Origin of the sequence: Atlantibacter hermannii (genome assembly GCF_009907385.1) — a bacterium.
Lineage (GTDB): Bacteria > Pseudomonadota > Gammaproteobacteria > Enterobacterales > Enterobacteriaceae > Atlantibacter > Atlantibacter hermannii_A.
The window spans coordinates 1-115,343 of the sequence record NZ_JAAATR010000036.1 but is presented as its reverse complement, the minus strand read 5'-3'; the positions used below and the strand labels follow the sequence as shown (position 1 = coordinate 115,343).

96 protein-coding genes, 3 tRNA genes and 2 pseudogenes (1 of these 101 running past the window's edge) are annotated in these 115,343 nt (G+C 54.4%); 27 read left to right on the top strand and 74 right to left on the bottom strand.

Annotated elements, in window-relative coordinates; translation table 11 throughout:
* Together cueP and mutS are read left to right on the top strand one after the other, a co-directional pair.
* On the top strand, window positions 1-489 hold the 3' portion of the coding sequence (cueP, locus tag GV764_RS11640) for a copper-binding periplasmic metallochaperone CueP (RefSeq protein WP_161660309.1). The gene continues 48 nt to the left of window position 1, outside the view; 489 of the gene's 537 nt are visible here — the last part of the coding sequence; the start codon falls outside the window, past its left edge; it ends in the stop codon at window positions 487-489.
* Between the two features lie 271 nt (window positions 490-760).
* The gene (mutS, locus tag GV764_RS11635; protein WP_161660308.1) at window positions 761-3,328 is read left to right on the top strand and encodes a DNA mismatch repair protein MutS; all 2,568 of its coding nucleotides are present in this window, start codon (window positions 761-763) and stop codon (window positions 3,326-3,328) included.
* A gap of 44 nt (window positions 3,329-3,372) precedes the next feature.
* Here the strand turns inward: mutS and GV764_RS11630 are convergent, their stop codons facing one another.
* From GV764_RS11630 to GV764_RS11620, 3 genes are read right to left on the bottom strand one after another with little or no spacing between them, the layout of a single operon-like run.
* Window positions 3,373-3,609, bottom strand: a complete 237-nt coding sequence (locus tag GV764_RS11630) for a non-oxidative hydroxyarylic acid decarboxylases subunit D (RefSeq protein WP_161660307.1) — start codon at window positions 3,607-3,609, stop codon at window positions 3,373-3,375.
* Between the two features lie 13 nt (window positions 3,610-3,622).
* The gene (locus GV764_RS11625; RefSeq protein ID WP_161660306.1) at window positions 3,623-5,047 is read right to left on the bottom strand and encodes a non-oxidative hydroxyarylic acid decarboxylases subunit C; all 1,425 of its coding nucleotides are present in this window, start codon (window positions 5,045-5,047) and stop codon (window positions 3,623-3,625) included.
* Entirely contained in the window at window positions 5,037-5,639 is a 603-nt protein-coding gene (locus GV764_RS11620) for a non-oxidative hydroxyarylic acid decarboxylases subunit B (protein ID WP_161660305.1), read from the bottom strand. Before GV764_RS11620 ends, GV764_RS11625 begins: the two co-directional genes overlap by 11 nt.
* A 165-nt stretch (window positions 5,640-5,804) precedes the next feature.
* Between GV764_RS11620 and GV764_RS11615 the strand changes: the two genes are divergently transcribed.
* Window positions 5,805-6,209, top strand: coding sequence for a MarR family winged helix-turn-helix transcriptional regulator (locus GV764_RS11615; RefSeq protein WP_161660304.1), 405 nt, complete (start codon window positions 5,805-5,807; stop codon window positions 6,207-6,209).
* 74 nt (window positions 6,210-6,283) lie between these two features.
* On the opposite strand, the gene rpoS is transcribed toward GV764_RS11615, so the two are convergent.
* From rpoS to cysG, 13 genes are all read right to left on the bottom strand, one after another.
* Window positions 6,284-7,276 carry an RNA polymerase sigma factor RpoS gene (gene rpoS, locus GV764_RS11610; protein ID WP_002434658.1) on the bottom strand — a complete coding sequence of 331 codons (993 nt, stop codon included), beginning with the start codon at window positions 7,274-7,276 and terminating at the stop codon, window positions 6,284-6,286.
* 117 nt (window positions 7,277-7,393) lie between these two features.
* Window positions 7,394-8,521, bottom strand: a complete 1,128-nt coding sequence (gene nlpD / locus GV764_RS11605; protein ID WP_161660303.1) for a murein hydrolase activator NlpD — start codon at window positions 8,519-8,521, stop codon at window positions 7,394-7,396.
* A 124-nt stretch (window positions 8,522-8,645) separates the two neighbouring features.
* On the bottom strand, window positions 8,646-9,272 hold the full coding sequence (locus GV764_RS11600; protein WP_125294887.1) for a protein-L-isoaspartate(D-aspartate) O-methyltransferase: 627 nt from the start codon (window positions 9,270-9,272) through the stop codon (window positions 8,646-8,648).
* Window positions 9,266-10,027: a 5'/3'-nucleotidase SurE gene (surE, locus tag GV764_RS11595; protein ID WP_161660302.1), complete on the bottom strand. Its 762-nt coding sequence runs from the start codon at window positions 10,025-10,027 to the stop codon at window positions 9,266-9,268. The genes GV764_RS11600 and surE overlap by 7 nt, the downstream gene beginning before the upstream one ends.
* Window positions 10,008-11,054, bottom strand: a complete 1,047-nt coding sequence (gene truD, locus GV764_RS11590) for a tRNA pseudouridine(13) synthase TruD (RefSeq protein ID WP_476561218.1) — start codon at window positions 11,052-11,054, stop codon at window positions 10,008-10,010. The genes surE and truD overlap by 20 nt, the downstream gene beginning before the upstream one ends.
* Window positions 11,054-11,533: a 2-C-methyl-D-erythritol 2,4-cyclodiphosphate synthase gene (ispF, locus tag GV764_RS11585; RefSeq protein WP_161660301.1), complete on the bottom strand. Its 480-nt coding sequence runs from the start codon at window positions 11,531-11,533 to the stop codon at window positions 11,054-11,056. The genes truD and ispF overlap by 1 nt, the downstream gene beginning before the upstream one ends.
* Entirely contained in the window at window positions 11,533-12,243 is a 711-nt protein-coding gene (gene ispD, locus GV764_RS11580; RefSeq protein ID WP_161660300.1) for a 2-C-methyl-D-erythritol 4-phosphate cytidylyltransferase, read from the bottom strand. Before ispD ends, ispF begins: the two co-directional genes overlap by 1 nt.
* An 18-nt stretch (window positions 12,244-12,261) precedes the next feature.
* Window positions 12,262-12,573, bottom strand: a complete 312-nt coding sequence (gene ftsB / locus GV764_RS11575) for a cell division protein FtsB (RefSeq protein ID WP_161660299.1) — start codon at window positions 12,571-12,573, stop codon at window positions 12,262-12,264.
* A 176-nt stretch (window positions 12,574-12,749) separates the two neighbouring features.
* A complete protein-coding gene (locus GV764_RS11570; protein WP_161660298.1) occupies window positions 12,750-13,073 on the bottom strand; it encodes a DUF3561 family protein in 324 nt (107 codons plus the stop codon).
* A 50-nt stretch (window positions 13,074-13,123) separates the two neighbouring features.
* The gene (gene cysC / locus GV764_RS11565; protein ID WP_161660297.1) at window positions 13,124-13,729 is read right to left on the bottom strand and encodes an adenylyl-sulfate kinase; all 606 of its coding nucleotides are present in this window, start codon (window positions 13,727-13,729) and stop codon (window positions 13,124-13,126) included.
* Window positions 13,729-15,156: a sulfate adenylyltransferase subunit CysN gene (gene cysN / locus GV764_RS11560; RefSeq protein ID WP_161660296.1), complete on the bottom strand. Its 1,428-nt coding sequence runs from the start codon at window positions 15,154-15,156 to the stop codon at window positions 13,729-13,731. The genes cysC and cysN overlap by 1 nt, the downstream gene beginning before the upstream one ends.
* Window positions 15,157-15,166: 10 nt before the next feature.
* Window positions 15,167-16,075, bottom strand: a complete 909-nt coding sequence (gene cysD, locus GV764_RS11555; RefSeq protein ID WP_015963247.1) for a sulfate adenylyltransferase subunit CysD — start codon at window positions 16,073-16,075, stop codon at window positions 15,167-15,169.
* A 60-nt stretch (window positions 16,076-16,135) separates the two neighbouring features.
* Window positions 16,136-17,551: a siroheme synthase CysG gene (gene cysG, locus GV764_RS11550; protein WP_161660319.1), complete on the bottom strand. Its 1,416-nt coding sequence runs from the start codon at window positions 17,549-17,551 to the stop codon at window positions 16,136-16,138.
* A gap of 242 nt (window positions 17,552-17,793) precedes the next feature.
* On the opposite strand from cysG, the gene GV764_RS11545 reads away from it, so the two are divergent.
* Window positions 17,794-18,849, top strand: coding sequence for an aminopeptidase (locus GV764_RS11545; RefSeq protein ID WP_161660295.1), 1,056 nt, complete (start codon window positions 17,794-17,796; stop codon window positions 18,847-18,849).
* 64 nt (window positions 18,850-18,913) lie between these two features.
* Here GV764_RS11545 and GV764_RS11540 read toward each other — a convergent pair.
* From GV764_RS11540 to cysJ, 4 genes and pseudogenes are all read right to left on the bottom strand, one after another.
* Window positions 18,914-19,063 (bottom strand): annotated as a pseudogene (locus GV764_RS11540) (Hok/Gef family protein); the annotation flags it as partial.
* A gap of 259 nt (window positions 19,064-19,322) precedes the next feature.
* A complete protein-coding gene (gene cysH, locus GV764_RS11535; RefSeq protein WP_161660294.1) occupies window positions 19,323-20,057 on the bottom strand; it encodes a phosphoadenosine phosphosulfate reductase in 735 nt (244 codons plus the stop codon).
* A gap of 20 nt (window positions 20,058-20,077) precedes the next feature.
* The gene (cysI, locus tag GV764_RS11530; protein WP_161660293.1) at window positions 20,078-21,790 is read right to left on the bottom strand and encodes an assimilatory sulfite reductase (NADPH) hemoprotein subunit; all 1,713 of its coding nucleotides are present in this window, start codon (window positions 21,788-21,790) and stop codon (window positions 20,078-20,080) included.
* Complete coding sequence (gene cysJ / locus GV764_RS11525; protein ID WP_161660292.1) at window positions 21,790-23,592, bottom strand: NADPH-dependent assimilatory sulfite reductase flavoprotein subunit; 1,803 nt, start codon at window positions 23,590-23,592, stop codon at window positions 21,790-21,792. Before cysJ ends, cysI begins: the two co-directional genes overlap by 1 nt.
* A 300-nt stretch (window positions 23,593-23,892) precedes the next feature.
* Between cysJ and queD the strand changes: the two genes are divergently transcribed.
* The gene (gene queD / locus GV764_RS11520; protein WP_161660291.1) at window positions 23,893-24,255 is read left to right on the top strand and encodes a 6-carboxytetrahydropterin synthase QueD; all 363 of its coding nucleotides are present in this window, start codon (window positions 23,893-23,895) and stop codon (window positions 24,253-24,255) included.
* Between the two features lie 47 nt (window positions 24,256-24,302).
* Here the strand turns inward: queD and queE are convergent, their stop codons facing one another.
* On the bottom strand, window positions 24,303-24,974 hold the full coding sequence (gene queE / locus GV764_RS11515) for a 7-carboxy-7-deazaguanine synthase QueE (protein ID WP_161660290.1): 672 nt from the start codon (window positions 24,972-24,974) through the stop codon (window positions 24,303-24,305).
* 300 nt (window positions 24,975-25,274) lie between these two features.
* Here queE and GV764_RS11510 point away from each other — a divergent pair, with 300 nt between their 5' ends.
* Window positions 25,275-26,612, top strand: a complete 1,338-nt coding sequence (locus GV764_RS11510; protein ID WP_161660289.1) for a gluconate:H+ symporter — start codon at window positions 25,275-25,277, stop codon at window positions 26,610-26,612.
* Window positions 26,613-26,675: 63 nt separating this feature from the next.
* On the opposite strand, the gene eno is transcribed toward GV764_RS11510, so the two are convergent.
* The 5 genes from eno to rlmD all read right to left on the bottom strand — a co-directional run bounded on the left by eno (window position 26,676) and on the right by rlmD (window position 34,367).
* Window positions 26,676-27,974: a phosphopyruvate hydratase gene (gene eno / locus GV764_RS11505; RefSeq protein WP_125295603.1), complete on the bottom strand. Its 1,299-nt coding sequence runs from the start codon at window positions 27,972-27,974 to the stop codon at window positions 26,676-26,678.
* Window positions 27,975-28,057: 83 nt separating this feature from the next.
* Window positions 28,058-29,695 (bottom strand): glutamine hydrolyzing CTP synthase, encoded by a 1,638-nt coding sequence (pyrG, locus tag GV764_RS11500; RefSeq protein ID WP_161660288.1) that lies wholly within the window; start codon window positions 29,693-29,695, stop codon window positions 28,058-28,060.
* 224 nt (window positions 29,696-29,919) lie between these two features.
* Entirely contained in the window at window positions 29,920-30,711 is a 792-nt protein-coding gene (mazG, locus tag GV764_RS11495; protein ID WP_161660287.1) for a nucleoside triphosphate pyrophosphohydrolase, read from the bottom strand.
* Between the two features lie 81 nt (window positions 30,712-30,792).
* Window positions 30,793-33,024, bottom strand: a complete 2,232-nt coding sequence (gene relA / locus GV764_RS11490) for a GTP diphosphokinase (RefSeq protein ID WP_161660286.1) — start codon at window positions 33,022-33,024, stop codon at window positions 30,793-30,795.
* 41 nt (window positions 33,025-33,065) lie between these two features.
* The gene (rlmD, locus tag GV764_RS11485; protein WP_161660285.1) at window positions 33,066-34,367 is read right to left on the bottom strand and encodes a 23S rRNA (uracil(1939)-C(5))-methyltransferase RlmD; all 1,302 of its coding nucleotides are present in this window, start codon (window positions 34,365-34,367) and stop codon (window positions 33,066-33,068) included.
* A gap of 55 nt (window positions 34,368-34,422) precedes the next feature.
* Between rlmD and barA the strand changes: the two genes are divergently transcribed.
* The gene (gene barA, locus GV764_RS11480; protein ID WP_161660284.1) at window positions 34,423-37,176 is read left to right on the top strand and encodes a two-component sensor histidine kinase BarA; all 2,754 of its coding nucleotides are present in this window, start codon (window positions 34,423-34,425) and stop codon (window positions 37,174-37,176) included.
* 51 nt (window positions 37,177-37,227) lie between these two features.
* Here the strand turns inward: barA and GV764_RS11475 are convergent, their stop codons facing one another.
* From GV764_RS11475 to syd, 14 genes are all read right to left on the bottom strand, one after another.
* Window positions 37,228-37,938, bottom strand: coding sequence for a 6-phosphogluconolactonase (locus tag GV764_RS11475; RefSeq protein ID WP_161660283.1), 711 nt, complete (start codon window positions 37,936-37,938; stop codon window positions 37,228-37,230).
* Between the two features lies 1 nt (window position 37,939).
* Window positions 37,940-38,656, bottom strand: a complete 717-nt coding sequence (locus GV764_RS11470; protein WP_161660282.1) for a GntR family transcriptional regulator — start codon at window positions 38,654-38,656, stop codon at window positions 37,940-37,942.
* A complete protein-coding gene (locus tag GV764_RS11465; RefSeq protein WP_161660281.1) occupies window positions 38,637-39,068 on the bottom strand; it encodes a PTS sugar transporter subunit IIA domain-containing protein in 432 nt (143 codons plus the stop codon). The genes GV764_RS11470 and GV764_RS11465 overlap by 20 nt, the downstream gene beginning before the upstream one ends.
* Window positions 39,068-39,901: a PTS system mannose/fructose/sorbose family transporter subunit IID gene (locus GV764_RS11460; protein ID WP_161660280.1), complete on the bottom strand. Its 834-nt coding sequence runs from the start codon at window positions 39,899-39,901 to the stop codon at window positions 39,068-39,070. The genes GV764_RS11465 and GV764_RS11460 overlap by 1 nt, the downstream gene beginning before the upstream one ends.
* A gap of 13 nt (window positions 39,902-39,914) precedes the next feature.
* Window positions 39,915-40,682, bottom strand: coding sequence for a PTS sugar transporter subunit IIC (locus tag GV764_RS11455; RefSeq protein ID WP_161660279.1), 768 nt, complete (start codon window positions 40,680-40,682; stop codon window positions 39,915-39,917).
* On the bottom strand, window positions 40,679-41,155 hold the full coding sequence (locus tag GV764_RS11450) for a PTS sugar transporter subunit IIB (protein ID WP_161660278.1): 477 nt from the start codon (window positions 41,153-41,155) through the stop codon (window positions 40,679-40,681). The genes GV764_RS11455 and GV764_RS11450 overlap by 4 nt, the downstream gene beginning before the upstream one ends.
* Window positions 41,156-41,592: 437 nt before the next feature.
* Window positions 41,593-42,729 (bottom strand): glycerate kinase, encoded by a 1,137-nt coding sequence (locus GV764_RS11445; protein ID WP_161660277.1) that lies wholly within the window; start codon window positions 42,727-42,729, stop codon window positions 41,593-41,595.
* A gap of 109 nt (window positions 42,730-42,838) precedes the next feature.
* Window positions 42,839-44,179, bottom strand: a complete 1,341-nt coding sequence (gene gudD / locus GV764_RS11440) for a glucarate dehydratase (protein WP_161660318.1) — start codon at window positions 44,177-44,179, stop codon at window positions 42,839-42,841.
* A 24-nt stretch (window positions 44,180-44,203) separates the two neighbouring features.
* The gene (locus tag GV764_RS11435) at window positions 44,204-45,544 is read right to left on the bottom strand and encodes an enolase C-terminal domain-like protein (protein ID WP_161660276.1); all 1,341 of its coding nucleotides are present in this window, start codon (window positions 45,542-45,544) and stop codon (window positions 44,204-44,206) included.
* On the bottom strand, window positions 45,541-46,899 hold the full coding sequence (locus GV764_RS11430; RefSeq protein ID WP_161660275.1) for an MFS transporter: 1,359 nt from the start codon (window positions 46,897-46,899) through the stop codon (window positions 45,541-45,543). The genes GV764_RS11435 and GV764_RS11430 overlap by 4 nt, the downstream gene beginning before the upstream one ends.
* A gap of 470 nt (window positions 46,900-47,369) precedes the next feature.
* Window positions 47,370-47,819 (bottom strand): flavodoxin, encoded by a 450-nt coding sequence (locus GV764_RS11425; RefSeq protein ID WP_161660274.1) that lies wholly within the window; start codon window positions 47,817-47,819, stop codon window positions 47,370-47,372.
* An 18-nt stretch (window positions 47,820-47,837) separates the two neighbouring features.
* On the bottom strand, window positions 47,838-48,617 hold the full coding sequence (gene truC, locus GV764_RS11420; protein WP_161660317.1) for a tRNA pseudouridine(65) synthase TruC: 780 nt from the start codon (window positions 48,615-48,617) through the stop codon (window positions 47,838-47,840).
* Window positions 48,618-48,619: 2 nt separating this feature from the next.
* Window positions 48,620-48,949 carry a YqcC family protein gene (locus GV764_RS11415; RefSeq protein ID WP_161660273.1) on the bottom strand — a complete coding sequence of 110 codons (330 nt, stop codon included), beginning with the start codon at window positions 48,947-48,949 and terminating at the stop codon, window positions 48,620-48,622.
* A gap of 632 nt (window positions 48,950-49,581) precedes the next feature.
* Window positions 49,582-50,127: a SecY-interacting protein gene (gene syd, locus GV764_RS11410; RefSeq protein ID WP_328515166.1), complete on the bottom strand. Its 546-nt coding sequence runs from the start codon at window positions 50,125-50,127 to the stop codon at window positions 49,582-49,584.
* A gap of 70 nt (window positions 50,128-50,197) precedes the next feature.
* On the opposite strand from syd, the gene queF reads away from it, so the two are divergent.
* The 5 genes from queF to xni all read left to right on the top strand — a co-directional run bounded on the left by queF (window position 50,198) and on the right by xni (window position 56,594).
* Window positions 50,198-51,043, top strand: a complete 846-nt coding sequence (gene queF, locus GV764_RS11405; RefSeq protein WP_161660271.1) for an NADPH-dependent 7-cyano-7-deazaguanine reductase QueF — start codon at window positions 50,198-50,200, stop codon at window positions 51,041-51,043.
* Window positions 51,044-51,157: 114 nt separating this feature from the next.
* Window positions 51,158-52,522 carry a nucleotide 5'-monophosphate nucleosidase PpnN gene (ppnN, locus tag GV764_RS11400; RefSeq protein ID WP_161660270.1) on the top strand — a complete coding sequence of 455 codons (1,365 nt, stop codon included), beginning with the start codon at window positions 51,158-51,160 and terminating at the stop codon, window positions 52,520-52,522.
* 465 nt (window positions 52,523-52,987) lie between these two features.
* Window positions 52,988-54,274, top strand: a complete 1,287-nt coding sequence (locus GV764_RS11395) for an HAAAP family serine/threonine permease (RefSeq protein WP_161660269.1) — start codon at window positions 52,988-52,990, stop codon at window positions 54,272-54,274.
* Window positions 54,275-54,340: 66 nt separating this feature from the next.
* Window positions 54,341-55,708 carry an L-serine ammonia-lyase gene (locus GV764_RS11390; protein WP_161660268.1) on the top strand — a complete coding sequence of 456 codons (1,368 nt, stop codon included), beginning with the start codon at window positions 54,341-54,343 and terminating at the stop codon, window positions 55,706-55,708.
* 130 nt (window positions 55,709-55,838) lie between these two features.
* Window positions 55,839-56,594, top strand: coding sequence for a flap endonuclease Xni (xni, locus tag GV764_RS11385; RefSeq protein WP_161660267.1), 756 nt, complete (start codon window positions 55,839-55,841; stop codon window positions 56,592-56,594).
* A 51-nt stretch (window positions 56,595-56,645) separates the two neighbouring features.
* On the opposite strand, the gene rlmM is transcribed toward xni, so the two are convergent.
* From rlmM to GV764_RS11365, 4 genes are all read right to left on the bottom strand, one after another.
* The gene (rlmM, locus tag GV764_RS11380; RefSeq protein WP_161660266.1) at window positions 56,646-57,746 is read right to left on the bottom strand and encodes a 23S rRNA (cytidine(2498)-2'-O)-methyltransferase RlmM; all 1,101 of its coding nucleotides are present in this window, start codon (window positions 57,744-57,746) and stop codon (window positions 56,646-56,648) included.
* Window positions 57,739-58,134, bottom strand: a complete 396-nt coding sequence (locus tag GV764_RS11375) for a DUF423 domain-containing protein (RefSeq protein WP_161660265.1) — start codon at window positions 58,132-58,134, stop codon at window positions 57,739-57,741. Before GV764_RS11375 ends, rlmM begins: the two co-directional genes overlap by 8 nt.
* Window positions 58,135-58,179: 45 nt before the next feature.
* Window positions 58,180-59,097, bottom strand: a complete 918-nt coding sequence (gene gcvA / locus GV764_RS11370) for a glycine cleavage system transcriptional regulator GcvA (RefSeq protein WP_161660264.1) — start codon at window positions 59,095-59,097, stop codon at window positions 58,180-58,182.
* A gap of 361 nt (window positions 59,098-59,458) precedes the next feature.
* Window positions 59,459-59,686, bottom strand: a complete 228-nt coding sequence (locus GV764_RS11365) for a YgdI/YgdR family lipoprotein (protein WP_161660263.1) — start codon at window positions 59,684-59,686, stop codon at window positions 59,459-59,461.
* Window positions 59,687-59,876: 190 nt separating this feature from the next.
* Between GV764_RS11365 and csdA the strand changes: the two genes are divergently transcribed.
* Together csdA and csdE are read left to right on the top strand one after the other, a co-directional pair.
* Complete coding sequence (gene csdA / locus GV764_RS11360) at window positions 59,877-61,082, top strand: cysteine desulfurase CsdA (RefSeq protein WP_161660262.1); 1,206 nt, start codon at window positions 59,877-59,879, stop codon at window positions 61,080-61,082.
* The gene (csdE, locus tag GV764_RS11355) at window positions 61,083-61,526 is read left to right on the top strand and encodes a cysteine desulfurase sulfur acceptor subunit CsdE (protein WP_161660261.1); all 444 of its coding nucleotides are present in this window, start codon (window positions 61,083-61,085) and stop codon (window positions 61,524-61,526) included. It abuts the gene before it with no gap.
* Between the two features lie 3 nt (window positions 61,527-61,529).
* Here the strand turns inward: csdE and tcdA are convergent, their stop codons facing one another.
* Window positions 61,530-62,336 (bottom strand): tRNA cyclic N6-threonylcarbamoyladenosine(37) synthase TcdA, encoded by an 807-nt coding sequence (gene tcdA, locus GV764_RS11350; RefSeq protein WP_161660260.1) that lies wholly within the window; start codon window positions 62,334-62,336, stop codon window positions 61,530-61,532.
* Window positions 62,337-62,385: 49 nt separating this feature from the next.
* Window positions 62,386-63,486: a murein transglycosylase A gene (gene mltA / locus GV764_RS11345; protein WP_161660259.1), complete on the bottom strand. Its 1,101-nt coding sequence runs from the start codon at window positions 63,484-63,486 to the stop codon at window positions 62,386-62,388.
* A gap of 204 nt (window positions 63,487-63,690) precedes the next feature.
* Between mltA and GV764_RS11340 the strand changes: the two genes are divergently transcribed.
* The 3 genes from GV764_RS11340 to GV764_RS11330 all read left to right on the top strand — a co-directional run bounded on the left by GV764_RS11340 (window position 63,691) and on the right by GV764_RS11330 (window position 64,107).
* Window positions 63,691-63,767, top strand: a tRNA-Met gene (locus GV764_RS11340).
* Between the two features lie 152 nt (window positions 63,768-63,919).
* Window positions 63,920-63,996: transfer RNA gene (locus GV764_RS11335), tRNA-Met, on the top strand.
* A 34-nt stretch (window positions 63,997-64,030) separates the two neighbouring features.
* Window positions 64,031-64,107: transfer RNA gene (locus GV764_RS11330), tRNA-Met, on the top strand.
* A gap of 141 nt (window positions 64,108-64,248) precedes the next feature.
* On the opposite strand, the pseudogene GV764_RS11325 reads toward GV764_RS11330, so the two are convergent.
* The 6 genes and pseudogenes from GV764_RS11325 to amiC form a co-directional block, all read right to left on the bottom strand.
* Window positions 64,249-65,196 (bottom strand): annotated as a pseudogene (locus GV764_RS11325) (phosphoglycerate dehydrogenase).
* Window positions 65,197-65,262: 66 nt separating this feature from the next.
* Window positions 65,263-65,868, bottom strand: a complete 606-nt coding sequence (locus GV764_RS11320) for a KpsF/GutQ family sugar-phosphate isomerase (RefSeq protein ID WP_161660258.1) — start codon at window positions 65,866-65,868, stop codon at window positions 65,263-65,265.
* Window positions 65,861-67,045, bottom strand: coding sequence for an aminotransferase class I/II-fold pyridoxal phosphate-dependent enzyme (locus GV764_RS11315; RefSeq protein WP_161660257.1), 1,185 nt, complete (start codon window positions 67,043-67,045; stop codon window positions 65,861-65,863). Before GV764_RS11315 ends, GV764_RS11320 begins: the two co-directional genes overlap by 8 nt.
* Window positions 67,045-68,631, bottom strand: coding sequence for a PTS transporter subunit EIIC (locus tag GV764_RS11310; protein WP_161660256.1), 1,587 nt, complete (start codon window positions 68,629-68,631; stop codon window positions 67,045-67,047). Before GV764_RS11310 ends, GV764_RS11315 begins: the two co-directional genes overlap by 1 nt.
* 31 nt (window positions 68,632-68,662) lie before the next feature.
* Window positions 68,663-69,487, bottom strand: a complete 825-nt coding sequence (locus GV764_RS11305) for a PRD domain-containing protein (protein ID WP_161660255.1) — start codon at window positions 69,485-69,487, stop codon at window positions 68,663-68,665.
* Window positions 69,488-69,914: 427 nt separating this feature from the next.
* Window positions 69,915-71,177, bottom strand: a complete 1,263-nt coding sequence (amiC, locus tag GV764_RS11300; RefSeq protein ID WP_161660254.1) for an N-acetylmuramoyl-L-alanine amidase AmiC — start codon at window positions 71,175-71,177, stop codon at window positions 69,915-69,917.
* Between the two features lie 232 nt (window positions 71,178-71,409).
* Here amiC and argA point away from each other — a divergent pair, with 232 nt between their 5' ends.
* Window positions 71,410-72,741: an amino-acid N-acetyltransferase gene (argA, locus tag GV764_RS11295; protein WP_161660253.1), complete on the top strand. Its 1,332-nt coding sequence runs from the start codon at window positions 71,410-71,412 to the stop codon at window positions 72,739-72,741.
* 1 nt (window position 72,742) lies between these two features.
* On the opposite strand, the gene recD is transcribed toward argA, so the two are convergent.
* The 12 genes from recD to rppH form a co-directional block, all read right to left on the bottom strand.
* Window positions 72,743-74,572 (bottom strand): exodeoxyribonuclease V subunit alpha, encoded by a 1,830-nt coding sequence (gene recD / locus GV764_RS11290; RefSeq protein ID WP_161660252.1) that lies wholly within the window; start codon window positions 74,570-74,572, stop codon window positions 72,743-72,745.
* Entirely contained in the window at window positions 74,569-78,111 is a 3,543-nt protein-coding gene (recB, locus tag GV764_RS11285) for an exodeoxyribonuclease V subunit beta (RefSeq protein ID WP_161660251.1), read from the bottom strand. The genes recD and recB overlap by 4 nt, the downstream gene beginning before the upstream one ends.
* Window positions 78,108-80,996: a pitrilysin gene (gene ptrA / locus GV764_RS11280; RefSeq protein WP_161660250.1), complete on the bottom strand. Its 2,889-nt coding sequence runs from the start codon at window positions 80,994-80,996 to the stop codon at window positions 78,108-78,110. The genes recB and ptrA overlap by 4 nt, the downstream gene beginning before the upstream one ends.
* Window positions 80,997-81,145: 149 nt before the next feature.
* Entirely contained in the window at window positions 81,146-84,520 is a 3,375-nt protein-coding gene (gene recC / locus GV764_RS11275; protein ID WP_161660249.1) for an exodeoxyribonuclease V subunit gamma, read from the bottom strand.
* Window positions 84,521-84,541: 21 nt separating this feature from the next.
* Window positions 84,542-84,862, bottom strand: coding sequence for a prepilin-type N-terminal cleavage/methylation domain-containing protein (locus tag GV764_RS11270; RefSeq protein ID WP_161660248.1), 321 nt, complete (start codon window positions 84,860-84,862; stop codon window positions 84,542-84,544).
* Window positions 84,847-85,263 carry a DUF2509 family protein gene (locus tag GV764_RS11265; protein WP_328515165.1) on the bottom strand — a complete coding sequence of 139 codons (417 nt, stop codon included), beginning with the start codon at window positions 85,261-85,263 and terminating at the stop codon, window positions 84,847-84,849. Before GV764_RS11265 ends, GV764_RS11270 begins: the two co-directional genes overlap by 16 nt.
* Window positions 85,260-85,820: a prepilin peptidase-dependent protein gene (locus tag GV764_RS11260; RefSeq protein ID WP_161660247.1), complete on the bottom strand. Its 561-nt coding sequence runs from the start codon at window positions 85,818-85,820 to the stop codon at window positions 85,260-85,262. The genes GV764_RS11265 and GV764_RS11260 overlap by 4 nt, the downstream gene beginning before the upstream one ends.
* Entirely contained in the window at window positions 85,814-86,284 is a 471-nt protein-coding gene (locus GV764_RS11255) for a prepilin peptidase-dependent protein (protein WP_161660246.1), read from the bottom strand. Before GV764_RS11255 ends, GV764_RS11260 begins: the two co-directional genes overlap by 7 nt.
* A gap of 180 nt (window positions 86,285-86,464) precedes the next feature.
* On the bottom strand, window positions 86,465-87,259 hold the full coding sequence (gene thyA, locus GV764_RS11250) for a thymidylate synthase (protein ID WP_161660245.1): 795 nt from the start codon (window positions 87,257-87,259) through the stop codon (window positions 86,465-86,467).
* A 6-nt stretch (window positions 87,260-87,265) separates the two neighbouring features.
* The gene (gene lgt, locus GV764_RS11245) at window positions 87,266-88,141 is read right to left on the bottom strand and encodes a prolipoprotein diacylglyceryl transferase (RefSeq protein WP_161660315.1); all 876 of its coding nucleotides are present in this window, start codon (window positions 88,139-88,141) and stop codon (window positions 87,266-87,268) included.
* Window positions 88,142-88,291: 150 nt separating this feature from the next.
* On the bottom strand, window positions 88,292-90,538 hold the full coding sequence (gene ptsP / locus GV764_RS11240; RefSeq protein ID WP_161660244.1) for a phosphoenolpyruvate--protein phosphotransferase: 2,247 nt from the start codon (window positions 90,536-90,538) through the stop codon (window positions 88,292-88,294).
* Window positions 90,539-90,549: 11 nt separating this feature from the next.
* Window positions 90,550-91,080 carry an RNA pyrophosphohydrolase gene (gene rppH / locus GV764_RS11235; RefSeq protein WP_161660243.1) on the bottom strand — a complete coding sequence of 177 codons (531 nt, stop codon included), beginning with the start codon at window positions 91,078-91,080 and terminating at the stop codon, window positions 90,550-90,552.
* 681 nt (window positions 91,081-91,761) lie between these two features.
* On the opposite strand from rppH, the gene mutH reads away from it, so the two are divergent.
* The 3 genes from mutH to GV764_RS11220 all read left to right on the top strand — a co-directional run bounded on the left by mutH (window position 91,762) and on the right by GV764_RS11220 (window position 93,987).
* A complete protein-coding gene (gene mutH / locus GV764_RS11230) occupies window positions 91,762-92,442 on the top strand; it encodes a DNA mismatch repair endonuclease MutH (protein WP_161660242.1) in 681 nt (226 codons plus the stop codon).
* 171 nt (window positions 92,443-92,613) lie between these two features.
* Complete coding sequence (locus GV764_RS11225) at window positions 92,614-92,832, top strand: YgdI/YgdR family lipoprotein (RefSeq protein WP_125295294.1); 219 nt, start codon at window positions 92,614-92,616, stop codon at window positions 92,830-92,832.
* Window positions 92,833-92,946: 114 nt separating this feature from the next.
* The gene (locus GV764_RS11220) at window positions 92,947-93,987 is read left to right on the top strand and encodes an NADP(H)-dependent aldo-keto reductase (protein ID WP_161660241.1); all 1,041 of its coding nucleotides are present in this window, start codon (window positions 92,947-92,949) and stop codon (window positions 93,985-93,987) included.
* A 30-nt stretch (window positions 93,988-94,017) separates the two neighbouring features.
* On the opposite strand, the gene lplT is transcribed toward GV764_RS11220, so the two are convergent.
* Together lplT and aas are read right to left on the bottom strand one after the other, a co-directional pair.
* Window positions 94,018-95,211: a lysophospholipid transporter LplT gene (gene lplT / locus GV764_RS11215; protein ID WP_161660240.1), complete on the bottom strand. Its 1,194-nt coding sequence runs from the start codon at window positions 95,209-95,211 to the stop codon at window positions 94,018-94,020.
* Complete coding sequence (gene aas, locus GV764_RS11210) at window positions 95,204-97,360, bottom strand: bifunctional acyl-ACP--phospholipid O-acyltransferase/long-chain-fatty-acid--ACP ligase (RefSeq protein ID WP_161660239.1); 2,157 nt, start codon at window positions 97,358-97,360, stop codon at window positions 95,204-95,206. The genes lplT and aas overlap by 8 nt, the downstream gene beginning before the upstream one ends.
* Window positions 97,361-97,988: 628 nt before the next feature.
* Here aas and galR point away from each other — a divergent pair.
* On the top strand, window positions 97,989-98,996 hold the full coding sequence (galR, locus tag GV764_RS11205; protein WP_125295299.1) for an HTH-type transcriptional regulator GalR: 1,008 nt from the start codon (window positions 97,989-97,991) through the stop codon (window positions 98,994-98,996).
* On the opposite strand, the gene GV764_RS11200 is transcribed toward galR, so the two are convergent.
* Complete coding sequence (locus GV764_RS11200) at window positions 98,993-99,442, bottom strand: GNAT family N-acetyltransferase (RefSeq protein ID WP_161660238.1); 450 nt, start codon at window positions 99,440-99,442, stop codon at window positions 98,993-98,995. The two genes, galR and GV764_RS11200, sit on opposite strands and share 4 nt — an antisense overlap.
* Before the next feature lie 30 nt (window positions 99,443-99,472).
* On the bottom strand, window positions 99,473-100,735 hold the full coding sequence (gene lysA, locus GV764_RS11195) for a diaminopimelate decarboxylase (protein WP_161660237.1): 1,263 nt from the start codon (window positions 100,733-100,735) through the stop codon (window positions 99,473-99,475).
* A gap of 125 nt (window positions 100,736-100,860) precedes the next feature.
* On the opposite strand from lysA, the gene GV764_RS11190 reads away from it, so the two are divergent.
* Window positions 100,861-101,787 carry a LysR family transcriptional regulator gene (locus tag GV764_RS11190; RefSeq protein WP_161660236.1) on the top strand — a complete coding sequence of 309 codons (927 nt, stop codon included), beginning with the start codon at window positions 100,861-100,863 and terminating at the stop codon, window positions 101,785-101,787.
* Here GV764_RS11190 and GV764_RS11185 read toward each other — a convergent pair.
* Window positions 101,774-102,472, bottom strand: a complete 699-nt coding sequence (locus GV764_RS11185; protein WP_161660235.1) for an aspartate/glutamate racemase — start codon at window positions 102,470-102,472, stop codon at window positions 101,774-101,776. The genes GV764_RS11190 and GV764_RS11185 overlap by 14 nt on opposite strands.
* Before the next feature lie 160 nt (window positions 102,473-102,632).
* Between GV764_RS11185 and GV764_RS11180 the strand changes: the two genes are divergently transcribed.
* Window positions 102,633-102,956, top strand: coding sequence for a cupin domain-containing protein (locus tag GV764_RS11180; RefSeq protein WP_125295304.1), 324 nt, complete (start codon window positions 102,633-102,635; stop codon window positions 102,954-102,956).
* Window positions 102,957-103,060: 104 nt separating this feature from the next.
* Here GV764_RS11180 and kduD read toward each other — a convergent pair whose 3' ends face one another.
* The 3 genes from kduD to GV764_RS11165 form a co-directional block, all read right to left on the bottom strand.
* A complete protein-coding gene (gene kduD, locus GV764_RS11175; protein WP_043865925.1) occupies window positions 103,061-103,822 on the bottom strand; it encodes a 2-dehydro-3-deoxy-D-gluconate 5-dehydrogenase KduD in 762 nt (253 codons plus the stop codon).
* Window positions 103,823-104,462: 640 nt separating this feature from the next.
* Window positions 104,463-105,644 (bottom strand): acetyl-CoA C-acetyltransferase, encoded by a 1,182-nt coding sequence (locus GV764_RS11170; RefSeq protein ID WP_161660234.1) that lies wholly within the window; start codon window positions 105,642-105,644, stop codon window positions 104,463-104,465.
* Window positions 105,645-105,873: 229 nt separating this feature from the next.
* A complete protein-coding gene (locus GV764_RS11165) occupies window positions 105,874-106,581 on the bottom strand; it encodes a phage antirepressor KilAC domain-containing protein (protein ID WP_161660233.1) in 708 nt (235 codons plus the stop codon).
* Window positions 106,582-107,390: 809 nt separating this feature from the next.
* Here GV764_RS11165 and GV764_RS11160 point away from each other — a divergent pair.
* The 3 genes from GV764_RS11160 (at window position 107,391) to pdxY (ending at window position 111,006) form a co-directional block, all read left to right on the top strand.
* Complete coding sequence (locus GV764_RS11160; RefSeq protein WP_125295309.1) at window positions 107,391-108,761, top strand: tyrosine phenol-lyase; 1,371 nt, start codon at window positions 107,391-107,393, stop codon at window positions 108,759-108,761.
* A gap of 113 nt (window positions 108,762-108,874) precedes the next feature.
* Window positions 108,875-110,137 (top strand): aromatic amino acid transporter, encoded by a 1,263-nt coding sequence (locus GV764_RS11155; protein WP_161660232.1) that lies wholly within the window; start codon window positions 108,875-108,877, stop codon window positions 110,135-110,137.
* Between the two features lie 11 nt (window positions 110,138-110,148).
* Window positions 110,149-111,006, top strand: a complete 858-nt coding sequence (pdxY, locus tag GV764_RS11150; RefSeq protein ID WP_161660231.1) for a pyridoxal kinase PdxY — start codon at window positions 110,149-110,151, stop codon at window positions 111,004-111,006.
* A gap of 489 nt (window positions 111,007-111,495) precedes the next feature.
* Here pdxY and GV764_RS11145 read toward each other — a convergent pair whose 3' ends face one another.
* Both GV764_RS11145 and GV764_RS11140 read right to left on the bottom strand, forming a co-directional pair.
* Window positions 111,496-112,122, bottom strand: a complete 627-nt coding sequence (locus GV764_RS11145) for a helix-turn-helix domain-containing protein (protein ID WP_161660230.1) — start codon at window positions 112,120-112,122, stop codon at window positions 111,496-111,498.
* A 109-nt stretch (window positions 112,123-112,231) separates the two neighbouring features.
* A complete protein-coding gene (locus tag GV764_RS11140) occupies window positions 112,232-115,024 on the bottom strand; it encodes an autotransporter outer membrane beta-barrel domain-containing protein (RefSeq protein ID WP_161660229.1) in 2,793 nt (930 codons plus the stop codon).
* Window positions 115,025-115,343: the final 319 nt, after the last annotated feature.

Genomic DNA, 115,343 nt, shown 5'->3' with positions numbered 1-115,343 from the left:
TCCGCCCTGGCGGCAACATCGCAAACTGACTTTTTAGCTCAATATGGGCTGACGGGTAAAAACACCCGGCAAATCGTGGAAGCTATCGACCAGAATCCGCAAGCGCGTCCGTTGCCTTTTAGTGCCTCCATCACCAGCAGCGAATTAACGTTGTCCGATGGTAAACAGGCTTTCGCGTTCCCGTTAGCGGATAAATTCTACCTCTCCGTCGCACCTTACGAGCACCAGACGCACCCATGCTTTAACCACAGTTTGTCGGGTTGCCAGGGCGAAATGCCTAACACCACGTTTGATGTCAAAGTCACCGACCTCAAAGGCAACGTGGTGCTGAAAAAAAACGTGAAGAGCTATCAGAACGGTTTTGTTGGCCTGTGGCTGCCCCGTGATATGCAAGGGACGCTGGAAGTCAGCTATCAGGGGAAAACCGCCTCATCGCCCATCAGCACCAACAGCGATAGCCAGACCTGCCTGACCACGGTGAAGCTATAATCCAGTCTCAAGAGATGATGCGCCCCGCCGCATCATCTTTCCGGGTTAGCGCGTAACCCAGCTACAAACGCCTTTCATGCTCGTCATGCTTTCTGACGTTACCTCGCAAGAATGCTTTTTTCTCAACAAATGCGTTTACAACCTTTGCCGGGCTTCTGGTAACGTGGCGTCGTAAGTCACCCGCCGCCCCGGGTGAATCACACTAAAAAAGAGTGTTAAGATGTGCACACTTCATTTTCCCCGCTGTGCGATTTAAAACGAGCTAAATCAGATGATTGAGTCTACTGACAAGGACTTTACCGACCACACGCCAATGATGCAGCAGTACCTGCGTCTCAAATCACAGCATCCGGAAATCCTGCTTTTCTACCGAATGGGCGATTTCTATGAGCTGTTTTACGATGATGCGAAACGCGCGTCGCAGTTGCTGGATATTTCGCTGACCAAACGCGGCGCATCGGCAGGCGAGCCCATCCCAATGGCGGGCGTCCCCCATCATGCGGTAGAAAACTATCTGGCGAAGCTGGTCAATCTTGGCGAATCGGTGGCGATCTGCGAACAAATCGGCGATCCCGCCACCACTAAAGGACCGGTTGAACGCAAAGTAGTCCGCATCGTGACGCCTGGCACCATCAGCGACGAAGCGCTGTTGCAGGAGCGCCAGGATAACCTGCTCGCTGCACTCTGGCAGGACAGTAAAGGATTTGGCTATGCCACGCTGGACATCAGTTCTGGCCGGTTCCGTCTGAGCGAACCGCAGGATCGGGAAACCATGGCTGCAGAACTTCAGCGTACCAATCCGGCGGAATTGCTGTACGCCGAAGATTTTGCCGAAATGTCGCTGATTGAAGGCCGTCGTGGTTTACGCCGCCGTCCGCTCTGGGAATTCGAAATCGATACCGCGCGCCAGCAGTTAAATATGCAGTTCGGCACCCGGGACCTGACAGGCTTTGGCGTGGAAAACGCGCCGCACGGGCTGTGCGCCGCTGGTTGCCTGCTCCAGTACGTAAAAGATACTCAGCGTACCGCCCTGCCTCATATTCGCTCCATTACCATGGAGCGCCAGCAGGACAGCATCATCATGGATGCCGCCACGCGTCGTAATCTGGAAATCACCCTGAATTTGAGCGGCGGCGTTGAAAATACCGTGGCTTCCGTGCTGGATGGCACCGTCACGCCGATGGGTAGCCGTATGCTGAAACGCTGGCTGCATATGCCGGTGCGCAATCACGAAACATTACGCTCGCGTCAGCAAACCATTGCCGCGCTGATGGATCGCACCAGTGAACTTCAGCCTGTGCTGCGCCAGGTGGGCGATCTTGAACGTATTCTGGCGCGCCTGGCGTTGCGCACCGCGCGGCCCCGCGACTTAGCGCGTATGCGCCATGCCTTCCAGCAATTACCGTTACTGAACGAACTGCTGGGCGACATCGACAGTGAGTATGTGCAAACCCTGCGCCAAAACATGGGCGAATTCAGCGAGCTGCGTTCGCTGCTGGAGCGCGCCATCATTGATTCTCCGCCGGTGCTGATCCGCGACGGCGGAGTGATCGCACCCGGCTATCACGAAGAGCTGGACGAGTGGCGCGCGCTGGCGGACGGCGCAACGGATTACCTTGACCGCCTTGAAATCCGCGAGCGCGAAAAACTTGGGCTGGATACGCTAAAGGTCGGTTTTAACGCGGTGCACGGTTATTACATTCAGGTTAGCCGCGGGCAAAGCCATCTGGTGCCGATGAATTACGTGCGCCGTCAAACGCTGAAAAACGCCGAGCGCTACATCATTCCTGAGTTAAAAGAGTACGAAGACAAAGTCCTTACCTCCAAAGGGAAAGCGTTGTCGCTGGAAAAACAGCTCTATGACCAGTTATTCGATATACTGCTGCCGCACCTGGCTGAATTGCAGCAAAGCGCCAGTGCGTTAGCGGAGCTGGACGTCCTGGTTAACCTGGCTGAACGCGCGTTAACCCTGAATTATTGCTGCCCAACCCTCAGCGACAAGCCCGGCATCAATATCGTCGAAGGGCGTCATCCCGTTGTGGAACGGGTGCTTAACGAACCCTTTATCGCCAACCCGCTTGCGCTGTCTGCCCAGCGCAAGATGCTGATAATTACCGGCCCTAACATGGGCGGAAAAAGCACCTATATGCGCCAGACCGCGCTGATCGTGCTGATGGCCTGTATCGGCAGCTATGTGCCCGCCACTCAGGCGGAGATCGGCCCCATCGACCGTATTTTTACCCGCGTTGGCGCAGCGGACGACCTGGCGTCTGGCCGTTCAACATTCATGGTTGAAATGACCGAAACCGCCAACATTCTGCACAACGCTACCGAATACAGCCTGGTGCTGATGGATGAGATTGGTCGCGGTACATCCACTTACGACGGCCTGTCTCTGGCGTGGGCCTGCGCGGAAAACCTGGCGAACCGGATCAAGGCGTTTACCCTGTTTGCGACGCACTATTTTGAGCTCACCACGCTGCCTGAAAAAATGGAGGGTGTTGCTAACGTGCATCTTGACGCCATTGAGCATGGCGACACCATCGCGTTTATGCATTCGGTGCAGGAAGGCGCCGCCAGTAAGAGCTATGGCCTGGCGGTAGCGGCGCTGGCGGGTGTGCCGAAAGAGGTGATTAAACGCGCCCGTCAGAAGTTGCGCGAACTGGAAAACCTGTCAGGTAACGCATCCGCCACGCAGATCGACGGTACGCAGATGTCGCTGCTGACTGCAGCAGAAGAAACCAGTCCCGCAGTAGAGGCGCTGGAAGCCCTCGACCCCGACTCGTTGTCGCCCCGTCAGGCGCTGGAGTGGATCTATCGTCTGAAAAATCTGGTCTAGTAAACATCGGCTCCCGGCTCGTTAATCCGAGCCGGGAGCCGTTATTAACGCTGATTTTTCGCCAGCAGCGGCGGAACGGTCGGTACCTGCGGCGCATCATCGATGTCTTTTTGCGTCATACGAAACGCCTCGGGATAATGCTCGCGGCTGGTGCGGCGTAGGGGCTCGGTATCGCGCCAGGTATAAAGGCAATGTTGGCACTGGAATACCGTCCAGACGCCCGGCACCGGGGATTTCGCCATCATTTCAATGTGCTCATCGGCACAACGTGGACAAATCATTTGCTTCTCCTTATTAGCGTGCAGCCAGCATCGCGGTCAGTTTTTCGGCCCAGGCTTTAGTTTCCGGCAGATCCTGAACCGGCTGGCTGTAATGGCCGCGATTATCGGGCGCGACCGGGGTCGTGGCGTCGATAATCAGCTTGTCGGTGATACCCGCCGGGCTTGAGCCGGGATCAAGCTCCAGTACCGACATATTCGGTAACTGCACCAGATCGCCAGCCGGATTCACCTTCGACGACAGCGCCCACATCACCTGCGGCAGATTGAATGGGTCAACGTCTTCATCAACCATAATGACCATCTTTACATAGCCCAGGCCGTGCGGCGTGGTCATGGCGCGCAGACCGACTGCACGGGCGAAGCCGCCGTAGCGTTTTTTGGTCGAGATAATCGCCAGAAGGCCGTGGGTATACATCGCGTTGACCGCCTGCACTTCCGGGAATTCGGCTTTCAGTTGCTGGTAAAGGGGGACGCACGTGGCTGGCCCCATCAGATAATCAATTTCAGTCCAGGGCATCCCCAGATACAGTGATTCAAATATTGGTTTAGTGCGGTAAGAGACCTTATCGATACGCACTACGGTCATATTGCGGCCGCCGGAGTAGTGGCCGGTAAATTCGCCAAATGGCCCTTCGATTTCACGCTTACGGCTTTCGATCACCCCTTCCAGTATCACTTCCGAGCCCCAGGGCACGTCAAAGCCGGTGAGCGGCGCGGTCGCGATCGGGTATGGGCTTTCGCGTAGCGCGCCCGCCATTTCATATTCCGACTGATCGTATTTCAGAGGCGTGGCGCCCATGAGGGTAATGATGGGATCGTTGCCGAGCGTAATGGCGACAGGCAGATCCTCGCCGCGTTCTTCCGCTTTATGCAGATGTAACGCGATATCGTGCATCGGCACCGGTTGCAGGCCCAGCTTGCGCTTGCCCTTCACTTCCATGCGGTAAATACCCACGTTCTGCTTGCCGAAATGGGTGGGATCGAGGGGATCGCGGGATACCACGCAGGCTTTATCCAGATAAAATCCACCGTCGCCATCGTTGAGGCGAAACAGCGGCAAAATATCAAACAAATTAATCGCATCGCCATCCACGCAATTTTCTGCCCAGGCGGGGTTTTCGCGGCGCTCTGGCGCAACCGGGAAGTTATCCCAGCGACGAATGAATTCGTCGATCTGTTTTTTGACCGGGGTATTCGCCGGTAATCCTAAAGAAATGGCGTGGTTCTGCCAGGAGCCAATGGTATTCATCGCCACACGGGCATCCGTGAAGCCGCGGATATTATCGAACCACAGCGCGGGAGCGCCATCGCCGATGCGGCCTGTCGCGTTGGCTGCCGCTGCTAAATCGGGTTCAGCGTTGACCTCTTCGCTAATTCTCAGCAGCTGCCCCTGTTCATCAAGCGCCTGTAAAAAACTGCGTAAATCATCAAAAGCCATATTCTTTCTCCTGTGAACAATTCTCTGCCGCCTGTAATCCTTCCCAACGACGCGCTTTGTGATGCTCAAGACCAAACTGATCGAGGACGCGCGTAACGATATGCTGCGTGATGTCATCGACAGATTGCGGATGGTTGTAGTAAGCGGGCATGGGCGGCACCATGACCACGCCCATGCGGGAAAGCGCCAGCATGTTTTCCAGATGAAGGGTGCTGAGCGGCGTTTCGCGCGGTACCAGCACCAGCTTGCGCCCTTCTTTCAGCACCACGTCGGCGGCACGTCCAACCAGACCATCGGCATAGCCGGCGCGAATGCCTGCCAGCGTTTTCATACTGCACGGAATGACAATCATGCCGTCGGTGCGAAAGGAACCCGACGAAATGATCGCTCCCTGGTCCGCTGAATGATGAGTAACATCCGCCAGCGCTGCCACCTCTCGCGCGGTATACGACGTTTCCAGCTCAATGGTGGTTTTTGCCCATTTCGACATCACCAGATGCGTTTCAATTTCGGGCATATCGTGCAGTGCTTTTAACAGGGCAACGCCCAACGGAGCGCCTGTGGCACCGGTCATTCCAACAATCAATCTCATTACGCCTCGCCATATCGTTCGCATACGAACAATGTGGACATTACGCCAGACCCCATGGCAACGCAAGTGTGGACAATAGCCAGCGCATTTTTCGTCAACGAGGCGTGCATTAAAAATGCGTCAGTTAACGGCTATGATAGAGAAGACATTTTATAGGGAGCTTTCATGGAGCTGAGAAACGAGGCGTTTCACCTGTTGCGCCAGCTTTTCCAACAACATACGTCGCGCTGGCAGCAAGCCATGCCGGAACTGACGAAACCCCAGTATGCGGTGATGCGCGCCATCGCCGAACATCCAGGTATAGAACAAGTGGCGCTGACCGACGTCGCCGTCAGCACGAAAGCGACGCTCGCCGAGATGCTCAACCGAATGGAAATACGCGGTCTGGTACGCCGGGAGCCCGATCCGCAGGACAAGCGACGCCGGTTCGTCTTTCTCACCGCTGAGGGTAATGCGCTGCTTAATAACTGTTTGTCCGTCGGCGCGGGTGTGGATGACGCATTTCTGGGGAAACTAAGCATGCAGGAACGGAAACAGCTGGGCGAACTGATCCGCAAGATGATGGACTAACGCGTAAAACAAATCCCAACGCCAAAAATGAAAAAGGCCAGTCCTGAGACTGGCCTTTCTGAACAGCATAAAACTTATTCGCGGAACAGCGCTTCGATATTCAGACCCTGAGTTTGAAGAATTTCACGCAGACGGCGCAAACCTTCAACCTGAATCTGACGTACACGCTCGCGAGTCAGGCCGATTTCACGACCCACGTCCTCAAGCGTTGCCGCTTCATAGCCCAACAGGCCGAAACGACGCGCCAACACTTCACGCTGTTTGGCATTCAGTTCGAACAGCCATTTGACGATACTTTGTTTCATGTCATCGTCTTGCGTGGTGTCTTCCGGACCGTTGTCTTTTTCATCGGCCAGGATGTCCAGCAGCGCTTTCTCTGAGTCACCACCCAGCGGGGTATCAACAGAGGTAATGCGCTCGTTGAGACGCAGCATACGGCTTACGTCATCAACCGGTTTATCCAGCTGCTCGGCAATCTCCTCCGCGCTGGGCTCGTGGTCCAGCTTGTGAGAAAGCTCACGCGCAGTACGCAGATAAACGTTCAACTCTTTAACAATGTGAATCGGCAGACGGATGGTACGGGTTTGATTCATAATTGCCCGTTCAATCGTTTGACGAATCCACCATGTTGCATAGGTTGAGAAGCGGAACCCACGTTCAGGGTCAAATTTCTCGACAGCGCGAATCAGCCCCAGGTTGCCCTCTTCAATCAGATCCAGCAGAGCCAGACCACGATTGCTGTAGCGACGAGCAATTTTTACCACCAGACGCAGGTTACTCTCGATCATGCGACGGCGGGAGGCGACATCACCACGCAGAGCGCGGCGCGCGAAATAGACTTCTTCTTCTGCTGTTAACAGCGGGGAATAACCAATCTCCCCCAGATACAGTTGAGTCGCGTCCAGCACACGCTGTGTTGAACCCTGCGACAACAGCTCTTCTTCAGCTAAGTCGTTATCACTGGGTTCCTCTTCTATTAAGGCTTTTTCGTCAAAAGCCTCTACTCCGTTCTCATCAAATTCCGCGTCTTCATTTAAATCATGAACTTTCAGCGTATTCTGACTCATAAAGGTGGCTCCTACCCGTGATCCCTAAGCAAAGCGCCTGACTCTGATTTTACTGACCGCAGTGGCTATGAGAGCCGTTGCGCCCTTTAAAGCAGAGTGGCAAACCGCTTTACCAAATTATCGCTGCGGTAAATAACGCAGCGGGTTTACGGATTTCCCCTTGTAACGAATTTCAAAATGCAAGCGTGTAGAACTGGTTCCGGTGCTACCCATGGTAGCTATTTTCTGCCCTGCCTTAACTTCTTGTTGTTCCCGGACCAGCATTGTGTCGTTATGGGCGTAGGCACTCAGGTAATCATCGTTGTGTTTTATGATGATTAGATTACCGTAACCGCGCAGTGCATTACCGGCATAAACTACCCGCCCGTCCGCTGTGGCGATGATAGCCTGTCCTTTACTGCCTGCGATATCGATCCCTTTGTTACCGCCTTCGTTAGCGGAGAAGTTCTCGATAACCTTGCCATCAGTCGGCCAGCGCCATGTAGAAATCGGCGAACTGGTTGTGGTACTGCTGACAGTCGGTTCAGTAGAGCTAACCACAGGTGCCGTTACCGGTGCTGTGACAACAGTCCCAGTACCCGGATTGTTCGGCAACATTTTGTTAGCACTTTGTTCACCTGAGGACTCAGAATACGTAATTGTTGGTTTCGACGCAACTACCGTGGTGGAATTTTGTGCAGGTGGTGTAACGATCCCCTGCGCAGTAGCATCGGCCTGGGTAATTGCATTACCGCCAGTGATAGGTGTTCCCGATGCGTTTCCAACTTGCAGCGTCTGTCCGACGTTCAAACTGTAAGGTGCCTGGACGTTGTTTCGCTGCGCTAAATCACGGAAATCATTACCTGTTATCCAGGCAATGTAGAAAAGTGTATCACCACGCTTAACGGTATAGGTGCTCCCCCCCGTATAGCTGCCCTTCGGAATGTTCCCATATTTACGATCGTAGACAATTCGACCATTTTCTGTACGAACAGGCTCACTGGGAATAGCCTGTACCTGCGCGGGTTGGGTAACAGGTGGTTGTACCGGTTGGATTTGCGGTGCTGGAGCCGATGGTTGAGTATTCATTTTTGGCGGCGGGGTAATCAACATTCCGCTACTGGTATTACCGCCGCTGCTGCCGCCGTTGACTGAACTGATCGGCGCTTGTGAATGGTTATTGGATGAACACCCAGCGACCAGGAGTGAAATCAGAGAAAGTGTCGCCACCTGGCGTGCTGTAAATTTATGGCTTCCCGCGCTCATTGTTCCCCCAAAATGATAATCTTTACTGCTTAAAATGAAGACAGCCGTGTCAGGCTATCAGCAAAATGAAAATTTGCCTCACCATACGCTGATAAGCCGATAAGGAAACAGGAAAAACTCCTGGTTATGCCAGTTCTCCACGAACTAAAGGTACGAAGCGAACGGCTTCCACGGTGTCGATAATAAACTCGTCGCCCCGCCGACGAACCCGCTTTAACAGCTGATGTTCATCGCCCACGGGCAAAACAAGAATGCCGCCGTCATCCAGCTGCGCCATTAAGGCAGCAGGGATTTCCGGTGGTGCGGCTGTGACAATAATAGCGTCAAATGGCGCACGTGCTTTCCAGCCCTGCCAGCCATCGCCGTGACGGGTTGAAACGTTGTGCAAATCAAGCTGTTTGAGACGGCGCCTGGCGTGCCATTGAAGCCCTTTGATGCGCTCAACCGAGCAAACATGATGAACCAAATGCGCCAGAATGGCGGTTTGATAACCTGAGCCGGTACCGATTTCAAGCACCCGAGACTCCGGTGTAAGCTCCAGAAGCTCCGTCATCCTGGCAACCATATAAGGTTGCGAAATGGTTTGTCCCTGACCGATCGGTAGTGCGACGTTATCCCACGCTTTGTGTTCAAACGCCTCGTCGACGAACTTATCGCGCGGAACCTGAGCTAATGCCTCAAGCACGCGCTCGTCGCTGATCCCTTGCGCACGCAACTGTTTTAAAAGCGTTTGTACGCGATTACTCACCATTGCCCATCCACTCCCGCACGATCGAGCCAGGTGGAGACAACCTCCTGCGCGCTATAGGCCGTCAGGTCAACGTGAAGAGGCGTGACTGATACATAACCTTCATCAACGGCGGCAAAATCGGTTTCCGGTCCGGCATCGTGCTTTTCGCCGGGCGGCCCAATCCAGTACAGCGTATTGCCGCGCGGATCCTGCTGAGGGATCACTTTATCCGCCGGATGACGGCTGCCGCAGCGCGTCACGCGGATGCCTTTAATTTCTGACAACGGTAAGTCCGGCACATTGATGTTCAGAATGCGGCCAGTACGCAGCGGCTCGCGCTCAAGGGCCCGCAGGATGCTACAGGTTACCGCAGCAGCGGTTTCGTAATGTTCGAAGCCGTTAAGCGATACCGCCAGCGCAGGGAAACCGAGGTGACGCCCTTCCATCGCTGCCGCCACCGTACCCGAGTAAATAACGTCGTCCCCGAGATTCGGCCCGGCATTGATGCCCGACACCACCACGTCCGGGCGCGGGCGCATCAGCGCATTAACGCCCAGGTAGACGCAGTCGGTAGGCGTCCCCATTTGCACGGCGATATCGCCATTAGGGTATTCAAAGGTGCGCAGAGAAGACTCAAGCGTCAGCGAGTTTGAAGCGCCGGAGCGGTTGCGATCGGGTGCGACAACCTGCACCTCGGCAAATTCGCGTAAGGCTTTCGCCAGGGTCTGGATCCCCGGCGCATGGATTCCATCATCGTTACTCAGCAATATCCGCATAATCACCCGACGTTGTTATCAATTCCCTTACTACACTGGTGGCAAAACTCCCCGCAGGCAACCAAAAACGCACTTCCACGGTCGCGTCACCCTCCCAGGCCCAGCTCATCGACTGGGGAAACATCAGCATCGCGCGCCGGGCGGCTTCTACTTTCTCACGCGTTAATAACGCCTGTAAATCCGCCTCTGAGGCAATGCGCTGTTGCTCATTTTCCAGCGCCTGACGCACGGTTCCCCACTCGCCGCTGCCCGGCAGCGCCGCCGTAATTAACAGTTCATGATTATCGACACGCGACTGGAGCGTCGGCAGTTCTTCCTGCGTCGCCACAAACCAGCTTCCGCGCCCCGCTAATTGTAGCGCATCGCCGTCAACAACTTGATTAAAGTCTGTTTTTTTCAAACGCTCACTAACCAGCTGATTAAACAACGCGCTGCGGGCTGCTGACAATGCAAAACTGCGTTTATTGCGATCGCGCAACGGTTGATTATTTTGCGCCCACACCCGCGCCTGAATCAGATTGCTGCCGCCGCGACCAAAACGCTGCGGGCCAAAATAGTTAGGCACGCCGTCGTTTTTTACTGCATGAAGGCGAGTCTCCAGCTCATCGCGCCGGGTAATGTCGCGCAATAGTAGTGTGAAGTGATTGCCTTTTAATGCCCCGGTGCGCAGTTTGCGCTTATGGCGCGCATACTCCAGCACCTGGCAGCCTTCCAGCGCAAAGCCGCTTAAATCCGGCCTCTCTTTACCAGGTAAGCGCACGCAAAGCCACTGTTCAGTCACGGCGTGTTTGTCTTTTTGCCCTGCAAAGCTGACTTCGCGAGCCGGCACTTTAAGGAACTTAGCCAGCGCGTCTGCGACAAAGCGTGTGTTGCAGCCTTTTTTAACGATGCGCACCAGCAACTGCTCACCTTCGCCATCCGGCGCGAAGCCCAAATCTTCCACAACGACGAAATCTTCCGGCGAGGCCTTCAGAACGCCCGAACCCTGTGGTTTGCCGTGCAGCCACGTCAGTTGTTCAAAATCCATCAGACTTTCACCTTCACCAACAGCGCCACCGCTTCGCAGGCGATACCTTCGCCACGCCCGGTAAAGCCCAGTTTCTCGGTGGTGGTGGCTTTGACGTTAACGTCATCCATATGGCAACCCAGATCCTCGGCGATAAACACGCGCATTTGCGGAATATGCGGCAGCATTTTCGGCGCCTGGGCGATGATAGTCACATCGACGTTACCCAGGGTGTAGCCTTTTACCTGAATCCGGCGCCAGGCTTCGCGCAGCAGTTCACGGCTGTCAGCACCTTTAAACGCCGGGTCGGTATCCGGAAACAGTTTGCCGATATCACCCAGCGCCGCCGCGCCTAACAGCGCGTCAGTCAAAGCATGCAATGCCACGTCGCCATCTGAATGGGCCAGCAGGCCTTTTTCATAAGGGATACGGACTCCCCCGACGATCAGTGGGCCTGGGCCGCCAAAGGCGTGTACATCGAAGCCATGTCCGATTCGCATTATGCATTCTCCATCTGGGTTAAACGGGTAAGATAAAACGCCGCAAGGGCAAGGTCTTCAGGACGCGTGACTTTAATATTATCGCCTCGCCCGGCCACCAGTTCGGGATGGTAGCCGCAGTGTTCCAGCGCTGATGCCTCGTCGGTGATCGTCGCCCCTTCATTAAGGGCGCGGACCAGGCAGTCACGCAGTAATTCAAGCGGAAAGAGTTGCGGGGTGAGCGCGTGCCAGAGGTCGATGCGTTCGACGGTATGGGCAATCAACGTTTTCCCCGGCTCGCCGCGCTTCATAGTGTCGCGCACCGGCGCGGCCAGGATGCCGCCGACGCGGCTGTGCGCCGTGATCGCCAGTAGCGCGTCCAGATCGTCAGGATGCAAACAGGGACGCGCGGCGTCATGCACTAACGCCCACGCGGCGCCGTCGGCCATTTTCAACCCCGCCAGCACCGAATCTGCCCGCTCACGGCCGCCGTCAACGCGCGTTACGCGCGGATCGCGAGCCAGCGGCAGCGCATCAAACTGCTTATCGGCGGGGCTGACGGCCACAATAACGCGGCCCACACGAGGATGGCGCAGTAAGCTTGCCACCGCGTGTTCAAGAAGAGTGTGGTCACCAATGGTGAGATATTGCTTGGGACAGTCTGATTGCATGCGGCTGCCAATCCCGGCAGCCGGCACCACGGCAATCACGTCCGCACAGGAAGATGCCATGTGTATAACCTGAGCCTGTTATCGATTATTCTGTCGTGACCCCGCCGCCTGCTTAGACGCATCGGGCACCAGACGATAGAAGGTTTCGCCGGGTTTGGTCATGCTCAATTCGTTACGCGCGCGTTCTTCAATGGCCTCTTGTCCGCCATTGAGATCGTCGATTTCCGCGAACAACTGGTCGTTACGCGCTTTGAGTTTTGCGTTAGTTGCCTGCTGGGCCGCCACGTCATCGCTGACGCGGGTGTAGTCATGAACGCCGTTTTTACCAAACCACAGTGAATACTGTAGCCAGACGACTAATGCCAGCAATAGCAGTGTTAGTTTACCCATTCTGCCCCCTGAAAAACGGCATCATCATCCCACAACTTTCTGTCAGGCACTACCTGGCCCAATCCGACTCCCAAAAAACAGCGGCAAAATGTACCACATAAAAGGGCAATATGCGCCTGTACCGGCGGAGCGGGAACGCAATTCATTACTCGTTACGCCTGGAAGTATGCTTTAACTTAGCTCATAAGCCAGAGAAACAGCACGCCAAACATCAGAGCGACGGTGACGATCGTCATGACGCAGCTTACGATCAGGCGGCCATCAAGCAGGGAATGGAGCGCAATGCCGATAACGACAGCCACGGGCATCAACGCCAGAAAGAAAGGCCAGGTGTAGAGAAAAAAGAACAGGGTGTTAGAGCCATAGAACAGGAAAGGGAAACCCAACGCCAACAGCCACGCCAAAAAGCCAAGAATAGCCCCAGGGAATGTCCAGGTTGTCTCTTCAGCAGCAGGCGGGACGGATGCCTGCGAGATAATCATGTTTGTTGAATTGCGCATACCCGATCCTGTGACCTGACTTGCCGGGAACAGGATTTCCCGGCGCTGTCTCAGAATTTGATAATATCGTCCCGCCGCAGCAGGTCTAATATTTGCGCAATCAAATTTGTTACTAATTGTTCACCATCTAAATGGATTTCCGGGCGTTCAGGCGCTTCGTACACCGCATCGATGCCGGTGAAATTACGCAGCTCACCGGCGCGCGCTTTCTTATATAATCCCTTGGGATCGCGCGCTTCGCAGACGTCCAGCGGGGTATCAACAAACACCTCAATGAAACGCCCTTCCCCCACCCTATCGCGCACCATCGCGCGTTCTGCCCGGTGCGGAGAGATAAACGCCGTCAATACCACCAGCCCGGCATCCACCATCAGGTTAGCCACTTCGCCCACGCGGCGAATATTCTCTTTGCGATCGGCATCGCTAAAGCCCAGGTCGCTGCACAGGCCATGGCGCACATTATCGCCATCCAGTAAATAAGTGCTGACGCCGCGCTCGTGCAGCGCTGTCTCCAGCGCCCCCGCGAGAGTGGATTTCCCCGAGCCCGAAAGCCCGGTAAACCACAGCACCACGCCCCGGTGCCCGTGCAACTGCTCACGGGCCTGCCGGGTCACCAGATGCGAATGCCAGACGACATTATCATCATGGGCAGCCATTATTTGCCTCCCAGCAAATCGCGCGCGCCCCAGTGCGGGAAGTGGCGGCGCACCAGCGCGTTCAGCTCCAGCTCGAAGGCGCTGTAGGCAGAAGGTTCCTGGAAGACATCTGCCTGCGGTTCAAGCACCATGCCTGCGCCCACGGTGACGTTAGACATGCGATCGATAAAGATCAGGCCGCCAGTGACGGGATTATGCTGATAAGGATCCAACACCAGCGGCTCATCAAACGTAAGATCCACTAACCCGATCCCGTTCAGCGGCAGGGTTTCCACCACGCGCTGGGTCAGGTTGTTGATATCCACCTGAAACTGAATGTTGTCGACCCGGGCGCGAGTCTTTTTACCCGCGACTTTAATGTCATAACTTTGACCCGGCGTGAGCGGCTGTTCCGCCATCCAGACCACGTCAACTTTCGCGGCCTGCACGGTAGCCAGGCTTTCACTGGCGTCCAGCAAGACATCGCCGCGGCTGATGTCGATTTCGTCTTTCAGGACCAGGGTAATAGCCTCACCTGCCGCCGCCTCTTTCAGATCGCCGTCGAACGTCACAATACGCGCCACGGTCGATTCCACGCCAGACGGCAGCACTTTAATACGCTGTCCAACTTTCACCACGCCAGAGGCTACGGTTCCGGCATAGCCGCGGAAATCGAGGTTCGGACGGTTAACGTACTGAACCGGGAAACGGAATGACTGCTGCTCCACATCTTTGCGGATTTCAATAGTCTCCAGCACTTCCAGCAGCGTCGGGCCGCTGTACCACGGCATTTTAGTGCTCTGACTGGCGACGTTATCGCCTTCCAGCGCCGACAGCGGCACAAAACGGATATCCAGCGAGCCCGGCAACTGCCCGGCGAAGGTCAAATAATCCTGTTTGATCTGCTCGAAAGTCTGCTCGCTGAACTCAACCAGATCCATTTTGTTAACCGCGACCACCAGATGCTTAATCCCCAGCAGCGTGGAGATAAAGCTGTGGCGGCGGGTCTGATCGAGCACGCCTTTGCGGGCGTCGATCAGCAGGATGGCCAGATCGCAGGTGGACGCGCCGGTCGCCATGTTGCGGGTGTACTGCTCATGGCCAGGGGTGTCGGCGATAATAAATTTTCGCTTCTCGGTGGAGAAATAGCGGTACGCCACATCAATAGTGATGCCCTGCTCGCGCTCGGCCTGTAGGCCATCCACCAGCAGCGCCAGATCCAGCTTCTCGCCCTGGGTGCCATGGCGTTTGCTGTCGTTATGCAGCGAAGAGAGCTGATCTTCGTAAATCTGACGGGTATCGTGCAGCAGGCGGCCAATCAGGGTGCTTTTCCCGTCATCAACGCTGCCGCAGGTCAGGAAGCGCAGCAGGCTTTTGTGCTGTTGGGCATGCAGGTAAGCCTCTACGCCACCCTCGTCAGCAATTTGTTGGGCAATCGTGGTGTTCATTAGCGGCTCCTTAGAAATAACCCTGACGTTTTTTAAGCTCCATGGAGCCTGCCTGATCGCGGTCAATCACGCGGCCCTGCCGTTCGCTGGTAGTGGAAACCAGCATCTCTTCGATAATTTCCGGCAGGGTTTGCGCGTCGGATTCCACGGCGCCGGTCAGCGGCCAGCAGCCAAGGGTACGGAAGCGCACCATGCGCTTTTTGATCACTTCGCCAGGCTGAAGATCGATACGGTCATCATCAATCATCATCAGCATGCCGTCGCGCTCCAGCACCGGGCGCTCTGCGGCCAGGTAAAGCGGCACGATCTCAATATTTTCCAGATAGATGTACTGCCAGATATCCAGTTCGGTCCAGTTTGACAGCGGAAAGACGCGGATGCTTTCGCCCTTATTAATCTGGCCGTTGTAGTTGTGCCACAGCTCCGGCCGCTGGTTTTTCGGGTCCCAGCGGTGGAAGCGGTCGCGGAACGAGTAAATACGCTCTTTGGCGCGGGATTTCTCTTCATCGCGGCGCGCGCCGCCAAAGGCCGCATCAAAACCGTATTTATTCAGCGCCTGCTTCAGGCCTTCGGTTTTCATGATGTCGGTATGCTTAGCGCTGCCGTGGACAAACGGATTAATACCCATCGCCACGCCTTCCGGATTTTTATGTACCAGCAGTTCGCAGCCATAGGCTTTAGCGGTACGGTCACGGAACTCGTACATCTCACGGAATTTCCAGCCGGTATCGACATGCAGCAACGGGAACGGCAGCGTGCCCGGATAAAACGCTTTACGCGCCAGGTGCAGCATCACGCTGGAGTCTTTGCCGATGGAGTACATCATTACCGGATTCGCGAATTCTGCGGCAACTTCGCGAATGATATGGATGCTTTCCGCCTCCAGTTGTCGCAGGTGAGTGAGTCGTTTTTGATCCATAACCTTTCCTTATAAGGCCTGACACCGCAGGCGTTGTATTACGGCCTGTCGCGCCAGTACCTAAGCCAAAGTCACTACGGAAGAGGAATCGCCCTCTGCCTGAGTGGTCGGTTGAAACCAGGCGAGTTGCTCACTGAGCGCCACCACTTCGCCAATCACCAGCAAAGCGGGCATTGGCGAGCGTTTCGCCAGGTCGTCGAGTTGTTGTAATGTGCCGGTCAGTACCTGCTGGTCTTTCCGGGAGCCGCGGCTGATGACCGCCACTGGCGTGTCGGCAGCGCGGCCATGTTGTATAAGTTGTTCGCTGATGTGCGCGGCCTTCATGGTGCCCATATAGATCGCCAGGGTTTGATGGCCCTGCGCCAGATGCGCCCAGTCAAACGGCTGGCTGTCCGATTTATAGTGGCCGGTTACAAAGGTCACGCTCTGGGCATGTTCTCGATGAGTCAGCGGAATGCCCGCGTAAGCCGTCGCGCCAGCGGCAGCGGTGATCCCCGGCACCACCTGGAACGCAACGCCCGCCTGCTGTGCCGCCTGCAACTCTTCGCCGCCACGGCCAAAAATAAACGGGTCGCCGCCTTTCAGACGCACGACGGTTTTGCCTTCACGCGCTAAATCAACCAGCATCTGATTGGTTTCATGCTGAGGAACGGCATGCTCTCCCGCGCGTTTACCCACGCAAATGCGATCGGCATCGCGACGCACCAGTTCGAGTACCTCGTCGCTAACCAGATGGTCATACAGCACCACATCCGCCTGCTGGAGGACCTGCAGACCGCGCAGCGTCAACAGCCCGGCATCGCCTGGCCCTGCCCCCACCAGAATGATCTCCCCGGTTTGCCCCTGGGAGTTTTCCAGCGCGGCCTCCAGCGTGTTTATCGCTGCGGGCTCATTCCCCGCCGCCATCAGGCTGGCAAAGCGACCGCGAAATGCCTGCTCCCAGAAGCGCCGCCGCGCGTCGGTGGTGGATAACGCGCCTTTAATCCGCTCGCGGAAACTGCCTGCCACCGTGGCCATCCGTCCGAGGCTTTGTGGCAACAGCGATTCCAGTTTTTCACGCAGCAAACGCGCTAACACTGGCGCATTGCCACCGGAAGAGACCGCCACCACTAACGGCGAGCGATCGACAATCGAAGGGAAAATAAACGAGCACAGCGGCTGATCGTCCACCACGTTGACCAGCCGGTGACGGGCGCTAGCCGCGTCAAACACCCGGCGATTCAGTTCGCGGTTGTTGGTGGCGGCAATAACCAGAAAAACGCTGTCCAGTTGCTGTTCGTCAAACTCAGCGGCCAGCCATTCGACATGGCCGGCATCAACGTCACGCTGCAGTTCTGTCGCCAGTTTTTTGGCGACTACGCGTACCACCGCGCCAGCCCGGCGCAGTAGGCTAATTTTACGCACCGCGATTTCACCGCCGCCGACGACTAATACCGGGCGCGCTTTCAGATCTGCAAACAGGGGAAGATAGTCCACTCGCTGGCTCACTCAACATCAGAATCCAGAAGCGACTATAGGGGGCGCCTTAAAACGAATGAAATTACCAATTGGCATGAGTAGTTCCACAAAGGAATAAGCCGCTGGCAAAGCATCGTTAAAAAAGTGCTTAAGGCGTGATTTTTCGGGGGTTTCAGCGCAAATGAAATTGTGTAATGCACGTCACAGTTTCATACTAGGCAAAAAAATTTTTCCGCGTTTTTGATGATTAAGGATTATCTATGTTTCCCGCATTGCGCCGTGGCATGATCGATTGTGCAATCGGTCTGGCGCTCAGTGTTGGTGCTCTTTTTCCGGCGTTTGCTCAGGCCTCCGCGCCCGGCGAAACCGCAAGCGCGCAGGCTCGTCATATCGCCACTCTGTTTCCTGGCCGCATGACCGGCACGCCCGCCGAAATGCTCTCTGCTGACTATATACGCCAGCAGTTCGCACAGTGGGGATATCACAGCGACATCCGCACGTTTAATACCCGCTACGTTTTCACCCGCGCCAATAAGCTGACCAACTGGCAGAACGTCACCGGATCGAGCGTGATTGCCGCCCATGAAGGCAAACTGCCGCAGCAGATCATTATTATGGCGCACCTCGATACCTATGCGCCGCAAAGCGATGCCGACATTGACAACAATCTGGGCGGGCTGACGTTACAGGGCATCGACGATAACGCAGCCGGGCTTGGGATAATGCTGGAGCTGGCTGAAAAATTGAAAGACACGCCGACCCAGTATGGCATTCGCTTTATCGCCACCAGCGCCGAAGAAGAAGGCAAGCTGGGCGCAGAGAATATCCTCAAGCGGATGAGCGCCCAGGAGCGCAAAAACACCCTGCTGGTGATTAACCTCGATAACCTGATAGTCGGCGACAAACTCTACTTTAACAGCGGGCGATCCACACCAACGGCAGTGCGTAAGCTGACCCGCGACCGGGCGCTGGCTATTGCGCGCAATAATCATATCGCCGCCGGCACCAATCCTGGGCTGAACGCCCATTATCCCAAAGGCACTGGGTGCTGCAACGATGCGGAAGTCTTTGATAAAGCCGGCATTCCGGTGTTATCCGTGGAAGCGACCAACTGGTCGCTAGGCCAGAAAGACGGATATCAGCAACGGGCGAAAAGCGCGCAGTTTCCGGCAGGCACCAGCTGGCACAATGCCCAACTGGATAACCAGCAGTATCTCGATCGCACCCTGCCGGGAAGAATTGAAAAACGCAGCCGCGATGTAATGCGGATTATGCTGCCGCTGGTGAAAGAACTGGCGAAAGCAGGCAAAGCGTAAAAATGGGTGCGTGAGGCCAAACCGTCACAGTTCGATACGCGGGGTCGCCCCCGCGTTTCAGCGACTTCTTCGGTTCGTAAGCGAGAACAGCGCTGAATTCCATACCACGCTCTTTAATGCGCAGCTCGCAAAGCGAGTCGCGCACCATCAGCGTAAACCCCAGCGCCGTGATACACAGCGCGATGATTGCCACAAGGGCGTACTTTGACAGCATGTCTTGCCTCCAGATAAAGAAGAGACTACCATCCAAATTGCTGGTTTGGTTGTTAGCCTCAGGTTGATAGAAATATCGCCTGGGCTTTTAACTCTCTGAACCCTGCAAATGCTCAAAGCCAGACAGCCTCAAGCACCCGCCGCAATTCTATTCCCGATCCCCTCTTTGTCTGCGTTTCTCGCTCCGTTACGGAAGACAGTTCGCAAGATAAAAAATTGCCCCCGGCATGATGGCGGAGGCATTGAACAGATTCCGAATATTAACCTTCGTGCAGGCCGCATTCACGCTTCAGGCCGAAGAAGCGGGTTTCTTCTTCCGCCATCCCCGGTTCCCATTTTCGGGTGGTGTGTGTATCCCCCACCGACAGATAGCCCTGATCCCACAGCGGATGGTATTTCAGCCCATGTTTTTGCAGATACTGGTACACCGTCCGGTTATCCCAGTCGATGATCGGCAGCACTTTGAAGATGCCCCGGCTGATCGCCAGCACCGGCAAGTTCGCGCGGCTACCGGACTGCTCGCGGCGCAGGCCGGCAAACCAGGTTTTGGCGTTCAGTTCGCTTAACGCCCGGTTCATCGGCTCCACTTTGTTGATGTCATTGTATTTCTCAATGCCCTCAACGCCCTGCTCCCACAGTTTGCCATAGCGCGCTTCCTGCCAGGCCGGGCTTTGTTGCGCACGATACACCTTCAGGTTCAGCTTCAGTTTGTCGGTCAGCTCATCGATAAACTGATAGGTTTCCGGAAACAGATAGCCGGTATCCGTCAGGATCACCGGAATATCCGGGCGCTGTTGGCTAATTAAATGCAGGCTCACCGCCGCCTGGATACCAAAGCTGGATGACAGCACCGCCTCGCCCGGCAGGTTTTCCAGCGACCAGGCGACACGCTCTTCGGCGCTCAGCTTCTCAAGCTGAGCGTTGGTTTCCGCCAGCGCCAGAATCCGATCCACTTTCGGTAATTCATTTAACGTCTGTAGATCCAGAATGGACATAATCACCTCTTCTGTTGGAGTTATTCCCAGAAATCACGCGCCGGATCGAGGATCGGGCGGATGATGCCGGTACGCACGGTGAAATCGCCAAACCCTTCGCCGTCTTCACGCTCTGTTGACCAGCGGCCAATCAGCTCGTCCAGCGCCGCCAGAATTTCCGGCTCGGTGATGTTTTCTTTATACATGCGCGGAATACGCGTACCGATACGGTTACCGCCCAGATGCAGGTTATAACGACCCGGCGCTTTACCGACCAGACCGACCTCTGCGAGCATCGCGCGGCCACAGCCGTTCGGGCAGCCAGTGACCCGCAACACGATATGCTCGTCGCCGACGCCGTGCTTTTCCAGTACCGCTTCGACTTTATCCGTGAAAGACGGCAGGAAACGCTCGGCTTCCGCCATTGCCAGCGGACAGGTTGGGAACGACACGCAGGCCATGGAATTTTCACGCTGCGGCGTTACCGCATCCATTAACCCGTGATTGCGCGCCAGCTTCTCGATCTTCGCTTTCTGGCTCTCCGGCACGCCCGCGATAATCAGGTTCTGGTTGGCGGTAATGCGGAATTCGCCTTTATGGATCTTCGAGATCTCCAGCAGGCCGGTTTTCAGCGGGCGGCCAGGATAATCCAGGATACGGCCATTCTCGATAAACAGCGTCAGGTGCCATTTATTGTCGATGCCCTTCACCCAACCGATGCGATCGCCGCGACCGGTAAATTCATACGGGCGAATCGGTTCGAATTTGATGCCCGCGCGACGCTCCACTTCCTCTTTAAAGGTGTCGAGGCCGACGCGTTCGAGGGTGTATTTGGTTTTGGCATTCTTACGATCGGTGCGGTTGCCCCAGTCGCGCTGCGTGGTGACAACGGCTTCCGCCACCGCCAGCGTGTGCTCAATCGGCAGATAACCAAACTCGCTCGCGGTGCGCGCATAGGTTTTTTTGTTACCGTGCTCAATGGACAAACCGCCCCCCACCAGCAGGTTAAAGCCCACCAGCTTGCCGTTTTCGGCAATCGCTACGAAGTTCATGTCGTTGGCGTGCAGATCGATATCGTTCTGCGGCGGGATCACTACCGTGGTTTTGAACTTACGCGGCAGATAGGTCTGGCCGAGGATCGGTTCTTCGTCGGTGGTCGCCACTTTTTCCTGATCGAGCCAGATCTCCGCATAGGCGCGGGTACGCGGCAGCAGATGCTCGGAGATCTTCTTCGCCCACTCATACGCTTCGGCGTGCAACTCGGATTCGTACGGGTTGGAGGTACACAGCACGTTACGGTTCATGTCGTTGGCAGTCGCCAGCGCGTCCAGCCCTACCGAGTGCAGCATCTGATGTACCGGCTTAACATTCTTCTTCAGAATGCCGTGAAACTGGAAAGTCTGGCGGTTGGTCAGACGGATACTGCCGTAAATAGTGTTGTCGTGGGCGAACTTATCAATCGCCTGCCACTGTTTGGTGGTGATGATCCCGCCCGGCAGGCGGCAGCGCAGCAGCATCGCATGACGCGGCTCCAGTTTTTGCGCGGCGCGCTCGGCGCGAATATCGCGGTCGTCCTGCTGATACATGCCGTGAAAGCGGATCAGCAGAAAGTTGTCGCCTTTAAAACCGCCGGTCAGACCGTCGTTTAAATCTTCGGCAATGGTGCCGCGCAGGTAGTTGCTCTCTACCTTCATGCGCTCGGCGTCAGACAGTTTGCCTTCGACCACCAGTGGGCCAGGGTGTTTTTCGCTCATTAGTAGACATCTCGCTGATAACGGCGCTCAACGCGCAGCTCACTTAAATATTCATCCGCCGCTTCGGTATCCATGCCACCAAATTCGGCAATCACGTCCAGTAACGTCTGCTCAACGTCTTTCGCCATTCGGTTGGCGTCGCCGCAGACATAAATATGGGCACCGTCATTAATCCAGCGCCACAGTTCCGCGCCCTGTTCGCGCAGTTTGTCTTGTACGTAAATTTTTTGTTTTTGATCCCGCGACCAGGCCAGATCGATACGGGTCAGCAGGCCTTCTTTGACGTAGCTCTGCCACTCCACCTGGTACAGGAAGTCTTCGGTAAAATGCGGGTTGCCGAAGAACAACCAGTTTTTACCGCTCGCCCCTTCGGCAGCACGCTGCTGCATAAAAGCGCGGAAGGGCGCAATACCAGTACCGGGACCGATCATGATCACCGGCGTATCCGGATTAGCAGGCAAGCGGAAGTTATCGTTATGTTCGATAAACACGCGCACTTCGCCATCTTCTTCGACGCGATCCGCCAGGTAGCTGGATGCGCCCCCCGCGCGGGCGCGGCCTTCAACGTCGTAACGCACCACGCCGACGGTGATATGCACTTCGTTTTCCGTTTCCGCCTGGGAAGAGGCGATAGAGTACAGGCGCGGCGTCAGCGGGCGCAGCAGGCCAATCAGCTGCGCAGCATCCAGTTGCGCCGGCGCGAAACGCACCATATCGACAATCGGCGTGATGCCAGCGTAGTGCTGCAATTTGTTTTTATCGCCAATCAGATCCTGTAGGGTTTCGGCGCGGGTCAGTGTGGCGTAATTCTCAACGATATTGGCGGTGTTAACCGTCAGCTCAAAATGCCACTGCAGCGCTTCACGCAGCGGCAGCGTTTTACCGTCGATCTCAACGGGTTCGTCCCCTTTCAGCCACAGCAGGCCCACCAGTTCGTCGACCAGGGCCGGATCGTTCTGATACCACACGCCTAACGCATCGCCTGGCTGGTAGCGCAGCCCGGAATCGCCTAAATCGATCTCCAGATGACGCACGTCTTTCTCAGAATCACGCCCGGTGATTTTCTGGTTTACCGCCAGGCTGGCGGTCAGCGGCGCTTCTTTGGTATACGGCGTGCTGGTCACATCATTTACCGCGCCAGACGCGGTTTGCGGCACAGCGCCCGTCGCGGCAGGCGCGCGGGATTTCAACACCTCGACGATGCGCTCGCGCCACGCCTGCGCGGCGGGCTGGAATTCAACGTCGGTATCCACGCGATCGAGCAAGCGCTCTGCGCCCAGCTCTGCCAGCTTGCTGTCAAAGTCTTTACCGGACTGGCAGAAAAACTCATAGGAACTGTCGCCCAGCCCAAACACGGCAAACGCGGTGTTATCCAGCTTCGGCGCTTTTTTCGAGAACAGGAACTTGTGCAAAGCGACCGCTTCTTCCGGCGGTTCACCCTCGCCCTGGGTGGACGTCACGACGATCAGCAATTTTTCCTGGGCGATTTGCTTGAATTTGTAGTCGCCCGCGTTCACCAGCGTCACGTTCAGCCTGGCAGCCAGCAAATCGTCGCGCAGCGCTTCTGCCACGCGGCGCGCGTTGCCGGTTTGCGACGCGGAGATCAGCGTAATCGCCGCTGCTTCCGGCGCGCTCTGCACAACCGCGCCCGGCGCTGCGCCCTGTTGATTAATCACGCCCCAAAAATAGCCGGAAACCCATGCCAGCTGTGTGGGGGAAAAGTCCGTAGTGGCCGCCTGAAGGCGCGCCAGTTGTTCCGGGCTCAGCGGGAGCAAAGCGTTCGGAGGGGCCTGAGTCGTCATGCGTCGTAATGTCCAGTATTAAAGCTGTCTTCGTTATAAAAACAGAACAGAATGTAAGGTTACCGGGCGACATGATATCTATTAAATAAGCGCTGGAAATATCAAATAACCAAAATGACTAACCGCTTTTACAGGTACGTATTAGCGCTAAAACAGATTAATTAATTCTTTGATTTTTAAGATTATTTTAAATGCTACATGCCAAAAACCGCGCTTCGCCACGGAATGCCGGTTTTAGTTAATGCTAAAAAAAATGGTTTCCGGTACCCTACGGCGGTTTTTTTGCACCAGGATCCCGTCATGCCAACCACAATTTTTAAAGAATTCATCTTCGAAGCCGCCCACCGTTTACCCCATGTGCCGGAAGGGCATAAATGCGGTCGTCTGCATGGCCACTCATTTTTGGTCCGCCTGGACATTACCGGGGATGTGGATCCCCACACCGGCTGGATTATTGATTTCGCTGACTTAAAAGCGGCGTTTAAACCGATCTACGATCGGCTGGATCACTATTATCTGAATGATATCCCCGGCCTGGAAAACCCCACCAGCGAAGTGCTGGCGCGCTGGATTTGGCAGCAGATGAAGCCGAAAATGCCGTTGCTGAGTGCGGTGATGATCAAAGAAACCTGCACGGCAGGCTGCGTGTATCGCGGCGAATAAGAGATTCGCCCGGACGTTATCAGAATACGTTCGGGCGAAAAGTTATATCAGGCAATATTCAGGTACTTATGCGTCTGCATTGAGAAACGCCAGTTGCGGGCGATGCAGGTTTCAATGCACAGGCGCGTAGCGTCTTCTTTCTGGCTGATCGGCTGAAGCGCAATCACGCGCTGTTTCTGGTCGTTGAGCGTTGCCAGCAACTCATCCAGCGCTTCAATATCGCGCATCCGCCCGACCGGATGTTTGATTTCATCGGCCCGCTCCAGCGCCTGATGCAGCACATCATATCCGCCACGCATATTCACTTTCGGCGAGACCGTCACCCACGTGGTGGCAATCGCGCGGATTTCATGGGTGCCGCTGGTTTCAATCTGGCAGCTAAAACCGCTTTTTTCCAGCAGATGGGTGAGCGGGATGAGGTCGTGAATACAGGGCTCGCCACCGGTGATCACCACATGACGCGCGGTCCAGCCCTGGCGTTCAATCACCGCCAGCAACTCTTCCGGGCTGGCGGCGCCCCATTTATCGCTCTCTTTGGTTTTGGCAAGGATGCTGTAAAGCGACACTTCCCGATCGGCAAGCTTGTCCCAGGTGTGTTTGGTGTCGCACCAGGCACAGCCTACCGGGCATCCCTGCAAGCGAATAAAAATGGCGGGAACGCCGGTGAAATAACCCTCGCCTTGCAGGGTCTGGAACATCTCGTTTATCGGGTACTGCATTATCGGCTCTTCATTGGTGGTAAACCACTATTATCGCATATTACTGCCACTGGCGCTTGCGCAGTTCCTGCCCGGAAGGCTTGCCAGGGCGGTAAATCCGCCCTGCGCTAACGCAAAAGCAAATTTTGTGACACACCTTAGTATCGCGTGTGCAACGAAAATTCATATTTCACCAATATTTGCGGTTCATCACCTTTTAAAGCTTACCCTGCTAATTAAATTGGTATAACACATTCAGCCGAGTAATATCCAATCTCACCTACATATCATACCAATTATAAATTTTATAAAGGAAACTGGATGAACACTCTTGTTGAAGCCATGCCGGTCATCTGGGTAGCGCTTGGCGTCGTGGTACTGTTAATACTCAATATGAAGTTTAAAATCAATGGGATGCTGGCATTACTGCTGGCGGCAATCTTCGTGGGTGTTTGCGAAGGCTTACCGCTGGAAGCTATCGGCAAGTCTATTGAGACGGGGATAGGAAGCACCCTTGGTCACCTGGCGCTGATTATTCTCTTCGGCGCTATCCTCGGGAAATTGATGGTGGATTCGGGCGCTGCGCAGCGGGTCTCTTCAACGCTGCTTCAGCGCTTCGGGCCGAAAAAAGTACAGTGGGCGATTATGGTTATCGGGCTGATTTTTGGCCTCGCCATGTTCTATGAAGTAGCCTTTCTGATCCTCGCGCCGCTGGTGATCAGTATCGCCAGGGAAGCGAAAATACCGTTCCTGAAACTCGGTATCACCATGGTCGCCGCAGCAACCACTGCCCACAGCCTGTTCCCGCCGCAGCCTGGCCCTACCGCGCTGGTGGCGGCGTTTCATGCAGATATGGGGATGGTCTATATCTACGGCGTGATTGTGGCGATCCCAACGGTGATTTGTTCCGGGATTATTTTGCCGAAACTGTTGGGTAACCTGGAGCGCCCGATCCCACAACTGCTCGAATCTCAGAAAGTATTCCGCGATGATGAGATGCCCTCGTTCGCCGTCAGTTTGCTGGTTCCGCTGATCCCGGCAATCATCATTACCGGCGTAACGCTTATCAAGCTGGTAGTCCCGGCGAATCCGCATGTCACCTCGCTGCTGAACTTCGTCGGCAGCGCGCAAATCAGCATGCTGATCGCGGTGCTGGTGGCGCTCTATGCCTTCGGTACCGCACGCGGCAAGTCGATGACCGAAGTAATGCTTTCGTATTCCACTGCGATCGAAAAAGTCGCGCTGGTGGTGTTTATTATCGGCGCAGGCGGCGCGTTTAAGCAGATCATTATGGATACCGGCGTGGGTGACTATATCGCCGATATGATGCGCACCTCCTCGGTGTCGCCGCTGATCATGGCGTGGTTTATCACCGTGCTGTTACGTCTGGCGACCGGTGCGGGTACGGTTTCGGCAATTACCGCCGCCGGGATTGTCGGGCCGATGATTACTACCTTTAACGTCGATCCGGCGCTGATGGTGCTGGCGACCGCGTCCGGGAGTAACACCCTGACGCACGTTAACGACGCCGCCTTCTGGCTGTTCAAAGAATATTTTGGCCTGTCTATAAAAGATACTTTTAAGACCTGGGGCTTGCTGGAACTGACTAACTCAGTGGTGGGCTTGCTGATTGTTCTGCTGCTGGACTTGATAATTTAAGTGCCTCAGAAAACAAAAAAGCCGGGCATTACTGCCCGGCTTTTTAAGCGAAAATGCCGACGATTACGCCTGGCCTTTCACTTCTTTCAGACCGTTGAACGGTGCACGATCACCCAGCGCTTCTTCGATACGAATCAGCTGGTTGTACTTAGCAACACGGTCAGAACGGCTCATAGAACCGGTTTTGATCTGGCCAGCAGCAGTACCGACTGCCAGGTCGGCAATGGTCGCGTCTTCGGTTTCGCCAGAACGGTGAGAAATAACGGCAGTGTAGCCTGCATCTTTCGCCATCTTGATTGCAGCCAGCGTTTCGGTCAGAGAACCGATCTGGTTGAATTTGATCAGGATGGAGTTAGCGATGCCTTTCTCGATGCCTTCTTTCAGGATCTTGGTGTTGGTAACGAACAGGTCGTCACCAACCAGCTGGATTTTGTCGCCCAGGACTTTAGTCTGGTAAGCGAAGCCGTCCCAGTCAGACTCGTCCAGACCATCTTCGATGGACACGATCGGATACTGTTTGGTCAGTTCTTCCAGGAAGTGGGTGAATTCTTCAGAGGTGAACGCTTTGTTGCCTTCGCCAGCCAGAACGTATTTGCCGTCTTTGTAGAATTCAGATGCTGCGCAGTCCATCGCCAGGGTAACGTCTTTACCCAGTTCGTAGCCTGCTGCTTTTACCGCTTCAGCGATAACAGCCAGCGCTTCGGCGTTGGAACCCAGGTTCGGCGCGTAGCCGCCTTCGTCGCCCACAGCGGTGTTCATGCCTTTAGACTTCAGCACTTTCGCCAGGTTGTGGAACACTTCAGAACCGATGCGTACCGCTTCTTTCAGGGTTTTCGCGCCAACCGGTTGAATCATAAATTCCTGGATATCAACGTTGTTGTCAGCGTGCTCACCACCGTTGATGATGTTCATCATCGGCAGCGGCATAGAGAATTTGCCCGGGGTGCCGTTCAGTTCAGCAATGTGCTCGTACAGCGGCATGCCTTTCGCGGCAGCGGCAGCTTTAGCGGCAGCCAGAGAAACAGCCAGAATCGCGTTAGCGCCGAAGTTAGATTTGTTGTCAGTACCGTCCAGCTCGATCATGATTTTGTCGAGGCCAGCCTGGTCTTTCGCGTCTTTACCCAGCAGAGCCTGAGCAATCGGGCCGTTAACCGCGCCAACAGCTTTGGTTACGCCTTTGCCCATGAAGCGGGATTTGTCGCCATCGCGCAGTTCCAGCGCTTCGCGGGAACCTGTAGAAGCCCCTGACGGCGCAGCTGCCATACCGACAAAACCGCCTTCCAGGTGAACTTCAGCTTCAACAGTCGGGTTACCACGGGAGTCGATGATTTCACGACCGATGATTTTAACGATTTTGGACATTAGATTTTCCTCTAGTCACAAGTTAACTAAAACTCCAGACAAACAGTGCACCGTATGTGGGTGCACTGCCGTACTAACTCGTTTTACTTCGCCTGACGCTTCTGATACTCAGTTGCGGCCTTCACGAAGCCTGCAAACAGTGGGTGTCCATCACGTGGTGTGGAGGTGAATTCCGGGTGGAACTGACACGCCACAAACCAGGGGTGATTCGGCACTTCGATGATTTCGACCAGTTGATCATCGCCAGAACGACCCGCAACACGCAGACCCGCTGCTTCAATTTGTTTCAGTAACAGGTTGTTGACTTCATAACGGTGACGGTGACGTTCAACAATGGTCGGCGCGCCGTACAGCTTGCGAACCAGGCTCTCATCATCTAACTGGCACTGCTGTGCGCCCAGGCGCATGGTGCCGCCGAGGTCGCTCTTCTCAGAACGCACTTCGACATTGCCGTCTTCATCACGCCATTCCGTGATAAGCGCCACGACAGGGTACTTACAGTCTGGCACAAATTCGGTTGAGTTGGCGTTGTCCATATTCGCCACATTACGGGCGAATTCAATCAATGCAACCTGCATCCCCAGGCAAATGCCCAGGTAAGGAATATTGTTTTCACGCGCATAGCGCGCAGTGGCGATTTTGCCTTCCACGCCGCGATAGCCGAAGCCGCCAGGGATGAGGATCGCGTCCAGACCTTTCAGCACTTCGTCGCCACGGGTTTCAACATCCTGCGAATCGATCAGCTTGATGTTGACTGTCGTACGGTTTTTCAGGCCGCCGTGTTTCAGCGCTTCAATCACCGATTTGTAGGCGTCCGGCAATTCAATGTATTTGCCGACCATCCCGATGGTCACTTCACCAGCCGGATTGGCTTCTTCGTAAATCACCTGCTCCCATTCTGCCAGATTTGCCTCAGGGCAGCTCAAGCTGAATCGTTTACAAATATAATCGTCCAGCCCCTGGGATTTCAACAGGCCCGGAATTTTATAGATTGAATCGACATCTTTCAGAGAAATAACCGCTTTTTCCGGAACGTTACAGAATAAAGCAATTTTGGCACGCTCATTAGCAGGGACTGCGCGATCGGAACGGCAAATCAGGATATCTGGCTGAATACCGATGGAGAGCAGCTCTTTGACAGAGTGTTGTGTCGGCTTGGTTTTAACTTCACCGGCTGCGGCCATATACGGCACCAGGGTCAGGTGCATATACATGGTATGCTCGCGGCCCACTTCCACCGCCATCTGGCGAATCGCTTCAAGGAACGGCAGGGATTCGATATCGCCGACGGTACCGCCGATTTCTACCAGTACCACGTCGTGGCCTTCGCCGCCTTCCAGAATGCGTTCTTTAATGGCGTTGGTGATGTGCGGAATAACCTGTACGGTCGCGCCAAGATAGTCGCCGCGACGTTCTTTACGCAGAACCTCGGAGTAGATGCGGCCCGTAGTGAAGTTGTTGCGACGCGTCATACGCGTGCGGATAAAACGCTCGTAGTGGCCGAGGTCTAAATCGGTTTCAGCGCCGTCTTCAGTTACGAACACTTCCCCGTGTTGAATGGGGCTCATGGTGCCCGGATCGACGTTGATATACGGATCCAGTTTCATGATAGTTACGTTGAGGCCACGGGCTTCAAGAATGGCTGCGAGGGAGGCTGCGGCAATGCCTTTACCCAGAGAGGAAACGACCCCGCCGGTCACAAAAATATAGTTCGTTGTCATGCTGAACCTGAGAAGTTAGGTTTAAAGACGGTGGAATACCAGGACGGGAAAGTAGTATACCTGAACAGGACGGGGCTCACAAACTTTCATTCTCAGCAATCAACGCCACACCTCGCTTAATAAAGCCGGAAGAAAATAGCCCGTCTGGCGGAAATGTTTTTGACGTAAATCAAGCACTTGTCAGTTACGTTTTGCAACAACAAGCGCTTGATCGCAAAAACTGTTTATTTATCAGCTTCCTGGCGTTTTACTTCGCACCAGGCATTTTCCATCTGATCGAGCGTAGCGTCGCCCAGTTTTAGCCCCCGGGCGGCGATGATCTTTTCCACTTCGCGGAAGCGGCGCTCGAATTTGCGGTTAGCCTTTTGCAGCGCGATTTCCGCTTTACTGCCCAGGTGACGGGACAGGTTTACCGTCGCAAACAGCAGGTCGCCAATCTCCTCTTCCAGCTTCTCCTCGTCCACCACCGCCTGGTTGGCTTCATGCATCACTTCATCCAGCTCTTCATGCACTTTGTCGACCACCGGGCCGAGGGTGGTCCAGTCAAACCCCACCGCCGCGCAGCGTTTCTGGATTTTATACGCCCGCATCAGCGCTGGCAGGCTTTCAGGAATATCGTCCAGCGCAGAGTGTTGCGCTTTTTCGGCCCGCTCGGCGCTTTTGGTTTTCTCCCAGTTAGCGAGGACTTGCTCGCTATCGGCAAAGTTCGCCTCGCCGAAGATGTGCGGGTGACGGCGCTCCAGTTTGTCGCTGATGGCGCGGCAAATATCACTGAAATTAAAGCGCTCCTGCTCTTCAGCCATGCGGGCGTAAAACACCACCTGAAACAGCAAATCGCCCAGTTCGCCGCGCAGATCGTCAAAATCTTCCCGCGCGATGGCGTCGAGCACTTCATAGGTTTCTTCGAGGGTGTAAGGCGCGATGGTGGCAAAGGTCTGCGCGTTATCCCACGGGCAGCCGGTTTGCGGATCGCGCAGTCGTTCCATAATGCCCAGCAGGCGATCGAGTTGATTCATAATGAGATCCTGTTAATAAAAACGGGGTACAGCGTATTTGCGCTGCACCCCGGCCCTCTGGCGAACAGAGGCTAAGAGCAATTATCCGTGCAGGCGGCGGGCGTCGATAACGTCCGGCACCTGGTTGAGTTTGCCCAGCACGCGGCCCAGCACCTGCAGGTTATAGATTTCAATATCCATATCGATGGTGGCCAGTTGCTGTTTAGTATCGCTGCGGCTCGCCACGCCAAGCACGTTGACTTTTTCGTTGGCTAAGATGGTGGTGATATCACGCAGCAATCCACTGCGATCGTTGGCCGTTACGCGCACCACCAGCGAATAGCCTGCGGAGTAACTTTCGCCCCATACCGCATCAACAATGCGCTCCGGCGCGTGCGACTGTAATTCAGTCAGTTGATCGCAATCGGCGCGGTGGATAGAGATCCCGCGTCCCTGGGTGATAAAGCCGACGATATCGTCTCCGGGGATGGGCTGGCAGCAGCGGGCGATGTGGTGCATCAGGTTACCGACGCCCTCCACCACCACGCGACCGTTGTTCTTGTTGTTGCGGGTCTGCGGCTGATAGCTTTTTTGCTGAAGCTGCTTCAGCGCAGCGGCATCCTGCTCGGCGGCGCTGGGCTTATTAAACTGCGCCTGCAGGAAATTAACCATCTGATTGAGGCGAATATCGCCGCCGCCAATCGCCGCCAGCAGCTCCTCGATTTCATTGAAGTTATAGCGCGGCAGCAGATGCTTTTCCGCTTCCTTCAGGCTGATGCCGAGGTGCGCCAGTTCATCGTCGAGGATTTGACGCCCGGCGAGGATATTTTTATCGCGATCCTGTTTGCGGAACCATGCGTGGATTTTAGAGCGTCCACGGCTGGTCGTGACGTAGCCCAGATTCGGGTTCAGCCAGTCGCGGCTCGGGTTCGGCTGTTTCTGGGTGATGATTTCAATCTGATCGCCCATTTGCAGCTGATAGGTAAACGGCACGATGCGCCCGCCGATTTTGGCCCCAATGCAGCGGTGGCCGACATCGCTATGGATGTGATAGGCGAAATCCAGCGGCGTGGAGCCGGCAGGCAAATCCACCACATCGCCTTTCGGGGTAAACACGTAGACCCGGTCGTCGAACACCTGGCTGCGTACTTCGTCGAGCATTTCGCCGGAATCGGACATCTCTTCCTGCCACGCAATCAGTTTGCGCAGCCAGGCGATACGGTCTTCATAACCGGCATGGCCGCCGCCTGCCGTGCCTTCTTTGTATTTCCAGTGCGCCGCCACGCCCAGCTCGGCGTCTTCATGCATCTGGCGGGTACGGATCTGGATCTCCACCGTCTTACCGCCTGGCCCCAGCACCACGGTGTGGATTGACTGGTAGCCGTTGGGTTTCGGGTTGGCGACATAATCGTCGAATTCGTCAGGCAGATGGCGGAACAGGGTATGGACAATCCCCAACGAGGCGTAGCAGTCCTGCAAACGTTCGGCCACGATGCGCACTGCGCGCACGTCAAACAGCTCGTCAAAGGCGAGATGTTTCTTCTGCATTTTGCGCCAGATGCTGTAAATATGCTTCGGACGCCCGTAAACCTCGGCTTTTACGCCCTCTTCTTTAATTGATTTGCGGATCAGCCCCACGAATTCGTCGATGTAATGTTCACGGTCGATACGCCGCTCATGCAGCAGTTTGGCGATGCGTTTATATTCCGCCGGCCGCAAATACCGGAAGCAGTAATCTTCCAGTTCCCATTTGAGCTGGCCGATGCCTAAGCGGTTGGCCAGCGGCGCATAAATATTGGTGCACTCTTTGGCCGCCAGCACGCGTTCGTCTTCCGGCGCGTCTTTGACTTCGCGCAAGTGGGCGATACGCTCGGCAAGTTTAATCACCACGCAGCGGAAATCGTCCACCATCGCCAGCAGCATGCGGCGCACATTGTCGACCTGCTCTGAAGAGACGGAGTCAGTATGGGTGGCTTTCAGCTGGCGGATGGCGTCCATATCGCGCACGCCGTGGATCAGATTGACGATGGATTTGCCCACCGTCTCTTTGAGCACGTCTTCACTCACCACGTCGGCATCGGCAATAGGGAAAAGCAGCGCGGCGCGTAGCGTGTCGTTATCCATACTCAACATCGAGAGGATCTCCACCATCTCGACGCCGCGCCACAGCAGCAGCTCCGCCTGCGGGTGCCCTTTGGTGAGCTGTTCGCAATACGCCCAGGTTTCGGTTAAGCGTTCACACGACTGCTGGTTATTGATCCCAAGACTCGCAACCCATTTTTCATGGTCAAATTCACCAGCTTTATTGAGATGTGCACTTCTTACCGCAACCATTGTCCTCTCCTTCAGGGACGCGTTGGCCTGTTACCAGGCCTTCACTCATGCCGAACAAACAGCACCATAGACTCCAGATGCCCAGTGTGCGGGAACATATCCAGCATCGCCAGCCGCTGAATTTGGTATCCCGCCTGCAGTAATACGTCGCTGTCGCGCGAAAGCGTGGCTGGATTACAGGAAACGTAGACCACGCGGCTGGGCATTAATTTCACAATATGCGGCATCACGCCGGGCGCGCCGGCGCGGGCCGGGTCCAGTAATATCTTATCAAACCCCTGCGCAGCCCAGGGCTGTTGCGTAACATCTTCTTCCAAATTTTCATGAAAAAAGGTGACGTTTTTAAGCCCATTATCTTCGGCATTACGCTGAGCCTTCGCCACTAATGCGGGGACGCCTTCCACACCAATGACATTGTTGGCGCGCGTGGCCAGCGGCAGGGTAAAATTGCCCATTCCGCAAAACAGATCCAGCACCCGATCGTCGGGTTGTACATCAAGCCATTCAATGGCCCGCGCCACCATCTGCTGGTTGACCGCATCATTAACCTGGATAAAGTCGCGCGGGCTAAAGGTTAAGCGTAGACCGTCTGAATGATAATACGGCGCGTCCCCGGTCAGCTGTTCCAGTGAATCACTTTGCGGCGCTAAAAACAGCGCCACATCCTGCTGATGCGAGAACTGTTCCAGTTTTTGTTTATCTTTTGCCGATAACGGCTCGGGATGGCGCAACACCATCAGCGGACCGTTATCCGCCAGCACCAGTTCCACATGCCCCAGCCGCCGCGCGCCCTGTAATTCGTTCAGGCAGGTACGCAGCGCGGGCAGCAACGCCTCAAGCTGGGGAGCCAAAATGGGGCACTGCCGGATATCGATCAGTTCACTGGAGGCGGCTTTGCGAAACCCCATCTGTAAGGTTTGCGCGCGGGCCAGGTAATTCAAGCTCAACCGCGCACGACGGCGGTAGCCCCACTCCGGCCCGGCAATGATCTCGTCAACCGGATGGTTCATCATGCGCGCCAGTGCCTGGGATTTACTGGTTTGCTGAAGCGCAACGCTGGCATGCTGCTGCTGGCAGCCGCCGCAGACGCCGAAATGCGGGCAGCGCGGCGTGACGCGGGCCGGGCTATCATGTAGCCGTTTGTTTACCGTCGCGTGACCAAAATTGCGTTTATCCTGGGTGAGCGTCACCTCCGCCCGTTCGCCTGGGAGTAATCCGCTAATAAATAAAGCCTTACCATCGTGACGAGCTACGCCCTGACCAAAAGGGTCAAGGTCATTTACCGTAACGGTTATGATCTGACGCGTCGTCACGCGTCGCTTTGCAGAGTAGAATTGCGCCATTGCTTACAGGTATTCTTAAAACTAAGTGACGATGATTGTCCCATAACGGAAGCCCATGACCAACTACAGCCTGCGGGCACGCATGATGATTCTGATCCTGGCGCCAACCGTGCTTATCGGGTTGCTGCTGAGTATTTTCTTCGTCGTCCACCGCTATCATGATTTACAGCGCCAACTGGAAGACGCCGGAGCCAGCATTATCGAGCCGCTGGCGGTGTCCAGCGAATACGGCATCAATCAAAAAAACCGTGAATCCGTCCGGCAGTTGATTAGCGTTCTGCACCGCCGTCATTCGGATATTGTGCGGGCGATATCAGTCTACGATCGGGACAACAACCTGTTCGTTACCTCGAATTCCCATTCCCGAACCGAAGGGCTGCGTCTCAGCGAAGGCAGCGCGCTGCCCACGCACCTCACGGTAAGCCGTCAGGGCAACGTAATGATTATGCGCACGCCGATCATCTCGGAGAGCTACTCACCTGATGAATCAGCCGCCACCGACGCCAAGCCGGAAGGCAATATGCTGGGCTACGTGGCGCTGGAGCTCGACCTCAGCTCGGTGCGGCTGCAACAGTATAAAGAGATGATCATCTCGGTGTTAATGCTATCGCTATGCATTTTTTGCGCATTGATATTCGCCTGGCGTCTGATGCGCGACGTCACCGGGCCGATCCGCAATATGGTGAATACCGTCGACCGTATCCGTCGCGGGCAGCTCGATAGCCGCGTGGAAGGCTTTATGCTTGGCGAACTGGATATGCTGAAGAACGGCATCAATTCAATGGCGATGTCGCTGGCGGCCTACCATGAGGAAATGCAGCATAACGTGGACCAGGCGACCTCGGACCTGCGTGAAACGCTGGAGCAGATGGAGATCCAGAACGTGGAGCTGGATCTGGCCAAAAAACGCGCCCAGGAAGCGGCGCGGATCAAATCCGAGTTCCTCGCCAATATGTCCCATGAGCTGCGTACCCCGCTCAACGGCGTGATCGGCTTTACCCGGTTAACGCTGAAAACCGATCTCAATCCTACCCAGCGCGACCATCTCAACACCATTGAGCGTTCGGCCAACAACCTGCTGGCTATCATCAACGATGTGCTGGACTTCTCAAAACTGGAAGCCGGGAAACTGATCCTCGAAAGTATCCCCTTCCTGCTGCGAACCACACTGGACGAAGTGATGACGCTGCTGGCCCATTCGGCGCATGACAAAGGGCTTGAACTGACCATCAATATCAAAAACGATGTGCCGGATAACGTGATTGGCGATCCGCTGCGCCTGCAACAGGTGATCACCAATCTGGTGGGCAACGCCATTAAATTCACCGAAAGCGGCAATATTGATATTTTTGTTGAGAAGCGAGCCATCAGCCACAGCAAAGTGCAGCTTGAAATCCAAATCCGCGACACCGGCATCGGCATTCCGGAGCGCGATCAGTCGCGCCTGTTCCAGGCCTTCCGCCAGGCGGACGCGAGTATCTCCCGGCGTCACGGCGGCACCGGTCTGGGGCTGGTGATCACCCAGCGTCTGGTCAATGAAATGGGGGGTGATATCTCATTCCACAGCCAGCCGAATCGCGGTTCGACCTTCTGGTTCCATATCAATCTCGATTTGAACCAAAACGTGGTGATTGACCGCCAGACCACAGACATTCTGGCGGGCAGACGCATTGCTTACGTAGAGCCTAACCAGGCCGCCGCGCAAAGCACCCTGGATGTGTTAGCCACCACGCCGCTTACCGTGGTCTATAGCCCTACGTTTACCGGCCTGACGGAAAGCCATTACGATATCCTGCTTTATGCCACCTCTGTGACTCAGCGTGAGCCGCTGACCATGCAGCATGAGCTACTGGCAAAAGCGGCGACCATGACCGACTGCCTGCTGCTGGCCCTGCCCTGCCATGCTCAGGTAGACGCTGAGGCGTTGAAGGAAGAAGGTGCGGCGGGCTGTTTACTGAAACCCATCACGGCAACCCGGCTGCTCCCGCTGCTGCTGGAGCATTGTCCTAATGGTCATCCTGTACACCTGCCTGCCGACGAGCAGGGCAAACTGGCGATGACGGTGATGGCGGTAGACGATAATCCAGCTAACCTGAAGCTGATCGCCGCGCTGCTTAACGATCACGTTCAGCATATTGAACTGTGCGAGAACGGAATAGAGGCCATCGAACGCGCCAGGGCGCAGCCGCTGGACATTATCCTGATGGATATTCAAATGCCGGGCATGGATGGCATTCGCGCTTGCGAACTGATCCGCCAACTGCCTCATCACCAGCAAACACCGGTGATTGCCGTTACCGCACATGCCATGGCGGGCCAGAAAGAAAAACTGCTGGCGGCGGGGATGAATGATTATCTGGCGAAGCCCATTGAGGAAGAAAAATTACGGGCTTTATTGCTGCGCTATCAGCCGGGTCAGGTGGTCGCCAGCATGCCTGCGGCGCCCGCCGCCGCGCCAGAACCGCAGCCGGATGCCACCCTCGACTGGCAACTGGCCCTGCGCCAGGCGGCCAATAAGCCCGATCTGGCGCGGGAGATGCTGCATATGCTGCTGGAATTCCTGCCGGAAGTGCGCAACATCCTTGAGGAGCAGTTGGTCGGCGAAAACCCGGAAAATCTTTTGGATACCATCCATAAGCTGCAAGGTAGCTCAGGCTATAGCGGCGTTCCGAGGCTCAAAAAACTGTGCCATTTGATTGAGCAGCAGTTGCGAAGCGGTACGCCACCTGCCGATCTTGAGCCGGAAATGCTGGAGCTATTGGATGAGATGGACAACGTGGCACGAGAGGCGCAGAAAATACTGGCTTAGTCCGGCAAATGAACCCCTGTCGAGAGTATTGCCGGACAGCCAGTGCGACTTTTACTTCGCCTGAGCGTCATACATCACGGTAACGTCAGGGTGAGCGAGCAGCAGAGAGGCAGGGAACTGAGTAGAGACCTGTGTGGTTTCCATCAGCCGCTTCAACACTGCTTGCTTATTTTTACCGGTGACGATCACGATGATTTTTTTGCTCATCAGAATTTGCGCAATGCCGGTCGTAATGCCGCGCGTAATGGGAGCCGTTCCTGCAATCATTGGATGTTTCATTGATGAGTCAGCCAGTTCCACCACCGCTGTTTGAGCGGGTAATGCATCGGCGGGCTCATTAAATCCAATATGTCCGTTGAGGCCAATCCCCAGAATGCACAGATCGGGATTGACGATGCCGCTCAGCAACGCGTTGGCTTTATCACACTCCAGCTGAAGACTGGATGACAGCGCATTAATGCCTGAGTAATTCTCCTCCCTGATTCCCCATGGCTGCAAAACATGCTTCATCAAATAGCTGTCGCAGGATTGCGAATGGGCAAGCCCTAACCCTTCCCATTCATCAAGTTTATGAATTTTTACCGATGCAAACCGCGAAGTATCACCGTTTAGCTTCTTAGAAACGCAATCATAGGCCAATGTCGGGGACTGACCCGATGCCAGCATCATAAACGCATCCGGCTTTGCATTGACGACACCGATAATTTCATCTGCCGCTTTATCGGCAAGGGTATGTTCAGACTCAATACAGATAAATTTCATTTCAACCTCTTTTCATAGATAACGTAACTTGATAATTAACCGGATGTGCGAAAGCTTCGGTATATTCCATTGCAATACCGCCATTTGTAGCCTGGCGAACAATTTTAATAATCGGCGTACCGGGTTCCAGCCCCAGCATTTCGCTTTCCCGTTTTCCGATTAAAACGGGGTGATAAATTTCTTCAACAAAAATGCTGTATTCCCCCGTGCATTGCGCAATCATGTGGTACAAACCGTGCTTTTTAATATTTTCCTCATTAATGCCCTTAAAGCGCTCATAGGGTAAATAACTGGTTTCGTAGAGTGCCGGTTTCTTTTCAATATGGCGTAACCGGGCAATCCTGAGAATTAACCCCTCGCGCCCCAGTTCTAATTCTGAAGCAATGCGGGCATCTTTAATGATGGTAAAATCTTTGATGCTGGTACTGTGCTGCTTGCCGTATGCCGCCATCTCATCGGTAAAACTTATCGGCTTACTGTTATCATGCATCATCGCAGGCATTTTAACGGTGGTGCCGATGCCGCGGCTTTTTGTCACATAACCCAGCGAGGCCAGATAGCTGATTGCACCTCTAATCGTTGCGCGGCTGCACATGTATATTTTTTCCAGCTCGGGCTCCGCAGGTAAAAGCTGGCCAATTGAGTAAAGTGTGCCGATTTTATTTTTAATATCCTCGGCTATCATCAGGTATTTAGGATTAAATTCCGTCGTTTTCATTGGCATTTATCCTGACCAGTTGTTCAGCTAAAGAAGTGATACCTTCTTTACCATGCTGAATAATTGCCTGAATAAGCGACGCATCGTCACTGTCATCCTCGCGCAAACTGATTGCCGCATGAAGCGTGGTGAAATTACAACCTGCAATAACGTGATAACCCGGATTAACAATGGCAATCTCGCTGGATTTATTAAAAGGCGTGCCCCCTAAAATATCGGTGCAAAATATCACGCCCTCCCCTGAGTCGACGCGATTGGCGCAAACAATCAGATCGGACTTAAGCTCTTCTGCACCTTTTTCAAAATCATAGGGAGCAATGGCCAGTTGCTCTGTATGCCCCAGAATCCCTTGTACCAGAGAAAATAACCCCTGGGCAAACTCGCCATGTCCGGATATAACAATGCCTTTCATCACAAGATCCCCGCCCAGGAAAACACCAGACTGATCGCAGCAATCAGTGAAATTAGCGTCAGCGGTTTCGCGCCTTTATATTTAATCAGCCAGAACAGCAAACCGGTGACCAGTAGCGGCAGCAGTTTTGGCGCGATCGCATCCAGCAGATCTTTTTGCACTGTTACGACGGCATCTCCGGCGTGGATCACTAAAGGCGTCGTGATGCTGACATAGGCGGCAATTAACCCGCCGATGACCGTGAGACCCAACAGCGTGGCGGCGCGAGTGATCATTCGGGTACTGTCTTTCAGTGAAGTGATCGCCTGGATCCCCTGGCGATACCCCACCCGCATCAAACCAAAACGCACCAGGTTTTGCAGCAGGAAAAAAGCCAGAATATAAAAGAACGGCGCAATCGCATTGCCGGTTGACGCAAGGCTGGCTGCAATGCCGCCGATAATAGGAATACCCGTCGCCCACAGCAGCGAATCGCCAATCCCTGCCAGAGGCGCCATCGCAGCGAGCTTCACCGCATTAATGGTGGCTACCGGTTCCTTGCGGCTTTCTGCCGCCAGACCCAACGCCAGCGGTCCTGGCACCACGAAGGTATTGGTGTTAAAAAACTCGTTATGGAGTTTCAGGGATTTTTTCAAATCCTCAGGGTTATTGGCGTGGATTTTTTTCAGCGCGGGCAGCAATGCAAACAGCACGCCTCCCGCCTGCATACGCTCGTAGTTGAATGAGGTATTCAACAGCATGGTCCGCCAGGCGACTTTATTTAAATCAGCGCGCGTCAGCGTCACGGGCGTTTTATCTTCAAATTCAATTTGGTTTTCAGGTAATGTATGCATGGTAAAAATCCTTTTAAATACCATCAGTTTCAGCAGGCGCGGTGTCTTTGCTCAGGCTCTTTTGCAAATAATAATCATAAATCACAAAGCAAAACGCGAAAATCGCCAGCGCCAGCACCGGTAAATTCAGATACGCGGTCGCAAAGAAACCGAGAATAAGAAAAGCGACGTATTCAGTACGGAACATCATTTTCAATAACATGGCGAAGCCGACCGCAGGAAGAATGCCCCCCGCAACGCCCAGACCATGAATAATCCATTCAGGAAGCACTTTAATTGCCTGAGCCGCTTTATCCGCACCGAAATAGACCGGAATAAAGGAGACAATAAAATAGAGCACCGCACACAATGCCAGCCCCATATACTGGTTTATTTCAATACCTTTATAATTGCCCTCTTCAATATGTTTATCGTTACGGTGCATCAACCACGCCAGTAGCGTACAAAAAGTTGTCATTATCGCCTGCATTAACACGGCAAACGGCACCCCAACGGCAATAGCCGTCTGCGGCGGTAATTTACTGACAATAGCAAACGTAACGCCCATTAAGGTCCCAATAACCATATTCGGCGGCTGTGCACCGCCAAACGCGGCGGTTTGCCCTAAAAAGACCAGCTCAAACATGCCGCCAACGATTAAACCCGTTTTCACATCGCCTAATACCAGGCCAACGAGAAATCCGACAACCACTGGCCGATAAATCTGGAATTGTTCGGCAAAAGAATCCGCGCCGCAAATGGCCCCCACCAGCGCCAGTAATAGAGCCGTTTCAAGATTCATAATGTTTTCTCATCAAGCGTAACGACCTGATCGGTCGGGAGTAAGCAGTACGTTAACGCGACGCCTTGTTGAATGATTTCTTTCAGCATGACGCGCTCCTCTGGAGTCACATAAATTGTGCGGAAAAGATTTTCTGCACCGGGTTTGGCGCTGATATTGCCTAAATTAATCTGCGTAATGGGAAAGCCGCCCTTTACCAGGCGCGCGGCATCACTGATGCTGCGCAGCAGAACGAATATTTTCTGGTGCGGCGCCGCTTTATCAATAATTTGTAACGCACGCTCAATTGAAAAACAGCGTAAATCAACGCCCTCAGGAACGGCCATCGCCAGCAGTAATTTTTGAGAGTCATTAACCGCAACGTCGTCATTTGCAATTAAACATAAGTTGGCTTTGGTATGGGGGAGCCAACTGGTAGCAACCTGACCATGGATTAAACGATCGTCGATTCGACAATGAACTATATTTGCCATGAATTATCACCTTAATAAAATAGACCGCACAAACATACTAATGTTTGCGTTATTACTGTAATCGGTGACAAACATGTCTGAATGTGATGTATGACAATTTTTTCGATGGAATAAAATTATTAAGAATCAGGAACGATTGTCATTAGTTAGCGTTATTATTGGCGCACCCAGGCATAAGGCGTTATTTAAGAATTTAACCCAGGCAAATCTCCCTTAATATAAATAAAGAGATAAGCAGCAATCATCAGTGCCAGAAGAAAGCAAATAAAAACAAGATATTCTGAAAAAAAAGCGGACTAACCGATTAAATAAAATAATAAGTTAGTAATTATAAAATAATAAACAAGGCGAATCTTTGGTGAGACTTACCCAAAGATCTGCACGGTGGAATGGTGAAAACTGCCGCCCTTTCCTTCAGGAAGAGGCGGCATTTATGATTACAGCGAAGACATTTTTATTACAGCAGCAATATTGCGGGCATTCATCCGAAGATTCTCTGCGGCATTTTCCAGGGCCTCATCCAGGGTACAGATACGCGGGATTACGCTAAAAATCGCATCCAGCCCGTGGTCGTAAACCACGTCCACATCTGCCGTCAGGCTGCCGGCAATGCCAATCACCGGAATTGCATAGCGTTTCGCCACGCGGGCCACGCCGATGGGCACTTTGCCGTGAATGGTCTGGCTGTCGATCCGCCCTTCCCCGGTGATCACCAGGTCCGCATCGCGCACGGCGGCGTCCAGCGCCAGCGCTTCGGTAACAATTTCGATGCCCTGACGCAGATCCGCACCGCAGAAAGCATACAGCGCCACGCCCATACCGCCCGCTGCGCCGCCGCCTTTTAACGTCATCACGGATTTATCAAGATCGCGCTCAATGATTTGGCCGTAGTGGGTCAGCGCGCTATCAAGCTGTTTAATCATCTCCGGCGTCGCCCCTTTTTGCGGGCCGAAAATCGCGGTTGCGCCTTCCTCACCCGTCAGGGGATTGGTCACATCGCAGGCGGCTTCGATACGGCACTCCGCCAGCCGCTTATCAAGCTGGCTGATGTCGATGCGCGCCAGCTGGCTCAACGCGTCGCCGCCAAAGCCCAGTGGTTCGCCCTGTTTGTCCAGCAATCGCGCGCCCAGCGCCTGCACCATGCCCGCGCCGCCGTCGTTGGTCGCGCTGCCGCCCAGGCCGATAATAATATGCCGTACCCCCGCATCCAGCGCGTGGCGAATCAGTTCGCCGGTGCCCCAGCTGGTGGTGATGCGCGGGTCGCGGCGCGCTGGCGCTACCGACTCCAGACCGCTCGCCGCCGCCATTTCGATAAACGCCTGCCGCTCATCGCCGGAAAGCCCATAAAACGCGTCGACCGGCTCGCCCAGCGGCCCGGTGACGCGAAGATTGACAATGCGGCCCTGCGTCGCCGCCACCATCGCCTCGACGGTGCCTTCGCCGCCGTCGGCCATGGGGATTTTTACCATCTCCGCATCGGGAAAAATCTGCCGGAAGCCGTCCTCAATGGCGGTCGCGACCTCAAGCGCAGTCAGGCTCTCTTTCCAGGAATCAGGAGCGATAACGATTTTCATAGCTGTTCCTTTCGCGCGGTTTTATTTCGCCTCTTTTGATAAAGCATAAGCGGCGACAACGGCAGCCGCCTGCCGTTAAAAAAAACGGTGCCCGAGGGCACCGAGACGATTAACGCACCATGCAGGGGCGCTTGTTATCGAATTTCCACTCAGGAATAAGATACTGCATACCCATGGCGTCATCGCGTGCGCCAAGTCCATGTTTTTGATAAAGCGCGTTGGCTTTCATCACCTGGTCCATATCCAGCTCGACGCCCAGGCCCGGCGTTGACGGCACCTGCACCATGCCGCCCTTGATTTCGAACGGCGCTTTGGTCAGACGCTGGTTGCCTTCCTGCCAGATCCAGTGGGTATCGATGGCGGTAATGTTGCCCGGTGCGGCAGCCGCAACGTGAGTGAACATCGCCAGCGAGATATCAAAGTGGTTATTGGAGTGCGAGCCCCAGGTCAGGCCGAAGTCATGGCACATCTGCGCCACTCGGACCGAACCCTGCATAGTCCAGAAGTGCGGATCCGCCAGCGGGATATCCACAGATTGCAGCGACAGGGTGTGCCCCATCTGACGCCAGTCGGTGGCGATCATGTTCGTCGCGGTTGGCAGACCGGTGGCGCGACGGAACTCCGCCATCACTTCGCGTCCGGAATAGCCCTGTTCAGCGCCGCACGGATCTTCCGCATAGGCCAGCGAGCCTTTCAGGTATTTGCCGATTTTAATGGCTTCGTTCAGCGACCATGCGCCGTTCGGATCCAGGGTGACGCGCGCCTGCGGGAAGCGCTTCGCCAGCGCAATAATGGATTCGGCTTCTTCTTCACCCGCCAGCACGCCGCCTTTGAGTTTGAAATCATTAAAGCCGTATTTCTCGTAAGCCGCTTCCGCCAGGCGTACTACCGCCTGCGGGGTCATGGCTTCGTCGTGGCGCAGGCGATACCAGTCGCACTGATCGTCCGGCTGGCTCTGGTACGGCAGCGGAGTCCGTTTACGGTCGCCGACGAAGAACAGGTAGCCGAGCATTTCCACTTCGCTGCGCTGTTGCCCATCGCCCAGCAGCGACGCCACATTCACGCCCAGGTGTTGGCCTAACAAGTCCAGCAATGCGGCTTCAATACCGGTAACCACGTGAATGGTGGTGCGCAAGTCGAAGGTTTGCAGACCGCGGCCGCCCGCATCGCGGTCGGCAAACGTATTGCGCACGGTATTGAGGATATTTTTATATTCACCGAGCGTTTTACCCACCACCAACGCGGCGGCATCTTCCAGGGTCTGGCGAATTTTCTCGCCGCCCGGGATCTCGCCCACGCCAGTATGGCCTGAGTTATCTTTAATAATCACAATATTACGCGTGAAGAACGGGGCATGGGCGCCGCTCAGGTTCATCAGCATACTGTCATAACCCGCCACCGGGATAACCTGCATTTCGGTGACTACGGGCGTGGATTGATAAGTCGTCATCATGTAAATCCTTTATCTAAGCCTTCAGGAACGTCCGAATACCGGGCGTTTGCGGTCAAATGTCCAACCAGGAATCAGATACTGCATTGGGCCGGCATCGTTACGCGCGCCGCCGGGCAGTTTCTTGTACGCCTCGTGGGCGTTGTGGATTTGATCCCAGTCGATCTCCACGCCCAGGCCCGGCGCATCCGGTACAGCAATTTTGCCGTCTTTAATTTGCAGCGGATCGCGGGTCAGCCGTGATTCGCCTTCCTGCCAAATCCAGTGAGTATCAATGGCGGTCGGGTTGCCCGGTGCCGCCGCGCCAACGTGAGTAAACATCGCCAGCGAAATATCAAAATGGTTATTGGAGTGGCAACCCCAGGTCAGGCCCCAGTCGTCGCACATCTGCGCCACGCGCACGGCGCCGCTTAAGGTCCAGAAATGCGGGTCCGCCAGCGGGATATCGACCGCATTGAGCATGATCGAGTGGCCCATTTCACGCCAGTTAGTGGCGATCATATTGGTGGCGACTGGCAGGCCGGTCGCGCGGCGGAATTCCGCCATCACTTCTCGTCCTGAGTAGCCCTGCTCCGCGCCGCACGGATCTTCAGCATAGGTCAGCACATCATTCAGCCCCTTGCACAGCCCGATGGCTTCATCCAGCAGCCAGGCCCCGTTCGGGTCTACGGTGATGCGCGCATCCGGGAAGCGTTTTTTCAGGGCGCGGGCGGCGTCAATCTCTTGCTCGCCCGGCAACACGCCGCCTTTCAGTTTGAAATCTTTAAACCCGTAGCGATCCTGAGCAGCTTCCGCCAGACGCACGACCGACTCACTGTTCATCGCTTCCTGATGACGCAGGTGATACCAGGGATGCTTGCCCTGCTCGCCCGCCTGATAAGGCAGGTCGGTTTTGGTGCGATCGCCGATGTAGAACAGGTAGCCCAGCACGGTTACCGCATCGCGCTGCTTGCCAGGGCCGAGCAGTTCGCATACCGGTACGTTCAGCGCTTTGCCCAGCAGATCGAGCAGTGCCGCTTCCAGCGCCGCCACGGCGTTCACTTTCAGTTCAAACGTCCAGGCGCCTTTACCGAAGGTATCGAAATCCGCGGCCTGATTGCCCTTGTGAACCTGCTGCACTACGCGATTCAAACGCGCCACTTCCTGACCAACTACCGTGGGAATCGCGTCTACCAGCGTCTGGTAAATCACTTCGCCGCCGGGGGCTTCCCCAACGCCGGTGTTGCCGGCGTTGTCGGTCAGAACCACGATGTTACGGGTGAACCAGGCGTTATGCGCGCCGCCGATGTTCATCAGCATGCTGTCCTGGCCGGCGACCGGGATCACCTTCATTCCGGTAATGACGGGACTCGATTGTGTGGTCATGCGCGGCTCCCGTTAACAGGTTTAAGTTCGATTCGTTTGATATCGCCCACGATCACCAGATAGCTCAGCACCGCGATAAAGGCGTGGACACCCACATAAATCAGCGCGCCGTTGAACGAACCGGAGACCCCAACGATATAACCGATAGCGATTGGCGTCACGATACCGGAAATGTTGCCGAACATGTTGAACAGACCGCCGCTCAGGCCGCTGATCTCTTTCGGCGCGGTATCCGCCATCACCGCCCAGCCCAGCGCGCCGATGCCTTTACCAAAGAACGCCATGGCCATAAAGCCGATAATCATCCACTCTGCATCCACATAGTTACAGAACACCATGGTCATGGAGAGCAGCATACCGAGCACGATCGGCGTCTTACGGGCGATATTCAGCGAACCGGTACGACGCATCAGCCAGTCGGAAATAATGCCGCCTAACACGCCGCCCACGAAGCCGCAGATTGCCGGAACAGACGCCACAAACCCCGCTTTGAGAATCGACATACCGCGCGCCTGCACCAGATACACCGGGAACCAGGTGATAAAGAAATACGTCAGGGCGTTGATGCAGTACTGGCCGATATACACGCCGATCATCATGCGGGACTTCAGCAGCTGCTTGATTTGCCCCCATTTCTGGCTGAACGGTACGGTTTGTTTATTGCTCTTCTGATCCATATTGATCAGCGCGCCGCCGGCTTCGATGTAATCAAGCTCCGCCTGGTTTACGCCCGGATGCTGGTTCGGTTCGTGGATCATTTTCAGCCACAGGAAGCTGACCAGAATACCCAGACCGCCCATAAAGAAGAACACGTGCGACCAGCCCACGGCGTGCGTCAGCCAGCCCATGATCGGGGCGAAAATAACGGTCGCGAAGTACTGTGCGGAGTTAAAAATGGCGACGGCGGTGCCCCTTTCCTGCGCCGGGAACCAGGCCGCGACGATTCGGCTGTTGCCGGGGAAGGAAGGCGCTTCAGCAAGCCCTACCAGGAAGCGCAGGGTAAACAGCGCGACGATGATGCCGAAACCACTGAAGATATCGACGAAACCCTGCAGCAGGGTAAACATCGACCAGATAAAGATGGACCAAAAGTAGACGCGTTTTGAGCCAAAACGGTCAAGCAGCCAACCGCCCGGGATCTGACCGATTACGTATGCCCATGAAAAGGCAGAAAACACATAACCCATCCCGACCGGATCCAGCCCGATATCTTTGGCCATTTCTGACCCGGCGATAGAGAGCGTGGCGCGGTCGCCATAGTTAAACGAGGTGACGATAAACAGCATCACCACTATCCAATAACGAGCATTGGTGCGCTTTTGCACGGCGCTCGCCGTCTGGCTAATCGTATTCATTGTTGCACTCCTGAATCATAGCGTGTTGCTACATTCATTCTGAACAGCACAACCTGGAGGGTAATCAGAATGAGTTTTTGAGTTGTAAGTCGCAGTATTGTTAGCCCAGAGGCGTGACCGCCCTGTTTTCTGCGTTTTAAGAACTGGCGAAAAAAGTATATGAAGGGGACGAAAAGAGCTCACCGTGCAGCGCCACAACATTGCGCGGCATTACCTTGAGGGTTTATGGCATCCGCACAACGGAATGGGCGATGCTTCACGGAAATGAAACCGCAGGTACATGAAACATTGTTTCAAATGAAATGAAGGTAAAGATTGTGAGGCTTGTCGCTTGACGCAGAAAAAGACGGGACGAGAAGAGGAAACACAAAGCTCACTAAAGTGACGATTTATCAGCAGCTTGCCCTGGCATTAACCGCTGGCGATAAATTCTGAAAAGTCAATGTGAGCCCCCGGATGAGGGCCCGACATTAATTAAGCTGCGCCCCCCAGGCTTCAACCCAGGGATTGGAAACGGATTCCGGTTCCGGGTCTTCGCTGGCGTCAATCATCAACACCTCGCCTACGCGTTTGGCGTTTTGTTCAGCGAGCAGCGCATCGAACTGCTTGCCGGCACCGCAGAAATTCTTGTAAGTGCTATCCCCCAGGGCAATCACACCATAGCGCAGCCCCGGCTGATAACCCAACTGATCCTTAATACCCTGAAACAGCGGCGCGATGCTGTCCGGCATATCCCCCTGCCCGGTTGTCGAGGTCACTACCAGCACATAATCGTTCTCATACTGCCGCCAGTCGTTGAGCTCCGGATCTTCATACACGGTGGCGCTATGCCCCTGGCCGCGTAAGATAGCTTCCGCCTCCTCCGCCACCAGTAGCGCGTTGCCATACATGGTGCCGACAAAAATCCCTATCTTTGCCATTGCTGTGACTCCTTACGGTTAATCCTGATGAGAGTCATCCTGACCGTTGAGGGAAGGAAACTCAACCCTTTCAATATCGGGGAGAATTCCACGCCAGCCGAAATGTGATAGCGCCGACATCCAGACATTATCCAGCGGAGCCGTAATCTTCAACGGTTCGCCGGTGACCGGATGATTCAGCGACAGCGAACTGGCATGCAACATCAGGCGATCGCAGCCAAAATGCTCTGCCGCCGCACGGTTTTGCCGTAAGTCACCGTGTTTGCTGTCGCCGATAATCGGGTGGCGCAGATGGGCTAAGTGGCGGCGCAGCTGGTGCTTGCGCCCGGTTTGCGGCAGTAACGACACCAGGCTGTAGCGCGCGGTGGAATAGCGGCCCACCGCAACCGGCATTTCAACCGTGGCGACGCCGCGATAGTGGGTCACTGCCGGCTGCGGGCCTTTATCGGTGCGAGAAAATTTATCGCCGATTTTATCCAGCTCTTCGGTCAATGGATAATCCAGCACCGCCTCATCCTGCAACCAGCCGCGCGTAATCGCGTAGTAATGTTTTTGGATCTGATGATGTTCAAACTGCTGGGCCAGCAGCCGTCCAGCTTCACTGGAAAGCCCCATCAGCAATACGCCGGAGGTCGGCCTGTCCAGCCGATGGGCGGTAAACACGTGCTGACCAATCTGATCGCGCACGGTTTGCATCACCACGACTTTTTCATCGCGATCGAGCCAACTGCGATGCACCAGCCAGCCGGACGGTTTATTGACCGCCACCAGCCACTCATCCTGATACAGGATCTCCAGACTCACTGGTTTTCCTCAGTGAACCAGGCGTCCATTTCCTGAAGAAGTGCCAGCACATCTTCCCGCGCCGGATGGCCGGGGTGCAGCGCCACTTCATAATAGGGCGCGATGGCGAACGCCTGTGGCAGCGGGGTGTTGCTGTCGATCAGCGCATTCATTCGGGGAATAAAAATCCACTGTAGCCATTCATAAGGCGCGAGGGTATCCAGGCAAAATGGTTTATCACTGTTAAACGCAGCGGCATCCGGGGGCGTGCCCTGCCACTGTTGGTGATGACGCAGTGTGGTTTCGATGCGTAAAAGCTGCTGACGCACAGCCTCAGCTCTGTTCATGATGACCTCTATTCCGGCAAACAGGCGCGAAGCATAGCATTACATGGCGGGAATAAAAAAAGGGAGCACTGTAAAAACAGTGCTCCCGGTTCGTTTCGCAGCAGTCCGGCTACTTTTGTTGCTCCCTGCTCATCCGTGACAACTTTTCCTGCAAGCTCAAGAGCTCAATGTCCTTATTCATGCATCCTGCACGTCATCATCCTGATGGCTTAGTTGCACCGTCCTGGCGCTGAATCCCTGATCGTCCTGATCCACCGAACATCCCGACCGGCTCTCGTTCTCCCTCCTGGAGGTGTCCTTTAACGCAGCCTTGCGTTATCCTTGCTTCTTCCTGAAGCCTTCCCTGAATCACCTTCCCGGTGTGTTCCCTGTCTGAAGTAACATCTTCCTGATGTACACTTCATATCGCGACGTCCTGTCGACACGTATAGAATCCGCTATTACGGCTCGTCTTACAAGCGAACGGAGATCACAAATTGCAGTTAAGTTTCATTCGAAAGCGGCAATTTCAACAGTAACTCGCTGATAAACATCAGGTTAAATTTTACAACCAGGTAAACACCCTAAAGTGTTAGTGTCGATCTCTCACAAACTTGTAAGAGATTTCTCACACGCGGATTAGCAAAAATTGCTTACACACGCGGTTCGAGGCGGGACAGGAAGTCGCTCAGCGTCGGCGCAAGCACGGCGCGCTGGCGGGTTCCCAGTTTTTCCAGCACCACTTCACCCCGTAAATTGCACACCGAAATGACTTCCAGTTCATCCTCACGGGTTGCAATAAACAGTGTAGGAGAGAGTTTTAAGCGCTTTTGGGTGACCAGATGCCCGATCAGGTTTTCCTGTACCCGGCGAAAGTCGTCTTCGCTCCAGGTTTGCAGCAGCGTCAGCGTTTCACCAGCAAACTGCGCGGGCATATCGCCAGCAAACTGGGTGGTATAAAAAGGGTGGATGTCCGCCCGCAGAACGATATCCATCGCCCGCTCCACAGCGCTGAGATCGGCGGCAGGTTCAAACGGCTGCGGCTGCCAAATCACCTTATCCTGCAATGTCGAAATGATACACGGCGAGGGCACCCCATACAGCTCTTCGCTTTGCGGCCAGGTTGCGTATGCCTCATGCCACGCATCGCAAAATCGGCTGGTAAAGGCTTTCAGGGCTTGCTGCACGTCACTTTCCACCACGTTTCTCTCTCTTTGCCAGGTACGGTACACTAGGCCGCATATTGTACCTGCTTTATTTTGGTGACACATGACTTCTTATGAAAACCACGCGGCGTTAAGCGGACTGACGCTCGGCAAGTCCACGGATTATCGGGATATTTACGATGCCAGCCTGTTGCAGCCGGTGCCGCGCAGTTTAAATCGCGACCCGCTGGGAATCCGCGCTGATGATTTACCGTTTCACGGCGCGGATATCTGGACGCTGTATGAGCTATCATGGCTTAACAGCAACGGCTTACCGCAAGTGGCTGTCGGGCACGTCAGCATTGATTCCACCAGCGTCAATCTGGTGGAGTCCAAGAGCTTCAAACTCTACCTCAACAGCTTTAACCAGAGCCGCTTCGCCAGTTGGGACGAGGTGCAAAACACCCTTGCGCGGGATTTACGCCACTGCGCGCAGGGCGACGTTGAGGTACAGCTTTACCGGATCCAGGATATTGAAGGGCAAGCCATCGCGGCGTTCGACGGCGAGTGTATCGACGAGCAGCCCATCACCATTGATCACTATGAATTTGATGCCGCGTATCTGGACGGCGCGGCGGGAGAGCAGCAGGTTGAAGAAACGCTGGTCAGCCATATCCTGAAATCCAACTGTCTGATTACCCATCAGCCAGACTGGGGGTCGGTGCAAATCCGCTATCGCGGCCCGCAAATCGACCGGGAAAAACTGCTGCGTTATCTGGTCTCATTCCGCCACCATAACGAATTCCACGAACAGTGCGTGGAGCGGATTTTTAGCGACATCATGCGATTCTGCCAACCGCAAACCCTGAGCGTTTACGCGCGCTATACCCGTCGCGGCGGGCTGGACATTAACCCCTGGCGCAGCAATGGCGATTTCACCCCTGCCGCCGGGCGGCTGGTGCGTCAATAACTGGAATATGTCTCGCATTTGACACACCATTTTACGTTAGCGGGTTGTTAAACCGGAGCTGGCGGGGCTATTGTAATCACAGGGATCGGCGCGTTGTGCCCGTAAGGAGTTCACTTGATTACACATATTAGCCCGCTTGGCTCAATGGATATGTTGTCGCAGCTGGAAGTCGACATGCTTAAACGCACGGCCAGCAGCGACCTTTATCAACTCTTCCGCAATTGTTCACTGGCTGTACTGAATTCCGGTAGTCAGACCGACAACAGTAAAGAACTGCTTTCTCGCTTCGAAAATTTCGACATTAACGTGCTGCGGCGCGAGCGCGGCGTAAAGCTCGAACTGATTAACCCGCCGGATGAGGCTTTTGTTGATGGGCGCATTATCCGCTCATTACAGGCCAACCTGTTCGCCGTGCTGCGCGATATTTTGTTCGTTAACGGGCAAATCACCAACGCCGGTCGGCTACAGCATCTCGATCTTGAGGATTCCACCCATATCACCAACCTGGTGTTTTCGATTCTGCGCAACGCCCGTGCGCTGCACGTCGGGGAAGCGCCGAATATGGTGGTGTGCTGGGGCGGTCACTCAATCAACGAAACCGAATATCTGTATGCGCGCCGCGTCGGCACCCAGTTGGGCCTGCGCGAACTGAATATCTGCACCGGCTGCGGGCCGGGCGCAATGGAAGCACCAATGAAGGGTGCGGCGGTGGGCCATGCCCAGCAGCGTTATAAAGATGGCCGCTTTATCGGGATGACCGAGCCGTCGATTATCGCGGCGGAGCCGCCAAACCCGCTGGTCAATGAACTGATTATCATGCCGGATATTGAAAAGCGCCTCGAAGCGTTCGTGCGTATCGCCCACGGGATCATTATTTTCCCTGGCGGCGTGGGGACAGCGGAAGAGCTGCTCTATTTATTGGGCATTCTGATGAACCCGCATAACCAGGACCAGGTGCTGCCGCTGATCCTCACCGGGCCGAAGCAGAGCGCGGATTACTTCCGGGTGCTGGATGAGTTTATTGTCAGTACCCTGGGCGAGCAGGCGCGTCGTTACTACCGCATCATTATTGAAGATGCGCCGGAAGTGGCCCGCCAGATGAAAAAAGCGATGCCGCAGGTGAAAGAAAACCGTCGTGAAACCGGCGACGCCTACAGTTTTAACTGGTCGATTCGCATTTCGCCGGACCTACAGGTGCCGTTCGAACCAACCCACACCAATATGGCGAACCTGAAACTTTATCCTGACCAGCCGACGGAAGTGCTGGCGGCGGATTTGCGTCGCGCCTTCTCCGGCATCGTCGCGGGCAACGTGAAGGAAAACGGCATACGGGCCATTGAGCAATTTGGCCCGTATAAAATACATGGCGATGCGCACATGATGAAGCAGATGGATCATCTGCTACAGGGTTTTGTGGCGCAACACCGTATGAAACTGCCGGGCAGTGCGTATATCCCCTGCTACGAGATCTGTACCTAGCATAATCTACAATCCCCGGGCGGCCATGAGCCGCCCTTTTTTTTGCTTTCACGGCAAAAAGAAAACGATTGCTTTCGTGTTCCTGACGAAAAACATCATCCTAACCAATAAATTTACCTTAATAAATCCCGTTTAACCGCAATTTAACAGAGTAAAATCTGATATCCATGGCCGGCAGCTTCCGGCCCTGCCCTGCGAATGATAGTCTTCGCGTCCAATAATCTGGCAAAGGAGTAAAAAAGCAGCGTAAAGGCCCAAAAATTACCCTTACAAAAAGTAGATTATGGCAATTGAGATCCCGATCACTGATAGATTGACGCCATAAATGTATCTTTCCGCCCGAAAATAGTTACGGGAAAAAATTATAAAAATCCCCTCTTTACCAGTATTTCGTTTTACAGTCAGGCGCTTTTGCATTGGATGTCTCTAAAAGCCTGATTTTTATGCTTCCTCCAGGAGAAACAGATGGAAACCACCCAAACCAGCACCATTGCGTCAACCGCGACGCGTAGTTCATGGCGCAAAACCGACACCATGTGGATGCTTGGCCTGTACGGCACGGCAATCGGCGCAGGTGTTCTTTTCTTACCTATCAACGCCGGTGTCGGCGGCATGATCCCGCTGATCATCATGGCGATCATTGCTTTCCCGATGACCTTCTTCGCACACCGTGGTTTGACCCGCTTTGTGCTGTCAGGCAAAAACCCGGGCGAAGACATTACTGAAGTGGTTGAAGAACACTTCGGCGTCGGCGCAGGCAAACTGATCACCCTGCTCTACTTCTTTGCTATCTATCCCATCCTGCTGGTTTACAGCGTGGCAATTACCAACACGGTAGACAGCTTCATTACCCACCAGTTGGGCATGACTGCGCCGCCGCGTGCGATCCTTTCTCTTATCCTGATTATCGGCATGATGACCATCGTGCGTTTCGGTGAGCAGATGATCGTGAAAGCGATGAGCGTGCTGGTGTTCCCGTTTGTTGCGGCACTGATGCTGCTGGCGCTTTATCTGATCCCACAGTGGAACGGCGCGGCGCTGGACACCCTGTCCCTGAGCTCTGCCTCTACCGGCAATGGCCTGTGGATGACCCTGTGGCTGGCCATCCCGGTAATGGTGTTCTCCTTCAACCACTCGCCGATTATCTCCTCCTTCGCCGTGGCGAAGCGTGAAGAGTACGGTGTGGAAGCAGAAAAGAAATGTTCACGCATTCTGGCGTTTGCACACATCATGATGGTGCTGACGGTGATGTTCTTCGTATTCAGCTGCGTACTGAGCCTTTCCCCGGCTGATCTGGCGGAAGCGAAAGCGCAGAACATCTCGATTCTGTCTTATCTGGCTAACCACTTTAACGCGCCGATCATCGCCTGGATGGCGCCGATCATCGCGATTATCGCCATCACCAAATCCTTCCTGGGCCACTATCTGGGCGCGCGTGAAGGCTTCAACGGTATGGTGATTAAATCTCTGCGTGGCAAAGGTAAATCTATCGAAATCAACAAACTGAACCGCATCACTGCACTGTTCATGCTGGTTACCACCTGGATTGTGGCAACCCTGAACCCGAGCATCCTGGGCATGATTGAAACTCTGGGCGGCCCGATTATCGCAATGATCCTGTTCCTGATGCCGATGTATGCCATCCAGAAAGTACCGGCTATGCGCAAGTACAGCGGCCATATCAGCAACGTATTCGTGGTTGTGATGGGCCTGATTGCCATCTCCGCTATCTTCTACTCGCTGTTCGGCTAATCACCTCGTCCGCGCCGCTCGCTGAGCGGCGCATGCCCTTACCTCTCACTACGCAATGGATGCATCATGATTAGTGTTTTTGATATTTTCAAAATCGGTATCGGTCCTTCCAGTTCCCATACTGTCGGGCCGATGAAAGCGGGCAAGCAGTTTACGGATGATTTAATCGCACAAGGATTGTTGCGTGATGTTACCCGTGTCGTTGTTGATGTTTACGGTTCTCTTTCCCTGACGGGTAAGGGTCACCACACTGATATTGCTATCATTATGGGTCTGGCGGGCAACCTGCCGCACTCGGTTGATATCGATAGCATTCCTGGCTTTATCCAGGACGTTAACACCCATGGACGCCTGCTACTGGCGAACGGCGAACACGAAGTCGAGTTCCCGGTCGATCAATGCATGAATTTCCACGCTGATAACCTTTCCCTGCACGAAAACGGGATGCGCATTACCGCGCTTGCCGGTGACAAGGTGGTTTACAGCCAGACGTATTACTCCATCGGCGGCGGCTTTATCGTCGATGAAGATCACTTCGGCGTGACCAGCGCGTCACCGGTTGAAGTGCCTTATCCGTATAAAAACGCGGCGGATTTACAGCGCCACTGTCGCGAAACCGGTCTGTCGCTCTCCGGCCTGATGATGAAAAACGAACTCGCTTTGCGCAGCAAAGAAGAGCTCGAAACCCATCTGGCGCAGGTATGGGAAGTGATGCGCGGCGGTATTGAGCGCGGCATCACCACCGAAGGCGTCCTGCCGGGCAAACTGCGCGTACCGCGCCGTGCCGCAGCGCTGCGCCGTATGCTGGTGAGCAGCGACAAAACCACCCTGGACCCAATGGCGGTGGTTGACTGGATCAACATGTTCGCGCTGGCGGTTAACGAAGAAAACGCCGCAGGCGGCCGTGTGGTCACCGCGCCGACCAACGGCGCGTGCGGCATCGTGCCGGCGGTACTGGCCTACTACGACAAGTTTATCCGCGAAGTGAACGCCAACTCACTGGCGCGTTACCTGCTGGTTGCCAGCGCCATCGGCTCGCTCTACAAGATGAACGCCTCTATTTCCGGTGCGGAAGTGGGTTGCCAGGGTGAAGTGGGCGTAGCCTGCTCGATGGCGGCGGCGGGACTGGCAGAGCTGCTGGGCGCAAGCCCGATGCAGGTGTGCATCGCGGCGGAGATCGGCATGGAACACAACCTCGGCCTGACCTGCGACCCGGTCGCCGGACAGGTACAGGTGCCGTGCATCGAGCGTAACGCCATTGCTGCGGTTAAAGCGGTAAATGCCGCGCGTATGGCGCTGCGCCGCACCAGCGAGCCGCGCGTCTGCCTCGATAAAGTGATCGAAACCATGTACGAAACGGGTAAAGACATGAACGCCAAGTACCGCGAAACCTCACGCGGCGGCCTGGCGATGAAAGTTGTCACCTGCGATTAACCCTCCTTCTCCGCCTTCCCAGTGAAGGCGGAGCTGTTTTTGCGGCATACCTTCCTGATTTCCCCTCATTTGTGGTTCACGCTATCGAGAAATGATAGGGTAGCCCCACATTGACACGGAGGCGGAATACATGGCGGTACTATTAATCGTTGACGCACTGAATCTTATTCGTCGCATTCATGCCGTACAGGGTTCCCCCTGTGCAGATACCTGCGTTCATGCGCTTCAGCAGTTAATTGTCCACAGTCATCCAACCCACGCCGTCGCCGTGTTTGACGACGAGGCGCGCGATAGCGGCTGGCGTCATCAGCTTTTCCCGGATTACAAAGCGGGACGCGCGCCAATGCCTGACGATCTGCACGCCGAAATGCCCGCCCTGCGACGGGCGTTTACCGACCACGGCGTAGCGTGCTGGCATTCCCCGGGAAATGAGGCTGACGATCTTGCCGCCACCCTGGCGGTAAAAATCGCCAGCGCCGGTCATCAGGCGATGATTGTTTCTACCGATAAAGGCTATTGCCAGCTGCTGTCACCGGCGATCCAGATCCGGGATTACTTTCAGAAGCGCTGGCTGGACGCGCCGTTTATCGAAAAAGAGTATGGCGTCGCGCCGCACATGCTTTCGGATTACTGGGGGCTGGCGGGCATAAGCAGTTCAAAAATTCCCGGCGTGGCGGGCATTGGGCCGAAAAGCGCGACCCAGCTTATTAGCGCGTTTGGCTCGCTGGAAAATATTTATGCGGATCTGGAAAACGTGCCGGAGAAATGGCGAAAAAAGCTTGCCGCGCATCGTGAAAGCGCGTTTCTGAGCCGGACGATTTCCACACTGAAAACCGATCTCCAGCTGGACGGCAATCTGCAACAGCTGCGCCTGACGCGGCGCTGAGCCTGAGAAACAACAAAGGGCCCGCAGGCCCTTTGCAACATTGACAGCAGCTTAGCGCTCGTCGCGCCGTCCGCCCACCGCCGCCCACATGCGGCGTACGTGTACCGTCACTTCTTCACGATCGTGATAAAGCTGACGCGCCTGGATCTGGGCGCTGACGTTGTTGGCATCCAGCTGTTCCTGAATAAACGCGATATTCTGGGACACTTCCTCGTAACGTTTTTTCATCGGCAGTTTGAGGTTAAAAATCGCCTCGCGGCACCAGCCGTTGACCAGCCATTGTGCCATCAGCGCCGCCACTTTAGCGGGTTTTTCCACCATATCGCACACAAGCCAGGAGATGTTATTGCGGTTGGGGCGATAGCGGAAACCGTCTTCGCGCAGCCAGGTGACCTGCCCGGTATCCATCAGGCTTTGCGCCATCGGGCCGTTATCCACCGACGCCACCCACATATTGCGTTTCACCAGCTGATAGGTCCAGCCGCCGGGGCACGCGCCCAGGTCAACGGCGTGCATGCCGTTCGCCAGACGTTCGTCCCACTCATCTGCCGGGATAAACACGTGGAACGCTTCTTCCAGTTTCAGCGTCGAACGGCTGGGCGCATCTGCCGGGAATTTCAGCCGGGGGATACCCATGTAGAACGGGGAATTATTATTGGTGTACGAATAGCCGGTGTAGCAGCAGCCGGGAGCAATAAAGAAAACGTGCACCACCGGGCGTTTCGGAGTTTCGAACTTTGCCAGCACATTGGCTTCACGCAGTGCGGCGCGCAGCGGCACGGTGAATTTGCGGCAGAACTTCATCAGCTCTTTGCTTTCATTGGTGTCGGCCACTTCCACACGCAGGTCGCCGCCTTTTTCCACCACGCCCTGCAACATGCCGACGATCGGCGTAATACGGTCTTCCGGCGGCAGGTTCTGCAACAGCTCGCCGCCAACGAACATCTGACGGGCGAAAATCAGCGAACTGAACGGCAGTTCGCGCGCCAGTTTATCCGCCTCTTCAGGCTGATAGCATTCAAAAATCACGTATCCGGATTGCTCTTTAACGCGTGCAAACCCATAAACGTTCAGGAGAGCCGCTTTATCGGTAATCTCCGCCGCACACTCTTTCTCAAAACCCTGGCGGCAATACAAAATTACCTTATTCATGCCCACTGCCTTTTCGTTTCAGACGCACTGCGCCAATTAACATCAATATCCAGCCAGCGAGGAAGCTGACGCCTCCCACCGGCGTAACAAACGCCCACAGGCGCAAATGCGACAGCGCCAGGCAATACAGACTGCCGCTGAATAATACGGTGCCCAGCGCCATAAATACGCTGCTCCAGTAAAACCAAATGCTGATCCGACGCTGCATCGCGACCGCCAGACCTAATATCGCCAGGGTATGGAACGCCTGATATTGCAGGCCGGTCTGGATCCATCCCATCTCCATCGGCCCAATGGTTTTGCTTAATACGTGCGCGCCAAACGCTCCAAGCGCCACAAAAATAAAGCCGCTAACGGCAGTAAAAATCAGCATGAATCGGCTGGTCATGTGTTAGCCCTAAAGTCATGCGCACCCGAGGTACGCAAAAAATGATTATTGCTCATAGCGAAAACGGAATTTTTCCTGCTCGCTGGCTGCTTTCGACAGTATCCATTGACGAAAGGCCGCTATTTTACCCAGTTCTGCCTGACTGTCATGACATACCAGATAAAACGCGTTTTTACTCACCAGCACATCATTAAACGGGCAAGCCAGACGCCCGGCTTCGATTTCGGTTTGCGCCATCACGTTATTGGCTAACGCGATGCCCTGCCCGTGGATCGCCGCCTGCAATACCATGGCGCTGTGGCTGAATATCGGTCCTTGCTGCACGTTAATATGAGTAAGACCAAGCTGACGCGTATAAGTTTGCCAGTCGCGACGCGATGCATCATGTAATAACGTATGACGCGCTAAATCTTCTGGTGTTTTCAGCGGCTTATCGCCGGTTAACAGCATCGGCGAGCAGACCGGCAGCAAATATTCTGCATACAGTTTTTCAACCCGCAATCCCGGCCAGTTGCCGCGCCCGTAGAAAATCGCCACGTCGACGTCGTCCGCCAGCTTATCTTCCTGGCGATCCACCGCCTGAATTCGCACGTCAATGCCGGGATAAGCCATATTAAAGCTGGAAAGACGGGGCACCAACCAGTGGATGGCAAAGCTCGGCAGCAGACTCACCGTCAGCGCGCCCTTAGCGCTGCGCGCCTGAAGTTTACGGGTCGCCTCGGTAAGCTGCGAGAAAATTTCTTTGATGTCCAGAAAATAACTCTGGCCCTCTTCCGTGAGCAATAACGAGCGATTGCGTCGGCGAAATAGTTTTAATCCGAGAAAATCTTCCAGAGACTTAATTTGATGGCTCACTGCCGCCTGGGTGACGAACAGTTCTTCTGCCGCCCTGGTGAAGCTTAAATGGCGGGCTGCTGCATCAAATACGCGTAATGCGTTAAGGGGTGGTAATCGCTTTGACATGGGCACCGGACTTGTATGTTAATGCTCAGTAACAAACAGGAAACAAGAGTTAACCTATTAGTTTTTTTTATCTGAGCTATTATAAATTGTCCGTTGAGGTTGCACCAGCAAATACCTATTATTGCGGCACTTCCTGAGCCGGAACGAAAAGTCATTGGGATGGTCGTTGTGAACGATAATGCTGAGGGCTTTTGGCTTACGGTTGTGATGTTGTGTTGTTGTGTTTGCAATTGGTCTGCGATTCAGACCTCGGTAGCGAGACTACCCCTTTTCACTTCCTGTACATTTACCCTGTCTGTCCATAGTGATTAATGTAGCACCGCAAATTGCGGTGCTTTTTTTTATCTACTGCTTGCTTGTCTTAACGTTCCAGCTCAACCATCTCTTTGATATCGCTGTGATTGATCTGCTGCTTGTTGCCGTTGGCATCGGTATATTTGATCATACCGGTTTCTTTATCGGTTTGCGGCTTGCCTTCGGACACGATGGAGCGACCATCATTCGTGTGCATCACATAGTTCGGACTGGAACAGGCGCTCAGGGCAAAAGCCATTACACAAGCGGATACTACTGCGGCTGTCTTTTTCATATTCTTCTCCTCGTAGAGTTTCATGCTCTGTAAAGCTCAACTGCTAACAGGCAAAAATATTTGCCAAACAATAATTAGCATAACGTTCTTTCGCTGGGTTGCCTGGATAAACAGACTAATCCGAGGATTATCAATCGCCTTGTGTCAGCCAGTGAAATGCGCCACGATCTCATTAAATGAGAGGATCGCCATGACAGCATTCAACCCCACCCTGTTTCGCAGCGCCTTTCCCGCGCTGGCCGACGCGGGCGTATATCTGGACAGCGCCGCCACCGCCTTAAAACCGCAGGCGGTAATCGATGCTGCACAACAATTTTATAGTTTAAGTGCCGGCAACGTTCATCGCAGCCAGTTCGCCAGCGCTCAACGCCTGACCGCGCAATACGAAGCGGCGCGCGATCGCGTCGCCCGGCTCATCAATGCCCCGCAGAGCCATGATATTGTCTGGACGCGCGGCACCACCGAAGCCATTAATATCGTCGCCCAGTGTTACGCGCGCCCGCGCCTCAAGCCGGACGATGAAATTATCGTCAGCGTTGCCGAGCACCACGCTAACCTGGTGCCCTGGCTGATGGTGGCGCAGCAGACCGGCGCGCGCATCGTCAAACTGCAGCTCAATGCCAGCTATTTACCGGACGTGGAGAGCCTGGTGGCGCTCATCACCCCGCGTACCCGCATTCTGGCGCTGGGACAAATGTCGAACGTGACCGGCGGTTGCCCGGATCTGGCAAAGGCTATTGCTCTCGCCCATGCAGCGGGCGCGGTTGTTATGGTGGATGGCGCGCAGGGCGTGGTGCATTGTCCGGCCAACGTTCAGGCGCTGGACATCGATTTTTATGCCTTCTCCGGCCATAAGCTCTACGGACCCACCGGGATCGGCGTGCTGTATGGCAAAACCGCGTTGCTAAACCAGATGGCGCCCTGGCTCGGCGGCGGCAAAATGCTCACCGAGGTTTCGTTCGAGGGCTTTAAACCTAAGCCTGCGCCCTGGCGTTTCGAAGCCGGTACGCCGAACGTGGCGGGCGTGATGGGGCTGAGCGCGGCGCTGGAATGGCTGGCGACCGTAGACGTCGTTGAATCGGAAAGCTACAGCCGCGGGCTGGCGACGCTGGCGGAAGACGCGCTGGCTAAACGGCCCGGCTTTCGCAGTTTCCGCTGTCAGGATTCAAGCCTGTTAGCCTTTGATTTTGCAGGCGTTCATCACAGCGATATGGTGACGTTGCTGACGCAATCCGGCATTGCGCTGCGTGCCGGGCAACACTGCGCCCAGCCGCTGCTGGCGGCGCTGGGCGTGAGCGGCACGCTGCGCGCCTCTTTTGCGCCCTATAATACCCGGCAGGATGTAGACGCGCTGGTCGCCGCCGTTGACCAGGCGCTGGAACTTTTGGTGGATTAAATGACAAGTACCTTTCTGGCCGGGCATCCGTTCGGCACCTCGATCACTGAAGAGACGCTGCGCCAGCAGTTCGCGCCGCTCAGTCAGTGGGAAGATAAGTATCGCCAGCTGATCCTGCTGGGCAAACAACTGCCGCCGCTGCCAGCTGATTTAAAACAGGAAAACATTGAGATCGCCGGATGCGAAAACCGCGTCTGGCTGGGGCATACCCGCCAGGCCGACGGCACCATGCATTTTTATGGCGACAGCGAAGGCCGGATAGTGCGCGGCCTGCTGGCGATCCTGCTCACGGCGATTGAAGGCAAAACGCCGGAGCAGTTGACCCGTCAGGATCCGCTGGCGCTGTTTGATACGCTCGGATTGCGCGCCCAGATTAGCGCTTCCCGCAGCCAGGGGTTAGAGGCCCTGGCGAATGCGGTGGCGCAGGCGGCGCGGGAGGCCTGACCGTTACGCGGCGCGCGCCGCTTTAGCGAGCATTTTCTTTAACGCGTGGGATACGGCGACAAACCCAAAGGTCGCCGTCACCATGGTTGCCGCCCCGAAGCCGGAGGCGCAGTCCATCCGTTTCGGCCCTTCAGCGGTGCTTTTCGCCGCACAAACTGAACCGTCCGCCTGGGGGTAAACCAGCGCTTCCGTCGAAAACACGCAATCCACGCCCAGCTTGCCCTTGCTGTTTTTTACTATGCCAAAATCGCTTTTCAGCCGTTCGCGCAGTTTTGCCGCCAGCGGGTCCTGAATCGTTTTCGCCAGATCGGTGACCTGAATTTGCGTCGGGTCGATTTGCCCGCCCGCGCCGCCGGTGGTGACCAGCGGTATTTTATTGCGGCGACAGTAAGCGATCAGAGCGGCTTTTGGGCGTACGCTGTCAATGGCGTCAATCACATAGCTAAAGCCCTGATTGAGCAGCGCGGCGACGTTATCCGCCGTCACGAAGTCATCCACTACCGTGACGCGGCACTCCGGGTTGATCTGCCGCAGGCGCTCCGCCATCACTTCCGCTTTCGCCAGGCCGACGTTATCGCGCAAGGCGTGGATTTGCCGGTTGGTATTGGTGACGCACACATCGTCCATATCAATCAGCGTGATCGCGCCGATCCCGGTACGCGCCAGCGCTTCCGCCGCCCACGACCCCACGCCGCCGATCCCCACTACGCAGATGTGCGCGTCCGCAAACAGTTGCAGCGCCTGTTGACCATATAAACGCGCCGTGCCGCCAAAGCGGCTACGCCAGGCGTCCGTTATTACCACAGCCATGAAAACCTCAGAACCAGAAGGCGGGCCAGAGACCCGCTATAAGAAAGGATTAACCGTTAAATACGCTGCCGGTGCCCGGTGCGGGTTTCAGCACCCAGACGCGGCCATAGTGATTATACCAGCCCGCGCGATGCCCGGCGTCAGCGCCGATACCCTGGTAGATGTCGAAATGCTGGCCTTTGATTGCCCCGCCAACATCCAGCGCCACCATCACGCGCAGTTCATATTGTCCGTTGAACTTGCCGTTGTTGTCCAGCAGCGGGACTTCCGCCAACAGCGTGGTACCTGCCGGAATAATTGACCGATCGGAGGCCACCGATGCGCGGCCAATCAGCGGCACGGCGCTCGCGCCCTTCACCGGCGAATAACTTTGCGGTTTAAAGAACACGAACGACGGGTTGTTTTCTAACAGCTCGCGTACTTCCGCCTCGCTGTGCGTTTCGCCCCAGTGGCGGATCGCCTGCATCGACATATCTTCTTTCTTTACTTCACCGCGGTCGATCAGCACCTTGCCGATGGCGTAGTAGCCATGGCCATTCTTGCCTGCGTAGCCGAAGAACGTCAGCGGGCCGCCGTCGCCGAAATCAATATAGCCACTGCCCTGCACATCCATAATGAAGTTGTCCATCAGGGAGTTGCTGTAGGCCAGCACATAGGATTCACTCAGCGCGCCCGCGTAAATTTCGGCACGTGACGGCAGACGCCCGCCACGCTTAGGCGGCATACGGTAGATGGGGTACTGGAATTCACCCTGACGGGTGTGGCGCGCCTGGATCACCGGGGTGTAGTAACCGGTAAACTGGACGTTGCCGTAGTTATCCGCGCCTTCCATCTGCCAGGCGTCAAGGCCGAACTGGCGCATGGTGCGGGTGTCGCCACCGGAACGCAACCACTGTTGTACCGCTGAATAGACGTTGCTCTGGCTGTTATACAGACGCGGCGACGCATTGCGAATTTCCGTCACCTGTTGGGCAAAATCCCCGGCGTTAATCGGCGCGCCCATGGCATCGGGCTGGTTAACCAGAGAAAAGGGCTGATTTAATTTGCCGTCTTTATATTGCTGACCGCGATCGGTCGGTTTTGATGAACAGGATGCGAGCACTGCTACCATCGCCCCTGTAAGTAAAAATTTTGTCCAACGTCCTTTCATTATTCAGTCTCAGTTTGCCGCGCCGTGCAGGCGAAGATAGCAAACCGTTCCGGCTAATGAAATGCGCGCCTGGCGCAATATCGCCATAACGTCTAAAAATTGCGCATTTGACCAGATATTTAGCCCGTGCGTGCCAAAATCGGTGGTTTTGTTACAAAAAGGGTTGCATCGAACTGTCAGCGGAGTATAGTGCGCATCCACGGACGCGGGGTGGAGCAGCCTGGTAGCTCGTCGGGCTCATAACCCGAAGGTCGTCGGTTCAAATCCGGCCCCCGCAACCAATAAAAATCCAGAGAAGTATTATTCTGCAAAGCAGTTCGAATCACAGGAAGGTGGCGACGCAGTGAATCCTTAGGAGCTTACATAAGTAAGTGACTAAGGTGAACGAGGAAAGCCAACGCACATGTGATTTGAAATGCGCAGCAGAATCGGACGCGGGGTGGAGCAGCCTGGTAGCTCGTCGGGCTCATAACCCGAAGGTCGTCGGTTCAAATCCGGCCCCCGCAACCAGTAAAAATTTAGAGAAATATAAGCAGTACGGTGACGCGGGGTGGAGCAGCCTGGTAGCTCGTCGGGCTCATAACCCGAAGGTCGTCGGTTCAAATCCGGCCCCCGCAACCAACGCCTTATTTTAAGGCGCCCGTATAAGCTTAAGAAGACAAGAAACCGCACGGCCATCAACGGCTTGCGGTTTTTTTTGCGTCTGTATATTTCCTGCAGGCCCCCTTCCCTGCTGAGCATTCCGGACAAGTTTTTCAGTCCTTACAGACAATTTTTGACCGTTTTGCCGTCAAAGAAATCTATAATTGACCGGGCAGTATAAATGCCGGTGTTATGGTATGACTCGACCGTCTCGGCAGCAATGTGCGGTGTCGTAATAATATTTCTGGAATGCAGCAACGGACTGAATGGCGGCAGCGGCTCCTGACTGAATACATCCAGTGCGGCAAATATATTCCGCTCGTCAATCACCTGTAATAATGCGGTTTCATCAAGCAGTTTCCCCCGTGCGGTATTGATGAGTAGCGCACCGTTTCGCATCATCGACAGGTATTTGTGGCTGATAAAATTTTCCAGTGCTGGCGCATAAGGAAGAAGAACGACAATAATGTTCGACTGCATAAAGATGTCATCGACGGAAACAAACTTAACGCCGAGCTTTGCCGACTCGCGGTAATCGGGATTGTTGTCAAAGGCCAGAATTTCAGTCTCAAAGCCCGACAGCCTTTTAACCAGCGTTTTAGCGATATTGCCAAATCCTAACAGGCCAATACGCTTATTGTTTAGCTCGCTTCCCAGCGAATATCCCCGTTAACCATTCTGCATGTCCCTGTCATTACCGGGAATATTTCTCAGGCCGGAAAAAATCAGGCCCATAATGAATTCGGCCACCGAACTGGCATTAATGCCGGGAGCGTGATTTACCACAATGCCGGCCTTTCTCGCCGCCTCAATATCAATATTGTCAACGTCGGTGCCGAATCGTGAGAGGATTTTTAATTCCGGCAACAGAGCTAGCGTCCCGGCATCATAGCTGTCTTTACCCGCAATGGCTGCGTGAACAGAGCAACCCGATGACGGTGACCCGGACTGTATCAAATGGTCAACGCTGTTTCTGAAGATGAGATTAAATTGCTTGTCCCGCAATAATTTACAGGCGCTGACGCAGCGTTCGGAAAAACTCGAAACGGTGACTAAGACGTTTCTCATGCCTGATGCTCCCTGAAAGAATACGCCACCAGACTGATGATGGCGTCGACCGGTTACAGTAATAAATTACGAATGTGATGAATTTGCTTTTATGCCGAGCGCACCTCCTGGATGAAATAAGCCAAAATCGGCCTGGGTAAACTGCTTCAGTTCTGACAGGGCAAGCGCGACCGCATCCCCCACGACCAGTACAGCCGTAGAAGAGCAGGACGGGGCGAGGCCCAGCGTATCTGCTTCGTTTTTAACCGGGATTTCAATGGATAAATCGCAACGGGTTGCCAGTGAGGAACGGTGGCTACGGCTGAACGCCACCAGAAAATTACCCATTTTTTTCAGGCTAGGCAGCGTGGCCAGAATTTCTGCCGTCTCACCGCTGTTGGATATCAGAATCACCACATCGTCTCTGGCTACCATGCCAAGGTCGCCGTGCAGGGCTTCTGTGCCGTGAATAAAAAATGACGGGGTGCCGGTGCTGGCAAAGGTAGCCGCGAGTTTTTTGGCAATAATGCCTGATTTTCCTACGCCGATGAATACGACCTTTCCCTGACAGGATTGCAATACTTTTATCAGATTCGCCGTCTCGCTAAGAGGAGAATTGATAATCTCTTCAACCGCGCTTTGTTCATTACGCATAAAGTGTTTAATGAGGGAAACAATTTCGTCATTATTCATCACATTTTTCCTGATTCATTTTATTGATAACAAAGGCGATTCGGTTCAGACCCAGAGTCAGTTTTTCCAGGCTGCAGGCCAGATTCAGGCGCAGAAAGTTCTCGCCTCCCGGCCCATATACATTGCCTGCCATTATGCCGACCTTGCCTTCATGAATTAACGCTGCATAAAATTCGTCAAAGGGATAACCGATACCGGCGCAGTCTATCCACGCGAAATAACACCCTTCTGTATTACCCAAATTCAGAGAGGGCATATTTTGTTTGATAAAGCGCCGGGTGAATTCAATATTTGATTTCAGATGCGCCTTTAATTTTGCTAACCAGACATTACATTCGTTGTAAGCAACGATGATGGCAATAACGTTGAGTATCGACGGTGAATTAACAAAATCCCGGTAGCGCGTTATTGTTCTGAACCTGTTGTTAAAATCGCTATCAGGGGTGATGAGATACGATCCCGTCAGCGCCGGTACGTTGAACGTTTTGGATATCGAGTTAAATATGATTGTTTTTCCATACCGTAATTTAAGCATGGAAGTAAAACGACCGTTAAAGACAAAATCGCTGTGGATCTCATCGGACAGCAACCAATTGCCATGTACCGCACAGCGCTCAGCGATCCGGCTAAGTTCATCCTCAGACCACACGTTACCCGTAGGATTGTGCGGATTGCAGACCAAAACTATCCGGGCATCCCTGACTTTGGCGTCGAAATCAGGCCAGTCGATGGTATATCGTCCCCCGGCATCTCTGATCAGGGTGGAGGTGAGTAACCTGCGGCCCGAATATTTAATAACATCAAAGAAGGCATTATAGGCCGGGGTAAAAATCAGAATGCCGTCTCCACCCATGGTTAATAATTCCAGCGCTCTGGCGATGGAATACATGACGCTGGGACTATAAGTCACCCAGCCAGTGTCAATATCTGTGTGATATTCCTTGCTGTACCAATGGCATATCGCATCCAGATATTCAGGGTGCTGCCAGCGGCTATAGCCCAGAACAGGATGCTCAAGTCGTTTATGTAATGCCGTTGTGATAGCTTCCGGTATTGGCAAATCCATATCTGATATTGAAAAGGGAATGATGCCTTTAACACCGAACCTGTCTTCGCAGAAATCCCACTGCGTGCAGTAAGTGCCTTTTCGAGAAAGAGGCGCATTAAACCTGTCCATCAACATAGCTCCATGTATTTGTCCATTTCTTTACGCAGGGCGATGACTTTGGTGCCAATAATGACCTGAAGGGTGTTTTTATCGAGTTTGACAATGGCGATGCCGCCCTGTTTTTTAATTGAGGCTTCATCAATCAGATCCATTTCGCCCACGGTCAGTCTCAGGCGGGTGACGCAGTTATCCAGCGATTTAATATTCTCTTTCCCGCCCAGCGCTTTAACCATCAACTCAGCGGTAGTTAAGTCACTCTTTATATTCAATGCTGGCGTAACGGCGCTGATTTTCACGTCAGTTCCTGACGTTACTGGAATACTGTCGCCTTCTTCCCTACCCACCGTCATCAGGTTGTATTTCAGAATGGCCCAGCGAAATACCAGGTAATAAATGAAGAAGTAGGCAACTTCCACGCAGACGGCAATCGGCCATCCCGTTCTTGTTCCGCGCAAGACGCCAAAACTCATAAACTGGATTAGATCGCCTGTGAACCCCATTTTCACACCCAGATAAGGCAGAAACATATTGGCGAATCCGTTCATGAAGGCATGGAAAGCGAATAAAACCGGGCTGACGAACAGAAACAGAAATTCAATCGGTTCGCTGACGCCGCCAATAATCACAGTCAGTACGCCAGAGATAAGAAGCGCTTTGATGGCTTTACGATTTTGTACCTGAGCGGTCCGGTACATGGCGAGAGCCGCACCTGCAAGACCATACTGGATCATCAGCTTGCCCTGTTCCATCTTACCTGCCAGATCTAAAGGAATGACGGCGTTCTCTTTGACATAGGCCATAAACATGTTAAGCGTGCCGTAATATTCTTCGCCGCCGATGACCGCCGAGCCGCCGATGGGGGTAAACCTGAACACAGAAGTAACCAGGTGATTCAGCCCGAAAGGGATCGTCACCCGCTCAGCGACAGCATAGAAAAAATAACCCACCGGACCTGAGGTGGAGATCCAGCGGCCAATGAGCATGAAAAGGTTGAAGAACGGCGGCCACACAAAGGGAATGAGCAGGCCAAACACGCTCATAATAATCAGCGTGACGAGAGGGACAAGGCGTGGACCGCTGTAGAAACCCAGTGACTCCGGAATGCGCAGATTGACGATCCGCCTGTACAGCGTAGAGACGATAAGACCCGCGACAATCCCACCTAATACACTGGTGTTATAGGACTGAATCCCCAGAATAACAGTCTGCCCGTGCGTGGACATTTGATCCGCAGCGACCAGCAGATTGTGGTTTTTAAGATAAAAGTTCGTTCCCAGATGCATCGCCATAAAGCCAATCAAACCGGAGAATGCACCGTAGGCTTTATCCTCTTTTTCTTTTAACAGGCCAAGCGGAATAGCAATTGCAAATAAAACGGGCAAGTTGATAAAGGCAAACAGTCCCAGAGTGACGACAAAATCCAGAAAGGATTTAATGGCAGGGAAACCTAACAGCGGAATGATTTTCGCCATTTCGTCACTGGCCAGGCCACTGCCCAGTCCTAACATCATACCGCATACGCTTAACAGAGCGATGGGATACATAAACGCCTTACCCAGACTCTGAAAAAAACTCCAGGCTCTTTTCTGTTTCATATTAATTATCTCATGATAATGTGGAATATCGTCAGTCCATTAATATCCTGATGCGAATGGAAAGATACAGTTTCTCCTCCATTGCCAGTTCGTAGCTAAAAGTTCCATTTAAATACTCTTCTATTTTCCTGATGGTCCGCTGCAGCGTTAAATCCTTCTCAAGGAATTGTTCATAAATATCACCAATATCTTTATCCCTGAGTGTTTCATTAGATAGTACCCGGCAGGCGAAATATTTAAGATGCATCATAAAACGTGAGTAATTAAAGGTGTTTCTGTCGGCTTTTCTGCCATAACTATTTTCAATAATATCCGTAATTTTTTGTGATAATTCGATAATCCTGACTGACTCATAGTCTGATGTGTTTTCATAGTTATTTAAAATATGCAGCGCGATAAAGCCAATTTCATCGTCCGGTAACTGAATAGCAAACTGCTGATGAATAATCGTTAAAGCATCGCGACTGATCGCGTATTCCGCCTTGTACAACGTCCTGATTTCATCAAGAAATATGTTATTGATTTGTATTCCTGCCGTAACGCGAGAGATGGCATTAGAGATATGGTCAGCCAGAATCAGCAGCAGAGCGGGATTAAGTTTTTTGTCGAGGTTCATCTCGGCATATCGGACGATTTTTTCAGACACAAAAACATAATCAATATTAACCCGCTCGATCAGTTTATATAAGCTGTCTTTCTCATCGTTCCTGACATAAAAAGTCTTGTTAGCGGGATGCGCAGGAACCTGCATTCCGGATTTCTTATTGTAACCCACGCCCGGACCAGAAATGATGACCTCCTGACCGTTCACCGATGCAAGTACACAGTTATTGTTCATGACTTTCTCGATGATCATTTCATGGCTCCAAAAAAAAAGCAAGACAACATTTAAAGCAATAGAGACTTTAAACGTTGTCTTGCCTGATTTAACAGTGACAAGATGAATAACTCATGGTTATACCCTACACAAAATCAGCCTGAATAACAGAGATGCTCGTCATTTTTGGATGGTTATTTGCAAGATCAGGATATAAGTCACAAATTAATAATATAAATTAACACAGTGAATATTTCTGCATTTTAAATATATTTTATTAATGTGCTTGTCACTCACTGTCTGATACAGAATAAATGGTCAGGATTTATTGCAGGCAGAATAACGAGGTTGTTCTTCCATCCTCACGGGCAACCCGATTGAAGCTGGTTCAATAACAAGGCGTGTTTTTTCATTTCTGACGTGTGAAAAATCAAATACCGCAGCGCAAGCGCTGCGGTATTAGGGCTTAACCGCGTCGCGCCAGCGTCGCCTCACTGGTAAAGTAGGCTTTAATTCCCGCCAGAATCGACTCCGCCACTTCCTGCTGAAAGGCTGCGGTCTTCAGTTTACGCTCTTCTTCGATGTTACTGATGAACGCCGTTTCCACCAGAATCGAGGGGATATCCGGCGCTTTTAACACCGCAAATCCGGCCTGATCGACCCGGTTCTTATGCAGTCGGTTCACCTTTCCCATGCGGTTCAGCACTTCTTTGCCAAACTTCAGGCTGTCGGAAATCGTCAGGGATTGCACCATATCGAACATAGTGTGATCGAGATAGCGGTCGCCGCTTTTGCTTACCCCACCCACCAGGTCAGCGGCGTTCTGGGTTTGCGCAAGATAACGCGCGGCGGTACTGGTGGCGCCTTTGGTCGATAGCGCAAACACTGAGGAGCCGTGCGCCGCGCGGCTGGTAAACGCATCGGCGTGAATGGAGATAAACAGGTCGGCGCGCTGCTTTTGCGCCTTCGCGACGCGCACCTTCAGCGGGATAAACACGTCTTCGTTGCGCGTCATGTAAGCCTTCATATTAGGCTCTCTCTCAATGAGCGCGCGCAGACGACGGGCGATCTGCAACACGACGTCCTTTTCCCGGGTTTTATATTTCCCGATGGCGCCAGGATCCTCACCGCCATGGCCGGGATCGAGCATAATCACGATCGGTCTGTCGCGCCCGGCTTTACCGGGTTGCGGCCCGGTGTTGCTGGTTCCGGCTGGCGGCACGTTCTTGTCCAGCTCGCCATTGTTGTAATCTTCCAGCAATGCCAGCAGCGGATCCTGCTCGCTGTTGGAATTGACCGGATACAGATCCATGACCAGTCGCTCTTTAAATTCAGCCACCGGCGCCAGCGCAAACAGATGCGGCGTGACGTTCTGTTTGAGTTCGAAAACCATACGCACGGTTTTAGGATCGAACTGACCGACGCGCGCTGACTGTATATAAGGGTCGTCGGCACGGATCTGATTGCCTACGCCTTTGAGCACCGAGTTCAGGCTAACGCCTTCGAGATCCACCACCACGCGCGACGGATTGCTCAACGCAAACTGGCGGTATTTAATTTGCCGGTTAGATTCCACCGTGACGCGGGTATATGAGGAAGCGGGCCACACGCGAACAGCGATCACCTGGCTGCTCGCGGCAAAGCCTGGTTGGCTTACGCTTAATAACCACATCGCGCCTGCCCCTTTGATTAACTGGCGGCGACTAAATAATTTACTGGAATCCGACATGCCTCTCCCGAGCACTAACAATCTGTCACTGGCATAACAACTTAAAATCTGGACCAAAAACTTTAGCGAATGGCGTCCGGCCTGTCATCTATAAAAGGGTAAACATTGTGAGGGCGTAAAATGTTTAAGAATAACGTTGAGAGTCGCTGGATAAAAAAGCCGCTTGCGCCCAGGTCAATAAAAGAATAAAAATACACTATTTTCGAATAATAATGCACTGAGAGGGTTTGCCGTGGTGAAGGAACGTAGAACCGAGTTGGTCGAGGGTTTTCGTCATTCTGTCCCTTATATTAATACCCACCGGGGTAAAACGTTTGTCATCATGCTGGGCGGCGAAGCCATTGAGCATGAGAATTTCTCCAGCATCGTTAATGACATAGGGCTGCTGCACAGTCTGGGCATCCGTCTGGTGGTGGTGTACGGCGCACGCCCGCAAATCGATGCCAACCTGGCTGCGCACCATTGCGAGCCGGTATACCACAAGCATACCCGAGTCACCGACGCCAAAACGCTGGAGCTGGTTAAGCAAGCTGCCGGGCTGTTACAGCTCGATATCACTGCGCGCCTCTCAATGAGCCTCAGCAATACGCCGCTTCAGGGCGCGCATATCAACGTCGTCAGCGGTAATTTTATTATCTCCCAGCCGTTGGGCGTGGATGACGGCGTGGATTACTGTCACAGCGGACGTATTCGCCGTATCGATGATGAGGCGATCAACCGTCAGTTAGACAACGGCGCGATTGTCCTGATGGGACCGGTTGCCGTCTCCGTGACCGGTGAAAGTTTTAACCTCACCTCAGAAGAAATCGCGACGCAGCTTGCCAGCAAATTAAAAGCGGAAAAAATGATCGGCTTTTGCTCATCCCAGGGCGTGACCGACAGCGAAGGGAACATCATTTCCGAACTGTTCCCCAACGACGCCCAGGCAAGGATCGATGAGCTGGAAGCCGCAGGCGATTACCATTCCGGCACGGTGCGTTTCCTGCGCGGCGCGGTAAAAGCCTGCCGCAGCGGCGTGCGGCGAAGCCACCTGATTAGTTATCAGGAAGACGGCGCGCTGTTGCAGGAGCTGTTTTCCCGCGATGGCATCGGCACGCAAATTGTTATGGAAAGCGCTGAACAAATACGTCGCGCCACCATCAACGACATCGGCGGCATTCTTGAACTCATCCGCCCGCTGGAGCAGCAGGGCATCCTGGTGCGCCGTTCACGCGAACAGCTGGAGATGGAGATCGACAAGTTCACCATTATCCAGCGCGATAACCTGACCATCGCCTGCGCGGCGCTCTACCCGTTCCCGGAAGAGAAAATCGGCGAAATGGCCTGCGTGGCGGTGCATCCTGATTACCGGAGTTCGTCGCGCGGTGAAGTGCTGCTGGAGCGCATCGCCAGCCAGGCGAAACAGATCGGGCTGAGCAAACTGTTCGTGCTCACCACGCGCAGCATCCACTGGTTCCAGGAGCGCGGCTTTACGCCGGTAGATATTGATTCGCTGCCGGAAAGCAAAAAAGAGATGTACAACTACCAGCGCCGTTCAAAAGTGCTGATGGCGGACCTGACATAAGCTATTGCGAGAAATGCGTCAGCAGCCCGCTGCGCCGTTCGGTGCGGGCGGTAACGGCCTGCCGCAGCACCCGTTCATCGCCGTACAACGATAGCTTTGCACGGGCGCGGGTAATGGCGGTATAAACCAGCTCGCGCGTCAGCACCGGCGCGTATTGATTAGGTAAAATCAGCGCCGCGTGTTTGAACTCCGACCCCTGGGATTTATGCACCGTCATGGCCCAGGCCGTGTCGTGATCCGGCATGCGGCTGGGCGACACCGATTTAATCGTCCCGTCCGGCAGCGGGAACCAGACCCGCAGCCCCTGCCCCCGGTTGAGCGCCACGCCGATATCGCCGTTAAACAACCCAAGTGCGCTGTCGTTGCGGGATATCATCACCGGCCTGCCTTCATACCATTTAGCATGCGCCGACCGCGTGATTTTACGCTTGCGGATTAACGCCTGCTCCAGTTGCTCGTTAAGCCCGCTGACGCCATAGGGCCCTTCACGCAACGCACACAGCAGTTGGAACTCGCCGAACTCGCGCAGAATATCCGCCGGTTCGGCCTGCGCATTCACCTGCTTCAGATAGCGATCGTAACCGGCAATCGCTTCCTCAATCATCGCCACATAATCTTCGCCGCCGTTGAGCGGCTTCTGGCAAATGTCGGTAAAACCGTTGGCAAAAGCCTGATTCACGCCGTGATGGTCGCTACAGTTCACTGCCTGCGCCAGTTGCCCAATCCCGGAGGAACTGTCGAAGCGGTAGCTGGTCCGCAGCAGGCACAGCGCGTCGCGCAATTCGCTGGCGGCCGTGGAGCGGGAATGCGGGACCGAACAGCCTGTTAACTGACTCAGCTCGGCAGCGCGTTCCGGCGTATAGGCGTCATGAGCGTAGTGGCAGATATCGCCCAGCACCGCGCCCGCCTCTACCGAGGCCAGCTGATCGCGATCGCCCAGGAAAATCACCCGCGCATGGGGCGGCAGCGCGGCGATTAACCGCGCCATCATCGGCAGGTCGATCATCGAGGCTTCATCCACCACCAGCACATCCAGATGCAGCGGATTAGATTCATGATGGCGCGCCCGCTGACGGCCCGGCGTGACGCCGAGCAGACGGTGCAGAGTGCTGGCATCGTCGGGAAACGCCGCTTTTTGCGCGTCGCTGAGCGGTAAACTCGCCAGCGCGGAGCCTAAAGATTCTGTCAGGCGCGCCGCGGCTTTCCCGGTGGGGGCCGCCAGTTTGATGCGCGGCGGCACTTCATTGAGTTGAACCAGCGCGGCCAGCAGCTTCGCTACAGTGGTGGTTTTCCCGGTTCCCGGCCCGCCGGAAATCACCGATATTCGGCGGGTCAACGCCACCGCAGCGGCAACTTTCTGCCAGTCAATGGCTTCCGGGGAAGCAAATAACCCGTTTAATATTTCCGAAACCCGCGAGCCGTCTACCCTCATCACCCGGTTATGCTCGCGGAAGAACGCCGCAACGGCTTTTTCATGCCGCCACATGCGATGCAAATAGAGACACTCACCCACCAGTTTAAGCGGCGTTGGCTCTTCACCTTCACTGACCGCATGGCTGCCTAGCAGCAGGCCGCGCCAGTCGCCCGGATTGCCCGCCGCCTCGAACAGCGTCTGCCAGAGCGGGTCGCGCCGTAAACCTGCTGCGTCGTCGGGATTTAACCGGCTCAGCGGCATGCAAACGTGCCCTTCGCCCGCGTCGCGGCTGACTAATGCCGCAGCCAGCATCACCGCTGGCTGCTCTGTGGAAGCCACCATAAACGCGAACTGTACGTCCAGTGGACGCAGCAATTTCAGCTGTTGGGCCTGGTGGAGTAATTTATCCATTTTCATTGCGTCGCCAGCTCCTGACCTGCAAACAGCGCATCCATTTCATCAATTAACCTGGCATCCGGCCGGGTGGTAAAAATCCCGTTTGACGGTTGGTTCGGGTCCACACCGCGCAGGAACAGGTAAATGACGCCGCCGAAATGCTGCTCGTAGGCATAACCCGGCAGCCGGTGGCGTAAGTAGCGGTGTAGCGCCAGGGTATACAGCTGGTACTGCAAATCGTAGCGGTGGGATTGCATCGCCTGCACCATCGCCTCGCGGGTATAGGCTTCGCTGCCCTCACCCAGCCAGTTCGATTTATAGTCCAGCAGGTAATAACGCCCCTGCCAGCGGAACACCAAATCAATAAAGCCTTTTAGCATCCCGCGTACCTGGCGGAAATCCAGCGGCGGGCACGGCGCGGAGAGCGGATCGTAACGACGGATTATTGCGTCGAGACGCCGGGGATCGAGATCGGTGTCGATGGGTAAATAAAACTCCAGCTCAACCAGCTTATCCTTCGCGCCGAGTTGATTCAGGCTGGCGCCGCTGTCGGTAAGCGGCGCGGCTAAAATCGCCTCGAACCAGCCGGAAAACACCCCGGCCCAGTCGCCGTCGAATCCGCCCAGTTGCAGTTGTTCCGCAAGCCAGGCGGGATCGAGCTGCGCGGTAAAATCCAGGTTTTCGAACAGGCCGTGCAAGAAAGTGCCCGGCGACGCGCCGCGCGGAAAGGTGTGCGGCGTCATATCGGGGCTGACGGTTTCAACGCGATTGCCTGCGGCATCAATATCCAGGCGCGGCAACAGCAGCTGCGCGGCGCTGCCGCCGTGCTGCTGGAGCGCGGAGTAGCTGGTAACTCGCCAGCTGTCTTTCACTTCACGCTGAGGTTCACGGGCATCCAGCTGCAAGGCGGGCGGCTGCGGAGGCTGCCAGGGCTGGGCATCAGGTTCGGCGGCGATTTCCAGCGTGATATCGTCGCCGCATAATGCCTCCAGACAGCGGCGCAGTCCGGCAGCGTCCTGCGGCTCACCGCCCTGGATCAACCGGCCCAGCGCGCTTTGGTGCAGGCTGGTATCGCCTTTTTTCCCGCCCCGGCCTTTAAACAGCGGCGCAATGCCGATGCTGCAATGCCAGACGGAGCGGGTCAGCGCCACATACAGCAAGCGCAAATCCTCCGCCAGACGCTCGGCTTCAGCCAGTTCCAGGCTCTCTTCGCCGTTATCCAAATCCAGCACTGGCGCGAACGTGGCGCGATCGTGATAAAACGCCTGTTTCTGCTCGCGGTAATCAGCGATAAACGGCAGCCAAACCAGCGGATACTCCAGCCCTTTCGACTTATGCACCGTCACGATCTGCACTAAATGTTTGTCGCTTTCCAGCCGGAGCTGCTGGCTTGAGGCATTGGCATCCGGTTCAGCGATATGCTGAGACAGCCAGCGCAGCAGCGCCGGTTCGCTGTCGAGTTGCGCAGAGGCTTCCTGCAACAGCTCCGTCAAATGCAACAAATCGGTTAAACGCCGCTCGCCGCCGGGGGTCGCCAGCAGGTTTTCGGCAATACGCCGCTCGACCATCAGCGCGCGGATCGTAGGCATTACGCCGCGCGCCAGCCAGATTTGCCGATAGCCGTCAAACTCTTCCACCAGCGTATCCCAGGCCTCTTCATCCTGATTGATGGCGTCGATGGCGGCGGCGTTCAGGCCGAGCATGCTGGTGGCGATAGCGCTGCGCAACGCGCTTTCCAGCTCCGGATTCAGGATCGCCTGCAATACCCACAGCAGGTCGAGCGCTTCCTGAGTGGAAAATACGCTGTCACGATTCGAGAGATATACCGAGGGAATGTTCAGGGCTTCCAGCGCCTGGCGGATCACGGCGGCTTCAGTGCGGTTACGCACCAGCACCGTGATATCGGACGCCTGGACCGGTTGCTGTTTATCGCTATCGCACAGCAGCGCTTTGCCCTGCGCGCCCGCATCCAGCCAGTCGCGAATTTGCCCGGCACAGAGGGTCGCCATAGTTTGTTGGTACTCGCTAACACCAGCGCCTTCGCCATCCATTAGCCACAGACGCATGGCTGACTGAGGCTGGCCGTCGAGTTCAAAGCGCAAGCCGTGATTCTTTTCGGCGGCGTTAACCTTCAGGAAAGGGATTTCTTTGAACATAAACGGCTGCGGGAGCTGGCTAAACAGCTGATTCACGCTTGCCACCATACCTGGCGCAGAGCGCCAGTTTGTATCAAGCGTATAGTGAGCGCTAACTTCCCCACGGGCGCGCATATAGGTAAAGATATCCGCGCCACGGAAAGCATAAATCGCCTGCTTGGGATCGCCAATCAACAGCAGCGCCGTATCCGGCTGCTTATGCCAGATGCGGCGGAAAATCCGGTACTGCTGCGGGTCAGTATCCTGGAATTCATCGATCATCGCCGCCGGATAGCGGGCGCGTATCGCCTCGGCCAGGGCTTCGCCGCCCGGCTGGTGCAACGCCTCATCAAGACGGCTTAACATGTCATCAAAGCCCAGCTCGCCGCGACGGCGTTTTTGCATCGCCACGGTATAGCGGATCTCTTTGATAGCGCGGGCCAGCACCAGATCACGCAGCGACAGCGGCTCTGCCAGCAGCGCATCGATTTCGCTAAATAGCGCATGGCGCGGCGGCTCGCCCTTTTTGGTTTTCTCATCCAGGGTCGACTGAGCAAATTTTACCAGCGCGTCCGGCAATGCGTAGGTTTGGGTCTCTTCGCCAGCCCACGCGTTGACTTTATCCAGCCAGTTAGGCAGGTTGCGGCTGCTGTAGCTGCGCTTATCCACACCGGAACCGGCAATCAGCGGGCCGATATCATCAGCCGCCGCGCGCCACAGGATTTTAACGCGTTCAAGCCGCTCGACGATTTTTTTATGGCGGCTTTCAATGGTCTCGTCTTCTGCAGGCGGCGCTTTTAGCTGCGGCGCTTCGCCCTGCAGATAGCTGTTGATATCCTGCAACAAAGCGTGCGGCCCCTGCCATAACTCGCTCACCGGGCGCGCCACGGATTTGTCTAACGGATAGCAGTGGCGACGCCAGAAATCGGCGCAGGCCTGATAGCGCAGCAGGGATTCATCCTCAATCAGCTTTTGCTCAAACGGCATCCCGGATTCAAACGCATTGAGATTGAGCATCCGCTGGCAGAAGCCATGAATGGTGAAGATCGAGGCCTCATCCATCTGGCGCTCCGCCAGCAGCAGGGCCTGAGCCGCATCGTTCAGGTCGGGAATTTCCGCTAACAGTCGCTGAAACAGCGGATTGGCGGTATGCCCACGCAGGCAGGCGATACGCAGCTCATGGATATTGGTGCGGATACGGCCACGGAGCTCTTCCGTGGCCGCTTCGGTAAAGGTCACTACCAGCAGGGATTCCGGCATCAGGATGCGCGGATGGGCGGTCTCGCCGCCCAGCCCCAGTAACAGCCGCAAATAGAGCGCGGCGATGGTATAGGTCTTCCCTGTGCCGGCAGACGCTTCGATCAGCCGTTCACCAACCAGCGGTAAACGGAGTGGATCAAGGGGCTGCACGGTCTCATCGGTCATGGTTTCTCGCTTAACAGGGGCAAAGATTGTTGCAACGCACTCACGCTGTCCCAAATCTTGCCACCCTCAGGCGTCGCATAATCCGGCTTGCTGCTCTGGCTGCCGGAAATCTGCGACAGAATCGTCATGCCCTGAGGATCAATCACGGCCTGGTGAAAGAAATCGGCCAGTTTTTGGGGCGTCAGCAGTTTGATTTCGGCGATTACTTTATCACGTGAATCAAACTTCATATTGCCCCTGTCGAAATCTTTGCTGACGATCGATGCTTCCTGCGCCAGGGTTTGCGGCGCTTCCAGCATCTGGTTAATCACACCCTGCTGAATTTGAGTGAAGGTGGCGTTGTCCATGTCACGCAGCCGTTTTTCAGCGGTGGGGAAGAACGCCTGATAGCGCGCCCACAGCGCCGCAGGCTGTTTGTCGCTGCTTTGCAGCAGGAAGCCCATCCCCCACTGGCGGCCTACGCCCATCGGGAAGGCAAACACCGCGTAGCCTAACTGCTCTTCGGTGCGCAACTGGTTATAGAACCACGGCTGGACGATTTGCCCCAGCATGGCGCTGTAAGCCGAACTGACCGTCTCGCTGTAGCCCGTGGGGACAAATACCGCAGCCAGCGCGGAGTCGGTACTGCTACCGACTTTGTTGAAGATCGCCCGTTGCTTTTTATCCACCACCACGTCTTTATTACGGCACCATTCATTGCCGTGAGTCGCCAGTTGCGTTTTCACCCGGCGCGCCAGATCGGTAGCCTGTTGCGCGGTCATGTTACCCACCATCAAAAACTCAGGGCGGGCGTTGGCCTTCAACTGCTCCCGATAGCTCATCACATCGGCAAGGGTAATCGACGGTAGCAGCGCGCGGCGCTCTTCGCGCTGGAAATACGGCACCTGTGAAAGCATCTGCACAGGCATAATCGCCTGATCGTAGGCTTTGCCCTTCTCGGCGGAGTCCATCATCTGAGCGTACCAGGATTTCGCCTGCGCCAGCTGTTGCTCGTCTGGCGTAAAGCTGAAATACCCCTCAAGCAACGTTAAAAACAGCTTCGGCAAACGTTGGGTATACCCATCCGCATTGACCATCAGGCCGTTATTGGCGTTTGTAGAAAAGCTAATCCCGCCGACTGAAGCCTGGTTGCTAAGCTGGTCGAGCGCCAGACCGGCAAGATAATCATTCAGCGCAAACAGCACCTGATTTTTGGCGCTATCCATCGCCTGCGGATTGCGCAGGATCACCGAAATATTCGCCTTAGGTTCACTGGCGAAATAGCGGCTCGGCATATACACCACGCGCAAATCCTGTTCATCAACCAGCAGTTCCGGATGTTGATATGTTTTATCCGCCTTGATCAGCGTAAAGTCGTCAGGAATGTAGGGGTTCAGCTCCGGCAGCTGTAGCTTGATGGACTGCGCTTTTTGCTGCCAGTCCGCCAACGTCGTCGCAGGGATTTTTTCTACCTGATACGGCGCTTCCACAAAATAGGCTTTTTTGTTGTGCGGCTCCGCAGGGCTGATATACCAGATACGGGCGTTTTCCGGCGTCATCATGGCTAAGCGCGCGTTGACCTCCTGCGGATCGAAACGATCGGCGATATTGACCGCATCCAGGGTATGAGCGACAGGCACGCGGATCATGGTGTCTGCCAGCCACTCCACGTAACCCATATCGCGGGAAATAGACGGGTAACGGAAATCGAGATCCAGCACATGCGCCAGTTCATCGAAATAACGTTTATCGATGCCCTGGTCTTTTAATAAATTGATATAGCTGAAAACCGCTGCGACAACCTCGTCGCGGTTTGCCAGCCCTTTATCCGTCAGGGTCACGGAGATAGCGAAAACCCCGCTGTTGCCGTTGACGACAGGATCGGAGTCGGCGCGCACGCCTTCTGCCAGACCCTGCTTTTGCAGCCAGTCAGATAGGGTATCGGCGCTGCGGTTGCCGATCAGATAGCCAATCAGCTCATCCGTTTTACTGCGAAATTTGTCGGTATTGTTGTTGATGCGAAATTCAATGCGCACCACTTTGCGCGGCATTACCGGCACATAGTGGATAAACAGCCCCTTTTGCGCATCGGTTACCACCGGCACGTCGATAGTCGGTTTTTCGATATTTTTATTTGGTACCCGCCCGTAGGTCTGCGCCGCGATGCGCGCCAGTTCGGGCAGCGGTTTATTGCTATACACCACCGCTTTCATCAGGTTGGCGGAATACCAGGTATCGCGAAACGCCACCAGCGCGTCGTGCAACGGGTTGCCCGGCTTATCGCTTAGGGTTTCCAGGTTACCACCGGAAAACTGCGAGCCGGGGTGTTCAGGGTTGATGGTTTCTGCGCTGACCTGAGCCATGCGCATGCCGTCTCGCGAACGCGCCATGGTCAATTCGGCATTCACCGCGTTTCGCTCGCGCTCTGCATAGGCTTTTGCCAGCGTCGGTTCGGCGATGGCGTCCGCCAGACGATCCACGGCCCCTTCCAGCGCGTTGTTTTCCACTTCCAGATAAAACGCGGTGCGATAAGGCGCAGTACTGGCGTTATGGCTGCCGCCGTGCATCTTTAAAAATTCAGAAAGGCTATCGGGCTGAGGGTATTTTTTCGATCCCATCAGCGTCATGTGCTCCAGGTAATGCGCTAACCCCTGGTGATCTTTCGGATCTTCCAGCGAGCCGACCGGCACTACCAGCGCAGACAGCGATTTGACTGCCTGCGGATCGTTAACCAGCAGGACCACCATGCCATTATCCAGGCGAATGGCCTGATACTGGCGGGGATCTTTTTCACTTTTACGGATGGTTTCCTGAATCGGCTGCCAGCCCGTATCTGCCTGGCTGACGGGTGCCCAAAGGGCAACGGAAAAGAAAAGTGCGGCTAACCAGGTGCGGCAATCAGGCATTCACGAACCTCATAATCACGAAACCTCTTGTGCTATTCATCATCAATTCATTGTCTTGCTATGACGGTTTTACCCGCAATCGTCGCACCCCTGTCCGGATGAGAAGCGCATAGTAAATGAACACTTTCGACTGTGCAATTTTTATACAGTCATTCTGTTTGATTGAAACGAAATAAGGGCAATAAGTACCGTTGCGCCTGCTCGATAATAGCGTCGTAGTATTCCGGCTCCAGCGTGCGCCACAAGCGTTGATACCACATGTCCGCCCCTTCGCCTTCAATATTGTAACTACCGGTCCATGCCTGGATCAGCTTGTTGCGCGCCTTTTGCTGGGTCTCGTCATCCCACAAAATGGCGTCCGTTTCTTTGTCATAACAGGCTTTTAACCACTCGCCGCCGGACTGCGGCAAGACGATCAAGGGCTCGGTTAAGCCCGCCTTATAGCCTTCGATTAGCATCAGCAAATACCCTTTCGCCTGCCCGGCCTCCATAGGCGGGAAATGCCAGCGCGTGGATTTTCGCCCGTATAACCGGCTGCTGCCGTCACGTCCACAGGCACAGTAGACAAGATGCTCCAGCCAAAGTTGCATGCCATGCTCAACCCGTAATACCGAAGGCCGCCAGCGCAGCAGACCGTCCGCCTGAACCTGCGGCAGCCAGCCTGTAACGCGATGCCCGTCAATATGCAGGTCAATTTCCATGTTTTCGCTTTCGCAGCGCAGGGCGATGATCTCATCAGCCATGGTCTGCATTTCCGCCAGTTGCTCCTCCCAGAACAGCTCGCCGAACGGGCCGTAAGGCAGCGAACCGGCGGCCTTGTAGCGGCGGAATAGCGGCTCCGGATCCTGCTGTTCTACCAGCGTCGTGAGCAGATCCTGGTTCAGATAAAATTTATCCAGGCTGTCGAGGGTGAAGGGCTCGGTGTCCATTAACTCCACCTCTTCGGCGTGGAAATTAACCCGTAGCCTCATCTGGAAGAAAGCCCGCACCGGGTGACGCCAGAAACGCGCCAGCTGTTCCAGGGTGATTTCTGTGGCTTCAAACGGCGTCAGCGGGTGGATAAACGAAGGCTGCGCCTGCCCTTCTCCGCAGGCGGCGGGCAGCCATTCGCGGGCATAGCTCTGCCGCTCATCTCCCACGCGGAAATTTTCCGGCTCGAAGGGCGTCCGCGGGTGCAGGCGCGTAATGTGTTGCTTAACGCGGCGGGCGCTCTCATCGCAGTTGAGCGACGCATCGCCCGGCAGGTAATGGCTTTGCGCCACGTAATCCACCAGTTCCTCCACCAGCACCGAAGGATACCGCTCCGCATTGTCCTGCACCGAACGGCCAATGTAACTGATGTACAGTTGATGCTGCGCGGAAATCAGCGCTTCAAGGAAAAGATAGCGATCGTCGTCGCGACGGCTTCGGTCGCCCTTGAGCGGTTTGTCGCTCATCAAATCGAACCCCAGCGGCGACAGCGTGCGCGGGTAAACTCCGTCGTTCATACCCAACAGGCAGACAACTTTGAACGGGATGGAGCGCATCGGCATCAGCGTACAGAAATTGACCGGCCCGGCTAAGAAACGCTGGCTGATGCGCTCCTGATCGAGACGCGACGAGATTTCATCACGCAGCAGGCTCAGCGGCACGTCTTCACCGTAGTGGGAAGCCACACCCTGCTCGATCATGGCCTGCCACTGCTGTTCGATCAGCGTTAACGCCGCTTCGGTTTCACTATCCGGGTCAAAAAGGCTTTGCAGCAGGTCGCGGCACACCGGCAGCCATTCCACGAGCGGTCTGTCCTGGCTGAGCCCCGCGCGCCAGATGTTCAGCTGCATCAGCAGGTCCGCCAGGTTGCCTGCCAGTTCGGCAATCAAACCGCTCGACTCGTCATACGGCAGGATCGACTGCCATTCCCCGACGCGGCTTTCCATGGCATAGCCCAACAGCATACGGGTCAGGCCGAAATGCCAGGTATGTTGGCCAGTTGCAGGCAGGTCGAATTCGCGGACGTTGTCGTCATCCATCCCCCAGCGGATGCCCGCTTCAGTGACCCACTGGCGTAGATAGCGCAACCCCTGCTCGTCAATTGAGAAACGCGCCGCCAGCGCCGGGACTTCCAGCAGCGCCAGGACGTCTTCCGCCGTAAAACGGCTGTCCGGCAGCGACAGCAGGGAAATAAAGGCCTGGAGCGCCGGATGCGCCTGACGCGCCCGGCGGTCGGAAATTGCGTATGGGATCCGGCGATTATCGCGCGCCGCGCCAAACACCGCCTGAATAAACGGGCTGTAGCTGTCGATATCCGCCACCATGACGATGATATCCCGCGGCGTGAGTTCGGGATCCTCTTCCAGCATTTTCAGCAAACGATCGTGCAGGATTTCCACCTCACGCTGGGGGCTATGGCATACGTGGATCGTCAGGCTTTGATCGTCATGATCTAATCGTCTTTTGCTTTCACTGTTCTCATAGGTCTCAAGCGTGACGCCAACCACAGCATGATTTTCCAGCTCTAGTAAATCGTTCTGGATACGATGCAGCAGATTGTCTGGTGTTATATCCACAAAGGCATCCAGTTCCTGGAATCGTTCCAACCCGGAAAGCAAGTAAAGATAATCGCGGCCCAGCTTTCCCCATGAGGCCAGCAGCGGATTTGCGGTAGCCTGCTCGCCGTTGTCGTTGAAAAGAGATGATGCCAACGCACTGTCATGAAACAGCGGCGTGTTTTCATCACTGCGCGTTTTCTGACGCTGGCGACTCAGCAGCCTCGCCAGGTAACTGGCATCCTTAATATCACCCCAGTAGTAGCGGCAGGGATTGGTAAACAGCAAATGGATATCAATATGCTTGCCCAGCGCCTGTAACGCTTCCAGATAGACCGGCGGTAGAGCGGAAATGCCGCAGATAAATACCCGTTCCGGTAAACCCGCAGGGCGCTCCGTTGCCGTTTCCAGGGTGGAAATAAAACGCTGATAAAGATTGGCACGATGCCACTGCGGCTGATTCAGCTGGTGGGTAAGTTCCACCAGCGCTTTCCAGAGCGGTGCCTGCCATTGCTGTGACTCGCCGATACCCTCTACGCGCTCATCCGCTTCCCAGCGGGCCAGCCATGTTGGGCGGTAAACCAGATACTGGTCGTACAAATCCGCAATGCGCGCGGCAAGCTGGAAGCGCTTTCGTTTGTCCGCATCATCTTCAAGGTAATGTCGAAGCATGGCGAATTCGGGGCGCTCGAGCATGCGCGGCAGGAGCGTCATCAGTTTCCAGCTCATGCTCTGCTTGCTGAACGCGCTCTCCTGAGGGATATCTTTTAGCACCCGCACGAACATATCCCAGATAAAGCTGGCAGGCAGCGGAAATTCAAGATTCGCCGCAATACCAAACTTTTTCGCCAGGGACATTTGCAGCCACTGCGCCATCCCGGTACTTTGCACCAGCACCACTTCAGGATCGAAAGGATCGGGCTGAGGCTGTTGCTCAATGAGATACTCCATGAGCTCCTCAAGCACATCCAGACGATTCGAGTGGTAAACCCGCAACATGTAAACACCTCATCAGATAACTTACCGGCATTGCAAACGGGATAATTCCCCTCGTCTGCCCGCTGGGCTGGTAACAATAACCGAAATGCTGACACATCCAGCCGTGGATGTCTGCCCCCGCGTAACCGTCCAGCCCAACGGCGGCGGCAGGGCCTGAGGCTCAACCTGCTGAGCGGCGATTCGCCACAGTTCCCGATACTGCCATAACGACTGGAAACTTAACGTTAAACCCCGGTGATACCCCATCAATGCTGAGATCACGACACCATAAAGCACCAGCGCCACCAGGACTTCCGTCAGACTAAACCCGGCGTCTTTGCGCGTTGTCAGGGAAGCTGGCATAAGGTTGCCTCGCTTAAGGGACAGCTGTCGATCCAACCATTTGCAGGGAAAGCCAGGGTTGCCCCCTGTTTGCCCCAGCGCCACAGGGTAATTGGCTGACGATCGCTCATCCCCTGTGCCGCCAGCAGCACATCGCCTTTTTGCCCGGCTTTAAGGCACGCCCGCCAGCCTGTTGCCTGCATGGTCTGGCATTGCCATTCGCCGGTGGGTTGCCAGTGTAACGTCGTTCCCCATGCCTGAGCAGATAGCGCCGCGTTAAAGGCGCGGATGGCATCGCGCTCATTCATCAGCAGAGGCGTCTGGGCGCGCAAATGCTGGTCAAGCCCGTACAGGAGCCCACCGCCTAATACCAGTAGCATCATCACCATAGCGATGGATGAAAATCCGCTTTGCCTGTTCACTGGTTATACCCGACGACCTGTTGGACGACGTTCAGGCTACGCGTCGGATCCTGCGCCATAGCCGCTGAGAGAGAAATGGTGATTAACGGTTTTTGCCCCGTTCGGGCAATGTACGCCACAGTAAAATCGTCAATCCTGAACTGCCCGGGATCGGTCAACCGCTCCCAACCTTTGCCAGCGCACTGTGAGGCGCCACGCTGGATCTCGAGGCTTTTATCCCGCAGTCGATAACCGGTTTGTTCAGGCTCTGAGGCAGTGGCACCCTCCCATTTACCATTGTGATTAGCGTCCCACTGCACAATCAGACAGTGGCCGTCGTCACGTATTTCCATCCCTTTGCCGGCGCATTCGCCGTGACAGTATCCCGCCCGCTGCGCCTGCTTAGCGATGCCGAAAGCCAGTTGCCATAAATCTTCCCGCATCAGGTTTAACCGGGATTGCTGTAGTACCGCGCGCTGAAGCGACGGCAACAACCGCATCGTTCCGATCATCAGAATACTGCTTAGCGACATCGCCACTAACACTTCAATCAGCGAAAAACCTCGTGGAGCTAACATACCGCCTCCCTTGAAATATTGCAGGCGCGAATGCGGCCCCAGGCGGAAACGATGATTTTCCATTCGCCGCTGTCGTTACGCAGCCGGATATGCCCCGGCCAGGCGGTATTGCGCAGGCCAAAAAATCCTAAACCCGGGGTGATCTCTGTAAGCTGGACGTCTGACGCTGTGATTGCGATTTGCCAGGGAGAGCGCTGTTCGCAGGTTGCCTGCTCCGCTGTCTTACTGCCCATGCACCACGCCTCGCCTCTCTGGTGAGTCCATAACAAATGGTCGCGGTTATGCCAGTTAGCGTCTTCCCGCAAGAAGGTGAGAAAATCCCTTACCTGAAGCGCGGCTTCACGCAGTTGTTGCTGCTGCTTCCAGTCGCGCCAGCTATAAATGCCCGCGCCAGCCAACGCAGTGACAATAACCATCACCACCATCATTTCCATTAGCGTAAATCCACGAGTGCGTATTTTCATGGCGGCACAATGCCAGAAAAAATGCGCGCCGATGAGCGCCAAAAAACGCAATGACGAGATATGCCGAAGGGTTTTAAGCTGACTTGCAGTCTGTTGCAGAGGATCGGGAAGCTGTCGCGCAGGGTGGACTTTCAGGCGAAAAAAACCGACGCATGGCGCGTCGGTTATGGCAGAGTGCGGTTAAATCGCGACGGGCGCTTTAATGCCAGGATGCGGGTCGTAACCTTCGATGTCGAAATCCTCGAAACGGTAATCAAACAGCGATTCCGGCTTACGTTTGATGATCAGCTTCGGCAGCGCGCGCGGTTCACGCGTAAGTTGCAGATGCGTTTGCTCGAGGTGATTGCTGTACAGGTGCGTGTCGCCGCCGGTCCAGACGAAATCACCCACGTCCAGATCGCACTGCTGCGCGACCATATGCACCAGCAAGGCATAGCTGGCGATATTAAATGGCAAACCAAGGAACACATCGCATGAACGCTGATAAAGCTGGCAGGAAAGTTTACCCTCCGCCACGTAGAACTGGAAAAACGCGTGACAAGGCGCCAGCGCCATTTTATCCAGTTCCCCGACGTTCCAGGCGGAGACAATAATGCGCCGCGAGTCTGGATCGTTTTTCAACTGGTTCATTACGTTGGCGATCTGGTCGATATGACGGCCATCCGGCGTTGGCCAGGCGCGCCACTGTTTGCCGTATACCGGCCCCAGATTGCCGTTCTCATCGGCCCACTCATCCCAAATGGAGACGTTATTCTCGTGCAGGTACGCGACGTTGGTATCGCCTTTTAAGAACCACAGCAGTTCATGAATGATGGAGCGCAAATGGCAACGCTTGGTGGTCACCAGCGGGAAACCTTCCCGGAGGTTAAAACGCATCTGGTGGCCGAAGATGGACAGCGTGCCCGTTCCGGTGCGATCGTTTTTTTGAGCGCCCTCGTCGAGGACCTTTTTCATCAATTCAAGATATTGTTTCATGGTTCGTTACGATACCTGTTGCTGCGGGCGACGGCGATAAGCCCAAACCATCATCGCGATGCCTGCGACAATCATCGGGATGGAAAGGATCTGGCCCATACTGATGTACTGCACCCAGGCGCCGGTAAACTGCGCATCTGGCTGGCGGAAAAATTCAACAATGATACGAAACGCGCCGTAGCCAATCAGGAACAGGCCGGAGACAGCCCCCATCGGACGCGGTTTGCGAATAAACACGTTGAGGATAATAAACAGCACGATACCTTCCAGCACCATCTCATACAGCTGAGAAGGGTGACGCGGCAGAACGCCGTAGGTATTGAAAAGCGACTGCCATTCCGGATGGGTGGCAAGCAGCGCGATGTCTTCGCCGCGTGAGCCGGGGAACAGCATCGCGAACGGGAAGCTCGGGTCGACGCGGCCCCACAGTTCGCCGTTGATGAAGTTGCCTAAACGCCCTGCGCCCAGGCCAAACGGGATCAGCGGCGCAATAAAATCGGCAACCTGGAAGAAGGTGCGTTTAGTGCGGCGCGCAAACCAAATCATCACGCAGATCACGCCGATCAGCCCGCCGTGGAAGGACATCCCACCGTCCCAGACTTTGAACAGATACAGCGGGTTATCAAGAAACAGCGGCATATTGTAGAACAGCACGTAGCCGATACGGCCGCCGAGGAATACACCAAGAAAACCGGCGTATAACAGGTTTTCGACTTCATTTTTAGTCCAGCCGCTGCCGGGACGGTTGGCGCGGCGGATCGCCAGCCACATGGCAAACACAAATCCTACCAGGTACATCATGCCGTACCAGTGGAGGGAAAGCGGTCCTACGGAAAAGATTACCGGATCGATATCGGGAAAATGCAGATACCCACTGTTCATAGTCATCATAACTCGTTGTTAATGCCGCTAAATTCAGAATGCGGGCTCAATGATGCACCCGATAAGGGGCGCTCCCAAAGCAGCGAAGCATAGCATAAACGCCGGGCGGCTTGCCGTTGGGTTGATGTAAAAGATATGTAAGAAGCGGTATTACAAACCGCCGCGTATCAGGCCGCCCATGCCCCGACGCTCCATAAATGCCGCGACCTGATGGCGCACTTCCGTCGCTAACTGCGCGTCAAGGCTACGTCTGGCGAGGGTTTGCGCCTCTTCCTGGGTAATATGGCGCAGCAGGTATTTTACCCGCGCGACCGAACGACCGTTCATAGAAAGATGGCGGAAACCTAAACCCACCAACAACGCCACGCACATGGGGTCGCCCGCCATTTCGCCACACAGGCAGAGGTCAATACAATAACGCTGCGCTTCGCTGGCAATCATGCTCAGCGCCCGCAGCATCGCGGGATGCAGGCTGTCATACAGGTTCGCGACGCGGGTATTGTTGCGATCCACCGCCAGCAGGTACTGCGTCAGGTCGTTAGTGCCAACAGAGATAAAATCGATGCGGTTGGTTAAGTGCGGCAGCATAAAGACCATGGACGGCACTTCCACCATCACGCCGAGGCGCGGGCGGGGAATGGTATAGCCCAGCATCTCTTCCACTTCGCGGCCGGCACGCTCAATCAGACGGCGCGCTTCATCCACCTCGTCAATGCTGGTGACCATCGGCAGCAGGATATTAAGGTTGCCGGTGGCGGCATTGGCGCGCAGCATCGCCCTCACCTGCACCAGAAATATTTCCGGCTGATCGAGAGTAATGCGGATGCCGCGCCAGCCCAGACAGGGGTTTTCTTCGCTGATAGGCATGTAGGGCAGTTGCTTGTCCGCGCCGATATCCAGGGTACGCAGCGTGACCGGCTTATCGTTAAACATCTGCAACATGCCCTGATATTGCGCAACCTGCTCCTCTTCTGAGGGGAAGCCGCTTTGCAACATAAAGGGAATTTCGGTGCGATAAAGCCCGATTCCGTCGATACGGCTCCCGAGTTTTTCTTCGTGCTCCGGACTTAACCCGGCGTTGAGCATAATCTGGACGCGTTCACCGCTTTTCAGCGCGGCAGGTTGGTCAACGTCGTCTTCCGCCAGGCGGCTGAGTTCGTTCTCTTCACTGACCAGCCGCTGATATTCCTGTAATAATACCGGTTCAGGATCGACTAACAGTTCGCCGCGATAGCCATCCACCACCAGCATACGGGCATGCAGCACGGCAGGCTGGATATCCGCGCCCATCACGGTAGGAATACCCAGCGCACGCACCATAATGGCGGCATGAGAGTTAGCTGCGCCGTCACGCACCACCACGCCCGCTAAACGATCCTGGGGAAGTTCCGCCAGCGTGGTCGCGGAGAGTTCATCCGCGACCAGAATAAAGCGTTCCGGCCAGGTATTCGGCCCCTGAATAGTATCGTCGAGGTGAAACAGCAACCGCTGGCCCAGCGCACGTAAATCGCCGGCGCGCTCTTTGAGGTAGTTGTCGCTTAATGCGGCAAACTGCTCGGCAAATTTCTCGATAACTTTTTTGACCGCCCACTCCGCCACCGAACCTTTGGTGACTTCTTCGAACAGTTCCCGGCGCAACCGTGGGTCGGAAAGCAAGTGTGAGTAAAGGTCGAAAATTGCCGCCGTCTCTTTTTGCGCGCTGGCGGCGTAGCGCTTGCTGTAGCGCCGGAACTCGCCGGAAGCTTCTTCAAGAGCGAAAGTCAGACGTTCACGCTCCAGACCGGGATCCAGCGTGGAGGCTTCAGACACTTGCTCAATTAACGGAACGGTGGAGTCCATCCAGCCAGGCGCGACGGCAACGCCAGGGGCGGCGGCAAGCGCACGGATGCGGGTCTGGCGGTACTGGCCAAACAGCGCGGTGAGCTGACTCTGGGAAAGAATCGCCGCCATCTGGGTGGCGAGCGTCACCAGGAAGGATTCTTCGCTTTCATCATACTGGCGCAGCTCACGCTGCTGAACCACCAGTACGCCAAGCAACTGGCGGCGCTGAATAATCGGCACGCCGAGAAAAGCGCGGAAGCGCTCTTCTTTCACGGCGGGAACATATTTAAAGCTGGGATGTTTTTGCGCGTCTGCCAGGTTGATCGGCTCAGCAAGCCGCCCGACAAGGCCGACGATGCCTTCGTCAAAAGCCAGCGTGACCGTGCGGCCGCGCGGCTTTTTCAGCCCCCGTGTTGCCATCAGGTAGTAGCAGCGACGATCGTTATCCGCCAGGTAAACGGAACACACTTCGGTGTCCATTGCCAGGCAAACGTCATTCACCAGGATATTCAGCGCTTCATTCAATCGCGGTGCGCTGGCTACCTTTTCAACTATTTCTCGCAACTGGGTCAGCATAGGCGTGTGGCTTAACCTCTTTTTCGTCGATAAGCAGGCGCGTGATGGCGCACTGGCGCTGCTTCCTGCAAGGCCATAACTACGCTGGCAAACTCTTTCATGACTCGACGATACACATCGCGCTTAAAGGAGACTACCTGACGCACCGGATACCAATAACTAACCCAACGCCACCCGTCAAACTCAGGCGTACTGCTGGTCTGCATATTGATATCGGCATCATTGCTTATCAATTGCAGAAGAAACCATTTTTGCTTCTGGCCGATACAAACCGGCTTTGTGTCCCAACGCACCAAACGTTTCGGTAATTTATAACGCAACCAGTTTCGGGTTGTCGCGAGGATCCTGACGTCTTTTCGCTGTAATCCGACCTCTTCGAAAAGTTCACGGTACATGGCCTGCTCTGCCGACTCGCCGGGGTTAATGCCACCCTGCGGAAATTGCCAGGAGTGTTGGCCGAAGCGTCTCGCCCACATGACCTGTCCCTGACGATTACAAATTACGATACCAACATTTGGGCGGTAGCCATCATCATCGATCACCGGACTACCTCGATAAAAAACAAAATATCATCGATTGTTTCACACTCCTGAAAAACGGTAAACCACTATCCTGACGGGGCGCAAAGGTATAACAATTGAATAACTCACAAAAAAAGTCGAGGTTATAAACAGGCTGCCGCTATTACGGGGAATTTTATTCACTTTTTCTGTGGATATCATTGTGAAGAAGTAACGGGTTTCCCAGGGAAAACTCCGAATAACCTCTTACCGCTTGTCGCGAACTTGCCAGGCATTCCCACATATTTCATTCACTTAACCTGACTATTGTTGATGATGCCTTGTAATGCGTGATCTACGTCACAAGGTTGATCCTTATTATGTTTAAAGATCGAACAACGTCGTTTTTATCCACAGTTTGTGCCCTTTACTTAAGCGTAAATTGTTCAAAAACTCGATATTGCTCGCACGTCAAGCCTGTAAATTGAAACAGTATTAAGCAGTTTTATCAGTTATCCCATTTTTCTGTGGATAACATGGTGTAAGATCCTGTTTATTGTCAGTGACCTAATTTGGAAAACCCATTTACGCCTGCGATTTTTACCCATGAATATGCTTTATTTCGTCTTTTAAATCATTAGGTTAATATCGCTGCGCTGAAACTTTTTTCCGCTGTGTATAAGCGGCTTCGCCGCAGTACATTTTTTAACCAAAGGAAGTTTTATGATCGCTCCGCTGTCGGGTCCGCCAGAAAATGAAAACCAGTTGTTAAGCCAGGCGCAGGCGCTGGCAGGCTATACGTTGAGCGAACTGGCCGCCCTGGCGCGCATACCCATGCCTGGTGATTTACGTCGCGATAAAGGCTGGATTGGCGTATTGCTGGAACGCTGGCTGGGCGCAACGGCGGGCAGTAAACCCGAGCAGGACTTCGCAGCGCTGGGCGTAGAGCTTAAAACGATTCCCATTGACCGCTATGGACGCCCGCTGGAAACTACCTTCGTCTGCGTGGCGCCGCTGACTGGCAACACCGGCGTGGTATGGGAGACCAGCCACGTACGCCATAAGCTGAAACGCGTGTTGTGGGTGCCGGTAGAAGGCGAACGCAGCCTGCCGCTGGCGGCGCGGCGCGTTGGCTCGCCGCTGCTGTGGAGCCCTTCGCCCGCTGAAGAAGAACAGTTGCGTCTCGACTGGGAAGAGTTAATGGATTTGATTGTGCTGGGTCAGGTGGAACGTATTACCGCCCGGCATGGTGAAGTCTTGCAGCTTCGTCCAAAAGCGGCGAACAGCAAAGCATTAACGGAAGCGATTGGGATGAACGGCGAGCCGATTGTGACGTTGCCGCGCGGTTTTTATCTGAAGAAAAATTTCACCGCTGCGCTGCTGGCGCGCCATTTTTTATTGTGATCCTCCCCGCCAAAACTGATTTTTTGCGCCACGCCATCCCCCGTGGCTACGTATATCTGTTACCCGGCCTCAACTTTAGTTGCAGTTTTTAAGACTTACCTGCTGTTTTCCTCCACTTTTTCCCGCTATTACTAAAGGGACATCACACCAATTTATACGAGGCGCATAACAATGAAGAAATGGGCTGTAGCAATTTCTGCTGTCGGTTTGGCATTCGCCGTATCAGGGTGTAGCAGCGATTACGTCATGGCAACCAAAGATGGCCGCATGATCCTGACGGAAGGAAAGCCGCAGGTGGATGACGACACTGGCCTGGTCAGTTATCGCGATATCCAGGGCAATGAGATGCAGATTAACCGCAACGAGGTTTCTCAAATCATTGAACGTTGAAGTTAAAAAGGTCAGCTAACGCTGGCCTTCGTTTTTTTAGCCCGCACTCTTCCCCTTTTGTTTCCCCTCTGCCATGTTTATATCCCCCATAACCACAATAAAAGGTAAGCGGCTATGCAATATCACCGTATTCCCCACAGCTCGCTGGAAATCAGCACCCTGGGGGTGGGAACCATGACGTTTGGTGAACAAAATAGTGAAGCCGACGCCTGGGAACAGCTCGATTACGCCGTCAGCCAGGGCATTAATTTAATCGATGTGGCAGAGATGTATCCGGTGCCGCCGCGCCCGGAAACCCAGGGCCTCACGGAAACCTACGTGGGCAACTGGCTGAATAAACGCGGTTTACGCGACAAACTGGTTCTCGCGACAAAAGTCAGCGGGCCGCCGCGTGCCGGCGATGCGGGCATCCGCCCCGATCAGGCGCTGGATCGCAAAAATATCCGTAACGCGCTGGACGCCAGCCTGAAGCGCCTTCAGACCGATTATATTGATTTATACCAGGTTCACTGGCCGCAGCGCGCCACCAACTGCTTTGGCAAGCTGGGCTATAGCTGGAGCGACAGCGCGCCGGCGATCACAATTCTGGAAACGCTTGAAGCGTTAACGGAATTCCAGCGTGCCGGCAAGATCCGCTATATCGGCGTTTCTAACGAAACGCCCTGGGGCGTGATGCGCTATCTGCATCTGGCGGAAAAACACGATCTGCCGCGCATCGTCACTATCCAGAATCCCTACAGCCTGCTGAACCGCAGCTTTGAAGTGGGTCTGGCGGAAGTGAGCCAGTATGAAGGTGTTGAACTGCTGGCCTACTCCTGCCTCGGGTTCGGTACCCTGACCGGCAAATACCTTAACGGGGCGAAGCCCGCTGGCGCGCGCAACACCCTGTTCAGCCGCTTTACCCGTTACAGCAGCGAACAGGCGCAGCATGCCGTTGCCGCCTATGTTGAGATTGCGAAGCGCCATAATCTCGACCCGGCTCAGATGGCGCTGGCTTTTGTTCGCCAGCAGCATTTTGTTGCCAGCACGCTGCTGGGCGCCACCACTCTGGATCAGTTGAAAGCGAACGTTGAGAGCCTGAACGTGACGCTGGATGAGGCGGTGCTGGCTGAACTGGAAGCCGTTCATCAGCGCTATACCTACCCTTCGCCATAAAAATTAAGGGGCGGATATCCGCCCCTTGTCTTATATCTTCTGACGCAGTTGCCAGAGCCACAGCCCGGCGATCGCCAGCGCAAACAGCACGCCAAATCCTGTACCGATACCCACGACTGGCACGCCGACTTTCACCGCCAGCGAGTACAGACCGAGCATTAACAGCATGGCGCTGTTTTCGCCCAGGTTTTGCACCGCAATGGCATTGCCTGCGCCGACCGAACGTTTACCACGATCCTGAAGCAAGGCATTCAGGGGCACCACGAAAAAGCCGCCGAAAATCCCCAGCAGCATCAACAGCAGATAGGCCGGGAGCGGCGTTTGCTGAACGGCAAACGCGACAACCGCCACGCCGATTAAGATCCCGGCAGGCATACAGCGGGATACCGTTTCCAGCGTCACCAGCTTCGCCGCCGCGCCAGCTCCCACCACGATCCCGACAGCGACCATGGCGTTAAGATAGGTTGGCGTTGCGTTATCGGTGATACCCAACGCCACCGGCACCCACAGCACCAGCAAAAAGCGCAACGTAACGCCCGCCCCCCAGAACAGACTGGTCCCCACCAGCGTGAAGCGGGTTTCGCCGTTGTTCCACAGCTGCCGACAGGCGGCAAAAAACTGCCGGATCAGGGTGATAAGGTTCCAGGATTGCCCCGGACGCGCCGCCGCCAGTTTTGGGATATACAGGTTCGCTACCACCGCGCCCGCATAAAACAGCGCGCATACGCCGAGCGCTGCGCCGATGTGCCAGTCCGCCAGCACGCCGCCCGCTACCGACCCCATCAGGATAGCCGCAATGGTGGATGACTCCATCAGCCCGTTGGCTTTGACTAATTTATCACCGGTCGTGATTTCCCCCAGGATGCCGTATTTTGCAGGGGAATAGGCCGCCGCGCCAACGCCCACCAGGGTATAACCGACAAAGGGATTGAAACCGGTGGCGATAACCAGCGCGCCGATTAATTTCAGGCTGTTGGCTACCATCATCACCCGCCCTTTGGCGAAGCTGTCGGCAAACTGCCCGACAAACGGCGCGAACAGGATGTACGCCGCGACAAACACCATCTGCAGTACCGGCTGGCTCCAGTCCGGATAAAACTGGGCCTTCAGCACCGCCAGGGTGGCGAACAGCAAAGCGTTATCGGCGAAGGCGGACAGGAACTGGGCGGCGATAACCGCCATCATTCCACGCGAGCGCAGCGAAGTATCGGCAATGTCATGCATTCTGCTGTTCCTGTTCAACCATGCCTTTAAGGGTCACAAAATCAGGTTTGCCGCTGCCCAGTACCGGCAACTGTTTCACGACGCGGATATCGCGCGGCACCGCCAGCTCCGGTATACCATGCGCACGGGCGTATTGCTGCAAGGCGTCGCGCGTTAAGTCACTATCGGTCGTAAACAGCACCAGCGCTTCGCCTTTACTGGCATCCTGTTTTATCACGGTTGCATGAAGCTTTTCTGGCGAAACCCCGGTCGCCATCTGTTCCACCATCTCCAGCGAAACCATCTCCCCGGCGATTTTGGCAAAGCGTTTGGCACGGCCCTGAATCTGACAGAACCCTTGCTCGTCGAAGGCAACAATATCCCCGGTGTCATACCAGCCTGGCTCCAGCTCGCCCCGGGCGTTTTCCGCCGCGGGCGCTTCCAGCACGCCGGGGTTTTCGACCCGCAGGTAGCCCTTCATGATGTTCGGCCCTTTCAGTTGCAGCCGCCCGCCCTGTTCGATGCCCGGCACTTCAAGCAGGCGCGCGTCCATACCCGGCAAGATACGCCCGACGGTGTGAGGTTTTGCCGCCATCGGCACGTTAATCGATACCACCGGCGCGCACTCCGTGACGCCATAACCTTCCAGAATCCGCAGACCAAATTTGTCCTGCCAGATTTGCCGGGTGCTTTCCTGGAGTTTCTCCGCGCCTGCAACTACGTAGCGCACCCGGAAGAAATCATAGGGGTTGGCGAAACGGGCGTAGTTGCCGAGGAAGGTTGAGGTCCCGAACAGCACCGTACAGTTACGGTCATAAACCAGTTCGGGAACGATGCGGTAATGCAGCGGGCTGGGATAGAGAAACACTTCCGCACCGGTAAACAGCGGCGTAAACAGCCCGACGGTCAGGCCAAACGAGTGAAACAGCGGCAGCGCCGACATAAACCGATCCTTCGCAGTGAAGTCGGCAATCGTGCGAATCTGTTCAACATTCGCCAGCAGGCTTTTATGGCTGTGCACCACGCCTTTCGGATTGCCTTCAGAGCCTGAGGTAAACAGCACCATCGCGGCGTCTTCCGGCTCCTGTTTCACCTGCGCCAGACGCGGCATCAATACGCGGGAAAAGATCCACAGTTTATCCGCGCCCGTCACGTCGCCCTTGAGATCTTCGAGGAATACCCAGCGCACCTGAGTCAGCTGTTCCGGTAAATGCCACAGCTTGCCTTTATCAAGGAACTTGCGCGAGGTAAACACGGTTTTGATTTGCGCGGCGGTGATGGCGCTGCTTAACCCTTTAACGCCCGCGGTGTAGTTCATCATCGCCGGGATGCGCCCGCGCACTGTTGCGCCGAGGATCACCGCCGCGCTGATGGCGGCATTAGGCAACATTAGCCCGATGGTTTCACGCGGCGCGCTGTATTTTTCCAGAATGCGCGCCACAAACAGCGTTTTAGTCAACAGGCCGCGATAGCTGTCAGGGTTGAAATTAATATCTTCGATGCAGTTTTTGCCTGCGCCATAACGGTACTTCGCCGCCAGAAAAGCCTCGTACAGCGTCTCGCGCGGGCGCGCCGCCATACGCGCTTCCATCATGATCTGATGCAGCATCTCACCGGCAATTTTGCGGCGATCCCGGGCGCGCGGCGCCTGCGGCATTTCCAGCGTCGTCGGCGGCAGAATATGAATATTGATGGTGGGGAACAGGCGCTGTTTTACCAGGCCTTTCAGGCGGCTGAAAAAGGTCAGTTCCGCGCCTTCGATACGGATTGGGACGACTGTCGCCTGAGATTTTGCCGCGACAAACCCCGCGCCCTCGTAGATTTTCATCAGCGAGCCGGTCACCGTCAGGCGGCCTTCCGGGAAAATCACCACCGGCCTGCCCTGCTCAATCAGGCGTACCAGATATTTCACCGACATCGGTTTGGTCGGGTCCAGCGGAACAAAATCAATCAGCGATTTTAACCAACGCATGTACCACCGTTGGCTTATGGAAGTGTAAACCGCAAAAACCGGGCGGCCCGGCAGAAACAACGCCAGCAGGATACCGTCAATAAACGAGACGTGATTAGGGGTAATCAGGACGCGGGGCGCGTTCAGCGAACGCGTGTCGCCATGAAGCCTGACCCGGAACAAAATGCGACATAACGCGCGAAAAAAACCGAAAAGCATCTCAACTCCCTTTGCGTTAGCAATGAAAAATGGATATTTGCGGGCAGATTACACGAGATAACTCAGGTTGCGTTAGTGTAGCAGGGATAAAAAAAAACCTGCGCGTCTGCGCAGGTTGGTGCAAGCATTAGAACGGAATTCTCACCAATCAATACCTCTGGGTTTGTTAATTCTGAAGCCCACAGCGCCGCTACGCCACGAGAAATACGCAAGGGAGATTGTTGAAGTGAAACCAGGTGTGTAAAAGCTCGCGGGGTGTAACAGATTGGCTGAGGCAAAAAAAAACCTGCGCATCCGCGCAGGTTGGTGTAATTCAAGTGAGCAGCAAATATGTTGCTAACTCCACCTATCAATACCTCTGGGAGAGCTACTGTATCAAGCGCGCGAATTAAGCCGCCAGCAGCCAATCGCAACAGCCTACGGCAAAGTGTAACTAAAGGTTTTAACAGACATTATTCCTGCCGTTTCGGTTACAAATACCGGTATTAATCTGTGTCCCCCCCTGGCGAGCCCGCACGGATTTTTCGACCGATTTGCGACGTTGCCATCAGCGGCGGCCTTGTGTCCGCGCCGGTTTTCCGTAAAACTTAACCTTGTGTAAACGCTTACCCTCAGGACAAAGTCATTTATGGCGACGATTAAGGATGTAGCGCGGCTCGCAGGAGTGTCTGTCGCCACGGTCTCACGCGTTATCAATGCATCACCAAAAGCCAGCGATGCCTCGCGGGCGGCGGTGCAAAGCGCCATGGAACAGCTCAACTACCATCCGAACGCCAATGCCCGGGCGCTGGCCCAGCAAACCACAGAAACCATCGGGCTGGTGGTAGGCGATGTTTCCGATCCCTTTTTCGGGGCGATGGTCAAAGCGGTGGAGCAGGTGGCCTACCACACCGGTAATTTCCTGCTGATCGGCAACGGCTATCATAATGAGCAGAAAGAGCGCCAGGCCATTGAACAGCTCATTCGTCATCGCTGTGCGTCACTGGTGGTGCACGCCAAAATGATCCCCGACAGTGAACTGATCCTGTTGATGAAACAGATCCCCGGCATGGTGTTGATCAACCGGATCGTGCCCGGTTTCGAGAAGCGCTGCGTGGCGCTGGACGATCGCTACGGCGCCTGGCTGGCGACCCGCCATCTGATCCAGCAGGGCCATACCCGTATCGGTTACCTGTGTTCAACGCATGCGATTTCCGATGCCGAAGACCGCTTACAGGGTTATTACGACGCCCTGAAAGAGCACGGTTTGCCCTGCAACGATCGCTTAGTGACGTTTGCCGAGCCGGATGAAAGCGGCGGCGAGCAGGCGATGACGGAACTGCTGGGCCGCGGCAAGCAGTTTACCGCCGTGGCGTGTTACAACGACTCAATGGCGGCAGGCGCGATGGGCGTGCTGAATGACAACGGCATCGATGTGCCAAAAGAGATTTCGCTGATTGGTTTTGATGATGTGCTGATTTCACGCTATGTGCGCCCGCGCCTGACCACGGTGCGCTATCCCATCGTAACCATGGCGACCCAGGCGGCGGAGCTGGCGCTGGCGTTAGCGCAAAACCAGACGCCGTCGGAAGTGACGCACCTGTTCAGTCCAACCCTGGTACGCCGCCATTCCGTTGCGGCGCTGGCGGAAAGCTAAAGCGCCTTGTGATACAGATGAACGGTTTTAACCGGATATTCCAGGGCATCGCCGATGTAGCCCCAGCCGAACCGTTCATAATAATCCCGACAGGCGGAATAGAGGTACAGCGCATCAAAACCGGCCTGACGCGCCGCGCCTGTCACATGCTCCTGCATCATTCCGCCTAAGCCTTTACCGCGCGCCGCTTCATCAATGTACAACGCTGCCAGCCACGGCGTGAGATCCTGGCGGCTGATCAGATCGCAGCGCCACAACCCTACCGTTCCCAGCAGCTTATCACCGTCCAGGGCGATAAAGGTCAGCGGCAGCGCGCCTGGCGTCTGGCTGTGATGAATAATATCCGCGAAAAAGGCGCGCGGCTGTTCCGGGCCAAACGCCTGCCACAGCCAGTCGATGACCCGGTCGGCATAGTGCGGATAGTGATAAAGCGGAACGATTTGCACGCGCTTACCTCTGTTGGTGGTTCGGCTGGCTTACAGCAGCTCCAGCGCCAGTAGCTCTTCGATAGTCTGACGACGACGGATGAGTTTGGCCGCGCCGTTATCGAATAACACTTCCGGCAACAGCGGACGGCTGTTGTAGTTGGATGACATCGACGCGCCATAAGCCCCGGTATCATGGAAGACCAGATAATCGCCGGTTGATACCGCAGGCAGCGCGCGGGTTTCCACTTTGCCGCCTTCCTGCTGGGTAAAAACATCGCCTGACTCGCACAGCGGCCCGGCAACGACGGAGTCAACGGTTTGCGCAGCAGTCAGATCGCGACCGTCAGCGGCCAGCGCCGTAATGTGGTGGTAGCTGCCGTACATGGCCGGACGCATTAAATCATTAAATCCGGCGTCCACCAGCACAAAATGACGGGAACCCATGTTTTTCACGCTTCTTACCTGCGCCACCAGCACGCCGGCTTCTGCAACCAGGAAGCGGCCCGGCTCGATCTCCAGTTTAACCGCATGGCCGAGATGACGGGCAATTTGCTCGCGGGCGGCATTCCACAGGCCGAAATAGTGCGCGGTATCAATGGCCTCTTCGCCTTCGCGATACGGAATCGATAACCCGCCGCCCGCAGAAATGGCTTCCAGATCCTGGCCGAATTCCACCACCTGACGCACCATCGCGCCGCACACCTGCTCAAGATGGCCGTAATCCACGCCGGAACCGATATGCATATGAATACCGACCAGTTTCAGGCCATGGCGCTCCATCACCGCCAGCGCCTGCGGCAGATCGCTATGCCAGATGCCGTGCTTGCTGTTTTCGCCGCCGGTATTGGTTTTCTGGCTGTGGCCGTGGCCGAACCCCGGGTTGACCCGCAACCAGACGCGGTGGCCCGGCGACACGCTGCCCAGTTGGTCGAGCATATCCACCGAACCGGCATTAACCGGGATTTGGAGTTCACGCACCCGCGCCAGCGTTGCGTCGTCAATCACATCAGCAGTGAACACGATGTCATCCGGATGCTGTTTTGGATCGTAGCCTGCCGCCAGCGCGCGCTCAATTTCACCCAGCGACACGGAATCCACCTTCACGCCCTGCTCGCGCATCAAACGTAAAATATGGATATTAGAACAGGCTTTCTGGGCAAAACGCACCACGTCGAAGGCCTGAAGCTGGGCGATTTGATGACGAATAATCGCCGCGTCGTAAACCCACACCGGGCAACCAAACTCGGCAGGCAGGCGCAGTAAGTTATCGGCATTAAGGTCGGTGTCGTGCTGGTGCAGTGAACGTGGCATAGCGGGCTCCTGAATTCGTTTCGCTTATTACGCCACAGCGGTTGATGAAGAAAAAATATCGATTTCTACATAGTCTATGCAAATATGATATGGATAACGTCTGGCAATGAATAAGGATGCTTTTAATGCCCGCCATCACATTGCGCCATATAGAAATTTTCCATGCGGTAATGACGGCTGGCAACGTCACCGAAGCCGCCGCGCTGCTGCATACCTCGCAGCCCACGGTGAGCCGCGAGCTGGCGCGCCTCGAAAAGCTGACGGGCCTGCAGTTGTTTGCCCGCAGCCGGGGGCGGCTGCATCCCACCGTGCAGGGGCTGCGATTGTTTGAGGAAGTGCAGCGTTCGTGGTACGGGCTGGACCGCATCGTCAGCGCGGCGGAAAGCCTGCGTCAGTTTCGCCAGGGCGAGTTATCGATTGTCTGTCTGCCGGTGTTTTCCCAGTCGTTTTTACCGCTGCTGGTACAGCCGTTTCTGGCGCGCTATCCCGATGTCAGCCTCAACATCGTGCCGCAGGAGTCGCCGCTGCTGGAAGAGTGGCTTTCCGCTCAGCGTCACGATCTCGGGCTCACTGAAACACTCACCACGCCCGCCGGAACAGACCGCATTCCGCTGTTGACGCTGAATGAAGTGTGCGTATTGCCGCAGAACCATCCACTCGCGCAGAAGGATTTACTGACGCCCGGGGATTTCAACGGTGAGAATTACATCAGCCTGTCGCGTACCGACAGCTATCGCCAGCTACTGGATGCGCTATTTAGCGAGCACGACGTCAAACGCCGTATGGTGATGGAAACGCACAGCGCGGCGTCGGTGTGCGCGATGGTGCGCGCGGGCGCGGGGATCTCCGTCGTTAACCCGCTTACCGCGCTGGACTATGCGGCAAGCGGCGTAGTGGTGCGACGTTTCAGCATTGAGGTGCCCTTTACCGTGAGCCTGATCCGCCCGGTACATCGCCCGGCGTCGGCCCTGGTGGATGCTTTTTGCGAGCATCTCCAGCGTAACCAGAACCTCTATACCACGCCGCTTGAGGCGCTGCTTACGCCTCGCTAAGCATAAAATTGACCGCATCCTCCGCATGCAGCGCGGCGGTATCGAACAGCGGTAGCGGAGACTGCTGCTGATTGAGCAACAGGCCGATTTCGGTACAGCCAAAAATTACGCCCTGCGCGCCCTGCTCCGCCAGCCGGGTGATAACCTGCTGGTAATAATGACGGGATTCATCGCTCAATACGCCCAGGCACAGTTCCTGAAAGATGATCTGATTGATGCGCTCGCGCTCGGCTTCATTCGGGATCAGCGTAGTGATCGCAAATTGCCCGGTTAACCTGCCGCGATAAAAATCCTGCTCCATGGTGTAGCGGGTACCCAGCAGCGCGACTTTATCCATCCCGCTTTGCGTAATGGCGCGGCCTGTGGCATCGGCGATATGCAGAAACGGCAGCGAACAGGCCGCTTCGATATGTCCGGCCACCTTGTGCATGGTGTTGGTGCACAATACGATGGCATCGGCCCCGGCTTTTTGCAGGCCGCAGGCGGCGTCCGCCAGCATCTCACCGGCTTTATCCCAGTCGCCGCTCGACTGGCAGGCTTCGATGTCGTGAAAATCGACGCTATGCAGCACCAGCTTTGCGGAGTGCAGCCCGCCGAGCCGCGCTTTGACGCCTTCATTAATAAACCGGTAATAGGGAATCGTCGATTCCCAGCTCATTCCACCAATCAGACCCAGGGTTTTCATTTTTCACCTCCGTAATCCTCAAGGTATAACAAAACCGCCTGCTGGCGGGAAGCGATAAACATTTGTGATCGGCGGCGCAGTTCACAGCCATAACTTATATTTAAATGAACGCCTGATATAGAATATTTGAAACGTTGTTTCACTAATTAGAGGCAAGCAGATGTTTATTCCCCATAACGAAACCAAACTGGAAGATTTAGGCGGCGGCGTGACCCGCAGGATCCTGGCCCATAACGGCAGAATGATGGCAGTGGAAGTGAATTTTCAGGAAGGCGCAGTGGGTGCAATGCACAACCATCCGCATGAGCAGTTGACCTATGTGCTGTCCGGCGAATTTGAATTCACCATCGGCGATGAAACTCGCCGTGTTACCGCGGGCGATACGCTGTATAAAGAGCCGCATATTATGCACGGCTGCGTCTGTATCAAAGCAGGCACGCTACTCGATACCTTTACGCCGATGCGCGAAGACTTTCTTAAGTAAACCGACATGGAGCGCCGGGGAAACCCGGCATTTTTTTATCCCGTCCATAGCAAAAAGCCCGTCAGCGTGACCACTGACGGGCTTTTTTTCGTCGCTGGAGCGGATTAACGCGCCAGCCAGCCGCCGTCTACTGCAACGGTGTAGCCGTTGATGTAGTCAGATGCGCTGGAGGCCAGGAATACGATCGGCCCCTGCAGATCGCTCGGCAGACCCCAACGGCCCGCCGGGATACGGTCCAGGATCTCAGCGCTACGCTGTTCGTCAGCGCGCAGCTGCTGGGTGTTGTTGGTCGCCATGTAGCCCGGTGCGATCGCATTGACGTTGATGTTGTGCTTCGCCCACTCGTTAGCCATCAGGCGGGTGATCCCCATGACGCCGCTTTTTGAGGCGGTGTAAGACGGTACGCGGATACCGCCCTGGAAAGAGAGCATAGACGCGATATTGATGATTTTGCCGCCTTTACCCTGCGCGATGAACTGTTTGGCTACAGCCTGAGACATAAAGAACACTGATTTGATGTTCAGATTCATTACGTCATCCCAGTCGGTTTCGCTGAAGTTGATCGCATCTTCGCGACGGATCAGACCCGCGTTGTTAACCAGAATATCGACATGACCGAATTCCGCTACCGCGCGCTCCAGCAGTTCGGGGATCGCGTCGATCTTACGCAGATCGGCAGTCAGGCTCAGGAAGCGACGGCCCAGCGCGGTAACGCCTTCGATCGTCTCAGTCGGTTCAACAATGTTGATGCCGACGATATCGCAACCCGCCTGCGCCAGACCCAGCGCCATACCCTGGCCTAAGCCGGTATCACAGCCAGTCACAATCGCAACTTTACCTTCGAGAGAGAATGAATCCAAAATCATGGTGGTTTCCTTAGTGTTCCCGCCTGTCACAGACAGATGCATATTCACAACGGTGTACCTGACGCGATTGGTCGCGGATCAGTCGCAGTGTACTCACACCTGAACTGCCTACGGCCGGTTAACACCTTTCGCTATTTGTCTTTACCGTCAAAGCTTCAAAACGCTATTTCGTACTACCGCAAAACATCGTTTCGTTTTCATTTGTGGGATTATACTAGCCCCTCTAAAACACGTTTTCAATTATAAATAAAACAATGTTTCATTTTTTGAGATACCAAAGTGCGAATTTGGAATTAGGATCACGAAACCTTAGCAGCGCCTTTTTGTCACGCCGAGTAATCGCGTGTGTAGCAGGGTAAGCGGCACACGTTACCCGGCCCCGTAATACCCGTTTTATGAATGCGTAGAGAGTTTTTTAGGTTCAGGTTTGCCAGCCCGGACTCGCCCTGAAACCAGTCGGGGCTAAAAGGTTATCCAGTTTTGTTGGGGGTCATCGTGAGTGAAACGGCTAAGTCGCAGGGAAGGCATGACGACAGAGTGGGACAGGCTAAACCGACAAGATAACTCGCCGGCAAAAAAACAGCGGCTTACCGGTTAAGCCTGAGGAGGCTTACGCGGCCAGTGAGAGCCGCGCGGCTGGTTAATCGCGTTCAATGGCCAGCGCAACGCCCTGACCGCCGCCGATGCAGAGTGTCGCCAGCCCTTTTCGGGCATCGCGCTTCACCATTTCATGCACCAGCGAAACCAGAATACGGCAGCCGGATGCGCCGATAGGATGACCGAGCGCAATCGCGCCGCCGTTCACGTTGACTTTACCCGGGTCCCACTCAAGCACTTTTCCAACCGATAGCGCCTGCGCGGCAAAGGCCTCATTGGCTTCAATGAGATCAACATCGTTCAGATGCCAGCCCGCCCGCTCAAGGCAGCGGCGGGTGGCGTATACCGGGGCGATCCCCATTAAGGCCGGATCGACGCCGATACTGGCGAAGGCGCGGATGCGCGCCAGCACGGGGAGATTGAGTTCTTCTGCGCGACTGGCGCTCATCATCATTACCGCCGCCGCGCCGTCGTTAATCGTTGAGGCGTTACCCGCCGTCACGCTGCCGTGAGAATCAAATGCTGGCGCAAGGCTCGCCAGGCCCTCCGCGCTGGCATCGGTACGCGGCTGCTCGTCGGTATCGACCAGGACATTTTTACCGGGCGCTAATTCCACTTCCACCGGCACGATTTCGTCACGAAAACGCCCGCTATCAATCGCCACGCGCGCCTTATGCTGGGAAGCGAGCGCATAAGCGTCCTGCAATTCACGGCTGATGCCATACTCTCGCGCCAGATTTTCCGCCGTGACGCCGATGTGATAATCGTTAAATGCATCCCACAAACCGTCATGCACCAGACTATCGATTAACTGGCTGTTGCCCAATTGCGCGCCGGTTCGGCTGTCGGTTAGCACATGCGGAGCGCGGCTCATGTTTTCCTGACCGCCCGCGATCACCACATCGGCTTCACCGCACTGGATCGCCTGAGTGGCAAGGTGCAGGGCTTTCAGGCCCGATCCGCATACGTCGTTAATGGTAATGGCTGAAACCGCCCAGGGAAGGCCGCTGTTAAGCGCGGTTTGCCGCGCCGGATTCTGCCCGGCCCCGGCGGTTAACACCTGGCCCAGAATTACCTCATCCACATCGAGAGGATTGATGCCCGAGCGTTCGATCAGCGCCTTAACCACCACCGAGCCCAGTTCGACGGCAGTACGACGCGCAAGCGCGCCCTGGAAGCAACCGATAGGGGTTCGCGCTGCGCCGACAATCACCACATCTTTCATTTTCAACCTCTCAATGACAGGACTGAAACAGAGTAGCGATTGTTATCAAATAATTTCGTAAATGTTTAAAAAATGGTGAACAGAGTCACACAGTAAAAACGTATGACGTTAGCTGAAACGGGTATAGGTCGGGAACGCACCGGAAAAACAGAGATAAAACAGGCCACAAGCGATGACCTGTCTTGACAGGCGAAATGCCCCACGTGGTAACGCGGGGCGGGTTGGATTATCAGGCCGCAACGCTTTTCGGCTGAGAAGAGAGATGCCCTGCCCACAGGTTAGCGATCCATTTCACGCCCCGGGCGGTAAAGCGCGCCTGAGAAAATGTGTGTTGGTTTTCACCCACGCCTGAACGCAACGTGAAGTAGCCGGCCTGCATATGATGCGGCGGCGGCGTCAGCGTGCCGTTGGCGCGATACATAATGTTGCGCTCCAGCAAAAACTGACGGAACTCCGGCTCTTTCACTTTCAGCATCTTACAAACCTGCCGGAACCCCAGCGAATCTTCAACCTGAATGAGATGGTCAAATAATTCTGCCTTTGGCAAGGTGATCGCCAGCTGCTGCTCTGCCATCTGGCGTTGCTCATACTGCTCCGCCCAGGCGCGCGCAGCGGCAGCCGGGTTGGTGAAGTCAGGGATCTCTGCGCGCTGTTCGCGCTCCTGCCACCAGTCCAGCACATTCGCCGTAAAACCAGGAGAAACGCGCGCGACGGCCAGCAGCGAATCACGCTTGTTCAACAGGTACTCCTGGTAGCTTTCCCCTTCCCGTTCAAACTGGTTGATAACGAGGGGCTGCGACAGGCGCTGAGCCGTTTCCAGACTTTTAATGATACGTTTCACTTCGCCGTGAGTTATGCCCGTCAACGTAGCAATTTCACGGCTGCTCATTGTGACTGATTGATCCAAAGAATATCGGTTTAAAGAAGGATTCATCATAGGCCTCACCACTTACTCACAAACAGCAACACCCTGGCGGGTAGTAGAAATAGTATACAATATGCTGTTTAAATATCCAGTAGTTTTTATGAGCAATTTACCTTAAGGAAATCAGGTAATTCGTGCCATTTTACCTGGTGTTACATACAGGCATGTTGAAAGAAAGCCTTATCGCGCACGGCATTTGCGCCGCTGACGTATGCCTGAACGCTTAGGTTCAGGGTGACGTGCCATAGCGAAGGCTTCCCGCTGAGGCCTGTGAGAATCGTACGTGCGTCAGGCAGGCATGACGCCGGGGCCGGCGCTGCGTTATCTTGCCAACGTCATCGTTTTAACAGGTATTCATGCAGACCCGCAGCCACTGTAAACAAATATTTACACTCTATTTTCATGCTTAGCATTATATTGTCTAAAAAAAATGACTCCGTTCTCAATTTTCTCACCAGAATAAGTTCACATGAAAGCAAAACAAAAATAAGAGCAAAGTAAAAATAACAACACTTTACATATTTAGATATTTTCAAGGTATTCGTGCGAAATTTCCACCTCATAATTCATTGATTTTATATTGCTATTTTAAAATACAGTGACTCAGGTCACGTGTTTTACAGATACGCTAAAAAGATGCTCAGGCAAAATGGTGCCCGTCTATTTCAACGGCGAAATGTTTAACGCATAATCGCTTTGCCTTAACATTTTACGATTATTTAAACAGGGTGCTAAACCCGGAAATTATTCCGCCTCGGATTTCAGGCGGGACGATATGCTTTAAACCAACGAATACCACCCTATATAACGGAGATATTTAAATGAACTTTCCAGCAGAACCGTTCCGTATTAAAAGCGTTGAAACCGTTTCTATGATCCCACGCGATGAGCGTATTAAGAAAATGCAGGAAGCGGGCTACAACACTTTCTTATTAAATTCGAAAGACGTGTATATCGACCTGCTGACCGATAGCGGCACTAACGCCATGAGCGATAAACAGTGGGCCGGAATGATGATCGGCGACGAAGCTTATGCAGGGAGCGAAAACTTCCATCATCTGGAAAGAACGGTTCGCGAGCTTTTCGGCTTTAAACATATTGTTCCGACTCACCAGGGGCGCGGCGCAGAAAACTTATTATCGCAACTGGCTATTAAACCGGGTCAGTATGTTGCGGGAAATATGTATTTCACCACCACCCGCTATCATCAGGAAAAAAATGGCGCGACCTTTATCGACATCGTGCGTGATGAAGCGCACGATGCCACGATTGAAGTTGCCTTCAAAGGCAATATCGATCTGAAAAAATTGCAGAAACTGATCGATGAAAAAGGCGCGGAAAATATTGCCTATATTTGCCTGGCGGTAACCGTTAACCTGGCAGGCGGCCAGCCGGTTTCTATGGAAAATATGCGTGCCGTTCGCGAACTGACTGCCGCGCACGGTATTAAAGTGTTCTATGACGCCACCCGCTGCGTTGAAAACGCCTATTTTATTAAAGAGCAGGAAAAAGGTTACGAGAACACCAGCATCAAAGACATCGTTCATGAAATGTTCAGCTATGCCGACGGCTGCACCATGTCCGGTAAGAAAGACTGCCTGGTTAACATCGGCGGCTTCCTGTGCATGAATGATGATGAGATGTTCTCTTCCGCTCGCGAACTGGTCGTGGTTTACGAAGGGATGCCTTCATACGGCGGTCTGGCGGGGCGTGATATGGAAGCCATGGCAATTGGTCTGCGCGAAGCGATGCAGTATGAATATATTGAGCATCGTATCAAGCAGGTTCGCTACCTCGGCGAAAAACTGAAAAGCGCGGGCGTACCGATTGTCGAACCGATCGGCGGCCATGCGGTATTCCTGGATGCACGTCGTTTCTGCCCGCATTTGTCTCAGGATGAGTTCCCGGCGCAAAGCCTGGCGGCCAGCATCTATATGGAAACCGGCGTACGCAGTATGGAGCGCGGCATCATTTCCGCAGGACGTAATAAAGAGACCGGTGAGCACCACAGACCGAAACTGGAAACCGTACGTCTGACTATTCCGCGTCGCGTTTATACCTATGCGCATATGGACGTGGTCGCTGACGGTATTATCAAGCTGTATAAGCATAAAGAAGATATTCGTGGCCTGAAGTTTGAATATGAACCGAAGCAACTGCGTTTCTTTACGGCTCGCTTTGATTACATCTGATTCAGTATTTGGCCCTGCCTCGTTGCAGGGCCTTTTTGTTTCTGAACGAGGCCGTGAAAAAAATTGAGTATAAATGCTGTAAATAACAATAATTTTTTTACAGGAACATTATTATGGGTATTCATAACCCCGCTCAAAAGGGTACTCCTGGATTAACCAGTGGTACAGTGCTCGTGATTGCTACCGTTATTGGCGGCGGCATGTTTTCTCTTCCGATTGCCATGGCTGGCGTCTGGTTTAGCGGCGCAACCGTGATTTTAATTGCTATTGCGTTGATGATGTTATTAACCGGTTTGATGTTAGTTGAAGTTAATTTGCATTTTGAACCCGGGGCCAGCTTCAATACTTTTACCCAGGAACTACTGGGAAAGAAATGGAATATTGTTGTTGGTATCGCGTTTGGCTTTGTTTTATATATTCTGACCTATGCCTATATTTCTGGTTCGTCGGCAGTTCTGAGCCAGACCCTGATGAAATATAGCGGGGTTCATTTCCCGGCTAAGTTTTCAGTTATTGTCGTTACGCTGTTTGTCGGTATTATCGCCTGGTATAGCTCGTTACTGGTTGGACGTATTACTACAGTACTTATTCTCGGTAAGTTTATTGCCTTCTTTGCCACCTTTTCCGGGTTGGTCAGCCATATAGAGATCGCTAAACTGCTGGATAACGCCTCCGTCGCCATACCGGACACCCGCTATCTTCCCTACGTGCTGATGACATTACCGTTTTGCATTATTTCATTCGGCTTTCATGGCAACGTGCCAAGCCTTGTAAAACTCTACGGGAAGGACGGTGTGCCGAATATCACGCGTTCAATCGTGATCGGAACCGTGTTTGCGGTACTGCTGTATATCTTCTGGCTAGCCGTCACCATGGGGAACATCAGCCGCGCCTCGTTTTCGCCGATTATCGCCAAAGGCGGCAATATCGATGTTTTCGTTGAGGCCATCGGCGGGATTTTTACCAGCCGCTATATGGATCTTATCCTGACCTTCTTCGGAAACTTCGCTGTGGCAAGTTCATTACTCGCCGCGACGCTCGGGCTTTTCGATTACATTGCCGACCTGTTCCACTTCCCTAACGATCCGCTGGGCCGTTTTAAAACCACGCTGGTGACTTATCTTCCTCCGGCTTTTGTCTGTTTCTTTTTCCCTAACGGCTTCGTGTACGCCATAGGCTACGCCGGTTTAGCGTTCACCATCTGGAGCGTAATCCTGCCGCCATTCCTGGTGAAAAGCGCACGGCGCCGTTATCGCTCGGCGATTTACACCGCTCCCTGTAATAACACGATGCTGAATCTGGTTATTGTCTGCGGCGTTATTGTCTATCTGACAGTCGTACTTGACGTTCTTGGCTGGCTACCGGCATTTAAGTAATTGAGGTTATTATGAAAAACGTATTATCTATCCAGTCCAGCGTGGTATACGGCTACGCGGGCAACAAGGCCGCAGTATTGCCGATGCAGCTGTTGGGTATTGATGTCTGGCCTTTTCATACCGTGCAATTCTCTAATCACACCCAATATGGTCACTGGCAGGGAATGGCGCTGCCGCCGGGCCAGTTGACGCATGTGATTGCCGGGCTGGAACAAAACGATAAATTACCTGAATGCGATGCCGTTTTATCGGGTTATCTCGGTGACAGCAGACAGTGTGACGAGGTGGCGCTGGCCGTTAGCCAGGTGCGTCGTTATAACCCAAAAGCACTCTATTTTTGCGATCCTGTAATGGGCCATCCAGCAAAAGGATGCGTGGTGGCTAACGGAGTCGATACGTTTTTCAAAAACGAAGCCATTGCGCTGGCAGACGTGATGGGTCCCAATTTACATGAACTGGAGATATTAGCCGGCAAGACGTTGAATACCTTTGATGAGGCGGTGTATGCGGCACAGCAACTGGTCGCGCAAGGCGTCAGTAAAGTACTAGTCAAACACCTGGGGAAATGTGCCAAAGATCCTGCCGCTTTCGAGATGCTTTTGGTCACCGGACGCCAGGTATTGCACATCGCACGACCGCTGTACCTTTTCCCTAAACAGCCGGTTGGCGTGGGCGATCTCACCTGTAGCCTGTTGCTTGCAAGTTTATTAAACGGCTTCGATGACACAACCGCGCTGGAATACAGCGCCAATATTGTTGATGCCGTACTGCGCCATACCTGGCAGCGCGAAAGTTATGAGCTGGAACTGATTGAATCCCGACATGTGATCATGAATCCGGTGATTCGTTATTCTGCAATAAAACTGTAGTCGAATTAACCCGAGGTGAAGGATGTTTCTGACGCTTCTGAGAGTGCAGTTTCCACTCGTGCATAGATTTGCGCTACTGCGTATCCTGTTGATTACGTTGCAGTTAACAGGATTGCGAAAGAAGAAGCGATAAAAGGTAAAGTTGCACCCCGGCTCGTTCTGCGGGGTGCATTTATGCTAATGGCGCGCTTATGCCCGGAAATAACGCGGCGGGATCAACGCAGCAAAAGCATCGATTTTGTTTAGAAGTTTTTTGCAGAAAGACATATTGCTAACCTCAGTGTGATACAGGTCACATATTGTACCCTTCCCGTTACGAAGCGCCAATATCCTCACGTCTTCCTTGTCACTCTAAGTGTAAACCTGTCTGTAAATATTTTTGCTTTCGCTGCGTAATTATTTATCGGTTTATAAGCAGCAAAACCAATTTGTCACAATGCGGATTATTTACCTGATACCGGAGCATAACCCAATTTAATTATTTGAAATTTAATAGTTTAACGGTAGCTTATGAACGGCGATGAGTTTGCCCTTTTGCATTTCGATATAGTTCCCCTTTCGCAACGCGGAAAGCATTTCAGCAATCACCGAGCGGGAGATATGAGTATGAGTTTGAATATAGTTAATGACGCCAATCTGAGATCGCAACTCTACGTCCCAGTTTGCCATGGTCAATAATGTGAAACGAATTTGTGCGTAGGTCGAGGTGCCAATAAATTGTGCATCGCGCCATTCGAACCAGCGCATTTGATAAGTCTGCCAGTGGCAAAATGACTTCCAGAGTCCCTGTTTATCAATAACATCCATTGCGCGACTGACAGGTAAAGAAAATCCGGTGCAGTGCGTTTTCGTTACAATCTTATAATTTAAGGGGCTGGGGATAGGATCGCCGGAAAGACTGAGTAAAACAGGCGCAGCAAGTAGCTCCACATGGATATCGTTGTTTTCTCTCCAGATATCCAAAAAACCTTCTTTAAAATACCAGCACTGTTGCTCGCCCTGATCGTTAGAAAAGCTTAATTCCTCCCCTGCGGCAACATTGAAGCTCATAGCGCAAGGACTAAGATGGTTGCGAAGAATCTCTAAATGGCTTAACGGCTTTACCAAATCTAACATGTGATGAGTCCATTCACTGTCGAGAATCCATTCATCTGATTACACAAATGCCCATCCAGAACAGGATGGGCATTGAATAATCACAATATCATTTATGACACGGCGGTGATTACCAGGTGTATTTCACACCAACATTTGCTGCCCAATCCTGGTCAACGTCGCCGCCGCCCAGATAGTTAGCATCTGCATAGGTGCTGAAATTCTTGGTAAAGTTGAACTGACCGCCCAGACCAACACGGACCGCAGAACCTTCTACGCCATTATCGATGTCATCACCGTTAACGTTAGCGCTGTTACCCGCATCGTCGTAAACGTAAGCCAGTTTGCCATACGGAGTGAAGGACTGGTCGTTACCGTAGTTGAAGGTATAACCAATATCAGCACCCAGTTCGTAACGCAGGCTGTCATAAGACTGGCTGCCTACATCCATCTTATTGCTTAACTGGTAGTCATCACCATCCTGGAACAGACCAGTGATGCTTGCATACGGAGTAAGGTATGCATTTTCATTGAACTGCCAGTCATAACCCGCTTTCAGGCCAAAGCCCCAGGCATCAGATGAAATGTCGCCAGAAACGGAATCACCATTGCTCATTTTTGAGGTCAGGTCATTGCTGTAATGGCTGTAGCTTAACGTGGTATCAACAAAGATGTTGTTCGGGAAGCGGGCTGACGTATAGAAACGTGCAGATTGAGTATCCTGATCAACGTTGCCAGAACGATCGTCCAGGCTACCTTTACCGAAGCCAGCAGCTGCACCGACAGTCCATTTAGCGTTATTGCCATCGATCTGCTTATCAATACCTACCATGATGCCATTAACATCCTGGTCGTAGTTCAGCACATTGTTACTGCCGCTGAAGCTACCGCCGTAATAGCTGACCCAAGCGCCGCCCTGGTCACCTGCGGTATGACGGCCGTTCGCCAGACGAGCAGCCAGCACATCCTGTTCCAGATTCCAGATGTTGCTGTTAGCAGACGGAACGCTAAGCGCCATGTTCGCATAGTCAGTCAACTCTTGCTGATGCAGAGTGACAATATCGCCATTCTGTTGAGCTTCATAGGTGTATGCACCCAGATCCGCTTTGTTAGCCGCGGTGAAGCTTGCTGCTGTGTTTGCGTCGTTATCATATACGCGGATAATTTCTTTATCTTTGTATTGAGCTTCAGAACCAACGCCCGTTGCGTTATCGATACGAACTTTATAGTTGCCCGCAACGTCGCCATTCACAGCCAGGTGGCCATCGGAATTCAGAGCAATCACACCATAATCGTAATTAGCGTCGTGAATATCGTTAGTGATATAACGGCCATTGTTGAGATCAGAATTCAGCACATAATCGCGGCTTGCGATGTCAAATACACCAGCATTGGTCAGGACCATGTTATTGGTATCAATCTGACCCAAGCCCAGATTCAACTGGCTATGATTATCAACGGTAAGGGTGTTGGCATACAGGCTAGCAGTTTCTTCAAGCAGTGATGCCTGGCTGTAGCTGTCGATATGCAGGCTGTTGGTAGCAACTTCATAGCCTAAATCGTAAGCATCAATGGCATTATTCGAATCGCCGATGTTCAGCGAGGAACCATTGGAAAGAGTAATGCTATCTGCCAGCAGGCTTGAATCTTCAACATTCACTTTCGAGCCGTTGTTTACGACCAGATCGTCGATGTTAGAAACTTTACGCGTATCCCACTCAGAACCGTTATCCAGAGTTACGTTGAAGATACCGCTCTGATAAACCGCATTGCCAACAACATGATTTTCTTCATCAAAAGCCGTGCCGTCAGTATTTATGCCATAAACGGAACCCGGCCAAATGCTATTCGGCTGATAATCATACAGCTCAGCAGTTGCTTCAACGTTAGAGATAGCAGCGCCGACCCATTTGCTACCGTTAGTCAGCGTCAGGTCAAGACGATCGGTATTATCCCAACCGTTAGAATCCAGTACGCCATCGCCATTACGGTCGTATGCATCCACATGGGCAATATTATTGTTTGTATCCAGATAATCGTAGCCACCAAAGTTATTATCAAAGGTGCTGGAGAACAGAACATCGCCAGTTAACGTTGAATGATCAAACGTTGCAGTGGTTTGCATGGCATTGTCAGCATCTGAAGCGACAACAGCAAGAGCAATATCGTCTGCAGTATAAGTATTGCTGTAGTCGCTGGCTTTACCGGTGCGACCGTAGAAACCAGAAGTACCCTCATCGCTGAGCGAACCGGAGGTAACAACAGAATCTTTTACAACAACGGTGTCGTTAAAAATTTCACTATTATTCCAGCCACCGACATCCGTAACGTCAAGGTTGTCTTGCCACTCATAGCCCTGACCCAGCATAATTCCGGCAACTTTAGAATTGTTCTGGATAACCAGATCAACTTCCTGATCCAGCGTAATCGCAGTACCTAAGTTGAAGACATCGTAGGAAGCCGTTTCGGCAGTGCCTGCGTTGTAATAGGTGTAATGCTCGAAATTATCGTCAATCGTAGAGTTATCAACGGTTAACGCCAGACGATCATAAACATAACCATCTGTACGGCCATCAACGCACTCAACGGTCATGCATTCAGAGGTAATCATGCCATGAACATAGCTGTCTTTGATTGTCAGCGAATTCGGGTTGGTATTGCCCGCAACACCATCATCCAGATAGTAAGTTGAGATCACGCCATTAACATTGGCACCGTTAATAACAGGGTAGATATTCCCGTTATAGTAGTTGGAACCATAGTCATAGCCGACGTATCCCTGATACATCACTCCACCATTATAATAAAAGGTGTCATAATTCGTACCAGAAATATCAGTAGTAGCAGATGCCTGAGAAGCGATTGCCATCGTACAAGCTATTGCTAATTGAGATACAACAAGTTTCTTATTCCAGCAGCGCATTTACCATCCCTCCTCAGGGATAAACTAAAGTTGGTCCATCAATTATGCGGTTTACTAAAAAATAAAAACGACACATAACACATACATCTTGAATATTGAGAAAAGCACTAACAGAGAAAATTATGCGCGTCGAAGTGGAAAAGGTTCAAACAAAGTTTATAGAATGTCTGATTTCAAACACCAAATTAAATAAGATTTAAACTCGGCCCGACGCACGAAAAACATATAATAGAAAATTATTGAATGCCGAAAAATATATTTTTTTTCATTGTCATTAAACTTCGCCACATCCCCACCAGAAAACCGCACACCCCAACAA

Excerpts from the sequence above, each read along its gene's own strand:
- mutS (WP_161660308.1), top strand. The coding sequence starts at position 761 with ATGATTGAGTCTACTGACAAGGACTTTACCGACCACACGCCAATGATG.
- GV764_RS11630 (WP_161660307.1), bottom strand. The coding sequence starts at position 3,609 with ATGATTTGTCCACGTTGTGCCGATGAGCACATTGAAATGATGGCGAAA.
- GV764_RS11625 (WP_161660306.1), bottom strand. The coding sequence starts at position 5,047 with ATGGCTTTTGATGATTTACGCAGTTTTTTACAGGCGCTTGATGAACAG.
- GV764_RS11620 (WP_161660305.1), bottom strand. The coding sequence starts at position 5,639 with ATGAGATTGATTGTTGGAATGACCGGTGCCACAGGCGCTCCGTTGGGC.
- GV764_RS11615 (WP_161660304.1), top strand. The coding sequence starts at position 5,805 with ATGGAGCTGAGAAACGAGGCGTTTCACCTGTTGCGCCAGCTTTTCCAA.
- rpoS (WP_002434658.1), bottom strand. The coding sequence starts at position 7,276 with ATGAGTCAGAATACGCTGAAAGTTCATGATTTAAATGAAGACGCGGAA.
- nlpD (WP_161660303.1), bottom strand. The coding sequence starts at position 8,521 with ATGAGCGCGGGAAGCCATAAATTTACAGCACGCCAGGTGGCGACACTT.
- GV764_RS11600 (WP_125294887.1), bottom strand. The coding sequence starts at position 9,272 with ATGGTGAGTAATCGCGTACAAACGCTTTTAAAACAGTTGCGTGCGCAA.
- surE (WP_161660302.1), bottom strand. The coding sequence starts at position 10,027 with ATGCGGATATTGCTGAGTAACGATGATGGAATCCATGCGCCGGGGATC.
- truD (WP_476561218.1), bottom strand. The coding sequence starts at position 11,054 with ATGGATTTTGAACAACTGACGTGGCTGCACGGCAAACCACAGGGTTCG.
- ispF (WP_161660301.1), bottom strand. The coding sequence starts at position 11,533 with ATGCGAATCGGACATGGCTTCGATGTACACGCCTTTGGCGGCCCAGGC.
- ispD (WP_161660300.1), bottom strand. The coding sequence starts at position 12,243 with ATGGCATCTTCCTGTGCGGACGTGATTGCCGTGGTGCCGGCTGCCGGG.
- ftsB (WP_161660299.1), bottom strand. The coding sequence starts at position 12,573 with ATGGGTAAACTAACACTGCTATTGCTGGCATTAGTCGTCTGGCTACAG.
- GV764_RS11570 (WP_161660298.1), bottom strand. The coding sequence starts at position 13,073 with ATGCGCAATTCAACAAACATGATTATCTCGCAGGCATCCGTCCCGCCT.
- cysC (WP_161660297.1), bottom strand. The coding sequence starts at position 13,729 with ATGGCTGCCCATGATGATAATGTCGTCTGGCATTCGCATCTGGTGACC.
- cysN (WP_161660296.1), bottom strand. The coding sequence starts at position 15,156 with ATGAACACCACGATTGCCCAACAAATTGCTGACGAGGGTGGCGTAGAG.
- cysD (WP_015963247.1), bottom strand. The coding sequence starts at position 16,075 with ATGGATCAAAAACGACTCACTCACCTGCGACAACTGGAGGCGGAAAGC.
- GV764_RS11545 (WP_161660295.1), top strand. The coding sequence starts at position 17,794 with ATGTTTCCCGCATTGCGCCGTGGCATGATCGATTGTGCAATCGGTCTG.
- cysH (WP_161660294.1), bottom strand. The coding sequence starts at position 20,057 with ATGTCCATTCTGGATCTACAGACGTTAAATGAATTACCGAAAGTGGAT.
- cysI (WP_161660293.1), bottom strand. The coding sequence starts at position 21,790 with ATGAGCGAAAAACACCCTGGCCCACTGGTGGTCGAAGGCAAACTGTCT.
- cysJ (WP_161660292.1), bottom strand. The coding sequence starts at position 23,592 with ATGACGACTCAGGCCCCTCCGAACGCTTTGCTCCCGCTGAGCCCGGAA.
- queD (WP_161660291.1), top strand. The coding sequence starts at position 23,893 with ATGCCAACCACAATTTTTAAAGAATTCATCTTCGAAGCCGCCCACCGT.
- queE (WP_161660290.1), bottom strand. The coding sequence starts at position 24,974 with ATGCAGTACCCGATAAACGAGATGTTCCAGACCCTGCAAGGCGAGGGT.
- GV764_RS11510 (WP_161660289.1), top strand. The coding sequence starts at position 25,275 with ATGAACACTCTTGTTGAAGCCATGCCGGTCATCTGGGTAGCGCTTGGC.
- eno (WP_125295603.1), bottom strand. The coding sequence starts at position 27,974 with ATGTCCAAAATCGTTAAAATCATCGGTCGTGAAATCATCGACTCCCGT.
- pyrG (WP_161660288.1), bottom strand. The coding sequence starts at position 29,695 with ATGACAACGAACTATATTTTTGTGACCGGCGGGGTCGTTTCCTCTCTG.
- mazG (WP_161660287.1), bottom strand. The coding sequence starts at position 30,711 with ATGAATCAACTCGATCGCCTGCTGGGCATTATGGAACGACTGCGCGAT.
- relA (WP_161660286.1), bottom strand. The coding sequence starts at position 33,024 with ATGGTTGCGGTAAGAAGTGCACATCTCAATAAAGCTGGTGAATTTGAC.
- rlmD (WP_161660285.1), bottom strand. The coding sequence starts at position 34,367 with ATGGCGCAATTCTACTCTGCAAAGCGACGCGTGACGACGCGTCAGATC.
- barA (WP_161660284.1), top strand. The coding sequence starts at position 34,423 with ATGACCAACTACAGCCTGCGGGCACGCATGATGATTCTGATCCTGGCG.
- GV764_RS11475 (WP_161660283.1), bottom strand. The coding sequence starts at position 37,938 with ATGAAATTTATCTGTATTGAGTCTGAACATACCCTTGCCGATAAAGCG.
- GV764_RS11470 (WP_161660282.1), bottom strand. The coding sequence starts at position 38,656 with ATGAAAACGACGGAATTTAATCCTAAATACCTGATGATAGCCGAGGAT.
- GV764_RS11465 (WP_161660281.1), bottom strand. The coding sequence starts at position 39,068 with ATGAAAGGCATTGTTATATCCGGACATGGCGAGTTTGCCCAGGGGTTA.
- GV764_RS11460 (WP_161660280.1), bottom strand. The coding sequence starts at position 39,901 with ATGCATACATTACCTGAAAACCAAATTGAATTTGAAGATAAAACGCCC.
- GV764_RS11455 (WP_161660279.1), bottom strand. The coding sequence starts at position 40,682 with ATGAATCTTGAAACGGCTCTATTACTGGCGCTGGTGGGGGCCATTTGC.
- GV764_RS11450 (WP_161660278.1), bottom strand. The coding sequence starts at position 41,155 with ATGGCAAATATAGTTCATTGTCGAATCGACGATCGTTTAATCCATGGT.
- GV764_RS11445 (WP_161660277.1), bottom strand. The coding sequence starts at position 42,729 with ATGAAAATCGTTATCGCTCCTGATTCCTGGAAAGAGAGCCTGACTGCG.
- gudD (WP_161660318.1), bottom strand. The coding sequence starts at position 44,179 with ATGACGACTTATCAATCCACGCCCGTAGTCACCGAAATGCAGGTTATC.
- GV764_RS11435 (WP_161660276.1), bottom strand. The coding sequence starts at position 45,544 with ATGACCACACAATCGAGTCCCGTCATTACCGGAATGAAGGTGATCCCG.
- GV764_RS11430 (WP_161660275.1), bottom strand. The coding sequence starts at position 46,899 with ATGAATACGATTAGCCAGACGGCGAGCGCCGTGCAAAAGCGCACCAAT.
- GV764_RS11425 (WP_161660274.1), bottom strand. The coding sequence starts at position 47,819 with ATGGCAAAGATAGGGATTTTTGTCGGCACCATGTATGGCAACGCGCTA.
- GV764_RS11415 (WP_161660273.1), bottom strand. The coding sequence starts at position 48,949 with ATGAACAGAGCTGAGGCTGTGCGTCAGCAGCTTTTACGCATCGAAACC.
- queF (WP_161660271.1), top strand. The coding sequence starts at position 50,198 with ATGACTTCTTATGAAAACCACGCGGCGTTAAGCGGACTGACGCTCGGC.
- GV764_RS11395 (WP_161660269.1), top strand. The coding sequence starts at position 52,988 with ATGGAAACCACCCAAACCAGCACCATTGCGTCAACCGCGACGCGTAGT.
- GV764_RS11390 (WP_161660268.1), top strand. The coding sequence starts at position 54,341 with ATGATTAGTGTTTTTGATATTTTCAAAATCGGTATCGGTCCTTCCAGT.
- xni (WP_161660267.1), top strand. The coding sequence starts at position 55,839 with ATGGCGGTACTATTAATCGTTGACGCACTGAATCTTATTCGTCGCATT.
- rlmM (WP_161660266.1), bottom strand. The coding sequence starts at position 57,746 with ATGAATAAGGTAATTTTGTATTGCCGCCAGGGTTTTGAGAAAGAGTGT.
- GV764_RS11375 (WP_161660265.1), bottom strand. The coding sequence starts at position 58,134 with ATGACCAGCCGATTCATGCTGATTTTTACTGCCGTTAGCGGCTTTATT.
- gcvA (WP_161660264.1), bottom strand. The coding sequence starts at position 59,097 with ATGTCAAAGCGATTACCACCCCTTAACGCATTACGCGTATTTGATGCA.
- GV764_RS11365 (WP_161660263.1), bottom strand. The coding sequence starts at position 59,686 with ATGAAAAAGACAGCCGCAGTAGTATCCGCTTGTGTAATGGCTTTTGCC.
- csdA (WP_161660262.1), top strand. The coding sequence starts at position 59,877 with ATGACAGCATTCAACCCCACCCTGTTTCGCAGCGCCTTTCCCGCGCTG.
- csdE (WP_161660261.1), top strand. The coding sequence starts at position 61,083 with ATGACAAGTACCTTTCTGGCCGGGCATCCGTTCGGCACCTCGATCACT.
- tcdA (WP_161660260.1), bottom strand. The coding sequence starts at position 62,336 with ATGGCTGTGGTAATAACGGACGCCTGGCGTAGCCGCTTTGGCGGCACG.
- mltA (WP_161660259.1), bottom strand. The coding sequence starts at position 63,486 with ATGAAAGGACGTTGGACAAAATTTTTACTTACAGGGGCGATGGTAGCA.
- GV764_RS11320 (WP_161660258.1), bottom strand. The coding sequence starts at position 65,868 with ATGAATAATGACGAAATTGTTTCCCTCATTAAACACTTTATGCGTAAT.
- GV764_RS11315 (WP_161660257.1), bottom strand. The coding sequence starts at position 67,045 with ATGGACAGGTTTAATGCGCCTCTTTCTCGAAAAGGCACTTACTGCACG.
- GV764_RS11310 (WP_161660256.1), bottom strand. The coding sequence starts at position 68,631 with ATGAAACAGAAAAGAGCCTGGAGTTTTTTTCAGAGTCTGGGTAAGGCG.
- GV764_RS11305 (WP_161660255.1), bottom strand. The coding sequence starts at position 69,487 with ATGATCATCGAGAAAGTCATGAACAATAACTGTGTACTTGCATCGGTG.
- amiC (WP_161660254.1), bottom strand. The coding sequence starts at position 71,177 with ATGTCGGATTCCAGTAAATTATTTAGTCGCCGCCAGTTAATCAAAGGG.
- recD (WP_161660252.1), bottom strand. The coding sequence starts at position 74,572 with ATGAAAATGGATAAATTACTCCACCAGGCCCAACAGCTGAAATTGCTG.
- recB (WP_161660251.1), bottom strand. The coding sequence starts at position 78,111 with ATGACCGATGAGACCGTGCAGCCCCTTGATCCACTCCGTTTACCGCTG.
- ptrA (WP_161660250.1), bottom strand. The coding sequence starts at position 80,996 with ATGCCTGATTGCCGCACCTGGTTAGCCGCACTTTTCTTTTCCGTTGCC.
- recC (WP_161660249.1), bottom strand. The coding sequence starts at position 84,520 with ATGTTGCGGGTTTACCACTCGAATCGTCTGGATGTGCTTGAGGAGCTC.
- GV764_RS11270 (WP_161660248.1), bottom strand. The coding sequence starts at position 84,862 with ATGCCAGCTTCCCTGACAACGCGCAAAGACGCCGGGTTTAGTCTGACG.
- GV764_RS11260 (WP_161660247.1), bottom strand. The coding sequence starts at position 85,820 with ATGTTAGCTCCACGAGGTTTTTCGCTGATTGAAGTGTTAGTGGCGATG.
- GV764_RS11255 (WP_161660246.1), bottom strand. The coding sequence starts at position 86,284 with ATGAAAATACGCACTCGTGGATTTACGCTAATGGAAATGATGGTGGTG.
- thyA (WP_161660245.1), bottom strand. The coding sequence starts at position 87,259 with ATGAAACAATATCTTGAATTGATGAAAAAGGTCCTCGACGAGGGCGCT.
- lgt (WP_161660315.1), bottom strand. The coding sequence starts at position 88,141 with ATGAACAGTGGGTATCTGCATTTTCCCGATATCGATCCGGTAATCTTT.
- ptsP (WP_161660244.1), bottom strand. The coding sequence starts at position 90,538 with ATGCTGACCCAGTTGCGAGAAATAGTTGAAAAGGTAGCCAGCGCACCG.
- mutH (WP_161660242.1), top strand. The coding sequence starts at position 91,762 with ATGATCGCTCCGCTGTCGGGTCCGCCAGAAAATGAAAACCAGTTGTTA.
- GV764_RS11225 (WP_125295294.1), top strand. The coding sequence starts at position 92,614 with ATGAAGAAATGGGCTGTAGCAATTTCTGCTGTCGGTTTGGCATTCGCC.
- GV764_RS11220 (WP_161660241.1), top strand. The coding sequence starts at position 92,947 with ATGCAATATCACCGTATTCCCCACAGCTCGCTGGAAATCAGCACCCTG.
- lplT (WP_161660240.1), bottom strand. The coding sequence starts at position 95,211 with ATGCATGACATTGCCGATACTTCGCTGCGCTCGCGTGGAATGATGGCG.
- aas (WP_161660239.1), bottom strand. The coding sequence starts at position 97,360 with ATGCTTTTCGGTTTTTTTCGCGCGTTATGTCGCATTTTGTTCCGGGTC.
- galR (WP_125295299.1), top strand. The coding sequence starts at position 97,989 with ATGGCGACGATTAAGGATGTAGCGCGGCTCGCAGGAGTGTCTGTCGCC.
- lysA (WP_161660237.1), bottom strand. The coding sequence starts at position 100,735 with ATGCCACGTTCACTGCACCAGCACGACACCGACCTTAATGCCGATAAC.
- GV764_RS11190 (WP_161660236.1), top strand. The coding sequence starts at position 100,861 with ATGCCCGCCATCACATTGCGCCATATAGAAATTTTCCATGCGGTAATG.
- GV764_RS11185 (WP_161660235.1), bottom strand. The coding sequence starts at position 102,472 with ATGAAAACCCTGGGTCTGATTGGTGGAATGAGCTGGGAATCGACGATT.
- GV764_RS11180 (WP_125295304.1), top strand. The coding sequence starts at position 102,633 with ATGTTTATTCCCCATAACGAAACCAAACTGGAAGATTTAGGCGGCGGC.
- kduD (WP_043865925.1), bottom strand. The coding sequence starts at position 103,822 with ATGATTTTGGATTCATTCTCTCTCGAAGGTAAAGTTGCGATTGTGACT.
- GV764_RS11170 (WP_161660234.1), bottom strand. The coding sequence starts at position 105,644 with ATGAAAGATGTGGTGATTGTCGGCGCAGCGCGAACCCCTATCGGTTGC.
- GV764_RS11165 (WP_161660233.1), bottom strand. The coding sequence starts at position 106,581 with ATGATGAATCCTTCTTTAAACCGATATTCTTTGGATCAATCAGTCACA.
- GV764_RS11160 (WP_125295309.1), top strand. The coding sequence starts at position 107,391 with ATGAACTTTCCAGCAGAACCGTTCCGTATTAAAAGCGTTGAAACCGTT.
- GV764_RS11155 (WP_161660232.1), top strand. The coding sequence starts at position 108,875 with ATGGGTATTCATAACCCCGCTCAAAAGGGTACTCCTGGATTAACCAGT.
- pdxY (WP_161660231.1), top strand. The coding sequence starts at position 110,149 with ATGAAAAACGTATTATCTATCCAGTCCAGCGTGGTATACGGCTACGCG.
- GV764_RS11145 (WP_161660230.1), bottom strand. The coding sequence starts at position 112,122 with ATGTTAGATTTGGTAAAGCCGTTAAGCCATTTAGAGATTCTTCGCAAC.
- GV764_RS11140 (WP_161660229.1), bottom strand. The coding sequence starts at position 115,024 with ATGCGCTGCTGGAATAAGAAACTTGTTGTATCTCAATTAGCAATAGCT.